115 protein-coding genes, 1 tRNA gene and 2 pseudogenes (1 of these 118 running past the window's edge) are annotated in these 113,096 nt (G+C 57.0%); 82 read left to right on the top strand and 36 right to left on the bottom strand.

Annotation, left to right across the window (positions count from 1 at the left end):
* Positions 1-436 carry the 3' portion of an Lrp/AsnC family transcriptional regulator gene (locus BFP70_RS16510; protein ID WP_066012931.1) on the top strand. It extends 47 nt beyond the left edge of the window, so the window shows 436 of its 483 coding nt (coding positions 48-483); its start codon lies off the left edge, out of view; its stop codon occupies positions 434-436.
* A 49-nt stretch (positions 437-485) separates the two neighbouring features.
* Here BFP70_RS16510 and BFP70_RS16505 read toward each other — a convergent pair whose 3' ends face one another.
* Positions 486-1,295: a MerR family transcriptional regulator gene (locus BFP70_RS16505; protein ID WP_066012930.1), complete on the bottom strand. Its 810-nt coding sequence runs from the start codon at positions 1,293-1,295 to the stop codon at positions 486-488.
* Between the two features lie 181 nt (positions 1,296-1,476).
* Here BFP70_RS16505 and BFP70_RS16500 point away from each other — a divergent pair, with 181 nt between their 5' ends.
* From BFP70_RS16500 to BFP70_RS16480, 5 genes are all read left to right on the top strand, one after another.
* Positions 1,477-1,911: an Lrp/AsnC family transcriptional regulator gene (locus tag BFP70_RS16500; protein ID WP_066012929.1), complete on the top strand. Its 435-nt coding sequence runs from the start codon at positions 1,477-1,479 to the stop codon at positions 1,909-1,911.
* A gap of 203 nt (positions 1,912-2,114) precedes the next feature.
* Positions 2,115-4,073 (top strand): heme lyase CcmF/NrfE family subunit, encoded by a 1,959-nt coding sequence (locus BFP70_RS16495; RefSeq protein WP_066012742.1) that lies wholly within the window; start codon positions 2,115-2,117, stop codon positions 4,071-4,073.
* Between the two features lie 4 nt (positions 4,074-4,077).
* The gene (locus BFP70_RS16490) at positions 4,078-4,530 is read left to right on the top strand and encodes a cytochrome c-type biogenesis protein (RefSeq protein ID WP_066012741.1); all 453 of its coding nucleotides are present in this window, start codon (positions 4,078-4,080) and stop codon (positions 4,528-4,530) included.
* An 81-nt stretch (positions 4,531-4,611) separates the two neighbouring features.
* Positions 4,612-5,028, top strand: a complete 417-nt coding sequence (locus tag BFP70_RS16485; protein WP_066012740.1) for a hypothetical protein — start codon at positions 4,612-4,614, stop codon at positions 5,026-5,028.
* The gene (locus BFP70_RS16480) at positions 5,025-5,702 is read left to right on the top strand and encodes an HTTM domain-containing protein (RefSeq protein WP_066012739.1); all 678 of its coding nucleotides are present in this window, start codon (positions 5,025-5,027) and stop codon (positions 5,700-5,702) included. The genes BFP70_RS16485 and BFP70_RS16480 overlap by 4 nt, the downstream gene beginning before the upstream one ends.
* Positions 5,703-5,731: 29 nt before the next feature.
* Here BFP70_RS16480 and betC read toward each other — a convergent pair whose 3' ends face one another.
* Positions 5,732-7,240, bottom strand: coding sequence for a choline-sulfatase (gene betC / locus BFP70_RS16475; protein ID WP_066012738.1), 1,509 nt, complete (start codon positions 7,238-7,240; stop codon positions 5,732-5,734).
* A gap of 214 nt (positions 7,241-7,454) precedes the next feature.
* On the opposite strand from betC, the gene choX reads away from it, so the two are divergent.
* Positions 7,455-8,375, top strand: coding sequence for a choline ABC transporter substrate-binding protein (gene choX, locus BFP70_RS16470; RefSeq protein ID WP_066012737.1), 921 nt, complete (start codon positions 7,455-7,457; stop codon positions 8,373-8,375).
* A 118-nt stretch (positions 8,376-8,493) separates the two neighbouring features.
* Here choX and BFP70_RS16465 read toward each other — a convergent pair whose 3' ends face one another.
* A complete protein-coding gene (locus BFP70_RS16465) occupies positions 8,494-12,606 on the bottom strand; it encodes an EAL domain-containing protein (RefSeq protein WP_141693239.1) in 4,113 nt (1,370 codons plus the stop codon).
* A gap of 395 nt (positions 12,607-13,001) precedes the next feature.
* Between BFP70_RS16465 and BFP70_RS20470 the strand changes: the two are divergent.
* A pseudogene (locus tag BFP70_RS20470) lies at positions 13,002-13,808 on the top strand (transposase).
* Positions 13,735-13,974 (top strand): hypothetical protein, encoded by a 240-nt coding sequence (locus tag BFP70_RS21120; protein ID WP_176715586.1) that lies wholly within the window; start codon positions 13,735-13,737, stop codon positions 13,972-13,974. The pseudogene BFP70_RS20470 and the gene BFP70_RS21120 overlap by 74 nt, the downstream one beginning before the upstream one ends.
* Before the next feature lie 252 nt (positions 13,975-14,226).
* Here BFP70_RS21120 and BFP70_RS16450 read toward each other — a convergent pair whose 3' ends face one another.
* On the bottom strand, positions 14,227-14,703 hold the full coding sequence (locus BFP70_RS16450) for an Lrp/AsnC family transcriptional regulator (RefSeq protein WP_066012733.1): 477 nt from the start codon (positions 14,701-14,703) through the stop codon (positions 14,227-14,229).
* 138 nt (positions 14,704-14,841) lie between these two features.
* On the opposite strand from BFP70_RS16450, the gene BFP70_RS16445 reads away from it, so the two are divergent.
* Complete coding sequence (locus BFP70_RS16445; RefSeq protein ID WP_066012732.1) at positions 14,842-15,855, top strand: 1-aminocyclopropane-1-carboxylate deaminase; 1,014 nt, start codon at positions 14,842-14,844, stop codon at positions 15,853-15,855.
* A 128-nt stretch (positions 15,856-15,983) separates the two neighbouring features.
* On the top strand, positions 15,984-16,433 hold the full coding sequence (locus BFP70_RS16440; RefSeq protein ID WP_066012731.1) for a hypothetical protein: 450 nt from the start codon (positions 15,984-15,986) through the stop codon (positions 16,431-16,433).
* A gap of 47 nt (positions 16,434-16,480) precedes the next feature.
* Here the strand turns inward: BFP70_RS16440 and BFP70_RS16435 are convergent, their stop codons facing one another.
* Positions 16,481-17,152, bottom strand: coding sequence for a GntR family transcriptional regulator (locus BFP70_RS16435; protein WP_066012730.1), 672 nt, complete (start codon positions 17,150-17,152; stop codon positions 16,481-16,483).
* A 250-nt stretch (positions 17,153-17,402) separates the two neighbouring features.
* Here BFP70_RS16435 and BFP70_RS16430 point away from each other — a divergent pair, with 250 nt between their 5' ends.
* The 12 genes from BFP70_RS16430 to BFP70_RS16375 all read left to right on the top strand — a co-directional run bounded on the left by BFP70_RS16430 (position 17,403) and on the right by BFP70_RS16375 (position 34,213).
* A complete protein-coding gene (locus BFP70_RS16430; RefSeq protein ID WP_066012729.1) occupies positions 17,403-18,986 on the top strand; it encodes a gamma-glutamyltransferase in 1,584 nt (527 codons plus the stop codon).
* Positions 18,983-20,380, top strand: a complete 1,398-nt coding sequence (locus BFP70_RS16425) for a M20 family metallopeptidase (RefSeq protein WP_066012928.1) — start codon at positions 18,983-18,985, stop codon at positions 20,378-20,380. The genes BFP70_RS16430 and BFP70_RS16425 overlap by 4 nt, the downstream gene beginning before the upstream one ends.
* On the top strand, positions 20,373-21,188 hold the full coding sequence (locus BFP70_RS16420; RefSeq protein ID WP_066012728.1) for a sulfite exporter TauE/SafE family protein: 816 nt from the start codon (positions 20,373-20,375) through the stop codon (positions 21,186-21,188). Before BFP70_RS16425 ends, BFP70_RS16420 begins: the two co-directional genes overlap by 8 nt.
* Positions 21,185-22,513, top strand: coding sequence for a D-serine ammonia-lyase (locus BFP70_RS16415; RefSeq protein ID WP_066012727.1), 1,329 nt, complete (start codon positions 21,185-21,187; stop codon positions 22,511-22,513). The genes BFP70_RS16420 and BFP70_RS16415 overlap by 4 nt, the downstream gene beginning before the upstream one ends.
* On the top strand, positions 22,510-24,015 hold the full coding sequence (locus tag BFP70_RS16410) for an amidase (RefSeq protein ID WP_218059684.1): 1,506 nt from the start codon (positions 22,510-22,512) through the stop codon (positions 24,013-24,015). Before BFP70_RS16415 ends, BFP70_RS16410 begins: the two co-directional genes overlap by 4 nt.
* Before the next feature lie 21 nt (positions 24,016-24,036).
* Positions 24,037-24,369, top strand: a complete 333-nt coding sequence (locus tag BFP70_RS16405; RefSeq protein WP_066012726.1) for a RidA family protein — start codon at positions 24,037-24,039, stop codon at positions 24,367-24,369.
* Positions 24,370-24,387: 18 nt separating this feature from the next.
* Positions 24,388-25,617, top strand: a complete 1,230-nt coding sequence (locus BFP70_RS16400; protein ID WP_066012725.1) for an FAD-binding oxidoreductase — start codon at positions 24,388-24,390, stop codon at positions 25,615-25,617.
* A 132-nt stretch (positions 25,618-25,749) separates the two neighbouring features.
* A complete protein-coding gene (locus tag BFP70_RS16395) occupies positions 25,750-26,790 on the top strand; it encodes an AbrB family transcriptional regulator (protein ID WP_066012724.1) in 1,041 nt (346 codons plus the stop codon).
* Between the two features lie 66 nt (positions 26,791-26,856).
* Entirely contained in the window at positions 26,857-27,726 is an 870-nt protein-coding gene (locus BFP70_RS16390; RefSeq protein ID WP_066012723.1) for an asparaginase domain-containing protein, read from the top strand.
* A 189-nt stretch (positions 27,727-27,915) separates the two neighbouring features.
* Complete coding sequence (locus BFP70_RS16385) at positions 27,916-30,147, top strand: FepA family TonB-dependent siderophore receptor (RefSeq protein ID WP_066012722.1); 2,232 nt, start codon at positions 27,916-27,918, stop codon at positions 30,145-30,147.
* Between the two features lie 279 nt (positions 30,148-30,426).
* Positions 30,427-33,819, top strand: coding sequence for a CheR family methyltransferase (locus BFP70_RS16380; protein WP_066012721.1), 3,393 nt, complete (start codon positions 30,427-30,429; stop codon positions 33,817-33,819).
* Positions 33,797-34,213 carry a response regulator gene (locus BFP70_RS16375; protein WP_066012720.1) on the top strand — a complete coding sequence of 139 codons (417 nt, stop codon included), beginning with the start codon at positions 33,797-33,799 and terminating at the stop codon, positions 34,211-34,213. The genes BFP70_RS16380 and BFP70_RS16375 overlap by 23 nt, the downstream gene beginning before the upstream one ends.
* A 12-nt stretch (positions 34,214-34,225) precedes the next feature.
* Here the strand turns inward: BFP70_RS16375 and BFP70_RS16370 are convergent, their stop codons facing one another.
* From BFP70_RS16370 to BFP70_RS16360, 3 genes are read right to left on the bottom strand one after another with little or no spacing between them, the layout of a single operon-like run.
* Positions 34,226-36,361: a bifunctional diguanylate cyclase/phosphodiesterase gene (locus BFP70_RS16370; RefSeq protein ID WP_066012719.1), complete on the bottom strand. Its 2,136-nt coding sequence runs from the start codon at positions 36,359-36,361 to the stop codon at positions 34,226-34,228.
* A complete protein-coding gene (locus BFP70_RS16365) occupies positions 36,358-36,756 on the bottom strand; it encodes an SET domain-containing protein-lysine N-methyltransferase (protein ID WP_066012718.1) in 399 nt (132 codons plus the stop codon). The genes BFP70_RS16370 and BFP70_RS16365 overlap by 4 nt, the downstream gene beginning before the upstream one ends.
* 21 nt (positions 36,757-36,777) lie before the next feature.
* The gene (locus BFP70_RS16360; RefSeq protein ID WP_066012717.1) at positions 36,778-37,101 is read right to left on the bottom strand and encodes a hypothetical protein; all 324 of its coding nucleotides are present in this window, start codon (positions 37,099-37,101) and stop codon (positions 36,778-36,780) included.
* 391 nt (positions 37,102-37,492) lie between these two features.
* Between BFP70_RS16360 and proS the strand changes: the two genes are divergently transcribed.
* From proS to BFP70_RS16315, 9 genes are all read left to right on the top strand, one after another.
* A complete protein-coding gene (gene proS, locus BFP70_RS16355; RefSeq protein ID WP_066012716.1) occupies positions 37,493-38,830 on the top strand; it encodes a proline--tRNA ligase in 1,338 nt (445 codons plus the stop codon).
* Positions 38,831-39,148: 318 nt separating this feature from the next.
* Positions 39,149-40,348 (top strand): cytochrome c peroxidase, encoded by a 1,200-nt coding sequence (locus BFP70_RS16350; RefSeq protein ID WP_083217584.1) that lies wholly within the window; start codon positions 39,149-39,151, stop codon positions 40,346-40,348.
* A gap of 97 nt (positions 40,349-40,445) precedes the next feature.
* Complete coding sequence (locus BFP70_RS16345) at positions 40,446-40,859, top strand: hypothetical protein (RefSeq protein ID WP_066012715.1); 414 nt, start codon at positions 40,446-40,448, stop codon at positions 40,857-40,859.
* A gap of 171 nt (positions 40,860-41,030) precedes the next feature.
* Positions 41,031-41,573 (top strand): sigma-70 family RNA polymerase sigma factor, encoded by a 543-nt coding sequence (locus BFP70_RS16340; RefSeq protein WP_066012714.1) that lies wholly within the window; start codon positions 41,031-41,033, stop codon positions 41,571-41,573.
* Positions 41,570-42,241, top strand: a complete 672-nt coding sequence (locus BFP70_RS16335) for an anti-sigma factor domain-containing protein (protein WP_066012713.1) — start codon at positions 41,570-41,572, stop codon at positions 42,239-42,241. The genes BFP70_RS16340 and BFP70_RS16335 overlap by 4 nt, the downstream gene beginning before the upstream one ends.
* Before the next feature lie 85 nt (positions 42,242-42,326).
* Positions 42,327-43,628 (top strand): lipoprotein-releasing ABC transporter permease subunit, encoded by a 1,302-nt coding sequence (locus tag BFP70_RS16330; protein ID WP_066012712.1) that lies wholly within the window; start codon positions 42,327-42,329, stop codon positions 43,626-43,628.
* The gene (locus BFP70_RS16325) at positions 43,621-44,310 is read left to right on the top strand and encodes an ABC transporter ATP-binding protein (RefSeq protein WP_066012711.1); all 690 of its coding nucleotides are present in this window, start codon (positions 43,621-43,623) and stop codon (positions 44,308-44,310) included. Before BFP70_RS16330 ends, BFP70_RS16325 begins: the two co-directional genes overlap by 8 nt.
* Positions 44,307-44,636 carry an arsenate reductase family protein gene (locus BFP70_RS16320; RefSeq protein ID WP_066012710.1) on the top strand — a complete coding sequence of 110 codons (330 nt, stop codon included), beginning with the start codon at positions 44,307-44,309 and terminating at the stop codon, positions 44,634-44,636. The genes BFP70_RS16325 and BFP70_RS16320 overlap by 4 nt, the downstream gene beginning before the upstream one ends.
* A 196-nt stretch (positions 44,637-44,832) precedes the next feature.
* Positions 44,833-45,105, top strand: a complete 273-nt coding sequence (locus tag BFP70_RS16315) for a helix-turn-helix domain-containing protein (RefSeq protein ID WP_176715589.1) — start codon at positions 44,833-44,835, stop codon at positions 45,103-45,105.
* Positions 45,106-45,251: 146 nt separating this feature from the next.
* Here the strand turns inward: BFP70_RS16315 and BFP70_RS16310 are convergent, their stop codons facing one another.
* Both BFP70_RS16310 and thrS read right to left on the bottom strand, forming a co-directional pair.
* Positions 45,252-45,458 (bottom strand): cold-shock protein, encoded by a 207-nt coding sequence (locus BFP70_RS16310; RefSeq protein WP_066012708.1) that lies wholly within the window; start codon positions 45,456-45,458, stop codon positions 45,252-45,254.
* A gap of 216 nt (positions 45,459-45,674) precedes the next feature.
* Positions 45,675-47,621, bottom strand: a complete 1,947-nt coding sequence (thrS, locus tag BFP70_RS16305) for a threonine--tRNA ligase (RefSeq protein ID WP_066012925.1) — start codon at positions 47,619-47,621, stop codon at positions 45,675-45,677.
* A 190-nt stretch (positions 47,622-47,811) separates the two neighbouring features.
* Here thrS and BFP70_RS16300 point away from each other — a divergent pair, with 190 nt between their 5' ends.
* The 3 genes from BFP70_RS16300 (at position 47,812) to BFP70_RS16290 (ending at position 49,796) form a co-directional block, all read left to right on the top strand.
* Positions 47,812-48,558: a carboxylesterase gene (locus tag BFP70_RS16300; RefSeq protein ID WP_066012707.1), complete on the top strand. Its 747-nt coding sequence runs from the start codon at positions 47,812-47,814 to the stop codon at positions 48,556-48,558.
* A gap of 116 nt (positions 48,559-48,674) precedes the next feature.
* Positions 48,675-49,385: an alpha/beta fold hydrolase gene (locus tag BFP70_RS16295; RefSeq protein ID WP_066012706.1), complete on the top strand. Its 711-nt coding sequence runs from the start codon at positions 48,675-48,677 to the stop codon at positions 49,383-49,385.
* Between the two features lie 153 nt (positions 49,386-49,538).
* Complete coding sequence (locus tag BFP70_RS16290) at positions 49,539-49,796, top strand: hypothetical protein (protein WP_066012705.1); 258 nt, start codon at positions 49,539-49,541, stop codon at positions 49,794-49,796.
* Between the two features lie 546 nt (positions 49,797-50,342).
* Here the strand turns inward: BFP70_RS16290 and BFP70_RS16285 are convergent.
* Positions 50,343-51,905, bottom strand: a pseudogene (locus BFP70_RS16285) (DEAD/DEAH box helicase); the annotation flags it as partial.
* A 229-nt stretch (positions 51,906-52,134) separates the two neighbouring features.
* Here BFP70_RS16285 and BFP70_RS16280 point away from each other — a divergent pair.
* The 7 genes from BFP70_RS16280 (at position 52,135) to BFP70_RS16250 (ending at position 59,691) form a co-directional block, all read left to right on the top strand.
* Complete coding sequence (locus tag BFP70_RS16280) at positions 52,135-54,018, top strand: sodium:proton antiporter (protein ID WP_066012924.1); 1,884 nt, start codon at positions 52,135-52,137, stop codon at positions 54,016-54,018.
* A 231-nt stretch (positions 54,019-54,249) separates the two neighbouring features.
* Entirely contained in the window at positions 54,250-55,995 is a 1,746-nt protein-coding gene (gene argS / locus BFP70_RS16275; RefSeq protein WP_066012704.1) for an arginine--tRNA ligase, read from the top strand.
* A 58-nt stretch (positions 55,996-56,053) separates the two neighbouring features.
* Complete coding sequence (locus tag BFP70_RS16270; RefSeq protein ID WP_255356753.1) at positions 56,054-57,019, top strand: SPOR domain-containing protein; 966 nt, start codon at positions 56,054-56,056, stop codon at positions 57,017-57,019.
* Positions 57,019-58,002: a beta-N-acetylhexosaminidase gene (gene nagZ / locus BFP70_RS16265; protein ID WP_066012703.1), complete on the top strand. Its 984-nt coding sequence runs from the start codon at positions 57,019-57,021 to the stop codon at positions 58,000-58,002. The genes BFP70_RS16270 and nagZ overlap by 1 nt, the downstream gene beginning before the upstream one ends.
* 4 nt (positions 58,003-58,006) lie before the next feature.
* Entirely contained in the window at positions 58,007-58,786 is a 780-nt protein-coding gene (locus BFP70_RS16260) for a ScpA family protein (RefSeq protein WP_066012702.1), read from the top strand.
* On the top strand, positions 58,783-59,442 hold the full coding sequence (scpB, locus tag BFP70_RS16255; RefSeq protein ID WP_066012701.1) for an SMC-Scp complex subunit ScpB: 660 nt from the start codon (positions 58,783-58,785) through the stop codon (positions 59,440-59,442). The genes BFP70_RS16260 and scpB overlap by 4 nt, the downstream gene beginning before the upstream one ends.
* Positions 59,443-59,493: 51 nt before the next feature.
* Positions 59,494-59,691, top strand: coding sequence for a hypothetical protein (locus BFP70_RS16250; protein WP_066012700.1), 198 nt, complete (start codon positions 59,494-59,496; stop codon positions 59,689-59,691).
* On the opposite strand, the gene BFP70_RS16245 is transcribed toward BFP70_RS16250, so the two are convergent.
* Positions 59,674-60,048, bottom strand: a complete 375-nt coding sequence (locus BFP70_RS16245; RefSeq protein ID WP_066012922.1) for a YigZ family protein — start codon at positions 60,046-60,048, stop codon at positions 59,674-59,676. The two genes, BFP70_RS16250 and BFP70_RS16245, sit on opposite strands and share 18 nt — an antisense overlap.
* Before the next feature lie 92 nt (positions 60,049-60,140).
* Between BFP70_RS16245 and BFP70_RS16240 the strand changes: the two genes are divergently transcribed.
* Positions 60,141-61,358 (top strand): M20 family metallo-hydrolase, encoded by a 1,218-nt coding sequence (locus BFP70_RS16240; RefSeq protein ID WP_066012699.1) that lies wholly within the window; start codon positions 60,141-60,143, stop codon positions 61,356-61,358.
* Here the strand turns inward: BFP70_RS16240 and BFP70_RS16235 are convergent.
* From BFP70_RS16235 to BFP70_RS16200, 8 genes are all read right to left on the bottom strand, one after another.
* Complete coding sequence (locus BFP70_RS16235; RefSeq protein ID WP_066012698.1) at positions 61,355-62,434, bottom strand: 2'-deoxycytidine 5'-triphosphate deaminase; 1,080 nt, start codon at positions 62,432-62,434, stop codon at positions 61,355-61,357. The genes BFP70_RS16240 and BFP70_RS16235 overlap by 4 nt on opposite strands.
* 53 nt (positions 62,435-62,487) lie before the next feature.
* Positions 62,488-62,565: transfer RNA gene (locus BFP70_RS16230), tRNA-Pro, on the bottom strand.
* A gap of 95 nt (positions 62,566-62,660) precedes the next feature.
* Positions 62,661-63,884, bottom strand: coding sequence for a MerR family transcriptional regulator (locus BFP70_RS20465; RefSeq protein WP_083217562.1), 1,224 nt, complete (start codon positions 63,882-63,884; stop codon positions 62,661-62,663).
* Positions 63,885-63,965: 81 nt separating this feature from the next.
* A complete protein-coding gene (gene ihfA, locus BFP70_RS16220; RefSeq protein WP_176715588.1) occupies positions 63,966-64,310 on the bottom strand; it encodes an integration host factor subunit alpha in 345 nt (114 codons plus the stop codon).
* Positions 64,311-64,372: 62 nt separating this feature from the next.
* Positions 64,373-65,347, bottom strand: coding sequence for a beta-ketoacyl-ACP synthase III (locus tag BFP70_RS16215; protein ID WP_066012696.1), 975 nt, complete (start codon positions 65,345-65,347; stop codon positions 64,373-64,375).
* Between the two features lie 4 nt (positions 65,348-65,351).
* A complete protein-coding gene (gene plsX, locus BFP70_RS16210) occupies positions 65,352-66,449 on the bottom strand; it encodes a phosphate acyltransferase PlsX (protein WP_066012921.1) in 1,098 nt (365 codons plus the stop codon).
* A gap of 79 nt (positions 66,450-66,528) precedes the next feature.
* Entirely contained in the window at positions 66,529-66,735 is a 207-nt protein-coding gene (rpmF, locus tag BFP70_RS20460) for a 50S ribosomal protein L32 (RefSeq protein WP_083217561.1), read from the bottom strand.
* Positions 66,736-66,977: 242 nt separating this feature from the next.
* The gene (locus BFP70_RS16200) at positions 66,978-67,541 is read right to left on the bottom strand and encodes a DUF177 domain-containing protein (protein ID WP_066012694.1); all 564 of its coding nucleotides are present in this window, start codon (positions 67,539-67,541) and stop codon (positions 66,978-66,980) included.
* Positions 67,542-67,682: 141 nt separating this feature from the next.
* Between BFP70_RS16200 and BFP70_RS16195 the strand changes: the two genes are divergently transcribed.
* Both BFP70_RS16195 and BFP70_RS16190 read left to right on the top strand, forming a co-directional pair.
* On the top strand, positions 67,683-68,159 hold the full coding sequence (locus BFP70_RS16195) for an outer membrane protein assembly factor BamE (RefSeq protein WP_066012693.1): 477 nt from the start codon (positions 67,683-67,685) through the stop codon (positions 68,157-68,159).
* A gap of 146 nt (positions 68,160-68,305) precedes the next feature.
* Positions 68,306-69,049 carry a GNAT family N-acyltransferase gene (locus BFP70_RS16190; protein ID WP_066012692.1) on the top strand — a complete coding sequence of 248 codons (744 nt, stop codon included), beginning with the start codon at positions 68,306-68,308 and terminating at the stop codon, positions 69,047-69,049.
* Between the two features lie 123 nt (positions 69,050-69,172).
* Here BFP70_RS16190 and BFP70_RS16185 read toward each other — a convergent pair whose 3' ends face one another.
* Positions 69,173-69,580: a hypothetical protein gene (locus BFP70_RS16185; protein WP_066012691.1), complete on the bottom strand. Its 408-nt coding sequence runs from the start codon at positions 69,578-69,580 to the stop codon at positions 69,173-69,175.
* A gap of 38 nt (positions 69,581-69,618) precedes the next feature.
* On the bottom strand, positions 69,619-70,821 hold the full coding sequence (locus BFP70_RS16180; RefSeq protein WP_066012690.1) for a pyridoxal phosphate-dependent aminotransferase: 1,203 nt from the start codon (positions 70,819-70,821) through the stop codon (positions 69,619-69,621).
* A gap of 75 nt (positions 70,822-70,896) precedes the next feature.
* Here BFP70_RS16180 and BFP70_RS16175 point away from each other — a divergent pair, with 75 nt between their 5' ends.
* The 4 genes from BFP70_RS16175 (at position 70,897) to BFP70_RS16160 (ending at position 72,692) form a co-directional block, all read left to right on the top strand.
* Positions 70,897-71,277, top strand: coding sequence for a helix-turn-helix domain-containing protein (locus BFP70_RS16175; RefSeq protein ID WP_066012689.1), 381 nt, complete (start codon positions 70,897-70,899; stop codon positions 71,275-71,277).
* Positions 71,274-71,552: a succinate dehydrogenase assembly factor 2 gene (locus BFP70_RS16170; RefSeq protein ID WP_066012688.1), complete on the top strand. Its 279-nt coding sequence runs from the start codon at positions 71,274-71,276 to the stop codon at positions 71,550-71,552. Before BFP70_RS16175 ends, BFP70_RS16170 begins: the two co-directional genes overlap by 4 nt.
* A gap of 132 nt (positions 71,553-71,684) precedes the next feature.
* On the top strand, positions 71,685-72,206 hold the full coding sequence (locus tag BFP70_RS16165; protein WP_066012687.1) for a MarR family winged helix-turn-helix transcriptional regulator: 522 nt from the start codon (positions 71,685-71,687) through the stop codon (positions 72,204-72,206).
* Between the two features lie 102 nt (positions 72,207-72,308).
* Positions 72,309-72,692: a DUF2237 family protein gene (locus BFP70_RS16160; protein WP_066012686.1), complete on the top strand. Its 384-nt coding sequence runs from the start codon at positions 72,309-72,311 to the stop codon at positions 72,690-72,692.
* Between the two features lie 3 nt (positions 72,693-72,695).
* On the opposite strand, the gene epmA is transcribed toward BFP70_RS16160, so the two are convergent.
* A complete protein-coding gene (gene epmA, locus BFP70_RS16155; protein ID WP_066012685.1) occupies positions 72,696-73,733 on the bottom strand; it encodes an EF-P lysine aminoacylase EpmA in 1,038 nt (345 codons plus the stop codon).
* Between the two features lie 131 nt (positions 73,734-73,864).
* Between epmA and efp the strand changes: the two genes are divergently transcribed.
* From efp to BFP70_RS16140, 3 genes are all read left to right on the top strand, one after another.
* Positions 73,865-74,434 carry an elongation factor P gene (gene efp, locus BFP70_RS16150; RefSeq protein WP_066012684.1) on the top strand — a complete coding sequence of 190 codons (570 nt, stop codon included), beginning with the start codon at positions 73,865-73,867 and terminating at the stop codon, positions 74,432-74,434.
* 193 nt (positions 74,435-74,627) lie between these two features.
* Positions 74,628-75,380: an SDR family NAD(P)-dependent oxidoreductase gene (locus BFP70_RS16145; RefSeq protein ID WP_066012683.1), complete on the top strand. Its 753-nt coding sequence runs from the start codon at positions 74,628-74,630 to the stop codon at positions 75,378-75,380.
* A gap of 68 nt (positions 75,381-75,448) precedes the next feature.
* Positions 75,449-75,679 (top strand): hypothetical protein, encoded by a 231-nt coding sequence (locus BFP70_RS16140; RefSeq protein WP_066012682.1) that lies wholly within the window; start codon positions 75,449-75,451, stop codon positions 75,677-75,679.
* 9 nt (positions 75,680-75,688) lie between these two features.
* Here the strand turns inward: BFP70_RS16140 and irrA are convergent, their stop codons facing one another.
* Complete coding sequence (gene irrA / locus BFP70_RS16135) at positions 75,689-76,111, bottom strand: iron response transcriptional regulator IrrA (RefSeq protein WP_066012681.1); 423 nt, start codon at positions 76,109-76,111, stop codon at positions 75,689-75,691.
* Between the two features lie 216 nt (positions 76,112-76,327).
* On the opposite strand from irrA, the gene fabA reads away from it, so the two are divergent.
* The 3 genes from fabA to BFP70_RS16120 are packed head-to-tail and all read left to right on the top strand — an operon-like array spanning position 76,328 to position 78,893.
* Complete coding sequence (gene fabA, locus BFP70_RS16130; protein WP_066012680.1) at positions 76,328-76,837, top strand: bifunctional 3-hydroxydecanoyl-ACP dehydratase/trans-2-decenoyl-ACP isomerase; 510 nt, start codon at positions 76,328-76,330, stop codon at positions 76,835-76,837.
* Between the two features lie 25 nt (positions 76,838-76,862).
* The gene (gene fabB / locus BFP70_RS16125; RefSeq protein WP_066012679.1) at positions 76,863-78,089 is read left to right on the top strand and encodes a beta-ketoacyl-ACP synthase I; all 1,227 of its coding nucleotides are present in this window, start codon (positions 76,863-76,865) and stop codon (positions 78,087-78,089) included.
* 15 nt (positions 78,090-78,104) lie between these two features.
* Complete coding sequence (locus BFP70_RS16120; RefSeq protein ID WP_066012678.1) at positions 78,105-78,893, top strand: enoyl-ACP reductase; 789 nt, start codon at positions 78,105-78,107, stop codon at positions 78,891-78,893.
* 51 nt (positions 78,894-78,944) lie between these two features.
* On the opposite strand, the gene BFP70_RS16115 is transcribed toward BFP70_RS16120, so the two are convergent.
* Entirely contained in the window at positions 78,945-79,271 is a 327-nt protein-coding gene (locus tag BFP70_RS16115; RefSeq protein WP_218059683.1) for a YnfA family protein, read from the bottom strand.
* Positions 79,272-79,331: 60 nt separating this feature from the next.
* Here BFP70_RS16115 and BFP70_RS16110 point away from each other — a divergent pair, with 60 nt between their 5' ends.
* A complete protein-coding gene (locus tag BFP70_RS16110; protein WP_066012677.1) occupies positions 79,332-80,174 on the top strand; it encodes an alpha/beta fold hydrolase in 843 nt (280 codons plus the stop codon).
* A gap of 213 nt (positions 80,175-80,387) precedes the next feature.
* Here BFP70_RS16110 and BFP70_RS16105 read toward each other — a convergent pair whose 3' ends face one another.
* Positions 80,388-80,888, bottom strand: coding sequence for a dihydrofolate reductase (locus BFP70_RS16105; RefSeq protein WP_066012676.1), 501 nt, complete (start codon positions 80,886-80,888; stop codon positions 80,388-80,390).
* Positions 80,889-81,048: 160 nt separating this feature from the next.
* Here BFP70_RS16105 and pth point away from each other — a divergent pair, with 160 nt between their 5' ends.
* On the top strand, positions 81,049-81,783 hold the full coding sequence (pth, locus tag BFP70_RS16100; protein ID WP_066012675.1) for an aminoacyl-tRNA hydrolase: 735 nt from the start codon (positions 81,049-81,051) through the stop codon (positions 81,781-81,783).
* 80 nt (positions 81,784-81,863) lie between these two features.
* Here pth and BFP70_RS16095 read toward each other — a convergent pair whose 3' ends face one another.
* The 3 genes from BFP70_RS16095 to BFP70_RS16085 form a co-directional block, all read right to left on the bottom strand.
* On the bottom strand, positions 81,864-82,298 hold the full coding sequence (locus BFP70_RS16095; RefSeq protein ID WP_066012674.1) for a VOC family protein: 435 nt from the start codon (positions 82,296-82,298) through the stop codon (positions 81,864-81,866).
* 104 nt (positions 82,299-82,402) lie between these two features.
* Entirely contained in the window at positions 82,403-83,815 is a 1,413-nt protein-coding gene (locus BFP70_RS16090; protein ID WP_066012673.1) for a tetratricopeptide repeat protein, read from the bottom strand.
* Between the two features lie 4 nt (positions 83,816-83,819).
* Positions 83,820-85,034 carry a hypothetical protein gene (locus BFP70_RS16085; protein WP_066012672.1) on the bottom strand — a complete coding sequence of 405 codons (1,215 nt, stop codon included), beginning with the start codon at positions 85,032-85,034 and terminating at the stop codon, positions 83,820-83,822.
* A 339-nt stretch (positions 85,035-85,373) separates the two neighbouring features.
* On the opposite strand from BFP70_RS16085, the gene BFP70_RS16080 reads away from it, so the two are divergent.
* Entirely contained in the window at positions 85,374-86,270 is an 897-nt protein-coding gene (locus BFP70_RS16080) for a thymidylate synthase (RefSeq protein WP_066012671.1), read from the top strand.
* Between the two features lie 88 nt (positions 86,271-86,358).
* Here BFP70_RS16080 and metF read toward each other — a convergent pair whose 3' ends face one another.
* Positions 86,359-87,225 carry a methylenetetrahydrofolate reductase [NAD(P)H] gene (gene metF / locus BFP70_RS16075; RefSeq protein WP_066012670.1) on the bottom strand — a complete coding sequence of 289 codons (867 nt, stop codon included), beginning with the start codon at positions 87,223-87,225 and terminating at the stop codon, positions 86,359-86,361.
* A gap of 92 nt (positions 87,226-87,317) precedes the next feature.
* Here metF and BFP70_RS16070 point away from each other — a divergent pair, with 92 nt between their 5' ends.
* The 3 genes from BFP70_RS16070 (at position 87,318) to BFP70_RS16060 (ending at position 90,061) form a co-directional block, all read left to right on the top strand.
* Complete coding sequence (locus tag BFP70_RS16070; RefSeq protein WP_066012669.1) at positions 87,318-88,223, top strand: LysR family transcriptional regulator; 906 nt, start codon at positions 87,318-87,320, stop codon at positions 88,221-88,223.
* A 142-nt stretch (positions 88,224-88,365) separates the two neighbouring features.
* A complete protein-coding gene (locus BFP70_RS16065) occupies positions 88,366-89,154 on the top strand; it encodes an inositol monophosphatase family protein (RefSeq protein WP_066012668.1) in 789 nt (262 codons plus the stop codon).
* A 190-nt stretch (positions 89,155-89,344) separates the two neighbouring features.
* Positions 89,345-90,061: a hypothetical protein gene (locus tag BFP70_RS16060; protein WP_066012667.1), complete on the top strand. Its 717-nt coding sequence runs from the start codon at positions 89,345-89,347 to the stop codon at positions 90,059-90,061.
* A gap of 91 nt (positions 90,062-90,152) precedes the next feature.
* Here BFP70_RS16060 and ilvC read toward each other — a convergent pair whose 3' ends face one another.
* Positions 90,153-91,175, bottom strand: a complete 1,023-nt coding sequence (gene ilvC, locus BFP70_RS16055) for a ketol-acid reductoisomerase (protein WP_066012666.1) — start codon at positions 91,173-91,175, stop codon at positions 90,153-90,155.
* A 127-nt stretch (positions 91,176-91,302) separates the two neighbouring features.
* Between ilvC and BFP70_RS16050 the strand changes: the two genes are divergently transcribed.
* From BFP70_RS16050 to ureC, 8 genes are all read left to right on the top strand, one after another.
* Positions 91,303-91,761: an Lrp/AsnC family transcriptional regulator gene (locus tag BFP70_RS16050; protein ID WP_066012665.1), complete on the top strand. Its 459-nt coding sequence runs from the start codon at positions 91,303-91,305 to the stop codon at positions 91,759-91,761.
* Complete coding sequence (locus BFP70_RS16045) at positions 91,758-92,216, top strand: Lrp/AsnC family transcriptional regulator (protein WP_066012664.1); 459 nt, start codon at positions 91,758-91,760, stop codon at positions 92,214-92,216. Before BFP70_RS16050 ends, BFP70_RS16045 begins: the two co-directional genes overlap by 4 nt.
* 137 nt (positions 92,217-92,353) lie before the next feature.
* Positions 92,354-93,175 (top strand): urease accessory protein UreD, encoded by an 822-nt coding sequence (locus BFP70_RS16040; protein WP_141693238.1) that lies wholly within the window; start codon positions 92,354-92,356, stop codon positions 93,173-93,175.
* Between the two features lie 16 nt (positions 93,176-93,191).
* Positions 93,192-93,494: an urease subunit gamma gene (locus BFP70_RS16035; protein ID WP_066012663.1), complete on the top strand. Its 303-nt coding sequence runs from the start codon at positions 93,192-93,194 to the stop codon at positions 93,492-93,494.
* Positions 93,495-93,520: 26 nt separating this feature from the next.
* Entirely contained in the window at positions 93,521-93,739 is a 219-nt protein-coding gene (locus tag BFP70_RS16030) for a hypothetical protein (protein ID WP_066012662.1), read from the top strand.
* Complete coding sequence (locus tag BFP70_RS16025) at positions 93,736-94,041, top strand: urease subunit beta (RefSeq protein WP_066012661.1); 306 nt, start codon at positions 93,736-93,738, stop codon at positions 94,039-94,041. The genes BFP70_RS16030 and BFP70_RS16025 overlap by 4 nt, the downstream gene beginning before the upstream one ends.
* 61 nt (positions 94,042-94,102) lie before the next feature.
* Positions 94,103-94,420: a hypothetical protein gene (locus BFP70_RS16020; protein ID WP_066012660.1), complete on the top strand. Its 318-nt coding sequence runs from the start codon at positions 94,103-94,105 to the stop codon at positions 94,418-94,420.
* 39 nt (positions 94,421-94,459) lie between these two features.
* Complete coding sequence (ureC, locus tag BFP70_RS16015) at positions 94,460-96,166, top strand: urease subunit alpha (protein WP_066012659.1); 1,707 nt, start codon at positions 94,460-94,462, stop codon at positions 96,164-96,166.
* 38 nt (positions 96,167-96,204) lie between these two features.
* Here the strand turns inward: ureC and BFP70_RS16010 are convergent, their stop codons facing one another.
* Positions 96,205-96,561 (bottom strand): hypothetical protein, encoded by a 357-nt coding sequence (locus tag BFP70_RS16010; protein WP_066012658.1) that lies wholly within the window; start codon positions 96,559-96,561, stop codon positions 96,205-96,207.
* Between the two features lie 89 nt (positions 96,562-96,650).
* On the opposite strand from BFP70_RS16010, the gene ureE reads away from it, so the two are divergent.
* From ureE to BFP70_RS15960, 10 genes are all read left to right on the top strand, one after another.
* On the top strand, positions 96,651-97,184 hold the full coding sequence (gene ureE / locus BFP70_RS16005; protein ID WP_066012657.1) for an urease accessory protein UreE: 534 nt from the start codon (positions 96,651-96,653) through the stop codon (positions 97,182-97,184).
* Positions 97,177-97,818, top strand: coding sequence for an urease accessory protein UreF (locus BFP70_RS16000; protein WP_066012656.1), 642 nt, complete (start codon positions 97,177-97,179; stop codon positions 97,816-97,818). Before ureE ends, BFP70_RS16000 begins: the two co-directional genes overlap by 8 nt.
* A 25-nt stretch (positions 97,819-97,843) precedes the next feature.
* Positions 97,844-98,470 carry an urease accessory protein UreG gene (ureG, locus tag BFP70_RS15995; protein WP_066012655.1) on the top strand — a complete coding sequence of 209 codons (627 nt, stop codon included), beginning with the start codon at positions 97,844-97,846 and terminating at the stop codon, positions 98,468-98,470.
* 274 nt (positions 98,471-98,744) lie between these two features.
* On the top strand, positions 98,745-100,022 hold the full coding sequence (gene urtA / locus BFP70_RS15990) for an urea ABC transporter substrate-binding protein (protein WP_369820218.1): 1,278 nt from the start codon (positions 98,745-98,747) through the stop codon (positions 100,020-100,022).
* A 116-nt stretch (positions 100,023-100,138) separates the two neighbouring features.
* Positions 100,139-102,109, top strand: a complete 1,971-nt coding sequence (gene urtB, locus BFP70_RS15985) for an urea ABC transporter permease subunit UrtB (RefSeq protein WP_369820217.1) — start codon at positions 100,139-100,141, stop codon at positions 102,107-102,109.
* Between the two features lie 121 nt (positions 102,110-102,230).
* Positions 102,231-103,406 carry an urea ABC transporter permease subunit UrtC gene (urtC, locus tag BFP70_RS15980; protein WP_066012652.1) on the top strand — a complete coding sequence of 392 codons (1,176 nt, stop codon included), beginning with the start codon at positions 102,231-102,233 and terminating at the stop codon, positions 103,404-103,406.
* Complete coding sequence (gene urtD, locus BFP70_RS15975; protein ID WP_066012651.1) at positions 103,403-104,143, top strand: urea ABC transporter ATP-binding protein UrtD; 741 nt, start codon at positions 103,403-103,405, stop codon at positions 104,141-104,143. The genes urtC and urtD overlap by 4 nt, the downstream gene beginning before the upstream one ends.
* A 1-nt stretch (position 104,144) precedes the next feature.
* Positions 104,145-104,840, top strand: a complete 696-nt coding sequence (gene urtE, locus BFP70_RS15970) for an urea ABC transporter ATP-binding subunit UrtE (RefSeq protein WP_066012650.1) — start codon at positions 104,145-104,147, stop codon at positions 104,838-104,840.
* A 185-nt stretch (positions 104,841-105,025) separates the two neighbouring features.
* Complete coding sequence (locus tag BFP70_RS21115) at positions 105,026-106,078, top strand: cupin domain-containing protein (protein ID WP_066012649.1); 1,053 nt, start codon at positions 105,026-105,028, stop codon at positions 106,076-106,078.
* A gap of 254 nt (positions 106,079-106,332) precedes the next feature.
* A complete protein-coding gene (locus BFP70_RS15960; protein WP_066012648.1) occupies positions 106,333-106,773 on the top strand; it encodes a rhodanese-like domain-containing protein in 441 nt (146 codons plus the stop codon).
* Positions 106,774-106,849: 76 nt separating this feature from the next.
* On the opposite strand, the gene BFP70_RS15955 is transcribed toward BFP70_RS15960, so the two are convergent.
* A complete protein-coding gene (locus tag BFP70_RS15955; protein WP_066012647.1) occupies positions 106,850-107,467 on the bottom strand; it encodes a 50S ribosomal protein L25/general stress protein Ctc in 618 nt (205 codons plus the stop codon).
* 339 nt (positions 107,468-107,806) lie between these two features.
* Here BFP70_RS15955 and BFP70_RS15950 point away from each other — a divergent pair, with 339 nt between their 5' ends.
* Positions 107,807-108,541 carry a GGDEF domain-containing protein gene (locus tag BFP70_RS15950; protein WP_066012646.1) on the top strand — a complete coding sequence of 245 codons (735 nt, stop codon included), beginning with the start codon at positions 107,807-107,809 and terminating at the stop codon, positions 108,539-108,541.
* A 147-nt stretch (positions 108,542-108,688) separates the two neighbouring features.
* Here the strand turns inward: BFP70_RS15950 and trpA are convergent, their stop codons facing one another.
* A complete protein-coding gene (gene trpA, locus BFP70_RS15945; RefSeq protein WP_066012645.1) occupies positions 108,689-109,486 on the bottom strand; it encodes a tryptophan synthase subunit alpha in 798 nt (265 codons plus the stop codon).
* 197 nt (positions 109,487-109,683) lie between these two features.
* Here trpA and ychF point away from each other — a divergent pair, with 197 nt between their 5' ends.
* The gene (gene ychF / locus BFP70_RS15940) at positions 109,684-110,781 is read left to right on the top strand and encodes a redox-regulated ATPase YchF (protein WP_066012644.1); all 1,098 of its coding nucleotides are present in this window, start codon (positions 109,684-109,686) and stop codon (positions 110,779-110,781) included.
* A 321-nt stretch (positions 110,782-111,102) separates the two neighbouring features.
* The gene (locus tag BFP70_RS15930; RefSeq protein WP_066012642.1) at positions 111,103-112,215 is read left to right on the top strand and encodes an AAA family ATPase; all 1,113 of its coding nucleotides are present in this window, start codon (positions 111,103-111,105) and stop codon (positions 112,213-112,215) included.
* Here the strand turns inward: BFP70_RS15930 and BFP70_RS20815 are convergent, their stop codons facing one another.
* Positions 112,216-112,851 carry a trans-aconitate 2-methyltransferase gene (locus BFP70_RS20815; protein WP_369820216.1) on the bottom strand — a complete coding sequence of 212 codons (636 nt, stop codon included), beginning with the start codon at positions 112,849-112,851 and terminating at the stop codon, positions 112,216-112,218.
* Between the two features lie 10 nt (positions 112,852-112,861).
* A partial coding sequence (locus BFP70_RS15920) for an ATP-binding protein (protein WP_176715587.1) occupies positions 112,862-113,096 on the bottom strand: 235 nt, incomplete at its 5' end.

Genomic DNA, 113,096 nt, shown 5'->3' with positions numbered 1-113,096 from the left:
GCAGGCTCTTTCAGAGGAAGGTCGATTGTCGATGACAGAGCTGGCGCGCCGTGTCGGGCTGACCAAGACACCGGTGCAAGCGCGGGTCAAACGGCTGGAGGACCAGGGCGTTATCACCGGATACCGCGCCCAGTTAAATCCAATCCGAATGGGGTTGAGCCATATCGCCTTCGTCGAGGTGCGGCTGTCCGATACGCGCGAACTGTCATTGAAAGCCTTCAACAAGGCAGTGCGCGCCCTGCCAGAGGTCGAAGAATGCCACATGATCGCGGGGGGGTTCGACTATCTTTTAAAGGTGCGCACCCGTGATATCAGCGATTACCGCAGGGTGATGGGAGAGGGCCTTTCGGCGCTGCCCTATGTCGCGTCGACCACCACCTATGTGGCGATGGAAACAGTGCATGAGGATGGCGCGATCACCGTTCCCCCTGATTGATCGCACCGATGCAGCGGATTGATCGCGGGCACAACGCCTTGGGATGGCGTTAAAACGTCGGCGGAGTGTTGATCCATAACACCACGGTGCGGGTCGGGGCGATATTGGCCCAAGAATGCGGTCTGCGGCTGGCAAAATAAAGTGAATCACCGGGGCGTAGCTCATGCGTTTCGGTGCCGTCCAGAATGATCCGGAAATGCCCTTCTATGACGGTTAGAAATTCTTCTCCGTCATGTTCATAGCGTCCTTCTGAGGTGGCGCCGGGGTCCAGAATGAAGCGATGGCAATCCATTTGCCGCTCGCCTTCGGCCAGAACTTCGACCCGAACGCCTGAGACAGGAACAGGGATGCAGCGTTCTGAACCTGCGCGGATCAGGGGCGATTGGGCGGCGGCCGGCCCGGCCAGCTGTGACAAGGTCGTGCCGTAATATTGCGCAAGGTCCACCAAAGCCGACAAAGAGATCCCGGTGCCGGTCCGTTCTAGCTGTGACAGGGCAGAGATCGACAAGCCCATCGGCCGCGCGACCTGCTCCAGCGTCTTGCCCCGGTCCTGACGCAAGCTGCGCAATTGCCTGGCCAGGCGCGCGCGGCCGGCATCTTGTCCGCCTTCGGCATCGCGCGGGGGCTGTGACAGATTGGCGCGGATGGCTGCAGGGTTAAGCCCCTGCTCATGGCGCAAGAATGCAATCTGCTTTAACTGCCGGATCTGATCATCATCATAAAGCCGCTGCCCCGACGCGCGCCGATGCGGTGCAATCAATCCCTGCGTTTCCCAAAGGCGAAGGGTCGAAGGGGCGACTCCAATGGCTTGGGCCGCCTGAGCGATGCGCAAAAGCTGCGGCGGGGGGCGCGTGTCCATCACATTAGCTTTCGTAATGTTCTTGCAGAAAAAATGTAGGTTCTGCAAATATCGCGCAAGCCGAATCTGCATGAACCATGCCGGATTTGGCGCGCTGTTATGCAAAAATCGCATTTTTAGACGATCGCTATGCGATCTGAGAGGGCAAAACATGGGCGGTGAGGCGATCGAGACAGTTGGGCTGGACGAGACGGATCAGCGTCTGATGGCGGCGCTGCGTCGCGACGGGCGGGCCTCGGTCAGTGATTTGGCCGCGCAGATGGCGCTGTCGCGGGCCACTGTGCGCGCCCGAATTGAGCGGATGACGGCACGGGGCGAGATCACTGGTTTTACCGTTTTGACCCGCTCTGACACGGATTTGGCGCAGGTTCGGGGTATGATGATGCTGGGTATTGACGGGCGCCAGACCGAGCGGATCATGGCACGATTGCTGGGGTTTCCCGCCGTTCAGACCGTGCATACGACCAATGGGCAATGGGATTTATTGGTTGAAATCGGGGCGCGCAGCCTTGTGGAATTCGACGAGCTGCTTTTGGCGATCCGGCGTGTGGACGGGGTTGTGCGCACTGAGACATCCTTGTTGCTGTCGACGCGGCGCGCGTCAGCGCGCCTGTAAATAGATTGAGATCAATGGGTTGACGTGGGAGCGATGCACGGGGGCATCGAACCCCCTAGCATCGCGTCGCAGCTGTTGCTGCTCTGGTCCAGCCCAACCGGTGTGGGCTGTTCACAGCTTTGGGATAGGCGCATGGTCGTGTGGCTTGGTGCTTTCGTCTGGCGGCTGCGCGGCCTATGATGGGTCCATCATGGAGGTTGCTAATGATTGCCGAGCTTGGACATTTCGCCCTAATTCTGGCCCTTTGCGTGGCAGTGGTGCAATCGACCGTGCCATTGATCGGCGCACATAAAGGTTGGTTGGGCTGGATGGATGTCGCGGCCCCGGCTGCCAGCGCGCAATTTCTATTGATTGCGGTGTCTTTTGCGGCGCTGACACATGCGTTTGTGACCTCTGACTTCTCGGTTCTGTTGGTGTTTTCGAACAGCCACACGGATAAGCCACTGCTATATAAAATCTCAGGTGTGTGGGGCAATCACGAGGGGTCAATGCTGCTGTGGGTGCTGATCCTGGCCTTGTTTGGTGCGTGTGCCGCATGGTTTGGGGCGGCATTGCCACCACGTTTGAAGGCCCGCGTTTTGGCGGTGCAAGGGTTAATTGGCCTGGCGTTTCTGGCCTTTATCTTATTCACGTCAAACCCATTTACCCGGTTGGTGGATGCGCCGTTTAACGGGCAGGGGTTGAACCCGCTGCTGCAAGATCCGGGATTGGCCTTTCATCCGCCTTTCTTGTATCTGGGGTATGTTGGCCTTTCCATGGCGTTTTCCTTCGCCGTTGCCGCCTTGTTAGAGGGACGGGTGGATGCCGCCTGGGCGCGCTGGGTTCGCCCTTGGACATTGGCGGCATGGATCTTCTTGACCATTGGTATCGCTCTGGGGTCTTGGTGGGCGTATTACGAGCTAGGCTGGGGCGGCTTTTGGTTCTGGGATCCCGTTGAAAACGCGTCCTTTATGCCGTGGCTATTGGCCGCTGCTCTGCTGCATAGCGCGATTGTGGTGGAAAAGCGCGAGGCGTTGAAAAGCTGGACGATCTTACTGGCAATCATGGCCTTTGGCTTTTCACTCATTGGGACGTTTATCGTGCGCTCAGGTGTTATTACCTCGGTCCATTCCTTCGCGAATGACCCCGAACGAGGCATCTTCATTTTGGCGATTTTGGCGGTTTTTGTGGGCGGTGCGCTGGTGCTGTATGCCGCCCGGGCAAGCGCGATGCAGGCGCGGGGCGTCTTTTCCATGGTGTCACGGGAATCCGCCTTGGTGTTGAATAATATCTTGCTTGCGGTTGCTGCACTGGTTGTGTTTGTCGGAACCGTCTGGCCGCTGATTGCCGAGATGTTATGGGCGCGCAAACTGTCTGTGGGGGCGCCGTTTTTTGAAAAAGCCTTCACGCCGTTTATGGTGCTTTTGGCGATAGCGTTGCCGATTGGTGCGATGATGCCGTGGAAGCGAGCGCGGATCGGGCGGCTGATCAAACCGCTGTGGCCGGCGCTTGTGCTGGCGGCTGCGGTGGCCGGCTTGGCGTGGTCGCTTGAAACGGGCAGATCCACGCTTGCTCTGGTGGCGACATTCCTTGGTGCCTGGATCATTTTTGGCGTTTTGGCGGAGCTGTGGCAACGCGCCGCCCGTGTGCCGTCGCGTTTACTGCGTCTGCCGCGCGCTGATTGGGGCAAGGCGGTGGCCCATGCGGGTTTGGGCGTGACCTTTATTGGTATCGGGCTGTTGATGGCCGGCCAAGTAGAGGATATCCGCGTGGCGCAAGAGGGAGAGCCCTATGACGTGGCCGGGTTCGAGATTACCTTGGACAGTGTCGATCGCGTTCCGGGACCGAATTACACTTCGACCATGGCGTCTTTGTCTGTGCGCCGCGGTGACAGGCTGATCACGGTGTTGCACCCTGAAAAGCGTGTATACCCCGTTGAGGCGATGCCGACGACAGAGGCCGATATCGACAATGGGTTTTGGCGAGACATCTATTTGGTGATCGGTGATCCACAAACCGGCGGGGGCTGGGCTGTGCGCACCTATATCAAGCCTTTCGCAAATTGGATCTGGTTTGGTTGCCTGATGATGGCCTTGGGGGGCGGGTTGTCATTGTCTGATCGGCGCTACAGGGTTGCGGCAGGTGCGCGCAAGACGGTGGCCCATGCCGCCCCGGCGGAGTGACGCAATGTTGAAATATCTTCTGGTCTTGATCTGTATGGCCGGGCCGGTTCTTGCGGTGCAACCTGACGAAATCCTGTCCGATCCCGCCTTGGAAAACCGTGCGCGTGTGATCAGCCAGGTGCTGCGCTGTCCGGTGTGTCAGGGCGAAAATATCGATGAATCAAATGCCCAGGTGGCGCGGGATTTGCGGATTTTGGTGCGAGATCGCCTGATGGCTGGCGATACCAACACGCAGGTTCTGGACTATGTTACTGATCGCTACGGTGAATATGTGCTGTTTGAACCGGAAAAGACCGGGGCAAACCTGTTGTTGTGGTATCTTGGGCCGGCGGTGTTGATCTTGGCGCTGATCAGCGGGTTTATCTATCTGCGTGGCCGATCCAGATCGCCGGGGCCACAGATCGAACAGCTAAGCCAAGAAGAAGAAGATCGCCTGCGAGAGCTGATGAAAGACTGACGCCTGTAAGTGTATTCCACGATTTGTTAAGGATGATGCGCCTATCTTTCCCTTAGGGAAGATAAACTGGAAACGGCGCGTATGAATATTCTGGCATTGATTGCCCCGGTTGTGCTGCCCTCATGGGGTTTTTTCAGCGAAGTTGGGCCATCGCCCCGGATTGAATACCGCTGGCTGGATCGCGGTGATGACTGGCGTGAATTTCGTCCACGTCCCGCACGTTTGGGGCTTGGCCGTTATTTGCTGCGGCTGGTCTGGAACCCCGATTGGAATGAAAGCCTGTATCTGGTCAGCCTGTCAGAGCGGCTGGTGGATCACCCCACCGCGCATAGTATCGCGGAGCTGGAGCGATATATGCGCCACCACCTGCGCCCTGAAACGGGCAACGACATCGGCCGTGGGCCAAGCATGGTGCAATTCAGATTGGCATTTTGGAGTAGGGAGGGCGCGGCCCTTGTCAAAGATGTCTATTACGAAAGTGCGCCGATCCGGGTATGACGCTTGAATTCGCCCTACGCCTGACGGAAATGCTGCTTGCTTTGGCGTTCTTGCAGCAAAGTGCGGAACATATGAACGGGTTTGCCGATGCCAAACGGATTCATTTCGCGCGGATATGCCTGTGTTTTTGGCTGCTATTGGGATGGCACAGTGATTGGGCATTGGCGGGGCTGACAGGGCTGGGTGTGGTGCATTTGATCCGGTTTCAGGGGCCATACAATGGCGGCTCCGATCGGATGGGGCTATTGATTTTATTTTGCCTGACGACGGCGCGTTGGGTGCCAGCACAGTATCAAGAGCTCGCGCTGGGCTATATCGGCGTGCAATTGGTGATCTCATATGTCTGGGCGGGGTGGGTGAAACTGCGAAACCCGGAGTGGCGGCAGGGCAGGGCGCTGCACGATGTGTTTTTGTTTTCCGCCTATCCGGTCTGCACAAACCTGCGTGGATGGGCCAATCATCCGCGGCTGTTATGGGCGATGGGCTGGGGGGTAATGATATTGGAATTTTTCTTCCCATTGAGCCTGCTTGACCAGCAGTTGATGATGGCCGCCCTATGTGTGGCAGCGGCCTTTCACCTGAGTAACGCGATATTTTTTGGCTTGAACCGGTTTCTGTGGGTTTGGCTTGCGGCTTATCCATCGCTGATTTGGTTGCAAGGGCGCATCGTGTAATGCGCCCTTCTTGGTTTAGGTCTGGCGGTTTATTCGCCGCGCGGGAAACGTTTGTTCGTCTCTAGCACATTCAGGTCCATATGGTTGCGCATATAGGCTTCGGACGCGAGTTTAAGCGGCTGATAATCCCACGGATAATACCCGCCTTGGCGCAGCGCTTCATAAACGACCCAGCGGCGCGCCTGGCTTGCGCGTACATCTTGGTCAAACCGTTCCAGATCCCATTGCGCAGCCGCCTGCGCCTTTAGCTGCAATAAAACATCGGCATGGGCGGGATCCGTTGCCAAATTCACCTGCTCCGTAGGATCCGCCTTTAGATCAAACAGCTGATCAGGATCCAGCGCACATAGATTCAGTTTGAACCGCCCCTTGCGCAAACTGACCAGCGGAGCGTAGCTGGCCTCCGCCGCGTATTCGATCTTTACGGCCTCCTCACGGCCTTCTCCCTTGGCCAGTGGGACAAGGGATTGCCCGTCGATCCACGGCGCGACCTCGGACATATCAATCCCGGCCAGCTCACATAGGGTTGGTGTCACATCCAGCGTCGACACCGGTTCTGTGCGCAAACCGGGTTCCAGTCCGGGCGCGGATACCATCAAAGGCACGCGTGCAGAACCGTCGTAGAAGCTCATTTTGAACCACAGTCCCCGGTCGCCCAGCATATCGCCGTGGTCCGAGACAAACAGAATGATCGCTTCTTGCCGGGTGGTTTCCAACGCCTCCATCACCTCGCCGATCTTATCGTCACAATAGGAAATATTGGCGAAATAGGCACGGCGGGATTTGCGGATATCCTGTGGCGTGATGTTGAATTCACGCCAGTTGTTCGCATCAAAAATCCGTTTGGAATGGGCATCTTGTGCATCATATCCCGGATCGGGAATATCGGGCATCAGATGTTCGCAATCTTCATATAGATCCCAATATTTTTTGCGGGCGACATAGGGATCATGCGGGTGGGTCATAGATACGGTCAACATCCACGGCCGTTCGTCCAATCCGCGCGCCAGATCATAGATCTTCATTTTGGCCTCATGCGCGACATTGTCATCATATTCCATCTGATTGGAAATTTCGGCCACGCCCGCCCCGGTGACAGATCCCATATTGTGATACCACCAGTCGATACGTTCGCCGGGCTTGCGGTAATCCGGGGTCCAGCCGAAATCGGCGGGATAGATGTCGGTGGTCAGGCGCTGTTCAAACCCATGTAGCTGATCGGGGCCAACAAAATGCATCTTGCCTGACAGGCAGGTTTGATACCCAGCGCGGCGCAGATGATGTGCATAGGTCGGGATGTCTGACCGGAATTCAGCAGCGTTGTCATAAACCCCGTTGCGCGATGGCAACTGTCCGGACATGAACGCGGCCCGGCCCGGCGCACATAACGGCGATCCAGTGTAGGCGTTTTGAAACCGAACAGATTTTGCCGCCAGTTTTTTAAGGTTGGGCGCATGCAGCCAGTCTGCCGGACCATCGGGAAATAGCGTTCCGTTCAGCTGGTCGACCATGAAGATCAAGATATTTGGCTGTGCCATTTTATGTCGCGCTCCCGTTTTAATCCGTGCCTGATCAGGCGGTGATGTTCCGCACCGTCGGTCTATGGCATCAGAATTGTGATTGCTTTAAACATTGCCATCCAAGAAGGATATGCAGGGCCCACAGGGAAAACTGTTTGCAAAATGCACCCTATTGGGTGACTAATTGACTCGTCAATCAATAAAAACTTCAGACCGAAACCGGGAGTGATAAATGAAAACGCTTATGAAAATGACGGTGGCTGCCTCTACATTGGCCCTTAGCGTCGCTCAGGCGCAGGCCAATTGTGACACGGTGACCCTGTCTGATGTTGGCTGGACCGATATCACCACGACGACCGAGGCCGCCAATCAGGTACTGACCGCGCTTGGCTATGATGTAAATGTCGAAGTTCTGGGGGTGCCGGTGACATTTGCATCGCTGGAGTCGGGTGATGTCGATGTATTCTTGGGCAACTGGATGCCGGCGCAACAAGGCGCGATAGGTCCCTATTTGGACAAGGGCACGATTGATGTGGTCAGCACCAATCTGACTGGCACGAAATATACGCTCGCGGTGCCGACCTATCTGTATGATAAAGGCCTGAAAACCTATGCGGATATTCCGAAATTCTCGGAAGAGCTGGATGGCAAGATCTATGGGATTGAGCCGGGCAATGAAGGCAACGGATACCTGATGGATCTGACCGATGATGGCGGTCTGTTGGAAGGGATGGAAGTTGTCGAATCCTCCGAACAGGGCATGTTGGCACAGGTGGGCCGGATGTATCCGAAACAAGAAGGCATCGTCTTCCTGGGTTGGGAACCGCATCCGATGAACGCCAATTATGATCTGCAATATCTGACTGGCGGCGAAGATTTCTTTGGCGGCGAGGGTGTCGTTCAGACTGTGGCGCGCAAAGGCTATGTTGCGGAATGCCCTAATGTTGGCAAGCTTTTGCAAAATATGACATTCTCCTTGGCGATGGAGAATGAGATCATGGGCGCGATCCTTGATGACGGGCAAGATCCGGATGAGGCCGTGTCGGCATGGCTGGCGGCGAATCCCGATACAATCGTGCCATGGCTGGAAGATGTCACCACGATTGATGGCGAAGAAGGCCTGCCGGTCGTGAAAGAAAAGCTCAACCTGTAATCAAAGGTGGATCGGCGGCGCGGGGATACCGTGGCGCCCGAAACTATCAGCGGCGTGCCCTGTGCGGGTGCGCCGCTTTGCATTTGACAGGCTTGGCATCTGTACCGGTCAAGGGCGGTCAGTCAGCAGGTTGCGGGCTGTCTTGTGCAATGGTGGTAAGCGAGGCCGGATAGCCCAGCAGGAAGCCTTGGACATAGGTCACCCCCAGCGATTTAGCGAAATCATGCTGGCCTTGGCGTTCGATCCCTTCGGCAATAACGCTGATGCCCAGATTGCCGCACATCTGACAAATGGCGCGCAGCGCTTCACGCGGGCGGCGATCGGTCTCCACTTGGGCCAGCAGTTCCTTGTCGATTTTTACGATGTCGATAGGCATGTTGATCAGGCGTGTCAGATTGCTGGCTTCTTTGCCAAAATCATCCAGCGCCAGTAAAAAACCTTTGCGGCGCAGGGCGGTCATTTCGGTGCGCACCTGTTCCATATCCAGACGTTCGCTGCTTGTGCCCTCGGTAATTTCCAGAACAACTGTGCGCCCGGTCTCGCGCGCGGCGTCTTGCAGCGGGTCCAAAGTGGCGGCGGCGCCTTGGAAGGCCAAAGCCTCTAACCGGGTGTTGAATGAGATGAACCCCCCGGGGTGACTGGTCAAAGACCGGATGACATCCACCTGCATGGCCAAGATGCGTGCATGGCAATCGGGATCTTCCATCGCGGTTAGAAGCTGCTTCAAAAACAGATGGGTGGGCATGATCCGCGCTTTTGGCCGTATCCAACGTATCAATGCTTCAAACCCTGCGATATACTGGTCTTGTGCATTGCGGATCGGCTGTAGGTAACATTGGAATTCGCCAGCGCGGATGGCGCGGATGACCTCTTCGACGCTGATCATAGAGCCGTTTTCCCATTGACGGCGTATGAAATCGTGATTGGCCAGAATACAGCGATTTCGGCCTTGGGTTTTGGCCACTTGCAAGGCGCGGTCGGCCGAAACGATCGCACGTTCCGCACATAGGGTGTTACGGGTCAGTGCCACCCCTACCGAGGCCGTGCGCCCCACATCACCCATCCCGGTGGATAGCCGCGTATTGCTGATCCCACCGCGCAAGGCTTCGGCCAGGTTGCGGGCCTTTTCCCATGTCATATTGGGATGCAAAATGACAAACTCTTCGCCCCCCACCCGGGCACAAAAAGCGCTTGGCCCGGCGATTTTGGTCAAAACAGGCCCTAATAAAGACAATAGGGCATCGCCTGTGGCATGACCATGGATGTCATTGACGCTTTTGAAGAAATCAATATCGAGCACAAGCACCGCCCAGCCCGGTTCTTGTCCCAGCTGTGACAGACGGCGGTTCATCGCGCGTCGACTGTTCAGCCGGGTCAGATCATCCAGATCCAGTTGATCTTGCAGGGCCTGGCGTGCGATCACCAGATCGCTGACATCGGTAATGGCCAATAAAATTCGCCAATTCCCACCCTGCTCCTGCACGACGCAGCTGGCCTCGATCTGGCGTTCATTTCCGGCACGGGTGGTGAGGGTGAACATCCCCGTGCTGCGCTTGCCGCGCATGCATCTTTCAATCATCTGAGCAAACAGATCATGTTGATCGGGGGCGATGAACGTTGTGAACGGGTGGTTCAGTGTTTCACGGGTGCTATAGCCAAATCGCGCGCTCCACGCGTCAGAGGCGGATTGAATTTGCCCCAGCCGGTCCTGGCTTAGGATGATGGCAGGGCCTTCCTTTAGCAGCAGCCGGTTCATTTCCTGCTCTGACATCAATCGTGACACGGACAGTAGGTTGAAGGTAACGATGGCCTGCTGCGATCCCTTGGATTGGGTCACGCGGGCATTGGCCAAAAACGTAACGCCTTTCAGCTGGATAGGCACAGCCGGTGCGGCATTTGGGTCTGTGTCGTTCTGGCCGTCCTGCGTCACAAGGCTATAAAAATATTGCTGCGCATCTTTATCGAACAGATCGGATAAGGTCGTGCCCATAATATCGGTTTCGCTTTGGCCCAGATCTTGGGCCAAAATTGGTGAGACATACAGCACGCCTTCGCTTTGTGTCACGATCAGCGATATATTAGGATCGTGGTTGCATGCGTTTTTGACAAAGCTGCGCAATGCAGTGCGATCTTCGATGTCAATTACCTCTCCAACCATGAGTGGGACATTATCGGCGGTCTGCGTTGGGCGCAGCTGAACCTCACATTGGCGCTGCGTGCCATCACGACAGGTGGCCAGAACGGAAAATACTTGCGTCGTTGAATGATCTGGCGTGGCGCGATTGCGCAGATGCCGCACCGTTGAGGGGCGCACCGCGAGATTGGACAGCGCCGATAACGGCACCGCGCGCGGCAGACGATTAACGCCCAGATATTGACGCAGCGCTGTATTCAGCCGCAGTACATTCAGATCTCGATCCAGCAGGATCTGCATTGCATGAGTATCTTCAAACACCAATTTACGCAGATGCCGATCCAGTGTCACATTGTGGTGCAAAAGCGCGGCAACGGATTGGCAAAACGCTGCAGCCATCAGCAGCAACGACAGTGACAATGGTACAGGCGCGGCGATGGACAGATCAGCGCAGGCCAAGGCCGCCAATATACCGGCGCAGGTGATCAGGGCTGCGCATACGGGGGGAACCATCCAGACTGTTCCGGCCAAAACAAGGAACAGCGGAATCCCCAGCAACGGATGCGGTGCGGCGGTTTGGCCGATCTGCGCACCACATATTGCACCGATGATGATGACCACGCCCGCCACGGCGACTGATCGCATCGTGACTCCACGTTGAAGCTGCGGTGCGGCTGTGCCGCCTTTACGGATCACGGTGATCGCCGCGCTAAGGGTGTAGAACATGAACAACGCCAACAAACGCGGGGTGCACCATGCGATGAAATCGGGCCAAGGGATGTCACGCAGTGATGGGATATGGCGCATAGCTGTGCTGGCTTGTGCCAGCGGCGATGTCAGCAATCCGGCAGTCATGACTGTGGTCAGCGACACAGCAATCATCACCAGCATACGGTCCAAATCCTGGGGTGCAGGCAGGCTGTCGTGCTGGTATTTGGGCGGGGTGCTGATTTGGCGCTGAATCATTGCCAGCAACAGCGCAATTGCGACGTCCAGCGTGGCATAGCCCAATTGAGCGGGCGCAAGCGCCACGCTTTGCGTGCAACAGACCAGCCCAAGCCAAATCCCAATAACCGCGGCCAGCACGGCATAGGCCGCTTTGGTGATGGGCAGTGCGAACAGCTCTACCATAAGATAGGGCAGCACCAACCATATGGTTGCGCCGCTCCAGCCCGGTAATGGCACTGTCTGGGACGCAATGGTTAACGCGGTTGAGACGCTGAAAATTCGTAAAACCAACCATAGGTGAAAGGGCTGTGCGCGTAATGTGTCACGAACTGGCCTGTAGGGGGGCGCGGCTGAAATGGTCAGGCGGTGCTCTAACCGGCGGTAGGCCGCGTGAAATATAATCAGCAGCATCGCGGATTGAACAGGGATCCAATGTAATAGCGGCCACATGGATGCCCGTTGGAAAATAACGGCCGTGCACAGCAGTGCCAGCATACAGGTCGACACACCCAAAGCCGCCCGAGATCTCTGGCGCGAAAACAAAGGGGCGGTGCCCAATCGCCAGCCCGTGCCCAGCGCAAGGATAGAAATCGCCAGCGGACACATCGCCTGCATAAGATTGGTTGTGAGCGGCACATTTGGGATCCACAGGCTGGCCACCTGCAGGGCACCGCCGGAAAACAGCGTCATCGACACCGCAAGGTTCAGCCATGCTGCACCGCGCCACCGACGGCCCAGTAGGATCTGTGCGTTCAGCGCCGCAAGGGCCAAAAGCGTAACGGTGCTGATATCCGCCCGCGGGGTCATCGGCGGCAATGGAACCGGGACTGTTGTGTTATACGTATGCAGGCTGTCATAGCTTAGGACGCGGCCTAGTGCCAAAACTAACGCGATCACCAACGTCAGCCGCGCGACCTGCATTTCCGATGCGGTATCGTTATGGCGTCCCGCAATGATCATATAGCCGGTGACAACAGCCAGGCCAACGCATAATGCGTGGGATGCAAAGGCGGCGCCCATCGCGGGATACAGCTGCAGCATGATGCAGACACAAGACACAAGCGCCAAAGCCGTCCATGGGCTTGGGCGCAATGCCGAAGATATATCTGTTGCCGGAGGTAAAATCTCCGAAGAAAAATCGTTTGCCACGCAGTCAGTCCGTAACGGTCCGTACCCATGGCGTTTGGAAGCCAGAAAAACTATCTAAAAAATGTCGAACGTAATCGTCAAAAATAAGCCATGCCAAAAGCGCCAAGTGTTTCAATATCAGAGGTTTGGCAATTTAAGAAGCATTATTCATTTAATGGGCATAAGATAGGACCCGTTTTAAATCGGGGCAAAGATCCCGCTAAGGCAAACCTTGATCAACATATGACGCGCGCACTCGGCGCCTTTTCCATATCTGGGATTGATGCTGCCCGGGCTTCTTGCACATATCGGTGAGAGGGGTTCAGTTCTGGAATCCCGAGGGTTCGGTCTCTGGTATGTCCTAGCCTGCTAACTCCCGCTACCGCGCGACGAACTGGTCCGACCATAATGCAGCGCTGCGGAGACGTGGCTCGTTGTCGGTCTGGTTCGATCCGCAGATGACCTGGCACGCAGACCGCAGTGGAAAGCGTGGGCATCGGGAGACGTTCTTCGATGGTGCGATCCAGACCTGCCTGACGCTTAAATTTCTGTTTGGCCTGCCGTTTCGGCAGACCGTTGGTCTGGTTGCCAGCCGCATCGAAATGGCTGGGCTCGACTGGCCCGTGCTGGATTATTCGACGCTTTGCCGCCGTTAGGCGCGGATCAAGGTCCAGATCCCCTGTCGATGCTCCGGTCAGCCACTGCCCCCCTGATTGACAGCATCGGCATTCGCTTCGGCGGGGATGGCGGATGGTTGACGCGCAAGCACGGTGCGACGGGCAGGCGCGAATGACGGAAGGTTCATCTTGCAGTGGACACGGCAACTGGCGACGGCGCCTATGACACGCGCCGCTGCCATGCTGCGATTGTCGGGTATGGCAGCAGAACCGATCATGCCCATCCGTCGCAATGGCCGGACGCGGAAGCCGGACTGACCGGCCGCGATCTTGCGAAAGGACATCCTCAAGGCGACACGCTGTCTGGGGCGTTCGATCTGGAAGATATGGGTCGGCTATCACAGGCGAAGTCGGCTCGAGGCTCAAATGAAGCGTCTGAAGCGCTTCGGCGAACGGATCATGTCACGAGACCCCGATCGCCAGACCGCCGAAATCCACACCCATATCACCATAATGACCGCTTGTTCCAAGGATGGGCCGCGGCTCAGTGGTGCATGTCGTATTCGGCCGACCGCATCTCGATGGTCGTCTGGATCAAATTGCTGAGTTGCCAGAGAAGGTTGCCTCGGATGATGCGGGTCTGCATCCGGTCTTCTATGCGTGCCAGCGAGGGGCGGGACGCTTCGAGCATCTCTTCATCGGAAATCTGGAAAGTAGAATTCCTGCATTTTTAGATCCCTCAAAAAAAGGGAAACGGACCCACTCTTATTGAGGTAAGCTCTTTGGTCGCAGCGAAAATCGCAGCCTGAAAGCCAATTGGAAAACTCGAAATAAAGCCCGTTTCGGTGGGTTTTTCTTATTAATTTTTAGGCTTCGCGGGATCTTATCCCGATTTTCGTGGCATCTTTGTTCTCAGTCAAATTATGTGCGAAATAAGTCCTCGTCATTAGGAGCGGTTTTCGACGGCCCATAGTAACTTTGGACCGACTTACACCCGTAATGGGCGACGGTCATGCTGGGTTGATCAGATCGGCAAAGGTGTGCCGTCCTTGACCTCTTTGATCGCGAAGAATGTGCGGATTTGGCGCACACCGGGTAGGGTGATCAATTGTTCCCCGTGAAGGCGGTTGAAATCCTTCATGTCGCCTACGCGTATTTTCAATAAATAGTCAAAATCTCCCGCTACAAGAATACATTCCAGCACGGAGGGCATGGTTAGCACTGCAGCTTCAAAAGCTGCGAAACTGTCAGGGGTGGAGCGGTCCAATACCGCACCAACCATCACCAGCGCCCCCAGATTGACTCGCGCCGGTTCGACCCGCGCGCGAACATCGGTGATTATTCCCTGTTCAAACAGCCGCTGCGTGCGGCGATGGCAGGTTGCCGCGCTGACATGCACCTTTTGCGCCAGATCGGCATTGCTTAGCCGTCCGTCATGCTGCAAAGCGCGCAAAATTTTCAGATCGATTCGGTCGATAGTTTGTCTGAAAGGATCTTCCATTTTTATCCATATATGTAGCTACGAAGTGAACTATTGTATAATCCAGTGATGCAGTAGCTGTAATTTATTTACAATATACGCAAGCACCTTTCATTCGTTATTCGTTAGCCTGATCGCGTCCAACAAATGAGAAGAGACATGCTCGAAAAATTTGAACGCTATCCGTTGACCTTTGGTCCGACGCCGATTGAACATTTGCCGCGGTTGACGCAGGCGCTGGGCGGTAAGGTCGACATTTATGCCAAACGCGAAGATTGCAACTCGGGGTTGGCAATGGGCGGAAACAAACTGCGCAAGCTGGAATATATTGTGCCGGACGCCATCGCCTCTGGCGCTGATACACTGGTGTCTATTGGGGGTGTGCAATCGAACCACACGCGGATGGTTGCGGCTACGGCTGCCAAGATCGGCATGGATTGCGTTGTGGTGCAGGAAAAATGGGTGCCCCATTACGATGCGGTCTATGACCGGGTGGGCAATATTATGATGACCCGGCTGATGGGCGCGGAATCGCGTCTGGTCGAAGATGGGTTCGATATTGGCATTCGTCAAAGCTGGGAAAATGCCATCCGATCGGTAAAGGATAGGGGCGGAAAACCCTATGCTATTCCGGCTGGCGCATCGGTGCATAAATATGGCGCGCTGGGCTATGTTGGCTTTGCACAAGAGGTCGCCGCGCAGGAAAAAGAGCTGGGCTTTACGTTTGATTACATCGTTGTCTGTGTTGTGACAGGGTCGACGCAAGGGGGGATGATCGTGGGCTTTGCCGCGCAAGATCGCGCAGATCGGGTGATCGGGATTGATGCGTCCGGCACCGTTGAACAGACCCGCGCGCAGGTGCGCCAGATCGTCGATAACACTGCGCAGTTGTTGGAATTGGGACGCGATATCCGCGAAGATGAAATCGTGATCAATCCTGATTATGCCTATCCTGCCTATGGTGTCCCTTCAGAGGAAACCAATGACGCGATCCGCCTGGCCGCCAAGACCGAAGCGATGATCACGGATCCGGTTTATGAAGGGAAATCCATGCAGGGAATGATTGATCTGACCAAGAAAGGCTTTTTCCCCGAAGGATCGAAGGTGCTCTATGCCCATTTGGGTGGGGCGCCGGCGCTGAACGGCTATAGCTATTACTATAAGGATGGTTGAGCGGCATCGCAGGAAGGGGGCGGGGGCTAAGCCTGCCCCCGTCACACACGATGGTGTGAACTTGCGTTGCGCCGGAGCCTGCCTGCCCCCACGTTCAATCCAAGGTAAAACGCTCAGGAACCATATCTATGAAATTGCTGGAACTTGGATTTATTGCAACGGGGTGTCTTGCTGTGGCGATGGCAGTGCCGACGATTTCCGCTACCGCGCAAAACACTATTTCAACCAAGCAGATCGTCGACCTTGGGGCGCGCGATCTTCGGCAAACCCATTTTGATAAATATGGCGCGGTTTATATCGCGACATTGCCATCTGGCACGCAGGTTGAAATTGATCTGAGAGCCAATGGCCGTATTGATGAGATCGAGGCACAGGACCGCCGTGGTTTCCCCTTGGCCGAGGTCGCGTCGCTTTTGCCGCGATCCGTTCTGGAACAGCCAGATTTCACCAATGATTTTCGTGTCGAAAAACTGGAGCTGGACGATAAAATCGAATTGGGTGGGGTCTTCCAGGACCGCACCGAGCTAGAGGCGGTGTTCTCTGCCGATGGTCAGCTGCGTGAATTGAAACGTCACTGATCGGGGGGCTGCGGTATTGTGTAGGGCAGAATGCTTGGCATCTGATCTTAATGTGTGTGCCCCGGCAGTCCCTCGATCTGTGCAAGATACTGATCGTAGCTCTGCGATAATATATTAATATGGGCGCGCATCAGGGCCGCGGCGCGCTCCGGCTCATTTTCCTCAATGGCGTTTAAAATCTCATCATGCTCACGCATTGATGCCTCTAGCCGCCCGGTCAGGTTCAGTTGACTGCGACGAAAGGGGCGTAGACGGCGTACCATGCGCTGTGTTTCTTCCATCAAAACAGAATTGCCTGAGGCCTCGTATATCGTGCCATGCAACCGGCCATTGGCTTCAAAATAGGCTTCTGGGTTGTTTGCGGCCAAGGCTTTGTCGCAATCCGTGGCGGCCTGGCGCAGGTATAAACGCTGTGCCGGTGTGATCCGGGCGGTGGCCAAGCGCACGCACCATGCCTCCATCTCTGCCATGACCTCGAACATCTCAACCAATCGGGTGATAGACGGTCGCCGCACAAAGGCGCCCCTGTTGGGGATCAATTCCACATGTCCCAGTCCTTGCAAGATCTGCAACGCCTCACGCAATGGCGTGCGTGACACGGCAAATTCGGCGGCCAATCCCTGTTCGCTTAGCTTTTCACCGTCGCTATAGGCCCCGGCGGCGATGCGGCGTTCAATTTCAGTGCAAATCAGGGTTGCGGTTTTGGAGGTGTTTGTCATTGTGGAATTGTCGACAGTTGCCTAATGTGGTGATATTGTATACAACTTGCGAAGATCGAATGCAATTTATAACCATTCCAAAGCCTGACCCAAATCGCGGATTGCCCATCGCGCTGGCAGCCTGCGCCGGGCGTAGGGATGGCCCGTATATGCAGGCGCTGCAATTGTTTTGGATACATATCAAGAAGGGGCTGACCGCAATGGGACCACTCAACATATTGTCGTTCGTTGCCATGATCGTTGCAGCACCATGAGCGGATCTTTCGCCCCGTCGCAGACCACCCGTAAACCCGGTGTTACCGCAACCTCTGGCGGGGTGGTGGCAGCACAGCATGCATTGGCTGCGCAGGCGGGTGCCGACATTTTGGCGCAAGGTGGGGATGCGGTTGATGCTGCTGTTGCCGTCAGCTTTGTTATTGGTGTGCTAGAGCCCTGGATGTCCGGCCCCTTGGGTGGCGGTGCCATGATGCTATGGCGCGAGGGGGAGGGCGCAAAGGCCCTGCACTACGGTATGCGATCTTCTGCGGCATTGGATCCGTCGTATTATCCACTGTCAGGTCACGGTAAGGCCGGTGATTTGTTCCCCTGGGAACATCTGGTCGATGATCGCAATATCATTGGCGGATCGTCGGTCGCGGTGCCCGGCACAGTGGATGGTTTGGCCAAAGCGCATGGCCGCTATGGCACATTACCGTGGAAAGAGCTGCTGGCACCGGCGATTGCGCATGCCAAACTTGGACTGCATGTTGATTACTATGCTGCATTGATCATCGCCTCTTCGGCGCGGGAGCTGGCGCAAGACCCCGATGCGGCGGCGCTGTTTTTGGACGATGGGCAATGGCCCAAAGGATCGGGCTGGACCGCGCTGGCCGATCAACGGCTGGATCAATCGCGCCATGCAGATACGTTGGATCATCTGGCCAATGCCGGACCACGGGACCTGTATGAAGGCGATATTGCCGCCGCGCTGGTGCGTGATGTTACTGATAAGGGCGGTTTTTTGACCGCGCAGGATCTGGCGGGTTACAGCGCCGCGTGGCAAGAGGCATTGCATATCCCCTTTCGCAACGGTGCGCTCTGGGCCGTGCCGGAACTGTCGGCAGGCCCGACATTGGCGGATGCTATGGCAAGGTGGCAGACCAGCTACGCCCCCGATCAGGCGCAGACACCTGCGGCCCATCTGGCGCGTGCGCAGGGGCTGTATGATGCCTATGACGCACGGCTGACGCAGATGGGCGACCATGAAAACCCCAAGGCGCCGGGCTGCACCACCCATTTCTCAATCGTGGACCGGCACGGCAATATGGTGGCGATGACTCAGACGTTGCTGTCGATCTTCGGGTCGCGGGCAGTGTCACCCTCTACGGGGATGTTGTTGAACAATGGGATCATGTGGTTCGACCCGGAACAGGGTAAGCCCAACTCGCTTGGTCCGGATAAAGGTTGTTTGATGAATGTCTGCCCGATTGTCGGACAGGCAGGTCCGCGCCGCTTTGCGTTGGGCGCGTCTGGGGGGCGAAAGATCATGCCCGCCGTCGCACAGATCTCGGGCCAGCTGATCGAACAAGGCGCTACGATGCAAGACGCAATTGAGGCGCCGCGCCTCGATGTGTCAGGCGGGGATCTGGTGGTTCTGGATGAACGACTGCGCGGCCCGGTCAGCGATGCGGTTGCCAGCGTCTTTCCGGTGGCCCATGCACAGCGGCTGCCTTTCCCCTTTGCCTTTGCCTGCCCCGCTGGGGTGATGCGCGAGGGCGTGGTGAATTCCGGCACGACCGAGACATTCTCGCCATGGGGGGACGGGATTGCGGAAACATGCAAGGCAGCGCGATGACGGTTCGGCAGGCCGCGCTTGCAGCGGCAAAGCAGTATTTCGACAGTGGCGCCTTTCAATCGGATCTTGCGGGGCTGGTGGCGCGGCCAACCGAAAGCCAGGATCCGCGCGGTAAGCCGCATTTAATGTCCTATCTGACAGAGGCGATGCAGCCTTTGCTGCAGGATCTGGGGTTCGACACGCAGATTCATGACAATCCGGTCCCTGGTGGCGGGCCAATTCTGACCGCCGCGCGGATTGAGGGCGCGTCCCTGCCCACGGTGTTGTGTTACGGGCATGGGGATGTGGTGCGCGGACAAGAAGAACAGTGGCGAGCCGGGCTGGATCCGTTCACCCTGACCCAGGATGGCGATCGGCTGTATGGGCGCGGCACGGCCGATAATAAATCGCAGCATTTGATCAACCTACAGGCCATGGCGGCGCTGATCGCGGCGCAAGATGCGCTGTGCTTCAACGCCAAAATAGTGATCGAGATGGGCGAAGAGGTTGGCTCTACCGGGTTGAAGGCCTTTTGCGAAACCCATGCGGGCGCATTGCGCGCGGATGTGCTTATTGCCTCGGATGGGCCGCGATTGTCCGCTGATGTGCCGACGGTTTTCACCGGGTCGCGCGGCGGGATTGGTTTCGATTTGCGCGTGGACCTGCGAGAGGGGGCGCATCACTCGGGCAATTTCGGCGGGCTATTGGCTGATCCTGCGATTATACTGGCGCATGCGCTGGCATCTATCACCGATGCGCGTGGGCAGATTCAGGTGCCGCAATGGCGCCCTGACAGCCTGACGCCCCGGATCCGCGATGTGCTGGCTGCGCTGCCCCCGATTCAGGCAGGCGTGCCGCTTGATCCCGATTGGGGTGAAGACAGCCTGTCGATGGCCGAACGCGTATTTGGCTGGAACAGCTTTGCCGTTCTGGCAATGGTTTCGGGCGTGCCAGATGCGCCCGTGAATGCGATTTCGGGCTGGGCCCGAGCGAGCTGTCAGCTGCGCTATGTCGTGGGCACAGATGTCGCGGATATTTTGCCGGCCCTGCGACGTCATCTGGATGCACATGGCTTTGGCACCGTGCAGATTGTTCCGACCCAGACCGCAGGCTTTCCCGCGACGCGGCTGGACCCTGACCATCCTTGGGTGACATTCGCGGCCAACTCCTTGCAACAGACCACCGGATGTGCGCCGCATCTGCTGCCAAATCTTGGCGGTTCATTGCCCAATGATTGCTTTGCCGACGTGTTGGCGCTGCCAACGATCTGGATCCCGCACAGCTATGCCGGGTGCAATCAGCACGCGCCCAATGAACATATTTTGCTGCCCTTGGCGCGGCAGGCCCTTTTGGGCATGACCGGGCTATTTGCAGATATCGCACATCTTGGTGCATCGGAGGCCGGAAATGAGTGATCTAATCATCCTTTTTGCAACAATTGCCGCGGCAGGCGGGGTTGCGGGTATTATCTCGGGCCTGTTGGGCGTGGGCGGGGGGATCGTGCTGGTTCCGGCCTTTTTCTATGTATTCACCGCATTGGGGTATCAGCCCGATCAATTGATGCAGATCTGCGTGGCGACATCGACGGGAACGATCATCTTTACCTCGTGGAAATCGGTGACATCGCATCACAAACGCGGTGCCGTTGATATTGGGATCATTCGCACATGGGGGCCGTTTATCGCTATTGGATCCGTGATCGGCGTTCTGGCCGCAACTGTATTGCGCAGCCATGAGCTGCAATTGGTCTTTGGCATCATCGGGGTGTGTGTTGGGCTGTATATGCTGTTGGGCAAGCGTAGTTGGCGACTGTCGCAAACGCTGCCGGGGCGGACGCTAAGCGGGATTTACGGCGCCTTGATCGGGTTCTTTTCTGCGCTGATGGGTATCGGTGGCGGATCCTTTACGGTGCCATTGCTAACCGCCTATAGCGTGCCACCGCACCGCGCGGTGGGCACTTCGCCCGGGTTTGGGTTGTTGATCTCGATTCCGGGTTTTTTGGCCTTTCTGGTGACAGGCTGGAATATCACAGGCAAACCGCCGCTGACGGTGGGCTATGTTAACCTACCTGCGGTGGCGTTGATCATGGTGACGGCATCGTTGACGGTGCCTCTTGGGGTCCGGCTGGCGCATCGGCTAAGCCCGGGGCACTTGCGGCTGGTCTTTGCGTTGACCGTGCTGGTTCTGGCCGGGAATATGCTGCGCAAGGCATTGATTGGATGACACTTTCTTATGACCAAAAGGCTGTTTTGGCGAAGGTGTGCGCCGCGCAGCCCGTGTTTTGGTCCGATCCGGCCTATCATCCAGCAGAAGACCCACAGGCCCAGGCCGATCTGGCGCAGGCCGTTGCCGCATGGCGGGCTTTGGCGCCGGCATTGGCGGCGGTGTTTGCGCAGTTGGGCGCGTCGGGTCGCATTGGTTCGGATCTGTTCGACCTGACGGATATGGCCGCCCGCTTTGGCTACAAACGCACGGTTGGGCGTTTGTTGGTCAAAGGCGATCATGCGCTGCCCCTGGCCGGCTCTGTCAAGGCACGCGGTGGCGTGTTCGAAGTGTTCTCGGTCGCGCTGCGTCAGGCACAAGAGGCGGGCGTAATTGGCCCTGATGACGATCCGGCACTGCTTGCGGCAGATGAAGCACGGGCCTTCTTCGCGCAGCGCCGGATCTCTGTCGGGTCCACCGGTAATCTGGGCCTTAGCGTGGGGATTGCGGCGCGCGCATTGGGTTATGAGGTGGCGGTGCATATGTCGATGGATGCCAAGCCGTGGAAAGTGCAGCGGTTGCGCGATCTGGGGGTGACGGTTGTCCGCCACGACAGCGACTATTCAACCGCCGTAGCTGTGGCGCGGGCCGCCGCCCTGGAAGACCCGCTGGCACATTTTGTGGATGATGAAGACAGTCAGCTGCTATTCAACGGCTATTGTGCCGCCGCGCAAGAGCTGCGCGCGCAATTGCAAGATATTGGCCTGACCATCGGGCCGGACCGGCCCTTGGTACTGCATCTTCCCTGCGGGATTGGCGGTGCGCCCGGTGGGATCGCCTATGGGGCACGCGGCGCTTTTGGCTCGCATGTCCACCCGTTTTTTGCAGAGCCGGTGCAATCGCCCTCGGCGTTGTTGCAGATGATGCATGGGGACCGGCGCGGCCAGACGGTATATGATTTCGGCCTGAGCAATCGGACAGAGGCGGATGGTATGGCGGTTGCCACCATGTCGGATTTGGTCGCACGGAAGATGCGCGGGCGCTTGGCCGGGGTGTTCACCGTAGGTGATGAGGATCTGTTTCGCTGGCTGGCGGCGGCACAGCAGGCGGGGCTTCGGCTGGAGCCCTCTGCTGCGGCTGGCTTCGGCGGGCCGATGCTGATGGCAGATGCACCTGCGGGGCAGGCCTTTATGCGCGACTATCTGGCCGGGGTTGATCCAGGGCGGGTGGTGCATGTGGTCTGGGCGACTGGCGGCGCCTTTGTGCCCGAAGACCAATATCAAAAATTTGTCGAACGCGGGGATGCGCTTTCCCCTGAGTATGATTTGAGAAGGACAATGGTATGACTGTGGCCTCGACTGATCCTGCAGACCTAGGTGCGCTTGAGGCGCGCCGGATGATTGCGCGTAAAGACCTGTCTCCGGTGGAGCTGACGCAGGCTTGCATTGCGCGCGTTGATGCGCTGGACCACGCGGTGAATGCCCTGATCGCGCGGGATTTTGATGCTGTGCGACAAGGTGCCAAAGCGGCAGAGGCCGCGGTGATGTCGGGCGCACCATTGGGGCTGCTGCATGGTCTGCCCTTTGGCGTGAAAGATATGATCGATGTTGCGGGCCTGCCGACGACATTCGGATCCGAGATTTTTCGTGACAATATGGCCAGCACAGATGATGCGATCGTGGCTGCGATGCGCGCTCAAGGCGCGGTGCCGCTGGGCAAGACCAATAACCCGGAATGGAGCGCGGGGGGCAATACCCGCAACAGGGTCTATGGTGTCACTGCCAATCCATATGATGTGACGCGGACCTGCGCGGGGTCGTCAGGGGGGTCGGCGGTGGCGCTGGCATGTGGGTATGCGCCGCTTGCGACGGGATCGGATACCGGTGGCTCGCTGCGCAATCCTGCCGCGTTTTGCGGTGTCGTAGGGTTTCGGCCCAGCCCGGGTGTTGTGCCCGGAAATACGCGCGGCACGGCGTTGATCCCTTTGCCCACCTCTGGTCCGATGGCGCGTTCTGTGGCAGATGCTGGTTTGATGCTGCAAGTGCTGGCGCGGGCGGATCGTGACGATCCATCCACCGTGGTGATAGATGGGGCAACGCCTTGGGCGCCCGCCTCATTTGGAAATCTTCCGCGTGTCGATTTGTCCTCGCTGCGTGTCGCGATGTCCGAAGATTTCGGTTTTGCCCCGGTAGAGGGAATTATCCGCGACCACTTCCGCAAAGTCGTGCCGCAGCTGGCACCGTTTTTGGCGGGAGTTGACGAGGCGCATCCAAATTGTGACGGGGCGGACCGGATCTTTTCGGTGCTGCGCGCGGTGCAATTCCTGTGCACCCATCCCAAGCTGGTGGATGATCATCCTGATCTGGTTGGCCCGAATGTGCATGACAATGTGGCAGAGGGGCGCAGCTATAGCGCCGAAGACGTGGCGCAGGCCTTGTTTGCGCAAAGCCGCTATTATCGCGATTGGCAAAGCTTTTTCGAAAGACATGATTATCTGATCACCCCGGCGGTGACGATCAGCCCGCGTGATTGGCATGAGCTATATCCGACCCAGATCGACGGGGTCGCTACCAAAAGCTATTATCATTGGTTGGCAATGGCGTATGCGTCGACTTTGGCGGGGCATCCGTCCATCACAATCCCCTGTGGCCATGATGCCAATGGCATGCCATTTGGCCTGCAGATCATCGGTAAGCGCCATGATGATCTGGGTGTTCTGGCTGTGGCGGCGGAATTAGAGGCGGTGATCGCAGGCCTTTCTGATTTGGCCCCGCGCCGCCCTGATCTAACGGCCTTGGCGGCTGCCCCTGCGCTGCGCAATGCGCCTGGCTTCCTTAGCTTTGAATAAACCAACGAAAGAGAAATACTGATGTCCATTCCATTGTCCAAAACCCGCCGCATCGGTTCGACCCTTTATCTGTCCGGAGAGCTGGGCTTTGCCACTGATGGCACGATGCCCAAAGGCATCACCGCCCAGACGGAAAATTGCATCGATGCGATCGCAAAAACTCTGGCATCCGAGGGGCTGAACCTGTCCAATGTTGTCTCTGCAACCTGCTATCTGACCGATCCGGCGGATTTTGCCGGATTCAACGCGGTGTATTCTGCGAAATTTCCTCAGCCCTATCCGGTGCGCACCACGATCGGTTGTGCGTTGATGATTGATGCAAAGGTGGAAATCACCGTGATTGCTGAGGGCTGATCCAGAAAGGAGACGACCATGTCGGACATAGTTATTCTTGGCGCTGGCATGGTCGGAATCGGCACGGCGCTGGCGCTGCAAGAGGCAGGACACGCGGTGACCGTGTTGGACCGAAAGGCACCCGGGCATGAAACCAGCTTTGGCAATGCCGGTGTGATCCAATCCGAGGCTGCAGAGCCCTACGCAATACCGCGTGATTGGACCACGATATGGTCTTATCTGACAGGGCGATCCAATGATGTTGTTTGGCATTATCGTGATTTGCCCAGTATTTTGATGCCGCTATGGCGGTATTTTCGTGCCTCTGCCCGGGATCGACACGCGGTATTGTCACAAAGCTATGCGCCTTTGATCGCACGTGCGACCGGCGATCACGATGCATTCATTGGGCCGGCTGGTGCGCAGGGCCTGATCCGCAAAACTGGCATGGCGGAGCTGTATGACACAGCGCGCAGCTTTGACGCTGCCGCCCAGGAGATGGAGCGGATGCGCAGCACATGGGGCGTGCGTGGTCAGCTGTTGACCGGGGCAGAACTGCGCGCGGGAGAGCCGGGTTTGCGCCGCACCCCGCAAGGCGCGGTGCTTTGGCCCGATACCTGGAGCACGCGCGACCCCGGCGCGTTGGTGACAGCCTATGCTGATCTGTTCGTCAAACGCGGTGGCGAAATCGTCCTGGGCGATGCCGAAAGCCTACGCCACACTGCCGCGGGCTGGACGGTGCGCAGCCAAGGTGCCACGCTTTCTGCAGATCATGTTGTTGTCGCACTTGGCCCTTGGTCGCCGGATCTGCTGTCCCGGTTCGGATACCGTATCCCGATGGTGCGTAAACGCGGCTATCATCAGCATTTTCAGATACCTACGCCTCTGTCGCGCCCCTATGTTATTGCCAACGCGGGTGTTGTGATGGGCTCTATGACCAAGGGGTTGCGCATCACCACTGGCGCAGAGCTGGTGCGGGTGGATGCGCCCGCACAAACCCGACAGCTGCAGCGCGGCGCGCAGGCGGCCGCGCAATGGGTGGAATTGGGCGAACCGGTAGGGGCGCGTTGGTTTGGCCATCGTCCCTGTTTGCCCGATATGGTGCCACTGGTCGGGCCAGCCCCGCGCCACGCCGGCTTGTGGTTCAACTTTGGCCACGGGCATCAGGGGCTGACCCTTGGTCCGACCACGGGGCGCATATTGGCGCAGATGATTGCAGGCGATGGGCCTGATGGGCTGCAGGCATTAACGCCCAAGGGCCGGGTCTGATCGTTGCTATTCCCCCGCCCAATTCGGATCTGACCCAAACAGGATCTGTCCAGACGCACGTGTTGATGTGCGACTTTCATGACGTATCGGAGCCCCCCTTTGTCCCCCATTTTGTGTGACCGTAGAACCCTGATGCAGCTGATTTGTTTGATGATCGGGGGCGGCACATTGTCATGGCTGTTGTCGTTGATCCATATGCCTGCCGCATTGCTGCTGGGGCCGTTAACCGTGGCGATTGTGTTGGGGGTGCGCGGGACGCGTATTGTGGTGTCGCCGCATGCGATGGCGGTGTCCCAAGGGGTGGTTGGAATATTGATCGCGCAATATTTGACGCCCGATATGTTGGATCGAATTGTGGCCATGTGGCCCGTGGTTGTGCTGTTCGCCGCAATGACACTGGCATTGGCGGGGGTTGTGGGTGTCGCGATGGGGGCGATGACGCGGGTGGATCCCGAAGTCTCAATCTGGGGGTTTTTGCCGGGCATGGCGAGCGCGGTGATTGTCATGAGCCAGGAACGTGGCATCGACAGCAGGTTGGTGGCATTTTTGCAAATTACCCGGGTGTTGGTGGTGATCGTGGTGATGTCGGCTGTCTCACGCGCGTTGATCGAAGATCCTGCCGGTCCGGTTGCGACCGCCGCTCCGGCCACGGCAATGGGGGTTGTTGCGACGCTGGTGATCGCGATTGTCGGGCCGATCCTTGCGCGTTTTATCCCATTGCCCGCCGGTGCGACATTGCTGCCATTGATGGCGGCGGTGGTCTGGCAGATGGCCGGAGGGATCACATTGGATTTGCCCCTATGGCTGTTAGTGGTGACGTATTTCATATTGGGCACGCAGGTGGGATTGCGGTTCACGCCCGAAATTTTGCACCATGCGTTGTCGGTGCTGTGGCCTGTCATCCTTGGGTCATTGGCGCTGATGGCGCTGTGTGGTCTGTCGGGGCTCGCACTGGCAAAGATTGTGGGTGTGGATCTGATGACGGGGATATTGGCGACCGTCCCCGGATCAATTGAAACGATCGCGATCATCGCGGTGCATAGCGAAGCAAATCTGTCCTTTATCATGACGATGCAGGTGATCAGGCTGTTTGCAGTGGTGCTGTTTGGTCCGACCATGGCGCGGGCGCTAAGCGGATGGATGGCGCGCGGCGAAAAGCCACTCAGGCGGTGAAAGGGTCTTGCCTTGACCCGTGGCTTTGATAGCAACAGCGCCACATGTTCAGCACGCGGAGCCAAAATGACCCAGCGCAGCCTTTTGTTGATTGATACCGGCGGCACGATTGGCATGGTGCCGGGGGCACAGGGGCTCACACCGGGGCAGGGCGTAATTGCCGCATTTTTGGCCCCTCACTTGCCATCTGATGTGGCCTTGAAAACCATCAGTTTTGATCCGCTATTGGACAGTGCAAATGTTACCCCAGCGGATTGGAACCGTTTGCTGGACCTTCTGGATGCGCATGCGGGCTGGCCCGTTTTGATTACCCATGGCACCGATACGCTGTCATACACCGCGGCCGCGCTGTCACAGGTGATTGCGCCTGAACGCGCACCCGTGTGTCTGTGTGCGGCAATGGAGCCGGTCGGACAGGGCGCAGATGCCGAGCCTACATTGCTTCACGCGCTGGAACTGGCGCTGAGCGCGGCCACAGGCGTTCAAGCTGTGTTGGAGGGGCAAAGCTTTGCGGCAGCCGGGCTGAGCAAACAAATATCCAATGCACGCGATGCGTTCGTGTCGATTCCGCAGCCCGGCTTTGCTGTAGCGCCCCATGGAAGCCGTTTTCCCGAGGATCGGGATCTTGGGGTCGTGACGATGGTGCCGGGCCTGTCCGCCAGGGCGCTGCAGGCGCAATTGCTGGCCTTTGAGGGGGTGGTTTTGCGCATCTATGGCTCCGGCACATTTCCCGACCGCGCCGATTTGGGAGAGGTTGTTGCACAGGCCATGTTAAAGGGCGTCCAAATCCGTGTCGTAAGCCAATGTTTGCGCGGTGGCTTGCATCCGGGGACTTATGCCGCAGGCGATGCATTTTGGCAGCTCCCTTTGACAAATGGTGGGGTTGAAACGCCCGAGCTTGCCTTCGCACGCCTAGCGTTGTCACTTGGCGCATGATGTTCAGATCCTTGGCATGATCATCACGTCACCGTGAGATTTGGTGACCGACGGTTTTTGTCGGGAATTGCGTGTTGCGGCCAAGGCCGAGGTTGATTAGCACGGTGATAAGCCAGCCGAAATCACAGCGATGAACGATCGCGTGAAGACCATGTGCCAGCGGGAAACCAATTATACAGGAGCCGCGACATGGCACGCTTTACGCGCATGTCGACCGCCCTCTCGCTAATCATGACCTGTGCGGCACTTCCCGCATTGGCGCAGGATTTGACTGATGATGAGGCGCTCGATTTTACCCTTTCAGGGACCGATACATTCACGCTGGACGAAATTACGGTTTTGTCTTTTGAAGAAGAGGTGCTGCAATCTTTGGGTGTTTCCGAAATTAGCGCCGAAGAAATCGCAGAAATGCCGGTGGCCAATGATATTTCGGAATTGGTACGCAAGATGCCCGGCGTAAACCTGACCGGGGCGTCGGCGACGGGGCAGCGCGGCAACCAGCGTCAGATTGATATTCGCGGGATGGGGCCAGAGAACACGTTGATCTTGATCGACGGCAAGCCGGTGTTGTCGCGCAATGCGGTGCGTATGGGCCGGGGTGGGGAGCGTGATACACGCGGTGATTCCAACTGGGTTGCACCGGAGTTGATCGAACGGATCGAAGTTATTCGTGGCCCGGCTGCGGCGCGCTATGGCTCTGGTGCGGCGGGGGGGGTGGTGAATATCATCACCAAGAAACCTGACACCGAAAACCTGACGATCAGCGAACAATGGACCGTGCCAGAAAGCGGAATGGAGGGCGAAACACGCCGCCTGAACGTGATTTGGTCGCGCCCAATCAATGACAGTCTCAGCTTCCGCTTGACCGGGAATTATAACAAGACCGATGGCGATGATCCCAATATCAACGACATTGAGGCCTGCGAAGCGGATGAGGATTGCATCTCACCCGCGGGTAAGGAAGGCGTTGTGAATAAAGATATCGGTGCGTTGCTACGTTGGGATATCGACGACATGCACCGGGTGGATTTTGAAGTCGGCTACAGCCGGCAGGGCAATATCTATGCCGGTGACAGCCAGCTGAGCAACGGCACCGAGTTGACCGAAGCATTGGTGGGCAGCGAAACCAATATCATGCGACGCAAAACGGCGGCGATCACCCATTACGGCACCTACTCCTTTGGTGAATCGACCAGCTATATTCAATATGAGCATACTGACAACAAACGCCTGAATGAGGGGTCGGCGGGCAGCACCGAAGGGCGGATTAATTCGGCTGAATTTGCGACAGCTAAGCTGGACAATATCACGGCCAAAACTGAATGGGATATGCCCGGTCAGATCGCCGGGAAACAGGCGGTTTGGACCTTGGGTGGTGAAATTCGATATGAGCGGATCGATGATCCGGTGTCGATCAGCACGGGCCAGTCCTTGCTAGATGGCGCCAGTGCGTCGGATGAGTTGCGCGCCAGTGTCAGCAGTGACCCGATCGTCGACCAGACGTTGATCGGCCTGTACGGCGAGGGCAATATCGAATGGAGCGACCGTCTGGATATCGCGCCCAGCATCCGGGCGGATTGGTCGGACAGCTTTGGCGCGAATATCTCGGGTTCGATCAACGCCTCCTATGAGATTTCACCAGAATGGACCGCGAAATTTGGCATTGCACGGGCGTTCAAGGCGCCGAACCTGTATCAGCTGAGCGAAGGCTATGTGTATCGCACGCGCGGCAATGGCTGTCCCATTGGCTTCGATACCAGCCTGAGCAATTGCTACGTTCTGGGCAACCCGGACTTGGATCCTGAAACCTCAACCAATATTGAGATCGGAGTCGGGTATTCCGGGATGCAAGGGATCGATGCGACGGTCACCGCTTTCTATAACGATTACCGCAATAAAATTCAGGCAGGCACCAACCTGTTGAGCAGTGTAAATGGCGAAAATCTTTTCCAGTGGGAAAATATTCCACGCGCGGTCGTCTCAGGTGTCGAAGGTAGCTTTGCAGCCCCCTTGGGTGACAATCTGAAGTTGACCACCAATTTCACTTATATGGCGAAATCCGAGAATAAAGAGACCGGCGATCCGCTTAGCCTTGTGCCGAAATACACAGTCAATGCGGCGTTGGAATGGCAGGCGACAGAGGCATGGACGATCATCCCATCGCTGACGCATTATGGTAAAATCGACGCGCGCCAAAACGCCTATACCAATAATGACATTCGGCGCGGATACAGCACGCAATCGCGTGATCCCTATACGATTGCCAATCTGACAACACGCTATGAAATCAGCGACACATTCCAAATGACCGGTGGCGTGACCAACCTGTTTGATAAGCAGATTAAACGCACAGGCGATGGCGCGAATACGTTTAATGAACCGGGCCGTGCCTTTTATGTGGGGCTGTCCAAGACATTCTGATTTGGCCAACACGTCAATTGTCTGGTGCGAAACAAAGGCTGGCGGAGAAATCCCGCCAGTTTTTTTGTGCTGTGCTCAGGTTTTTATAAAAAACGCATCGATGGCCTCGTCTGGTCGAGGGTTAGCCCTAACTGGCATAGACGATTGTTGTTTTATGCGCATGCGCCGACATTGGGCATCGTGGCGATGAGTGTATTTTCAGGCCTCGCCGCCGCGCCATACGCAAGGGCAAGATAATTTTGGGACGGTGCCTGCGGGCATAAAGATTGAGCGGCTGCAATGAACACTCAGACACAACATGGTCGGCTTGGAATTGTGGGGGTTGGGGCATCTGCAGGCGGGCTTGACGCCTTGCGCGCCATGTTGAACACGGCCGACCCTGCGGGTGCAATATCCTATGTGATCGTGCAGCATCTGGACCCAGATCACAGCAGTCTTTTGGCCGAGCTTTTGGCCCGGCAGACGCGGTTGAAGGTGGTGCAGGCACAGACCGGCGATATCATGTGCGCCGGCAAAGTGTTCATTATCCCACCAAACCACGGGTTGCGTATCGCGAATTCCCGGTTGGAACTGACAGATTTGAAACATATCCGTGGTGTCCGGCGCACGATTGACGAATTTTTGGAAAGCCTTGCGGTAGATCAGGGATCATGGGCGGCGGGTGTGATCTTGTCGGGCACCGGAACCGATGGCAGCCGCGGTTTGCGTTCCATTAAAGAACATGGCGGTATCTGCATCGCGCAGCATGGTGAAAGCGCGAAACATGACGGAATGCCGCTGGCAGCGCAGCGCACCGGCTCGGTCGATTATATCCGCCTGCCCGAGGATATCTGCCCCAGCCTAGAGCAATATTTTGCGGCGATGCGTCGCGATCCGGGCGATCAATCACAAATTGTTGCACAGTCGCTGTCTGATATTTGCGCCGTGGTTGACCATTGCTGCGGCCATGACTTTTCACAGTATAAGCGCTCCACTTTGATCCGGCGGGTTTTGCGACGCATGCAATTATCTGACCTGTCCGATCCGTTGGCCTATCTGCGGTCCCTGCGCTCTGACGTTGGGCAATGTCAGGCACTTTACCAAGATTTGTTGATCAATATGACCCGTTTCTTCCGTGATACCGCCTATTTTGACGCTTTGCATGATCAGGTGCTGCGACCGATGGTGCAGGGCGCACAAAGGGATCTTCGGCTGTGGGTTGCGGGCTGTTCTTCGGGCGAAGAAGCCTATTCTATCGCGATGCTTGTGGCGGAAGAAATCCGTGTTCAGCAGCGCAAGATCGACTTTCAGATTTTCGCCACAGATATTGACGACACGATGCTGAACATGGCGCGGGCGGGGCAATATTCATTGTCAGCCCTTCCTGACATCCCAGAGACGCTGCGCGATCGATATGCTGTGTTGGGAAATGACGTTTTCACCGTGTCAGAGGCGGTGCGCAGCCGCGTCCGTTTCTCACATCATTCGGTGGTGCGCGATGCGCCTTTTGCAGAGGTCGACCTGATTTCATGTCGAAACCTGTTGATTTATTTTGAAACGAACCTGCAAAATCTGGCCTTTCCGGCGTTTCACCATGCCCTGCGCACCGGGGGGACGTTGTTTCTTGGATCGTCTGAGACCTTGGGCCAATACGAGTCATTCTTTGCCCCGATCGATGTGCACGCGCGGTTGTTCCGCAAGGTCGATGCGCAATTGGATTTGCCGGTGCTTGGGCAACAAGAACCCCGACCAATTGTGCCGAAATTGGCGGCGGTGCCACTGCCGGCGCAGAAGGCAGATCCAGTGCTGAGCCGTTTGTTACAAGCCTACGCACCGCCCAGCCTGCGGGTGAATCACTATGGTGAGGTAATCAGGGCCACGGGGAAGCTGAGCAAATATCTGGCAGCCACGCCTGAACCCCGCGAAACTGTTTTTGCGACGTCGGTCGCGCTGCCGGGCGTTCGAGAGCCGATTTCGGCCGCTGTCCGGAAGGTGAATGACACAGGACGGCGCGTGATCTTGCGTGATCTGATCGCGCGGTCAGAGTTCGGCCATCAAGCCTTTGAATTGATCGCAGAGCCGGTGGGCGATGATGCGATTTTGTTGGTGTTCCGGGAACGTGATCGCTTTGCCGCGCTTGACGACGATGATTTGGAAGAATTCCAGGCCTCTGACGATGATGTGCGGGGGTTGGAAGATGATTTACGCGAAACCCGTGACCGGTTGAACACCACCGTCGAAGAGCTGGAAACGGCAAATGAAGAGCTGAAAAGTTCAAATGAAGAAATGATGTCGATGAACGAGGAGTTGCAATCGACGAATGAAGAACTGGCCACGGTCAATGATGAGCTGAAAAGTAAGGTGGATGAGCTGTCGGTGGCCAACGCGGACCTGTCGAATTTCTTCAGCTCGACATCCTTACCGTTGATCGTGCTGGACCGTGCTATGCGGATCCGCAATTTCACCAACGCAATCGATGGGATCTATCCGTTCCGTCAAGGCGATCGTGGGCGCCCATTGTCCGAAGTCACCAGCAAATTGGCCAATCCAGCAGATGTCACAGAGGCCGTTGAACTGGTGATGAGCACATCGCAGACGCAGCACCGGCGGGTGCGGTCTTTGACCTCTGGTCAGACATGGTCACTGGTGGTTACGCCGTATTTTCGTGACGAAGACACATGTGATGGTGCCACGTTGGTGTTCACCGAATTGACCGAAGCGTTGCGGCTGGAAGCGGCGCTGCGTTCAGAAGGGGAGCGTCTGCGGCTGGCGCTGGATGTCGCCAATATGGGCGTTTGGGAGTTCAACCCCGCCGATGACGGGCTTCAGTTTGATGATACCGCAGCGCGGCTTTTATGGTTGAAAAATAATACGGTCACTGTCTCTGATTTCTTTCAACATGTGACCGAGAAAGATCGCCCCGAGGTGATGCGGCAGATGCTGCTAAAAGACGGTGAAGATGATGAAATCGATTTCCGGTTCTCGGTCGACCATATGGGGCAGGCGCGCACATTGCATTTTGTGGGCCGCCGCGTCAGCAGCGCGCGCGAAACCCGCTATTTAGGCGTATTGTTTGACGTCACGGCCGAAGATGAGGCGGTGCGCATTCGTGAGATGATGCTGCGTGAGATGAACCACCGCGTAAAGAATATGTTCTCAATTATTTCCGGGATGATACGGATTGCGGGACGAAGCACACGCGAGGTGCCGCAGCTGGTTGAAGGGATCGAACGTCGGATCAATGCACTGGCACGCTCACATGATATGACCCAGCGCGCCGCCAAGGGTCGTCATATGAAGGTAACGTTGAATGAGGTGTTGTCGATGACCCTATCCCCCTATGTAGGACATTCAAAAATTGAGATGGATGGACCGGAGGTTTCCGTTGAAAGCCATGACCTGACTGCGCTGTCACTTATCTTCCATGAATGGGCAACCAACGCGTCAAAATATGGCGTGCTTGGACCGTTGACCGGCGATTTGATGATCAATTGGCAAAAAAATGGCGAAGAAATCACTTTGGAGTGGAACGAAACCTATGAGGCGCGCATTGAACCTGTGAAGACTACGGCAGGTTTCGGTTCAACGCTGGTACAATTGTCTGCAGCACAATTGCATGGCTCGGTCAGCACCGACACCTCTCTAACGCAACGCAGGATGATTTTAACTTATGAGCCAGAACTCGCACAATGACCCGTCGCCTCGCAGCCGTATTTTGATTTGTGAAGATGAGGCGATTGTCGCGCTGGATCTGCGTTTCATGATCGAAGATTTCGGATTTGATGTTATTGGTCCCTTCGCATCGGTGCGGGACGCGCTGGCGGCCTTGAAAGCTGGCGGTCCGCTTCCCGATGCGGCGATTTTGGATGTGCGCCTGCGCGATGGCGAGGTCTATCCTGTGGCCGACGTCCTATACAAAGCTGAGGTAGGTTTGATTTTTCATTCAGGCCACCTTGAGCAATGGGAAATCGATGAAAATTATCCCGGCTCGGCCTGTTGTCCCAAACCTTGTAATACGGCCAAGTTGCAGCATTCCTTGCAACATATCGTTGGCCATGATGATGACGGCCCGGCGGTCACGCATTAAGTTGGCGCATGGCTATGCTTTGAATGCCGCGATGGCGTCGCCTATCGGCGCAGGTTGCCCGACATGGTAGCCTTGTAAAAAGTCACAGTTAAACCCGCGCAGATTATCCATGTCTTTGGCGCATTCCACGCCTTCTGCGACCACCTTTAGCCCCAGTGCATGGGCAAGGCCGATAATGGATTTTGCCATTGTATAGTGCGAATCCGTGTGATCAGCACCGGAAATAAAGCTGCGGTCGATTTTTAGCACATCGAAGGGCATATTGATCAAATAGCCCACCGATGAAAATCCAGTGCCAAAATCATCTAATGCCACGCTAAATCCTTTGGAACGCAGCACCCATAGCTCTTTTGAAATTGTGGCGTCATCTTCAATTACGATATTTTCGGTAACTTCGATTTCGATACGCGCGCAATCTACGCCATGTCCGGCGACGCGGTCAGCCAGATCATTGGCAAATCCTGGTGTCATAATCTGCAACGGGGAAATGTTGATGCTGACATTGATTTCTGGATGGGCGCACATGTCGCGGCAAATGATATCCAACAACGTCCAGCCAAGTGGCACGATCAGGCCTGTCAGTTCCGCGACGCGGATAAAATCCTCTGTTTGGACATGGCCTAATACCGGGCTGTGCCAACGCGCCAAAGCTTCCAACCGCACCAGCTTATCGGGATGTGCGGCGCAGATGATAGGCTGATAGGCAAAGCTGAACTCTGCCGATGGTTTCTTGATAGAGCGCAGCGCGACCTCAATCGCGGTATTGGCGTTGTCCTTCGTTTCCATTTCGGGGCCATATAGAACAACATCTTGGGTTCGCTGCAATTTGGCTGCATACATCGCGCGGTCCGCGCGGCGCAAAAGCTCTTCCGGGATCCAATTTTCAATCCGCGAATAGGCCAGCCCCTTTGACGCGGTGATATCGAAGACAACATCGCCACAGGGGATACGGGTTTTTAAAATTTCACCGATTTCGGTGGTTTTGCGGGCCACCTGTCCGCGCAGGTTATTCGGGCAGGAGAAAATGATAAAGAATTCATCGCCACCATAGCGCGAGACGAATGTATTTGCGTCTGCCAGCTTTGCAATCAGCTTGGAGAATTCGCTTAAAAATAGATCTCCGCCAACATGCCCGACGACGTCATTGATCTGTTTGAACCGGTCCAGATCAATTGCAAGTATGGCGCAGGGTCTGGGTTTGGGGCCAGACAGGTTTGCCAGATGTTCCCATAGCGCCAGGCGGTTGGGCAGGCCTGTCAACGGATCGGTTCTGGCCTGATCCACCGCTTCGGATTCTTTCCGGATCAAGGCGCGCGCTTTATCGCGCAGCAGGCGCGTGGCGGTGACAGACAGGGCGGTAAAGGTCAGCGTGACGCCCAGCATAACCCAGAACATTTTGTCGAATAAATTCGTGCCGGGCGTTGGCGGCTGCCACGCAAGATAGGCGACGGTTTCGCCCGACACACCGCTTAGGCGCAGCTGGGACAGGTTTTTGGGCGGGGGGGTAAAACGGGTGTGCAGGGCGGATACGTTCAGCTCTGCTGCGATACGTTGTAACTGGTCATCGCTGATGACCTTACCAATTGTCGCGATTGCGGTCGCGTCGATATCGATGCTTTGTAATAGAATGCTGTTTTCTGGCAGCAATCGGGACGCGCTGAACATCGCCAGCTCCCCATTCAATGCGCCGAAATAATTGAAGGTTTCGCGGTCTTCGATCTGTAGGTTTCGGGTTTTACGGCGCAATGCGTGCAATGTGCTCTCGGTCAGGAAACCCTTTTGCGGCGCAAGACCTTGTCCCGCGCTCCATGATACGGGCTTTGGGAAAGGGCCATCAAACATTTCGGCAAAATCAAAGACATCACCACGCGCCGCCGTGATGCCGTAATTCGATGACAGCTCCCGGTAATTTTGCTGCGCCGCTGCCAGATAAATATCGGTCCAATTGTGATAATCACTGGCAATCAATGCCGTTTGGCCTTGCAACGCTTGCAATCGGCCACGCATCAAGACCGTGGTGCTTTCAGCGGCCTTGTCATCCATCGCCACGCGGATAGAAAAAACCGAGAACCACAGGACACCAATAAATGTGGCCAAAACCAATGATACCAAAAACACAATCTGCCGTGGCAGCGAGCCATTGTTCATGACGCGATGGCGGTCTTCAGGCGAGTGTTCAGCGGGCTGAAACCCAGGACACGCACAGCGCGGTAATCACAGGTCAGTTCATCGCCAGGAAGCAGATCGCGCGCTGCCACCATTTCATCACCCAGATCGATCAGCGTTGGCTCGTCGCTGTGGTTCATAAAGATATCAGCGTCATTTCCCAACCGAAATACACCACGTTCTTCGATATATTCTGCATTGTGCCAGATGGTTTCAACATCCTCTGGGTCCAAATTTTCAAGCATTGCTTCTGGGATTTCGACATCAAATGTCGGTTCAAAGCGCCAGATCAAAGTGCCCGCTGTTACGGGTTCGCCCAGAAATAATCCTAAGTCATGGATCGGGCTTTGGGTAACAAAATGTTTTACTAGCAACATTGGAACTCATCCTCAATTCACTCAGGCTTCAACAAGATAAACTGCCAGCAGGGCAGCGATCAGACCGCAGCATTGCTTCACTGTCAGGGTCTCCCCAAACGCAAAATACCCGACGGCTGTCAGTGCCAAAATGGTAACCGAACTATAGAGCGCGCCGATCTGCGCAAGGTTATGGGTTTGCATCAACATCACCCACCCCATTGCAGTAGCGGCGTATAAAACCGCGCCCGATACAAACCACATCGAAATGAATGGCTGGGTCTTGCCGGCGGCCAATTTCAATGCGTAGTCGCCCACCACCGTCAGCACGACGATTATCACAAGAATGATGTAAGGGCGGGTCACGAAATATCTCCTAGGTTGCTTGTATTGTTTATCGGATGGAGCCAATAGGACATATTTAACACCATGAAAACCGGTCAATGGAAACAATTTTACCCCGTCTACGCGGGTTTAAAATCATTTGAAAACTAATTTTCACCAAGAGGGAAGCTTTCAACCGCAGGTATTTGCGATCTCGTTGACTTTATAGTGATAAATGCGTGATTTCACGCAGCAGGCGCGCTGAAAACCTCAGGTAATGGTAGAGTAATTTTTTACAATTTGGTCGGGTAAACTGTCGACATCTGGCGAGATGTTTACCCAAGCAGCGACGCGGGAGCGGACATCTCTTGCTCCTGTGGCACATATAAGTTAGCCCCAAAGGCAACCGTTCTCACTGATTGCAGGGACCAAAATGCGTCTTTCTCGCTACTTTCTGCCCGTCTTGAAGGAAAATCCCTCCGAGGCGCAGATCGCCAGCCACCGGCTGATGCTGCGCGCTGGCATGATCAAACAACAACAGGCCGGGATTTATTCCTGGTTGCCGCTGGGGTATAAGGTGCTCAAGCGGATCGAGCAGATCGTACATGAAGAACAGGTGCGCGCGGGCCACATCCCGGTTTTGATGCCGACGTTGCAGCCAGCGGATCTGTGGCAGGAATCGGGGCGGTATGATGCCTATGGGCCGGAAATGCTGCGGATTACTGACCGGCATGGGCGCGATATGCTATATGGTCCGACCAATGAAGAAATGATCACCGATATCTTTCGGGCGCATGTTGAAAGCTATAAGCAGCTGCCGCTGACCCTGTATCATATTCAGTGGAAGTTCCGTGATGAGGTGCGTCCGCGCTTTGGCGTGATGCGGGGCCGTGAATTCTATATGAAAGACGGTTACAACTTTGATCTGACAAAGGAAGACGCGCTGCACGCGTATAACCGCCATATGGTGTCCTATTTGCGGACCTATGAACGTATGGGGTTAACCGCAATTCCGATGCGCGCTGACAGTGGCCCGATCGGTGGGGACAATACGCATGAATTCCTGGTGCTGGCGCCGACAGGTGAATCGGAGGTGTTTTATGACGCGCAGGTTCCCGATCTAAAGCTGGGGGATCGTGAGGTCGATTATGACGACCGCGAGGCCGTGGCAGAAATTTGCACCGAATTCACGACGCTTTATGCACGCACCGATGAAACCCATGACGAAGCAGTGTTTAACGAGCTGCCCGAGGAACGCCGTAAAACCGCGCGGGGCATCGAGGTGGGGCAGATCTTCTATTTTGGCACAAAATACTCCGAGGCAATGGGAGCCACTGTCAAAACCCCCGAGGGCAATGTGCCTGTTGAGATGGGCTCGCATGGGATTGGGGTGAGCCGTCTAGTTGGCGCGTTGATCGAGGCCAATCACGATGACAAAGGGATTATCTGGCCAGAGGGCGTGACGCCGTTCCATGTAGGGATTGTGAACCTGAAGCAAGGCGACGCGGCCTGTGACAGCGCCTGTGATGCCTTGTATAAGGCGCTGGTTCAAAAGGGTTTTGATCCGCTATATGATGACCGCAAAGAGCGGGCAGGCGCAAAATTCGCAACGATGGATCTGATTGGTCTTCCGTGGCGCATTACGGTTGGCCCACGCGGCGTCGCTGCCAATTTGGTGGAGCTGACAAGTCGGCGGACCGGAGAAAGCGAAGAAATGTCGTCGGAGGCGGCACTGGCGCGTATTCAAGAGATCTACGCAGCACATCTGTAACGCGCGGTGGCGCTCGATATAGGTGACAAAGCGCGGCAGTTTTGCCGCGCTTTGTTCGTTTGGTGCTTTGTGCTGTGGGTCAGGTGAGAGTGAAGTGGGGCTCTGCCCCGCTTCGACAGTGTCGAAGCTCCCCGGGATATTTAAGGCAAGATGAAGTAGACCAAGGTTGGGTTGGGAGCCGGAGGGCACATGCCCGACCGCCGCCGAAGGGTTCGATGCCCTGACGGCGGCGAACGTAGGGAAGATTGCAACTTTAGGAAAATTGCGGCACATGGAAGGCCATGTCTGCTTTGGATAAGGTGGAAGTCGATGTCTTGGATGAGCTCCGCGAAGGATCATGGGCCACGCGGTGTATGGTTTCGCGTTTTGGGGCTTTGCTGGGCGATATGTGCCTTGCCTGTGTTGGCGGATGAGGTTTCGGGCTCTGCTGCTCCGGTGAGCTTGACGGAGTGGGGGCGTGCGTTATTCTTTGACCCCAATTTGTCATGGCAGCAAAGCCAGAGCTGTGCCACCTGTCATGACCCGGCCTATGGATTTGCGGACCCCAGGGAGACTGAGGTTGGCCGGGCCGTGTCAATGGGCGATGATATGGTCAGCTTTGGCGATCGCAATGCGCCAACGATTGGCTATGCAGCGTTTTCACCAGCATTTGGTAAAACCGAGGCGGGTGTGTATCGGGGCGGGCAGTTTCATGATGGGCGCGCCGATGATTTGGCGCAGCAGGCGCAGGCCCCAATGTTAAATCCAATTGAGATGGGGATGCCATCGGCCACGGTCATCGCGAAACGTCTTGCTGGCGATGACGCGCATCTTGCCGCCCTGCAGGAACTGTTTGGTATCAGGGATCCTGACGCGCATCCTGATGTTGCGTTTCAGGCTGCGGCCAGTGCAATCGCGGCCTTTGAAGAGACCGAAGAGTTCGCGCCATTTGACAGCAAATATGATCGCTATCTGCGCGGTGAGCTGTCATTAACGGATGAGGAAGAGCTTGGGCGGATTCTGTTTTTTTCGCCTCAATTCACCAATTGTAACCTGTGCCATCAGTTGCGCACCACACCGGGGGAGGCGCAGGAAACATTCTCCAATTATGAGTATCACAATATTGGCGTTCCGGTGAACAGATGGGTGCGCGCGGTAAATGGCACTGCGTCTGGTTTTGTAGATTTGGGGTTGTTGGCCCATCCGGGCGTGGATGACCCTGCGCAGGCCGGCAAGTTCAAAGTCCCGACATTACGCAATGTCGCGGTGACAGCCCCATATATGCACAATGGAATTTTTGATGATCTGCGCACGGTGATTTTGTTTTACAACACTTATAACACCACCCGTCCTGAGCGTCATATCAATCCCGAAACCGGCACGCGCTTTGGTCCGCCAGAGGTGGCCGGCACGCTCTCGCTTGAGGAATTGGAAACAGGTCCAGCCCTTGATGATCAGCGGGTTGATGCATTGGTGGCGTTTTTGCGCACATTGACTGACGCGCGATATGAGCCGCTTTTGGCCCGGGAGACGAAATAAAAATAAAAAAGTGCGACAGGTGAAACTTTGTCAGCGTTGATCCGTGAATCCTTACATACCCGACCAATTCGGACGGGACCTTTGAAAGGATGCGACGATGAAGACATTTGCCCTTGCTGCCGCCCTAAGCATGACTGCTGCCACCGCTTTTGCGGATGACCATATGATGGCACCGATGGTCGAAGCGATGGACCAAGACGTATCAAACGGTGTTGTCAGCGCTGCGAAAATTGTCGCACCTGAAAATGGTTGGATGGTTGTGCATCGCACCGGCGCGGATATGAAACCGGGTCCTGTTGTAGGCTATGCGCCGATCCGCATGGGTGAAACCGACGATGTGGCGGCGATCTTGACCGAAGACGTTGCATCAGGTGACATGTTGATGCTGATGGTGCATTCGGAAGCCGGCGGCATGACCACTGGCGCGTTTGAATACACATTGGGTGCGACTGAAGATGGTCCAATTAAGCCGGATGGCAAATTGGTGATGAAGGTGATTACGGCGAAATAAGCCGTTGATCACTTTTGGTGTTGGGCGATCCGATGCCAATTCCTACCGCACCCGGGGCAGCTTGCTTCGGGTGCACCTTCTGTTCCCACGATCCACGCGGTTTGCCCGGGTCGGGCGCTTGACAACTGCTTGATGCGACGTAACTTTGAAGGACGCGTGGGGGAGAGAAATATGTCCGGCAGAGCCGAAATTGAGACGCTTTTGGCGCGGGTTGCTTTGCGCGATCAGGCGGCCTTTGCTGCGCTATATGATGCAACACATGCCAAGTTGTTTGGGATTTGCCTGCATGTTTTGAAAAACCGCTCCGAGGCCGAAGATGCGTTACAAGATGTATTTTTGCGGGTGTGGCACAAGGCGGATCGCTATGCGGTGACGGGGCATAGCCCTATGACATGGCTGATCACTGTGGCGCGGAACCTGTCGATTGACCGGCTGCGCGCGCGCAAGTCCGCTACAGAAGATATCGATATGGTGCATGATCTGTCTGATGGTGCGCCGGGCCCTGAAGCGGCGACAATTGCCCGATCAGAGGCTGCGCGGATTTCGACCTGCATGGCCAGTTTGGAAGAACAGCGCGCCGAGGCGCTGCGCGGTGCCTATCTAGAGGGGCTGTCCTATGCCGAATTGGCTGAACACCATGCTGTTCCGCTGAACACAATGCGCACATGGCTGCGCCGTGGTTTGCAGAAATTGAAGGATTGCCTGAGCCGATGACCGATCCCACCGATCTTGATGCCGATGACGTGCTTGCTGCAGAATATGTTCTGCGGCTGCTCTCCCCGGCGGAACGTGCTGGGTTTCAGGCGCGTTTGCCCGAAAACGCAAAGCTGCGGCAAGCGGTACAGTTTTGGGAAGCCAATCTGGCGGAGCTGACAGCGGAAATTCCGCCCGTCTTACCGCCTAAATCGGTGCGCAGTGCCGTCTTGGCCGCGGTGGCACCCAAGCCTGCGATCGCGCGGGGGCGGGTGTGGGCGTGGATTACCGGCGGGCTTTTGGCCGCTGGTCTGACCGTTGCGCTGCTGGTTCCGATTGGCCCTCCGGCGTTTGATCCTGTGCTGCATGCTGATCTGATGGCTGAAAATCAGGTGCTGTTTGTACAGGCCGGATATGATGCCGATACGGGCATGTTGCGTATTATCCAAGAGGCGGCAGAGCCAGTGGAAGGCCGCTCAATGGAGTTGTGGCTGATCCCAGAGGGTCAAGAGGCAATCTCATTAGGGGTGTTAACCGAAGATCGCGATGTGATGGTCAAGCTGGATCCTGAGCTGGCGGTGCAATTGCAAAATGCGCTGTTGGCGATCACGGATGAGCCACTGGGCGGTGCGCCAAATGGGGTTGCAACCGGGCCGATCCTGGCGGCAGGGCCGATGTTCGACGTCTGACATTGCTGTGGGTCGGGGGACCCCGCCCTTGACCTTTCTTTGGGTGCGGATAACTGTGCCGCGCAACTTCGCGGAAGGGGACACTATGGCCCGCACGACAGCGCCATTCGCGCCATTTGAATTTATGATTGCATGGCGCTACCTGCGCGCGCGCCGCTCCGAAGGGGGCGTGTCCGTGATGACATGGATCAGCTTGATAGGCATTACCCTTGGGGTAGCCGCGCTGATTATCACCTTGGCGGTGCGGGCGGGATTTCGGGCGGAGTTCGTTGATACGATTCTTGGCGCGAATGCCCATGTGACGGTGTATTCCGCCCCGGTTGAGGTCGTGCCCGACAGCGGTGTGTATACCCGCCAGATGCGCAATTTCCCTTCGCAGGTTGAAAAAATTCTGGCCATTCCCGGTGTGACCTCTGCTGCGCCGCTGGTGCGGGGGCAGGTCATGGTGACCAAGGATGACGCCTCTAACGTGGCCGAGGTTTACGGCATCAGCGCCGAGGATCTGGCCCAGATCCCGCGTATTGCCCATCCAGAACAATCGCTGGGCAGTCTGGATCGGTTTGGTGCGGAAAATGGCGGTATTGCAATGGGATCAGGGTTGGCGCGCGATCTGGGGGTCGGTCTGGGCGATACGGTCCGGTTGATTTCCCCCAATGGGGCGCGCACGCCGGTGGGGACGAGCCCGCGCATCTCGGCCTATCCGGTTACCTATATCTTTACCGCAGGTCGGTATGACATTGATCAGACGCGGATCTATATGCCCTTTGCCGAGGCGCAGACCTATTTCAACCGCGAAGGTGCCGCTGATGAAATTCAGGTGGACGTAACCGACCCGGAAAAAGTGGATGACTATTCTGCTGCCTTGTTGCAGGCGGGGGGCGATGGCGCCATGCTTTGGACTTGGAGAGAGGCATCGTCGAGCTTCCTGCGCGCGCTTGATATTGAGGATAACGTGATGTTTGTCATTTTATCCGTATTGGTGTTGATCGCATCGATGAACATCACCTCTGGCCTGATCATGCTGGTTAAGAACAAGGGCCGCGATATTGGCATTTTGCGGACGATGGGGCTGACAGAAGGGTCTATTCTGCGGGTGTTCTTTCTGTGCGGGGCCTTCACGGGGATCATTGGCACATTGGCCGGTCTGGCGCTTGGTGTCGTGTTCTCCCTTAATATCAGTCATGTGATGGATTTTGTTAATTGGTTGAACGGGGGATCTGCATGGGATCCGTCTATCCGGGGGATTTATGAGCTGCCGGCAAAATTACAACTTTCTGATATTGTGAAATCGGTTGGCCTGTCCTTGGGGCTCAGCTTTGTTGTGACGATTTTCCCGGCGCGGCGTGCTGCCCGCCTGAATCCGGTAGAGGCATTGCGCTATGAATGATCCCGTCTTGCAGCTGACCGATATTCGAAAAACCTATAATGCGGGTCTGCCCAACCAGGTGCAGGTGTTGCGTGGCGTCAATTTAACACTCCCGGCCGGCGAGGTGGTCGCGATGATCGCGCCTTCGGGGGCAGGGAAGTCGACGCTGTTGCATATTGCGGGGCTGTTGGATACGCCAGATTCGGGACAGGTTCAGTTGAACGGTGCGAATCTATCGGATCAAAACGACCGCAGCCGCACCGCGGCACGGCGCAGCGATATCGGGTTCATTTATCAATTTCATCACCTGTTGCCTGAATTCACCGCTTTGGAAAACATCGTTTTGCCGCAGTTGGCCAATGGTGTTGCGCGCGGCGCGGCCGTGGCGCGTGCGCAAAGCCTTTTGGATAAGGTCGGATTGCAGGCGCGGGCCAGCCATCAGCCCGCAGCGATGTCGGGCGGGGAACAACAGCGCGTCGCGTTTTGCCGTGCATTGGCCAATGGCCCTCGGCTGCTTTTGGCCGATGAGCCGACGGGAAATCTTGACCCTGGAACCTCGGAAACCGTATTCCATGCGCTGATGGAGTTGGTGCGGGAAACTGGACTGTCCGCGCTGATTGCGACTCATAACCTTGAGCTTGCCGGGCGGATGGATCGGGTGCTGCGCCTGGAGGATGGACAGTTGAGGGAGGACCGTAAATGATCTTATATGGGATCCCGACATGCGATACATGTCGCAAGGCCCGCAAGGCATTGGACGCGGCGGGGAAGGATGTCGAATTTCGCGACATTCGTAAGTCCCCGTTAAGCGCAGATGAGATAGCGCAATTTTATGCAGAATTTGGTGATAAGCTTTTGAATAAATCTTCTACGACATGGCGTGGATTGGATGACACGGCGCGTGAGGCCGCAATTCCGCAGCTGCTGGCGCAGCACCCCACATTGATGAAGCGGCCAATTGTGGTCGACGGGGATAAGGCGACATTGGGATGGGCCGCACCCGCCCAGGCCATATGGTCAATTGTCTAAGTAAATAACGAAAATCTGATCTATTGTGCGCAGGTTATTGGGCCGGCGTGCACTATAATTAAACCCTATTCATCGAGTCTGTTGATGTGAGTAGGTAACAAGTTTTTTCTGCCATTTGCGCCGGGACAGGGCGCTTCCATCGTTAAACGGTGGCCGGGGATGGCAGGATGTCGACGGGAGATACCCGACTATGCAGATGAACGCCCATCGTGTTGACGATAACGCACATGCGATACGCAAACCGATCCCTGATCCCTGGATCCATCTTGCGTGGATCACCGCAGGGGCGACCCCGCTGAAGGCATGGCGACATGCCGCTGATCTGACCCCGCAAGAGCTGGCCACGATGGCCGGGATCAGCACCGCATTATTGACCCGGTTGGAAAACCGTTTGCAGCCGATGACCGTGACGCAGCGTCTTAGGTTTGCGCGTCTGCTGGGCGTATCAGAGGGTGATCTGACCGAGTGACGGCAATCCCGCCGCCGGTGGGCTGCATTTTGCCATCAGCGTGCACCTCTCACATGCTAAGACCGATCGGATATTCAGATTGACCAGCCATAAAAACGGCCCGCGCAACATACACGGGCCGTTTCATTTTAACCATTAGTCGCCGATTAAAGCAGCTGCAAATCCCCAGCCGACGAACGGCCATCACGCCCAGATGTCAACTCATATGAAATTTTCTGGTTGTCAGCGAGCCCGGTCAAACCTGCACGCTCGACAGCCGAGATGTGCACGAAAATGTCCTTGCCGCCGTCATCGGGTGCAATAAAGCCGTAGCCTTTGGTGGAATTGAACCATTTTACGGTGCCAGTGGCCATCCGTTCTTCTCCTTCAAGTCTACCGACAGCGAGATTGCCGTCGGATCGTGCAGCCGGGTCTTCCAGTGTCTTCCGGCTGCCCCTTGGAGGGAGCGGATAGAAAGTCAGCGTCACACGCTTAAAAAAGATGAACGAAGATTTCAAAAATTCAATTGAAAATTGGGTGAGGGGTAACCCCCTCACCTTGCTGTGATTATTGCATAGGCATCTGCCTAGTTACTGTTGATCCGGTGCAAGTGATTCGGCTTTCAGCGCCGAAATCACCTCATCCAGGGGCTGAACGCTTGTGCGGTTCTCGCCCAGGCGCCGAACCGAGACGGTGCGCTCTTCGATCTCTTTCATCCCGACGGCAAAGATATATGGCACTTTGCCGAGGCTGTGCTCACGCACTTTGTAATTGATCTTTTCATTGCGCAGATCGGCTTCGGCGCGGATACCGGCTTTTTTCAACGCCTCGGTCACTTCCAGCACATAGCCATCAGCATCTGACACGATTGATGCGACCACCACCTGGCGCGGGGCCAGCCAAAGCGGCAATTTCCCGGCATAGTTTTCGATCAACATCCCGATGAAACGTTCAAACGACCCCAGCACGGCACGGTGCAGCATAACGGGGCGGTGGCGCGCACCATCGGTGCCAATAAAGCTGGCGTCCAGACGTTCTGGCAGGTTGGGGTCCACCTGCAACGTGCCACATTGCCATTCGCGGCCAATGGCATCGGTCAGGGTGAATTCTAATTTCGGGCCGTAAAACGCGCCTTCGCCTTCTTGGATCTCATAGCTATAGCCGGCGGCTTTACAGGCATTGCCAAGCGCGGCTTCGACCCGGTCCCAACTTTCTTCCGATCCGATACGTTTTTCCGGGCGGGTCGATAGTTTGATGGTCCAGTTCTCAAAACCCAGATCATCATAGACTTTCGCCAGAAATGCGATGAATTTTGCGGTTTCCGCTTCGATTTGGTCTTCAGTGCAGAAGATATGCGCATCATCCTGGGTGAAGCCGCGCACACGCATGATCCCATGCAGCGCCCCCGAGGGTTCATACCGCGCGCAAGAGCCAAACTCTGCCATCCGCAGGGGCAAATCACGGTAGGATTTCAGACCTTGGTTGAACACCTGCACATGGCACGGGCAGTTCATTGGCTTCAGGGCATTGACGGTTTTTTCACGAGCATGATCTTCGTCGACCTCAACGATGAACATGTTCTCTTGATAATTTTCCCAGTGGCCCGATGCTTCCCACAGTTTACGGTTCACCACCTGTGGGGTGTTGACCTCGACATAGCCATCGGCGCGCTGCATACGGCGCATGTAATCTTGCAAGCCGGTGTAGATGCTCCAGCCATTGGGATGCCAAAAGATCTGACCCGGCGCTTCTTCTTGCATATGGAACAGCTGCATTTCGCGGCCAAGCTTGCGGTGGTCGCGCTTGGCGGCCTCTTCAAGCATGGTGTTATAGGCGTTCAGATCTTTCTTGGTTTTGAACGCCACGCCATAAATCCGCTGCAACATGGGGCGCGTGCTGTCACCCAGCCAATATGCACCGGCCACATGCGTCAATTTGAACGCATCTGCGGGGACTTGACCGGTATGGACCAGATGCGGGCCACGGCACAGGTCTTGCCAATCGCCGTGCCAATACATCCGCAGATCCTGGCCCTGCGGAATTTTATGCACCAGCTCCACCTTGAAGGGTTCATTGCGGTCTTCGTAAAATTTGATGGCATCTTCGCGCGACCACAGCTCGGTCTTCACCGGCTCGCGGGCGTTGATGATGTCGCGCATCTTCTTTTCAATCACCGTCAAATCTTCGGGGGTGAAAGGCTCTGCGCGATCGAAATCATAGAACCAGCCATTGTCGCGCACCGGCCCGATGGTCACTTTTACATCCGGCCACAGCTCTTGCACCGCGCGCGCCATGATATGCGCCAGATCGTGGCGGATCAGCTCTAGTGCAGGGCCGTCATCGGCCAGCGTGTTGATCGCGATCTGCGCATCTTGGGTGATGGGCCATTGCAGATCGTAATGGGCACCATTGACCTGAGCCGAAATAGCCTTTTTCGACAGGGATTTGGAGATATTGGCGGCCACTTCGGCGGCGGTGATCCCGGCGTCGACCTGTTGTTGATTGCCATCAGGGAAGGTGAGGGTGATCTGGGACATAATGTCCTCCTCGTCAGTTTGGCGCCCACGGAACGCCCGGTTGCGGGTATATGTTTCGGGCGCTGTTGTGTTCCCATGGCGCAAACATGTCAAGCGCTGGCCGGTTACCATGGCTTGCCATACGGGTGCGGTTTGTGCTGAGTGTGGCGTAAGGGCCGAAAAGCCATCGCTTCTTGTGAAAGACAGACCTATGCCAGATTTCATGACCACGTCGCAAAATCGCCGCCTTGCCTATTATCAGACCGAAGGGCAGGGGCCGGGGGTTGTGTTCCTTGGTGGGTTCCGCTCGGATATGGAGGGGACAAAGGCGCTGGCGTTAGAAGAATGGGCGCAGGCCAATGGTCGGGCCTTCTTGCGGTTTGATTACTCGGGCCATGGTGCGTCGGATGGGGTGTTTGAAGACGGGGCAATCGGGGATTGGCTTGAAGATGCCCGTGACATCATTACCGAACTGACTCAAGGCCCGCAGGTTCTGGTAGGGTCATCAATGGGCGGGTGGATTTCGTTGCTGCTGTGCCGTGAGATGGCCGCGCGCGTTGCCGGGCTGGTCACCATTGCCGCCGCGCCCGATTTTACCGAAGACGGTTATTGGGCCAGCTTCAGCCCCGAGATCAAACATAAGCTGGAAAGCGAAGGTCAGATCGCGATCCCATCTGAATACGGCGATCCGATGATCATCACCCGCCGATTGATCAATGAGGGGCGCAACCGTTTGGTGTTGCGCGATCCGTTGCCACTGCCCTTTCCGGTACGGTTCTTGCAGGGCACGGCCGATGATGCGGTGCCGGTTGAATGGGCCTATCGACTGCTAGAGCACGCGCAAGGCGACGACATGCGTCTGACGGTTGTCAAAGGCGCCGATCATCGGTTCTCGGACCCGATCTGTCTTGAGGCGGTCGAGACAGCACTTGATGAGGTGTTACAGCTTTTGGCTTGATCACAGTTTCGCGCTTAGGGTGAAAACACCCCGATTGTGGCTTTTCGCCTGTGGTTGTGTCAGGCAAACTGCATCCCCAAGAGCGCGAAGATGCGCCACAGTCCAGGGGATGAGCAATGCAGGGCGAACCGCTACTGTTTTTGCCGGGGTTCATGTGTGATGCCCGGTTGTTTTGGCATCAGATCAATGAGATTTCATCGCAGCGCCCGGTAATGGTCGCGCCGCTGACCGGTGCAAGCATCCCAGAAATGGCCGAGGCCGTTTTGCGCCATGCACCGCCGAAAATGGCTTTGGTCGGCCATTGGTTGGGTGGTCTGGTCGCGATGGAGATTTTACGCCGTGCGCCCGACCGTGTCAGTCAATTGGCGCTGATCAATGTCAATCCACTAAGTGAGACACCGGCACTGTCCGCCCTGCGCGAACAGCGCATCGTTAAGGCGCGCATCGGACGGTTGGATGAGGCGATGTTAGATGAGATCCCCACCGAATCGCTGGACCCTGGCGCACATCGCTCTCAGGTTCAGGCAATGATGTTGGATATGGCACATGCGCTTGGCCCCGATCGTTTTGAAGATCAGTCCCGCGCACTGATGCGCCGTCCCGATCAGCAGCGGACCTTGCGCTCTAACCGGATCCGGGCCTTGTTGCTTTGTGGTGAGTTCGACACGATCTGCCCGCCGCGTCGTCATGAATTTCTGGCAGAACTGATGCCGCATGCTGAATTCAAACCGATTTTATCCGCCGGACATTTCAGCCCTCTGGAGCAGCCGGAAAAAGTGACCGCTGCGCTGCAAGCCTGGTTGTCGGCGCCGCTTTTATTAAAATAGTGCTGGTGGTCGCCTCTGTGTTGAACACAATCGCGATTGGTGCAAATAATAAGCATAGATAATAGTATTTTTGAATGTGTGTTGGTTTGATCTTTTGTGTCGCCTGATGTGCCTTTGCGCCATGTCGGCTGAAGTCCCTTGGGGAGGGAGACTATGAACACAGTTATTTTTATGTCGGATAAGAAAACCGGCGCGGCGATGATTTTCATGACAAACCCGACAATTATTGCAGAGGCGCGTGGCCAGTTGGCCGGGCATCAAAAGCTAAGCTGGCCGCCTGTTGATGAGCTTATGTCATGTGAAATGGATCTGCGGCGTGAATTTTTGCGCGCACGCCGGGCAGACCGTTTGGCACGCTATGCAGAAGGTGCGATTGATTTGGCGCCCACTGATGGCACGCGCGGGGGTTAATCCCTACCGCAGGCTTTACACAGTTGCGATAAAAACACCGGCATATGCGATCATATGCCGGCGTTTTCTATTTAAACTTTAGACCGGGGGGAACCTGTGACGCTCCGCTTAGGCGGGATTATTGGCCGTGACGGTATCATCACCGCTGACGCTATCTGTTGTGTCATCGCCGGACGTGGTCTCGGGCTCTGCAGGTGCGCTTTGGGGGGCTGTAGCCGCGGGGGCTGACGGTGCCTCGGCAGCAGGTGATTCGGGTGCAGGACTTTGTTCGGGGGCTGTGTCCGAAACAGGATTTCCGACCGTATCGTGCACGGGGGCTTCATGGGCGGCTGCCGCTGTTGCTTGTGCGGCGTCTTGCTCCGGTGCGGGCTGTGACGCGCCATCTGTTGATGGCGCCGGTGCTGCAGTTTCGGCTTCAGCAAGGGCTGCCGCCTCTGCTCTGACCTGCGCTGCGGTTTTGCGCGGACGGCGCGTGCGCTTGGCGGGTTTCTTTTCGGCCGGGGCAGGCGCGTCGGCTGTTTCCGTATCGATGACGGTGGTGTCATCTTCGGTTTCATCTGATGACTTGCGTGCCACTTTTGAAGGGCGGAATTCGCGCAGCAGGAAATCGGGCACATGGCTGCCCATGCCGATCACCTCTGGCCCATTGTCGCGGCGGCCACGCCCATTGCGGCTGTAGCGGTCGCGGCGGTCGTTATGATCGCGCGCCGGGGCCGGCGTTGTGTCGGACGAGCCGGTCGCGGCCACTGGTTCGCTGCGCTGCTCGGCACGTGGTTCCGCACGCGGCTGTGTGCGGGGGGCTGCAGGGCGCGACTCCGCTGGTGCTTCGGCCTTTACAGCAGGCGTTGCGCTTTCGCGCTCTTCATTGCGCCGTGCCCGTGGGCCGCGGGGTCTGCCGCCGCGCTTGTCCTCTTCATGGCGCGCACGCGGGGCTGATTGTGCCGCCGCAGACAGCTCAAACCCGTCTGGCAAACTGCCGCGGGGAATTTCCATCTTCACCAAATCCTGGATCTGGCTGAGGAATTTTTCATCAGACGGGGTCGAGATGGAGAAAGCGGCGCCTTTACGCCCGGCGCGTCCCGTCCGGCCGATCCGGTGCACGTAATCTTCGGCATGCATCGGCAGGTCATAGTTGAACACATGGCTGACGCTGGGCACATCCAGACCACGCGCGGCCACATCTGAGGCAACAAGGATCCGCAAAGACCCATCGCGGAAGCTGTCCAGGGTTTTCGTGCGATGCGATTGATCCAAGTCACCATGGATCGGCTGCGCATCAAGCCCATATTTTTGCAAGCTTTTTGCAACAATATCGACATCGACCTTGCGGTTACAGAAGATGATCGCGTTTGTGCAGGCGTCGCCCTCGGCCGCGATCAGCGCGCGGAGCAGTTCGCGTTTGGTTTTGGCGGTTTGGTCTTTGCGCGAGGGCGTGATTTCGATCAGCCGCTGCGTGATATTTTCAGAAGTGGTCGCCTGACGCGCCACTTCAACGCGCACCGGAGCGTGCAAGAATGTATTGGTGATCCGTTCGATTTCCGGCGCCATTGTCGCCGAAAAGAACAGGGTCTGCCGGGTAAATGGCGTCAGCTGGAAGATCCGCTCAATATCGGGGATGAACCCCATATCCAGCATGCGATCGGCCTCATCCACGACCATGATCTTTACATCTGTCAAAATCAACTTGCCGCGTTCGAAATGATCCAAAAGCCGGCCTGGTGTCGCAATCAAAACATCGACGCCCTTGTCGATCAGTTTGTCTTGTTCATTGAACGACACGCCACCGATCAGCAATGCGCGCGTCAGCTTGGTGTTTTTGGCATATAGATCGAAATTCTCGGCCACCTGTGCGGCCAATTCGCGCGTGGGGGCCAGCACCAACGAGCGCGGCATGCGCGCGCGCGCGCGGCCACGACGTAGCAGCGAAAGCATAGGCAATGTAAAGGAAGCGGTTTTTCCCGTGCCGGTCTGCGCGATGCCCAAAACATCCTTGCCTTCCAAAGCGGGCGGAATCGCCTCTGCCTGAATCGGTGTAGGTGTTTCATAGCCGGCATCAGCAACGGCAGAGAGGACCTTCGGGTCCAGCTTCAGATCAGAAAACTTGGTCATATACGTCCTGTTATGGCGGTGTCGGACCGCACAGAAATGGGACGCTATGGGATCGGGCGCCCCGGCCAGTGACCCACCGGATTGCGGGTTTGGCGCTGCTAATAGCGTAAAAAAGCATCTGCGTCAATTGAGACCACTTTGATCTATGGGCTTGCCCAAATGCTGCGAAGCCCCATCATGGGGCGTTGGGCTGCCATTTCGGCCGGCTTTGCAGAAGGAATTGCGGAATATGGCGTTGGAAACAGCGGCGGGGCTCGGCCCGGTGATGGGGTTTGCGGCGGTCGGCGTGGCAGGCGTTGGGGCGCAATGGCTTGCGTGGCGATTTAAGATGCCCGCCATTGTGATCATGCTGGTGGTTGGCATTTTGGCTGGGCCGGTGACGGGGTTGATTGATCCGCAGCGCGATTTTGGTGCGCTGACAGGGCCGCTGATTTCACTCGCGGTGGCGGTGATCTTGTTTGAGGGCGGCTTATCGCTGGACCGTCACCGGTTGGGCGATGCCAAAGCCGGGGTCATGCGCCTGGTGTTTATCGGTGCGCCTTTGGGATGGCTGGTGTCGACATTGGCGCTGCGGCTGACGATGAACCTGTCATGGGAGACATCGGCGGTGTTTGGCGGCATCATGATTGTGACCGGCCCGACAGTGATTGCACCGTTGTTACGCTCGGCCCGGTTGAAGAAAAGACCGGCACAATTGCTGCAATGGGAAGCAATTGTGAATGACCCTATCGGGGCGCTGGCTGCGGTTTTCGCCTTTGAGGTCGTGTTGGTGCTGAACACCGGGGTAGCGCCGCAGCAAGCGGTGACGCAGCTTGCGATCGGGATCGTATTTGCGGCCATTATTGGACTGGCGGCAGGCTTTGCCATCGCGACCAGTTTCCGCAAAGGATTCGTGCCGGAATATATGAAAATTCCGGTGCTTTTTGTGACTTTGCTGATCTGTTTCGCATTGGCCGACACATTGTTGCATGAAAGCGGGCTGTTGGCCGTGACCGTTATGGGGCTTGTCATCGGCAATGCGGATTTGCCGTCTTACACGGAATTACGCCGGTTTAAGGAACATGCGACGATTTTGCTTGTGTCGGGTGTGTTTATTTTATTGGCGGCCAGTCTGGATCTGGAGCAATTGTCGCGGTTGGATTGGCATGCGATTGTCTTCGTGCTGGTCGTGGTGATCCTGGCGCGACCGGCGACGGTGATGATATCGTTGTTGGGTGTTGATATGCCCTGGCGCGAGAAGCTGTTTATCGCCTTGACCGGGCCGCGTGGCGTGGTGCTGGTTGCGGTTGCGGGGCTGTTTGGGCAGCATTTGGCGGATGCAGGTATCTCTGATGGGGCGGTGATCGGGCCGCTGGCGTTCATTTTGGTGACGGCGACCGTTGTCCTTCATGGGTTCACGCTTGCGCCTCTGGGGCGTTTGCTGGGTTTGGCGGGCACGGAAAAGCCGGGGCTTTTGATTGTTGGCGGGTCACGGTTTACCACGCAGCTGGGCGAGATTTTGAAACAAGCCGAGGTGCCGGTGCTGGTCACAGATCCCAACCACGCACATCTGATCCGCCCGAGGGCTGCGGGGCTGCGGACCTTTTACGGCGATATTTTAGGTGAGGCGGCTGAGGATTCCGTTGAGCTGATGGCCTATAGCACTGTTTTGGCCGCAACTGATAATGACGCCTACAATACATTGGTTGCAACGGATTTGGGCGCAGAGCTGGGGCGTAACCAAGTTTGGCAGATTGCGCGCCAAAAGGAAGACCGCAAACGCCATAGCCTGCCCACGCAATTGGGCGGCAGACCCTTTGGGGATGGTCGCACATTTGAGGTGTTTCGCGAAATGGTACGAGAGGGCTGGACCTTTCGGATCACCCGTTTGACGGATGAATTCACCATAGAGGATTGGCGGGTTAAACGGCCAACCGCAGTGCCGATCTTGCGCATCACGCCGGCATCAGAGCTGCGCTTTGTCGATAAGGCTGAAGAGTTGAAGGCCGCACCGGGGGCTAAGATTGTCTCACTTTTGCCGCCTGATGCGTTGGAGGACGAAAACAAACACGCCGCCCGCCAGCCGGTCGAGGATCCCGAAACCATCCCCGGGCCATCGGCAAAAATCCCATAACTCAGCGTCCTGAAATGGCGTGGGGTTGGGGCCCAGATGCGGTCGGGCGGGGCATCGAACCCCGCCCGACCGCCGGAGGCATGCGCCTCCGTCTCCGCCGCCCAGCCGTGCCAAGGGGACTTTGGAGGTGGCTGTGGGTAAAAACACAGGCGTTGACAGGTTCCAGCACGGGCTGTGGTTGACGGCGCGCCTTGCCTCTGGCAGGGAATTGGCAAGCCAGAGGATACTGAAATGAACCTGTTTGCCGAGATGCGTGTGGCGGTGATTGCCGCGCTGGATGAGCTAGTGGCCGAGGGGCATCTGCCCGCCGGGCTCAATTACACCAATGTTGCGGTCGAGCCACCGCGCGATGCGCTGCATGGTGACATGGCGACCAATGCCGCGATGGTCTTGGCCAAGCCTGCCGGTGCCAAGCCGCGCGATATTGCCGAAAAGCTGGCCGCGAAGCTGGCGCAAAGCCCGCGCCTGTCTTCGGCAGAGGTGGCGGGGCCGGGGTTCTTGAACCTGCGGTTGGCACCCAGCATCTGGGGTGAGGTCGCCAAGGCGGCGCTTGCGCAGGGTGCAGAGTATGGCCGTGCCTCGCTGGGCGAGGGGCTGAAGGTGAACGTGGAATATGTCTCCGCCAATCCGACTGGTCCGATGCATGTAGGCCACACCCGCGGTGCCGTGTTTGGCGATGCTCTGGCCAGCTTGCTGGATTTCGCGGGCTATGATGTCACGCGCGAATATTACATCAATGACGGCGGCGCACAGGTCGATGTGCTGGCGCGTTCTGCCTATGAGCGGTATCGCGAGGCGCATGGTTTGGAGCCAGAGATCAGCGAAGGCCTGTATCCGGGCGATTACCTAATCCCGGTTGGCACCGCGCTGAAGGAAAAATTCGGGGACAGCTTGCTGAACAAAGGCGAGCAATATTGGCTTGCCGATGTACGCGATTTCTCAATCGCTGCGATGCTGGATATGATCCGCGCCGATTTGGCGATGCTGAACGTCAAGATGGACGTCTTCTACTCTGAGAAATCGCTTTATGGCACGGGCCAGATCGAAGCGGCGTTGAAGCGGCTTGATGATCTGGGTTTGATCTATGAAGGCGTGTTGGAGCCGCCCAAGGGCAAGTTGCCCGAAGATTGGGAAGAGCGCGAGCAAACCTTGTTCCGGTCGACCAAATTTGGTGATGACGTCGATCGTCCTGTCAAAAAATCCGACGGGAAATGGACTTACTTTGCACCAGATATCGCCTATCACTACACCAAGGTTGAACGTGGCTTTGATCTGTTGATCGACGTATTTGGCGCTGATCACGGTGGCTATGTCAAACGGATGAAGGCGGCAGTTTCGGCGCTGAGCGAAGGGCGCGTGCCGCTGGATGTGAAGCTGATCCAATTGGTGAAACTGTTCAAAAAAGGCCAGCCGTTCAAAATGTCGAAGCGGGCGGGCACGTTTGTGACCCTGCGCGATGTGGTGGAACAGGCCGGTGCCGATGTGACCCGTTTTCACATGCTGACGCGTAAGAACGATGCGCCACTGGATTTCGATTTTGACAAAGTGCTGGAACAGTCGAAAGACAACCCGGTGTTCTATGTGCAATATGCGCATGCCCGGATCAGTTCCGTCATGCGTAAGGCGCGTGATGCGGGTTGGGATATGTCCGATGCGCGTCTGGCGGGGGCCGACTTGTCAGGGATGACCCATGAGGCGGAGCTGGAGCTCGCGAAAAAAATCGCTGAATGGCCGCGCCTTGTCGAAATCGCGGCCCGCGCGAATGAGCCCCACCGGATCGCATTCTATCTTTATGATCTGGCGTCCGATCTGCATGCACTGTGGCATCGGGGCAATGACACCCCGTCATTGCGGTTTTTCCAAGAGGGCGACGAAAACGCTACCTGTGCGAAAATCTGCTTGGCACGCGCTACGGCGGTTGTGATTTCTGCCGGACTTGGTATCCTTGGGGTTACTCCAGCGGAAGAGATGCGTTAAAATTGCACGTCGCTTGGGGGATGAGGGCAAGGCCGGACTTCCCGGCGACGAGGCAGACATGGCAAGCATTCACGGCCACGAAGGCGGCGGGTATTATTCATCCGCCCCGACCGGGCAGGATCCGTATTATCAGACCCCTGAGATGATGCAGGGTGCGATGGGGCCAGCCCCATCGGCCAGCTCGACCCAACGTTTGATGAATATCGCGGGTGCGGTGTCTTCTGTCGCGTTGGTCATCGGCCTGTGCGTTTGGGGGTATAAGCTTGCCGTGCGTGATATTCAGGGCGTGCCCGTTGTGCGGGCCGTTGAAGGTCCTGCGCGTATCTCACCCGAAGATCCCGGTGGGGAACTGGCCCGTCATGTGGGTCTGTCGGTCAATGCCGTTGCCGGCACCGGGCTGACTGCGCCCGGCCCCGATGAGGTCACGCTGGCCCCTGATCCGCCAAATCTCGCGGGTGAAGATTTGCCGATGGGGGAATTGGTCGCGACCCAAGCCGTGGCGCGCCTGCCACAGACAGATGATGCATCGGCAGAAGACTTGGCCGCAGAAGATGATGACATGGTCATGATCGATGGCGAAGATGGCGTGGACACGCCCGATCTAGAGATCATTGCCGCATCGGTGCCCGGTGTCAGCCGCTCTCCACGGCCGCTGAAACGCCCGGGTGGCCGTGACCTGGAAGCGGAAGCTGCGGCGATGGCTGTTGCTGCCTCCTTTGGCGGTGGGGCGGCCGCTGCAGCCCCTGTCGAAATTGACCCGGGATCCTTGTCCGAAGGGACGCGCCTGGTGCAATTGGGGGCATTTGACAGCCCCGAGTTGGCCCGCGCGGAATGGGACCGGGTCGCACAACGGTTTGGCAGTTTGATGGATGGCAAGCAGCGCGTCTTGCAAGAGGCGGCGTCGGGTGGGCGCGATTTCTGGCGGCTGCGTGTTGTGGGCTTTGATGATGTTGATTCCGCCCGCCGCTTTTGTGCAGCGCTTGTGGCCGAAGGATCAAACTGCATTCCCGCAAAGGCCCGTTGATGACGACCGCCGTGATCTTGGGGCTGGAAGGCCCCGACCTGTCCGCCCGCGAGCAGGCGTTCTTTCGCGACAGCGACCCTTGGGGGTTTATCCTCTTCGCACGAAACGTGGATACGCCAGAGCGGTTGCGCCGTTTGACGCAGGATCTGCGCACCTGTGTTGGGCGTGATGCGCCGATTTTGATCGATCAGGAAGGGGGCCGGGTGCAGCGGCTGCGCGCCCCACATTGGCGTGAATGGCTGCCGCCATTGGAGCAGGCGCAGATTGCGCAGGACCCGGCCCGCAGCTTTTGGTTGCGCGCCCTTATCATGGCCGCAGAGCTGCGCGCGGCCGGCATTGATGCCAATTGCGCGCCATGCTGCGATATCGCCGGGCCGCAAACCCATCCGTTTCTGCGCAACCGTTGTTTTGGCGGGACACCCGAAGATGTCATGCGTTTGGCAAGAATGACTGCGGATGGCTTTCTGGCGGGAGGTGTGCTTCCGATTATCAAACATATCCCCGGTCATGGTCGCGCCACGGCAGACAGCCATAAGGATCTGCCCACTGTCACTGCCAGCATAGAGGATCTGGCGCAGGATTTTGCCCCATTCGCTGCATTGAACGACCTGCCGATGGCGATGACCGCGCATATCCGCTTTACCGCCTTTGACACCAGCCCGGCAACGCAATCGCGCAAAATGATGGATGTGATCCGACAAGAGATCGGCTTTGACGGTTTGGTGATGACGGATGATCTGTCGATGCAGGCCCTGTCAGGCACGATCTTGGACCGGGCGCAGGCCAGTATTGCGGCTGGCTGTGATGTCGTGCTGCATTGCAATGGTGACGCACTTGAGGCCGCGCAGGCGGTCCAAGGCGCAGGCATATTGACCAGGCAGGCCAGTCGCCGCGCCGATGCCGCATTGGCCCGAAGGATCACGCCGCAACCGATTGATCTGGATGTGCTGGATGCCGATTTGGCCCGTTTGCTGACCCCGTAACTCCATGGCTGATGACGATCCCCCCTTCCCAACGCAGGTCGCGCAGCGCCTTGCTGCTGAATCGCTGATTGTCGATGTCGACGGCTTTGAAGGTCCGCTGGATCTGCTGTTGACGCTGTCGCGGACACAAAAGGTTGATTTGCGCAAGGTTTCCGTCTTGGCGCTGTCCGAGCAATATCTGCGCTTTGTCGACAAGGCGACGGAATTGCGGATTGAACTGGCGGCGGATTATCTGGTCATGGCAGCGTGGCTGGCCTTTTTAAAATCCAAATTGCTGCTGCCACCGGATCCGCAGGCTGATGGCCCTTCGGCAGACGATCTGGCCGCGCATCTGGCGTTTCAGTTGGAACGTCTGGAAGCGATGCGCGATGCAGCCGCGCGTTTGATGGCACGCAATCGCCTCGGCCGCGATACATTCGCGCGCGGCACCAGCGAGGATGTGACAAAGCTACGCAAAGTGACCTACTCTGCCAGTTTGCTGGACTTGATGCAGGGTTATGCCCGGGTGCGCACCCGTGACGAATTCCGCCCCTATGCCTTTGACCGTAAAGATGTCTTTACGATGGAACAAGCCTTGGATCAGATGCGCTCTGTGATTGCATTCGCCGGGGACTGGACGGATTTGGTCAGCTATCTGCCGCAGGGTTGGACGGCGGAGCGACAGCGGCGACGTTCGGCCACAGCGGCGACATTTGCGGCGTCATTGGAAATGGCAAAGCAGGGCCAGATCGAATTGCGCCAATCCGCGACATTCGCCCCTATTTCTATTCGGAAGAAACCATGAGCGAAACCGTGCACCCCAAAGCCCGCGAAAAGACGCTGTTCAAAGCCCCGCCGATTGGCGAGCAAGAGCGTATGGTCGAAGCGATCCTATTTGCCTCGGCTGAGCCGGTGACGCTGAAAGACATGGCAGAGCGGATGCCGCTGGGCTGTGACCCCGCAGAGGCCGTTGCTTATCTGCGCAAACGTTATGAGGGGCGCGGCGTCAATGTGGTGCGCGTGGGCGAGGCCTTCGCGATCCGCACGGCCCCTGATCTGGGCTTCTTGATGCAAAAGGAAACCGTCGAACAACGCAAGCTGTCGCGCGCCGCAATCGAGACATTGGCGATTATCGCCTATCATCAGCCCGCGACCCGGGCCGAAATCGAGGAAATTCGCGGTGTGGCCGTGTCGCGCGGCACGATTGATCTGTTATTAGAGCTGGATTGGATCCGCTTTGGCCGCCGTAAGATGACACCGGGTCGGCCGGTAACATTTATCGTCACCGAGGCGTTCTTGGACCACTTTAGTCTGGAAACGGCCCGCGATTTGCCGGGGTTACGCGATTTGCGCGCCGCGGGTCTGCTGGACAGCCGTTCAATGCCGGGCGAAGAGGATCCCGATGGGGAGGAAGAGCCCTTGCTCAATGACGACGGGCAAAGCGAACTTTTCAAAGAATAGCTCTTTCAATTTATCGCGCAGCGCCCAAGTATAGGGTGGAAGGAGCCTATGATGAACGCAAGCCAGATCTTGAATATGGTGTTTCGCCAGCTTTTGCGGCGCGGCGTCAACGCGGGTATCAATAAGGGCATCGCCTACGCCAGCAAACGCGGCAAAGGCGGGACGTCCACTGATCCTGAACAGGCCCGTCAGGCGCAAAAATTGGCCAAGCGCGCGCGGCAAGCCAGCCGGTTAACCCGCCGTTTCTGACCGTTCGGTGCCGATGTCGCGCAGATAGATCCGCACCGCATCTTGCACATGGCGGAAGCGGTCGCCGCCAAGATGTTTGCCGCCGTACCAGCGCGTGACGATGACAAGGTGATTTTTCACCTGGTCGCGTTCCAGCATACGTAAAATCACCATGCCTGCGCCGCTTTCACCATCATCATTTTTGATGGGCCCGTCGTCTGTTAACAGCCCCCATGTGTTATGCGTGGCTTTGGCGAATTTCTTGGTCTGCTTTAGTTGTTTGATCAGGCTTTTTGCCTGTGCCTCATCGTAGCACGGCGCCCCTGACACGGCATATTTAGAGCCGCGATCGCGGATGATGTCATCAATACTATGCATATGTCTTGGGGTATGCGAATGGCGGCTTTTGTGCAACCGGGCTTGCAACATCCGACCATTGTCATATTGTCGACAAAAATGAGGATATTTTAATGCCTGATATTGAACCTGCCCGCCTGTGGTCCGATCTGATGGTAATGGGCGCGATTGGCGGCACGCCCAACGGCGGCAGCTTTCGCCCCGCCTTATCCGACGCAGATCGTCAGGGCCGGGCGCTGTTCATCCACTGGGCGCAGGAGGCTGGCCTGTCGGTCAGTGTCGATCAGATCGGGAACATTTTTGCGCGACGTGAGGGCACGCAGCCCGACGCAGCCCCCGTAATGGTGGGTAGCCACCTGGATACACAGATGCCGGGTGGGAAATTCGACGGGGTTCTGGGCGTGCTTGCTGGGTTAGAGCTGTGCCGTGCGTTGGACCGCGACAAGGTGGAAACGCGCCACCCGATTGAGGTGGTGAACTGGACCAATGAGGAAGGCGCTAGGTTTCAGCCCGGCGTGATGGGCTCGGGCTGTTTTTGTGGCACATTGGCGCTGGACCAAGTGCTTGAACGGCGTGACAGCGATGACATCCGCCTGGCGGATGCGCTGCGCGGTATGGCGGGGCCTGCGCTGGTTGGCGGGCGTGTCCCACATTGCTACCTAGAACTGCATATCGAACAGGGGCCCGAGCTGGAGCGCGCAGCGATCGATATCGCGATGGTGTCGCGCACCTCGAATATGGCGTCAGGCTATATCACTATCCGGGGTGCTAACGCGCATAGCCAGACCGAGCCGATGTCGCGTCGGCGCAATGCGTTGTCAGGGGCTGCGCGATTGATTCTGGCCATTGATGCCATCGGCGCGGCGATGGAGCCCGAGGGCATGGTCAGCGCCTCTTGCATTGATAACTGGCCCAATAACCGCGTGAACATCCCGCATCTGACGCAGCTGTCCTATGCCATCGTGCATAACACTGCCGAAGGCCGTGCGCAGATCATGGCGCAGATAAACGATGCGGTGGCACAGGTGAGCGCCCAGACTGGGCTGGATATTGATGTTGAACATCGGCATTTTCGTGAGGCGTTTGATTTTTCCCCCGATCTGCGCGCGCTTGGCGTGGACTTGGCGCAAAAGCGCGGTCTTACTGCAACACAGCTGCCAACATTGACGGCGCATGATGCGCTGGCGCTGCATGGCATTTGCCCGACCGCCCTGATCTTTGTCCCGTGTCGCGATGGGGTATCCCACAGTGAAGCTGAATGGTGCACGCCTGCACATGCGGCCCAAGGCGCGCAGCTGCTTCTGGACCTGGCACTGTCGCAGGCGGGTTAATCGGTGACGAAGTGTTTGGCCAGTTTCAGGCCCTGACCTTGGTAATTCGATTTTAGGTCTGCGCCATACAGGCGCTCTGGCCGTTGTGACATTTGTTCATAGACCAAGCGTCCGACAACCTGCCCGTGTTCCAATACGAAGGGCGCTTCATGACAGCGCACTTCCAACACGCCGCGTGATCCCACGCCACCGGCGGCCCCGTGGCCAAAGCCGGGATCAAAGAAACCCGCGTAATGCACGCGGAATTCGCCCACCATGGCCAAATAAGGCGCCATTTCGGCCGCATAATCGGGGGGGATCGTCACCGCCTCGCGCGACACAAGAATATAGAACGCACCGGGGTCCAGAATGATCCGCCCTTCGGTCGTGCGCAGCTCTTCCCAGAATTCCGATGCACGGTAATGGCCGATTTTATCCAGATCAATCACGCCAGTATGCGGTTTGGCACGGTAGCCCACCAGATCGCCGGAGGCGGGCCGCAGATCCACCGAAAAGCCAAGCCCGTGGTCAATTACCGCGTCCCCTGATACCAGCGGTTCCGCCGCATGCAGCGCCTTAAGCACATCATCGGATAATGTGGCCTGACCCGCGCTAAAGCGGATCTGATTCAGCCGCATGCCCGGGCGCACCAAAACCGAGAAGCTGCGCGGACAAATCTCAGCGTAGAGCGGACCAGTATAACCTGCCGGAATGCGATCAAACTCCACACCTTCATCGGTGATGACACGCGTCAGCAGATCCAGCCGCCCGGTCGAGCTTTTGGCATTGGCCACCGCCGTTACCGTTTGCGGCAGGGCCAGCCGTTCCATCAGCGGCACCAGATACACACATCCCTTTTCCAAAACGCCACCATCGGTCAAATCCATCCGGTGCATTTCGAAATCGGCCAGCTTGTCTGTCACCGGGGTTCGCGGCCCGGCCAGAAAGGATGCGCGGATGCGATAGGCACATGTCCCAAGGCGCAAATCCAAACTGGCAGGTTGAATTTGTTCAGGGATCACGGGCAGATCCGCCGAAATCTCAGCGGCGCTGATCATCTGCTTGATCGACGTATCGGATAGAACACCAACAGCCATATGCGTCTCCCTGATAGCAGAACGCCCACCCCTGTAGGGTGGGCGGTTCGGAGTGGTCGGGCTAGCGAGATTCGAACTCACGGCCTTCCGTCCCCCAGACGGACGCGCTAACCAGGCTGCGCCATAGCCCGACACGAGGGCGATATAGTGCGAACTCTGCCCCGGGCGCAAGCCAAAATACAAAGTTTTTTAAGCTGCTTCGCGAAAACCTGCATTCGGGGTTCGATTAGCCGCGCACAGGGGCCATTAAGGTGCGTTTCAACTGATGCAAACGATGCGCGGATTGGCCCAAAATTTTCTGTTCGGCACTGCTCAGCTGCGCCGGATCGAGCTGGTGCAAGCCCGCGACCAGGTTCAATACCCGCGTCGCGGATTGCTCTGCTGCGCTTAGCGCCTCTATCTGGCTTTCAGGCTCGTCCTCAATTGGCTCGAACGAAGGTTCGGGCTGCGGCGCACGGTCTGCGGGTGGCGTAGGGACCGGGTCTCCCTGGGCCGTATCCGCGCCGGGGTGGGGCAAATCGGGCTCCCAGTCCGGAGGGGTCTCTTGGGTATCATCATCCAGCGCGGCGTCGTCATTGCCTGCTGGGATGAACAGAGGCTCAAATCCGGCGGGATCAACAAAGCTGTCTTCGGGCTCTTGATTGATCGGGGCAAATTCATCTACCGGCTGTGGCGGCGCCGATGGGACAGGCGCCAAGGGGGGATCAGCGGGCACGGGCGGAAACGTATCAGGCTGTGGGGCCGGTTGATCGGAAAATGCGGCGTCAAGATCATCCAGATCCTCGGGTGTGGCTACTGGCTGAGGGCCCGTGTCATGATCCTGCGATGTCTCGTCGAAATTCATCGACGGGTCCAGATCGTCCTCTTCCGAGAAATCAAATAAGGCATTTTGCGCGAAGACCTCGTCAAAGCTGGGCGCGCTATTGGCGTCCTGCGCGACCTCGGTCATTTCGTCGCTGATGTCGCGCTCCGGGGGGGGGGTGGCCTCGTGTGGCGGTTCATCGGGGGCGTCCGATCCTGCAAGGGCCGCTGTGGGTTGTGGCGGCATATCAGGCGCAGCCGTTGGTGGCCGGCTGTTCTGGCTGTCGCCGGTAGACAGGGCCATCATATCGGGCGTGGCACTGGTCGTCTGGGACAAAATCTGCGGTTCCTGATCGACGTTGTCTGCGGCCTCATCAACCACGGGGGAAAGCCCGCTGACATGTCGTATGCCCTTATCGCGCAATACTTTTTGTACGCCGCGGATGGCCAGACCCTCGTCATGGAGCAAATAGCGGATGCCGGCCAGCAGATCAATGTCCGAGGGCCGGTAATACCGCCGTCCCCCAGCGCGTTTAACGGGTTTAACCTGCGTGAATTTGCTTTCCCAAAACCGCAGAACATGGGCCGGAACGCCGACCAGTTCAGACACTTCCGAAATGGTCCGGAAGGCCTCAGCTGATTTCGCCATTACGCCGCCTCTTCTTCATGATAGGGGCCGGAATTTCCGGCCCGGTCGTTTTCAATAAGCGCAGGTGACCTGCGGGTGTTGTCAGCTAGCGTTGCCTTGTGCGACGCGATCTTTCATCAGATGCGACGGGCGGAAGCTTAGCACACGGCGTGGGCTGATCGGAACCTCTTCACCGGTTTTTGGATTGCGGCCCATACGGGAGGCTTTTTCACGGACGGAAAATGTCCCAAACGAGGAAATCTTGACTGTCGTTCCTTCGACCAGCGCGTCAGAGACATGCTGAAGAACGGTTTCAACAAGCTGTGCGGATTCATTGCGCGACAGGCCGACCTCACGGAAGACGGCTTCGCTCAGATCCATACGGGTCAATGTCTTATTCGCCATATTGCTCTCCCTGAACTTCTGGACAAAGGATGCGATCAACATATCCTTTAGTCAATATCAACCACTTGCAAGGTTGCTCAAAGGTGAAGAAAATCGAGAAACGCTTACCAGCGTAGCACGATTGCCCCCCATGCCAGCCCGCCACCGATGGCTTCGACCACCACCAGCTCGCCCGGTTTTAGCTTGCCTTGTGCTTTGCCAACCGACAGGGCCAGTGGAATAGAGGCCGCGGACGTGTTGCCGTGGTCTTGAACTGTGACAATCACATTCTCCATCGGCACGTTCATTTTTTCGGCGGTTGCCTGAATGATGCGTAGATTGGCCTGATGGGGCACGATCCATTGCACATCTGCCGGGGTTAGCCCGGCCTTGTCCAAGGCCGTATGCGCGGTCTGGGCCAATTTGGTCACCGCATGACGGAATACCTGATTGCCCTGCATGCGCAGATGGCCGGTTTTGCCGTTCGAGGACACACCACCATCGACATACAGCAATTCACGATAGCGCCCGTCCGAATGCAAATCACTGGCCAAGATGCCGCGATCAGCATTGGTGCCGGTGCCATCTTCTGCCTCAAGAATCACTGCGCCTGCACCGTCGCCAAACAACACACAGGTGCCCCGGTCTTCCCAATCCATGATGCGTGAAAAGGTCTCGGCCCCGATGACCAGAACGCGCTTGGCCTGACCCGAAACTATCAGACCATTCGCATTGGTCAGCGCAAAGATGAATCCCGCGCAGACCGCCTGCACATCATAGGCAAAGCCAGAAGTGGTGCCCAATCCCGCCTGAACCATCGTCGCAACCGAAGGAAAGGTGAAATCCGCAGTTGAGGTGGCCACGACAATCGCGTCGATGTCATCCGCAACCAGCCCGGCGTCGGTCAGCGCGGCTTGGGCGGCCTTTACGGCCAGCTGCGATGTTGTCTCACCCTCGGCGGCGAAATGGCGGCGTTCAATCCCGGTGCGCGATCGAATCCATTCATCCGTCGTTTCAAGCGTGGCCTCGAATTCGGAATTCTCGACGACGCGTTCGGGCAGATAATGCCCGACGCCCCGGACCACAGCTCTGATATTCATTCGGTTACCCGTTATTTGTTTGTTGTGCAGCATCCTGCCCGGACTGTGCGACCAACGCAACCCGTGCGGCCAGTCGTTGTGCGAAGCCTGATTGCGCCAGTCGTGCAGCAAGTTCGATGGCGGCAGCAACCCCCGTTGCGTCTGCCGACCCATGAGATTTAATCACAGTGCCGTTAAGACCTAGGAAAACACCGCCATTAGCCCTGCGTGGGTCAATTTTCTGCGAGAGTTTCTTGAGCGGCCCCATCGCCAATGCCGCGCCTAATTTGGCCAGCAGCGTCGAGGTCAGCGCCTCTTTCATCAGGCCAGAGGCGAATTTTGCCGTGCCTTCACCGGTTTTCAGTGCGATATTTCCGGTGAAACCGTCGGTGACAATGACATCGACCTTGTCGGAGGGCAGGTCATTGCCTTCGACAAAACCGATAAAATCAAACTCACCCGCCTGCTGTGCATTGGTCATCAGCTCATGCGCGGCCTTCAGCTCTGCATGGCCTTTGTGTTCTTCGGTGCCGACATTAAGCAGGCCTACACGGGGACGTTTCAGCCCCAGCGCATTGCGCGAATAAGACGACCCCATCAGCGCATAGGTCAGCAAATCGGGGGCATCGGCTTTGATATCGGCGCCCATATCCAGCATCACATTGAATCCCGAAGGATTGCGCGATGGCCAGAAACTGGCGATGGCCGGGCGCGAAACACCAGGCACTTTGCGCAGACGGATCATCGACACCGCCATCAGCGCGCCGGTATTGCCGCATGACACGGCCACCTGCGCCTGTTTGTTGCGCACGGTTTCGACGGTGGACCACATCGAGGTGTCCTTGCCCGAACGCATAACCTGCGAGGGCTTGTCATGCATCGTCACCACACCTTCGGCGTGATGGATGTCGCAAATGTCTTCTAGACCGCGCGCCGCAATCAGGGCGCGCAATTCGGTTTCAGGGCCGTTCAGGATAAAACGCAGGTCAGGCGATCGCTTTGACACCAGCGCCACGCCGTCAACAACAACCGACGGTCCATGATCGCCGCCCATCGCATCAACAGAAATGACGATAGCGCCGGATTGCTCCGGCGCTTCAACCGCAGTGCGGCTTTCGGTCATAACGACGCTATCCTGCCCTTGGGCCAGCTTGTGATCGGGCTGTTGGAGCATGACGGGTGCGGCGTTCCGGGCGACGGGCTTACGCCGCGTCGTCGTCCAGATCGACGTCGTCAGCCAGCGCGACAACTTCACGGTCGGCGTAATGGCCACATGCGCCACACACGTGGTGCGGACGCTTCAGCTCACCACAGTTAGGGCATTCTGCTGGGTTGCCAGCAACGAGCGAGTCGTGCGAACGGCGCATGTTGCGACGCGAACGCGTGATTTTATTCTGAGGGACAGCCATGTCACAGCCTCAATTGTTAGGGGGCGTGATGCCCGCGTTTCTGGCCTAAGGCCCTGATTTTCCTGGCGTTTCGTCACGGGTGTGGTGCAGTTGACCACGCGATTCCCCGGTGCGAATCCAAAACTCGAATGAGGCCGGGAACATACTGCGATTTCACCGCTGCGCAACCCTTTTCTTTAAGGGATGCGCGGCTTTTCGCATTGGCCCGCCCTGTGCCTTTTCGTTGGGCAGGGTGACTGATGTCAGGCCCCGTCCGACTCGCCCTTCTTCTGGATCAAATCCCTTAGATTCGCAAAGGGTTTCGTGTCTTCATCCGTCATCGGCTTTACACCGTCGGCTGCCACGACTGTCTGTGACAATTCTGCGCCATCCTTACGCGGATATAGCGGCAATGACAGTTCCAGCGCCTCCAGTGCGACGGCGGCAAGGTCAATCTCCTCGGGCAGCGCCTCTTGCGTGTCATCCTCGGGCATCTCGGCCTCTTCGCCGGTGGGCGGTTGCCAGTCATGCAGATATTGCCGTGTGACAGGTTCATCAATGCGGGTGCGCACCGGCTCTAAGGTGATGATGCATTCTTGTGTCACGGTCGCGCCGATCTGGGCGGTCAGCACCATGTCATGTTTGCCGCGCGGGGTGATTTCCCCTTTTAGGCGCAGCTTTTCGACTTTGGGAATATCTGCCCATTCAGCGATCGCGATCAGGGCCTGCGCGTCGGGGGCGATGTCAAAACGATATGGCTTGCGCCCCGGCAGATCGGCCACGCGCACAGGGTGGCTCCAGGGCAGGTCGATGCCTGTCTCGGTCATAAGCTGTCCTTTCACTGCGCACACAGGCGCGTGTTTTAGCCATTTCATGCGTCACGAATGGTCGGATCGCACTTGAGGGCCGGGCGTTCATATTGTAAGCGGGATAAAAGGCGAAAGGCCGCGAGGCAAGAGGGGGTATCAGTGCGCACGAGTTCCGGACCGTTCCGTTTCGCTGCAAAAGGCGGATGGGCGCTGGCGTTGGTCACTGCTGTGGCGCTTGCCGGCTGCCAATCAATTTACCGCAATCATGGCTATGTGCCGACGGACCTTGAGTTGTCCGAGGTTCAGGTGGGTACCAGTACACGCGAAGATGTCGCCACTATGATCGGGCGGCCCAGTTCTTCCGGTTTGTTGGAAGGCTCTGACTGGTATTACGTCGGATCACGCTGGGAGCGCCGTGGTTGGTTCGCGCCCGAAGAAATCGACCGCGAAGTTGTTGCGGTGTCCTTCGATGGCAGCGACCGCGTCACGAATGTAGAACGCTACGGATTAGAGCAGGGCAACGTTGTTGTCTTGTCGCGGCGCGTGACCGAGGCCAACGTGAAGGGTATCGGCTTTATCGCACAGCTTCTGGGCAGTGTGGGCCGCGTGTCGGCAGAGCAGGTTCTGGATCGCTGATCCCATATTTGCCGCAATATCGGTATCAGGCCGGGCTTTGGTCCGGCCAAAATATATCTGGCGTCATTTTCCTTTCACTTTCTCTTGGCAATCGGGCATCGTTGATCTGGTAAAATGGATCGTAACGGTAGCACAGGAGCCTTGGCATGGACCGGATCTTAGCCCTGACGCGGGGACGTTTTACGGCGCGAACGGCCCATAGCGATGCCGATATCCTAGCGGCGCACAGGTTGCGGTCACGGTGCTTTCGCGACGCGCAGGCCTATGATGAGGATGCGTTTGACAGCTGCTATCATCATGTGATCGTGGAAGATTGCGCATCGGGTCAGGTGGTGTGCTGCTTTCGGATATTGACGTTGGATGACGGGGGGGCGATCAACCGCAGCTATTCGGCGCAATATTATGGGCTTGAGGCGCTGTCGACCTATCCGGGACGGATGATCGAGATGGGACGGTTTTGCATTGATCCCACCGCCAGTGATCCCGATATTTTGCGCGTGGCCTGGGCTGCGCTGACCCGTTATATCGATGCACAGCAGGTTGGGATGCTGTTTGGCTGTTCCTCTTTTGCGGGCACTGATTGGCATTGCTACCAAGATGCATTTGCCATGTTGTCAGAGCGGCATTTGGCCCCGTCGTGTTGGGTGCCGCGGATCAAGGCCCCAAAGGTCGTGCGCTATGCCCGCGCGCTGATCGGGCGCAAGGGCGATCCCAAACGTGCAATGTTGAAAATGCCACCTTTGCTGCGCAGTTATCTGGTGATGGGAGGGTGGGTGTCCGATCATGCTGTTGTGGACACGGATCTGAACACATTGCATGTGTTTACCGGGTTGGAAATCGCGGCGATCCCGCCGGCCAGAGCGCGCCTTTTACGCGCTACAGCCGCCTGACCTGACATCGTGCCTGGCACAGACAGTATATTTCTCATACGTTGGACTGCCAACAGGGTGCGCGGCTGATCGCCAAGCTGCACGGTGTGCGCAAACTGCGGGGGCGTTACGGTGCCGTTTGGCTTAGCTGTCCGGCGGCATCAACCGTTCAGCTTTTTTGCGCACTAAAACCGTGCGCAAGTCATGCATCGCCAGCAAAAGCGCATCGGTGACATGGTCCAACTGGGCGTCTGTAGCCTTGGCTTGCACCCATTGGGTTGTGGTGTTCAGGTAATCCACCGCGCGGTGAATATCATCAATGTCGCGCTGTGCCAGGAGGGCCAATCGCTCAGCCATCCAGCGTTGTATTTCAGCCATCTCTTGCGCCGACAGATCGCGCCCACCATGAGGTTTGACCTCGCCATTGCGGATGTTGACCATCGCAATTTGATCCATTTCGATCCGGCGCTGCCGGTTTTCAGTGTCAACGCGAAACACGGTTGCGCCGTTGTCACGCACACGAAAATAGAATTCCGGCAGATCGCTCATCAGGTCATCGTCCTTGATCGTCGGGCGTTAAGAGGGGGCTATCAGCTTAGGCTTTCGCAGAAACGTTTGATGCGTGCGCAGGCCTCTGTAAGTGCCTCATCCGATGTCGCATAGCTGATGCGGAAGTTTGGCGACAGGCCAAAGGCTGCGCCCCAAACGACGGCCACGTCCGCTTCGTCCAGCAGCGCGCTGGCAAAGGCCGCATCATCGGTGATCACTGTACCCGCCGGTGATGTCTTGCCGATGCAGCCCGCGATAGACGGGTAGACATAGAACGCCCCGTCGGGTGTGGCGCAGGTGATGCCGGGGCATTCATTCAGCCCATCCACAACCAAATTCCGTCGCCGTTTGAAAACATCGACACTGTCGCGGATGTAATCCTGCGGCCCGTTTAACGCCTCTACCGCCGCCCATTGGCTGACCGAGCTGGGGTTGGAGGTCGATTGCGACTGCACTTTGCGCATGGCTGCGATGACCTCAACAGGGCCGGCGGCATAGCCGATCCGCCATCCTGTCATCGCATAGGCTTTGGATACGCCGTTCACCGTCAATGTGCGGTCATACAGGCGGGGTTCCACCTGTGCGGGCGTGGCGAATTTGAAATCATCGAATACCAGATGTTCATACATGTCATCCGTCATCACCCATACATGCGGATGGCGCATCAAGACATCGGTGATCGCCTTCAATTCCTGGGCGGTGTAGCCCGCACCCGAGGGGTTAGATGGTGAGTTGAACAAGAACCATTTGGTGTTTTCGGTTATCGCCGCTTCCAACGCCTCAGGCGAGATTTTATAGCCGCGCTCGGCCTCACCTTGGACAAATACCGGAGTGCCGCCACCAATCAACACCATGTCAGGATAGCTGACCCAGTAGGGCGTCGGGATGATGACCTCATCACCGGGGTTCAGCGTCGCCAGGAAAGCGTTGAACAAGACCTGCTTGCCACCAGTCGAAACCGAGACCTGAGCCGGGGTATAGTTCAGATCATTGTCGCGTTTGAACTTGGCACAGATCGCCTGTTTCAGCTCGGCAATCCCGTCAACAGCGGTGTATTTCGTTTTGCCCTGCTGGATTGCGTCAATCGCAGCATCTTTGATATTTTGCGGTGTGTCGAAATCGGGCTCACCGGCGGATAGGCCAATGATGTCGCGCCCTTGCGCACGCAATTCGGCAACTTTGCCGGTCATTGCGACGGTCGGGGAGGGTTTTACGCGCGATAGGCTCTGCGATAGGAAAGACATAAGGACGGCCTCGGTTTGTAACTTACCGACCCATGTCTTACGCTTGGCCGCGACGGCGTTCAAGAGGAGGGCATAATGACCGATGATTGGTATAGCGCACAGGCGGCGACATTTGGCGACCGTTTGACCGGTGCACGCGAGGCCGCCAATTTGAACCAGCAGGAGCTGGCCGCGAAACTGGGCGTGCGACATGATACTGTGTTGGCGTGGGAGGATGACGTGTCCGATCCACGTGCGAACCGGCTGCAGATGTTGGCGGGCGTGTTGAATGTTTCACTGATGTGGCTGCTGACAGGTGAGGGCGAAGGCCTTGACGGGCCACCCGCTGCGGTGGAAGAGACAGGCAGCGAACGCGAAACGATCACTGAAATTCGTGAGATTCGTACGGTATTAGAAGAGTTGGATGCTCGGCTGGGTCGGCTGGAGCGGAAATTGGTTGCGGGAGAAATGGCATGAGCGAAACGGGTGTAACCCCACGCGAGGCGCGTTTGAAGCGGATGCAAATGCGCAGCTGGCGGCGTGGCACCAAGGAAATGGACCTGATGCTTGGTCCCTATGCAGATGCGCGCTTGGCGACCATGTCCGACGCCCAGCTGGATCTGTTTGACCTGCTGCTGGATGAATATGACCAAGACCTGTATCCTTGGACGACAGGACAGCGGGCGTGCCCAGAAGAATATTTAGAATTGTTATCAGATGTCGCGAATTTCGCGAAAACACGGCACGGTTGACGCAGCGGCCAAGGGGGTTCGCGGCTGATTTGTGATATTTTTCAGCATATTGTTGAAAGATTTTCTGCGCTTAACTGAAAATTTGCGGTTCTGAGGCAATGTTTCTCCGGGAGTGATATAGCGGAGAACAGGATGAGTATTCAGACCCCGGTGGGCCAAGACGAATTGAACGAGCTGAAGGACGGCACACGTCCCGGCTTGATGACCGGGTATCTTGACACCCTGTCACTGGTGGAGCGTTTGCACCGTTTGCTTTTGGATGTCGTCAAAGACGAATTTGAACGTCTTGCGATACTTGAAATCAATCCTGTGCAGGCGCTATTGCTGTTCAATGTCGGTGAGAATGAGGTAACGGCTGGTGAGCTGAAAAGCCGCGGCTATTATCAGGGCTCTAACGTAAGCTACAACCTCAAGAAGCTGGTTGAGACGGGCTATATGCACCATCAACGCTGCGAAATTGACCGGCGATCCGTGCGGGTGAAGCTGACCGAAAAAGGGCGCAATTTGCGCGACGCGGTCGAAGAGCTTTTTGAACGCCATGCGGATGGTATGGAGCAGCGCGGTGTGATTGATTTCAACCAGATGGACGAAATGAACCGAACCCTGCGCCGGATGGAACGGTATTGGACCGATCAGATCCGCTACATCTATTGAACTGCGCGTGTGTTCCGGCACAAGCCGTTGACACTGGATCAGCCGCGCGTCAGGCTTGGACCATGCGCATTTGTGCGCAGGTCATCTAGCGGGGGATGCGGTATGGACAAAGAGCCATCGGTCAATGTTCTGGGAACAGCGTTAGAACCATGTTCGATGGCCCCGGTTACCGGATTTTTTCGCGATGGGCATTGCAATACATGTGCACAAGATCAGGGCAGTCATACGGTGTGCGCATTGATGACGGCAGAATTTCTGGCCTGGTCCAGTTATATCGGCAATGACCTTGTAACGCCGCGCCCGGAATACGGTTTTATGGGGCTAAAGCCCGGTGATCGTTGGTGCTTATGTGCCGAACGCTTTCTTGAGGCCCATGACGAAGGCTGCGCGCCAGAAGTTGTGCTGGAAGCGACGCATAAACGCGCCTTGGAGGTCGTGTCGATGGAGGTCTTGCGCCTGTATCGGCACCTGACACCCTTCCTCTAGCCGTTAGCCGGCAGGCACCCAAATCACGGCATCAATAGAAGGCGCGGCGGTGGCCAGCATCACAAGCCGGTCGAACCCCATAGCAATGCCCGATGCCTCTGGCATATGTGCCAATGCGGCCAAAAAATCTTCGTCGATCGGATAGGTTTCGCCGTAAATTCGCATTTTCTCGGCCATATCGGCTTCGAATCGGGCGCGTTGTTCGACCGGGTCGGTCAATTCGCCAAACCCATTCGCCAGTTCGACCCCACAGGCGTAAAGTTCAAACCGTTCAGCCACGCGCGGATCATCCGGGGTGCGCCGGGCCAGTGCTGCTTCGGGTGTTGGATAGCGGTCCAAAATCGTTGCGCGACCATGGCCAAGATGCGGCTCGACCCGTTCCACCAGGATTTTCGACACCATATCTGACCAGCTGTCCTCCTCAGTCACGCGAAGACCGGCGGCGCGGGCCTGTGTCCGCAAGGCGGCGGCATCTGTGCTGCCATCGGGGTCGACGCTGGACAACAGATTGATACCTGCATAGCGGGTGAAGGCCTCTTGTACGGACATGCGTTCTGGCGTGGCAAAGGGATCGCAGCTTGCGTCTTTGTAGCGCAGCCTATCGATATGTGCCGCCCGCGCGGCCTGCGCCAAAATCTGTGCGCAATCCTCCATCAAAACCTCGTAGGAAGCGCCAACCCTATACCATTCCAACATGGTGAATTCCGGGCTGTGGCGGGGGCCACGCTCGCGGTTGCGCCATACATGGGCAAAGGAAAAAATTCGTTCCTCCCCCGCGGCCAGCAGCTTTTTCATCGCGAATTCCGGCGATGTATGCAGATAGCGCATATGCGCGACCCCATCATTGCCAACGGCCTGGGTGGCGAATGCATGCAGATGGGTTTCATTGCCCGGACTAATTTGCAGCGCGCAGGGATCGACCTCGATGAAATCCTCCGCTGTCAGCCAATTGCGGATCGCGGATTGGATCCGGTTGCGTGCCAGCAGCGCTGGCCGGCGATCTGCATGGCGATCACGGTCCCACAACGGTGTTTCGGGCATCAAGGCGGCTCCTGCATCGGCTTTGAACTGGAATTCTGCTCAAGAATGGTTTAGGCGACACGCCATCCGGGCGCCAGTGCCTGACAGTGTATCGCCCAATCACGGGCCATCCCAAAGCCAAGGAACCGATCATGGCCAAAGTCATCGCCTCGCAAGTGCGCAAGGGCAATGTCGTCGAAATCAACGAACAACTTTATGTTGTGTTGACCGCTGAGAATTTTCACCCCGGCAAAGGCACGCCTGTCACGCAGGTCAGCATGCGCCGCATTTCCGATGGCACCAAAGTGTCCGAGCGGTGGAAAACGACCGAGACGCTGGAACGCGCCCATGTCGAGGAAACGGAATATGATTTCCTGTATGACGATGGCGAAGGCTACCATTTCATGGAGCCAAACACCTATGAGCAGATCTCGGTGCAAGATGACGTCATCGGCGACGCCAAAGTGTTTTTGCGCGATGGTCTGCGGGTCTATCTGAAAACCTATAACGGCGCATGTATCGCGATCGAATTGCCCCAGCGTGTTACGGTTGAGGTCGAAGAGACAGAGCCGGTCGTCAAGGGTCAGACCGCATCTTCGTCCTATAAACCGGCGACATGCACCGGTGATATCCGTGTTATGGTGCCGCCGCATATTGGCGCAGGCACGCGTATCGTGATCCAGACCGAAGACCGGTCTTATGTAGAACGCGCGAAGGATTGATCCGGCGCGGATCTGTTGACAACGGCAGGCACCCTTCGGGGTGCCTTTTCTATGGTAATGGCTGCGGCGCTGTTGGGGGGCGGATATTCACGGTCGCCACGTCAAACACAGCCTGGGCAGAAAAAGCGTCGTTTTTCATTGAACGTTAGGCGGGGCGGGGGCATCGTCGCGCTTGGGGAAGAGGAGATTTTCAATGAATAAGCAATTTGCGATCTATCCAAGCCTGGCTGGGAAATCGGTGATCATCAGCGGCGGTGCCTCTGGCATTGGTGCCGAAATTGTCACCGCATTTGCACAGCAGGGGGCGCGTGTGGGCTTTGTTGATCTGGATGCAGAGGCGGGCGCGGGTTTGGCCTCGCGGCTGGATGTGGCATTTGAGCAGGCCGATATTCGCGATATTGACGCGTTTCAGGCCGCTTTAACGCGCCTGGCCGAGCGCAACGGCCCCGCTGATGTCTTGGTGAACAATGCCGCGCGCGATGATCGCCATGATTGGAAAGAGATTGACGCAGCCTATTGGGATGAACGCCAACATGTGAATCTGCGTCATATGTTCTTTGCGATTCAATCTGTTGCGCCGGGGATGATTGATAAGGGTGCCGGCTCTATCATCAATATGGGGTCCAACAGCTGGTGGCAGGCCAGTGGTGATTTCCCCGCCTATGCCACGGCCAAGGCGGCGGTGCATGGGCTGACGCGGACAATGGCGCGTGATCTGGGGCGCCACCGGATCCGGGTGAACACAGTCGTGCCCGGTTGGGTGATGACGGATCGGCAAAAAACCTTATGGGCCAGCCCAGAGGCGTTGGAATCGCATCGCACACGGCAATGTCTGCCGGATTTGATTCAGCCGCATTATATTGCGCGGATGGTGCTGTTCCTGGCTTCTGACGATGCGTCGATGTGCACAGCCAATAATTATATGGTTGAAGCTGGATCAATCTGATCTGTTTGGTCTTGCCTTGGGGCCTCGGTGCCCCACATCCAACCTCCATGACAGCAACGGAGATGCCAATGCAAAGCGCACTTCTGGATAAGATCAAGAAGCGGATCGACAAGCGTGATCCAGGTGAGTTTGTTCTGCCTGACGTTTATGGTAAAGGGTGGGAGGCGCTGTATCCAGGTGACCAAACCCGGATGAATCGCCGTTTTCTAGAGCTGGTGCGCCACGGCGATTTTCCACAGGTTCGCGATACATTGCGTGCTGGTGATCGGGGTCAGATCTTTATCAAACACCCGCATTGATCCGCGACATTACAGTTTGCGCAGCCTGACAACGACATCGACGGCCGCGATTTCATAGCCTTGTGGCGCCTCTGGCAGGCGGACAATTTCAAGATCGGCTGCCGGGGCGTCAGAGATGCGGTTTTCATCTTCCCAAAAGAAATGCGGATGATCGTCCAGCCGCGTGTCGAAATAGCTGCGCGTGCCGTCTACTGTGACCTCATGCACCAGGCCGGCATCGCAAAACGCCCGCAACGTGTTGTAGACCGTGGCCAAAGACACGCTGTCACCGGCGGCTTGCACGGCGGTATGCAGGCCCTCAGCGGTGACATGGCGGTTTTCGCCGTCGCCCACCAATAAGGTCGCCAGCGACAGACGCTGCCGTGTGGGGCGCAGCCCGCCTTTGGCCAGCCAATCGCGCCCGCGTTCCTGTTCTGGTGTAATCGTGGTCATATCCGGTCTCCTGAACTGTAATATGCACTGGATGGGCCGGGGTTTCAATCAATCCGGTCATGATGGCGTGAAATCCCATGTAAACAGAGGCAATTCACAGCGCCAAGCGGTGGGGGCGCTGGATTTACGCCGCGCTGCGGCAAGGTTACATCCTTGCGTGATCATGTGTGGCGGTGTTAGAGGGGGCAGAACACTACCCAAAGGGGACATTGGCTTATGGCAGATTTTCCGTCGAGCTTTGATCGGGACGATCTTTTGAAATGCGCGCGTGGCGAGCTTTTCGGCCCGGGCAATGCGCAGCTTCCAGCACCACCGATGCTGATGATGGACCGCATCACCGAAATTTCGGGCGATGGCGGTGCGCATGGTAAAGGCCACGTTCTGGCTGAATTCGATATCACACCTGATCTGTGGTTTTTCGACTGCCACTTCCCGGGAAATCCAATCATGCCCGGTTGCCTTGGGCTGGATGGTCTGTGGCAATTGACCGGATTCAACCTCGGCTGGCGTGGCTGGCAGGGTCGCGGTTATGCTTTGGGCGTTGGTGAGGTAAAGCTGACCGGTATGGTGCGCCCAGACCGTAAAATGCTGACCTATAAAATCGACTTTACCAAAGCGATCCAGACCCGCCGTTTAACCATGGGCGTTGCCGACGGCATCGTTGAGGCGGATGGCGAAGTGATCTACCAGGTCAAGGATATGAAAGTCGCTCTGTCCGAGACCTGATCTACCCGAACAAACAGGAGGCCCCATGCGCCGCGTTGTCATCACCGGTCTGGGCATTGTCAGCCCCATCGGCAATTCCGCCGCCGAAGTTTCGGACAGCCTAAAAGCTGGCCGCTCTGGCATTACGTTCCAGCAAGATTACGCGGACAACGGGTTCCGCAGTCAGATCGCAGGCGTGCCGCAGATCGATCTGGCCGCTGAAATCGACAAGCGTCAATTGCGCTTTATGGGGCCGACTGCGGCCTATGCCTATGTTGCCATGAAACAGGCGGTCGCGGATTCAGGCCTCACCGATGAGCAGGTGTCGAACGAACGCACCGGCCTTGTTGCAGGGTCTGGCGGTCCGTCAACCTCGAACGTGTTCCAGGCACATCAGATCGTCAAAGAAAAGGGCAGCCCGAAACGGATGGGCCCCTTCATGGTGACGAAATGCATGTCATCCACCGTGTCCGCCTGCCTTGCGACGCCGTTTAAGATCAAAGGCGTGAATTATTCGATCACGTCGGCCTGCTCGACTTCGGCGCATTGCGTTGGCAATGGTGTCGAACTGATCCAAATGGGCAAACAAGACATCGTCTTCGCCGGTGGCGGTGAAGAGGTCGATTGGTCGCTGTCATGCTTGTTTGATGCAATGGGCGCGATGTCATCGAAATATAATGATGCGCCCGAAACGGCGGCGCGCGCCTTTGATGCCACCCGAGATGGGTTTGTCATCGGTGGCGGCGGCGGCATGTTGGTGTTGGAAGAGCTGGAGCACGCAAAAGCGCGCGGTGCCAAGATTTATGCCGAAGTCACCGGTTACGGCGCGACCTCGGATGGCTATGATATGGTTGCCCCTTCGGGTGAGGGCGGCGAACGGTCCATGAAGCTGGCGATGTCGACACTGCCAGAAGGGCGCAAAGTGACCTATGTGAATGCGCATGGCACCTCGACCCCGGTTGGCGATGTCACCGAAGTGCAGGCCGTGCGCCGCGTTTTGGGCGAAGATCACGCGCCGATTTCATCGACCAAATCAATGACAGGCCATGCGTTGGGTGCGGCCGGTGTCAATGAGGCGATCTATTCGTTGCTGATGATGGAGGGCAATTTTATCGCGCCATCTATCAATGTCACGCAGCTGGATCCCGAGATTCGCCCCGAAGAAATCGCGACCGAAGTCGTGGAAAATGTCGAGCATGATTCGATCCTTTCGAACAGCTTTGGCTTTGGCGGCACCAACGCGTCGCTGTTGATGAGTAAATATCGCGATTAAGTTGGATTAAGGCACATGGCTGATTTGATGAAGGGCAAGCGTGGGCTTGTCATGGGTGTCGCCAATGAGCGCTCTATTGCGTGGGGCATCGCCTCGGCTTTGGCCGCGGAAGGTGCAGAACTGGCATTTTCCTATCAGGGTGACGCTTTTGGTAAGCGGGTAAAGCCGCTGGCCGATAGCGTTGGCGTAACCCTGATGGTGGATGTGGATGTCACCGATGACACGTCGATGGATGCCGCATTTGCCACGTTGAAACAGGAATGGGGCACGATTGATTTCGTGGTCCATGCCATTGCCTTTGCCGATAAGTCGGAATTGGCCGGGCGGTTCAAAGATACCTCGCGCGACAATTTCAAGGTCGCTTTGGATATCAGCTGCTATAGTTTCATCGATGTGGCCAATCGCGCCGCCGAGCTGATGCCAGCAGGCGGGTCGATGATCACTTTGACCTATGGCGGGTCAAACCGGGTCACGCCGTTCTACAATGTTATGGGTGTGGCCAAGGCGGCGCTGGAATCCTCGGTCCGGTATCTGGCCAATGATCTGGGTCCACAGGGTATCCGGGTCAATGCGATCAGTCCCGGCCCGATGAAAACCTTGGCAGGTGCCGCGATCGGCGGAGCGCGCAAAACGTTCCGTCATACCGAAGCCAATGCACCTATGCGCCAGAACGCGACATTAGAGGCGGTGGGCGGCACAGCGGTTTGGTTGGCCTCGGATTATGGCAATTGCACCACTGGCGAAATCGTCACGGTTGACAGCGGCTATCATGTCTTGGGCATGCCGCAATCAGACAATATCTGATCTGCTGTCATCTATGTGAAACCTTGCGCGGGCCCTTTGGGGCCCGTTTTGCTAGCCGCTGCGCGGCGCCCATAGGATGATTGCTGCGCCGCATAGGCACAGGAGCAGCCCGATCAGATCCCAGCGGTCAGGCGCTTGGCCCTCGGCGCTCCACATCCATCCCAAAGATGCCGCGATGTAGATCCCGCCATAGGCAGCATAGGCCCGCCCCGCCGTATCGGCCGGGCTAAGCGTCAGCAGATAGGCAAATAAGACCAAAGACCCAATGCCAGGGATGAGCCAGAATATGCTGTGGCCGCTGCGCAGCCATGCCCAAACAGCAAAACAGCCTGCGATTTCGGCAAGCGCGGCAATCATATACAATGGGGCAATCATCATCGTGGTGTTCTCCTGTCCCTATCTTATAGTTGGTTTGGTATGCAAACCATAGGGGGCCCCATGACGACGAAATTTTTTGCTGCAGCCGATGGCGCGATGCTTGCCTATTCCGTCGAAGGGCAGGGGGTGCCGGTTCTGGCATTGTCAGGGCTGACCCGAAATATGCGTGATTTTGACTATGTCGCGCCGCATCTGCGCGATGTTCAGCTGATCCGAATGGATTATCGCGGGCGCGGGCAATCGGCCTTTACCGGCGCTGCCAGTTATACAGTGCTGCAAGAGGGGGCCGATGCACTGGCTTTGTTGGATCATTTGGGGATCAAGCAGGCCGCGATCCTTGGAACCTCTCGTGGGGGGCTGATAGCGATGTATCTGGGCATGGTGGCGCAGGCGCGTCTATTGGGGGTTTGCCTGAATGATGTCGGGCCGAAGTTAGAAACCGCGGGATTGCATCATATTTTCGACTATATCGGCCGTCAGCCTGCGGCCAAAACCTATGACGATCTGGCAGCGAAATTGCCTGCGCTGATGGCGGGGTTCAAGAATGTGCCTGCCAGCCGCTGGGCGCAAGAGGTTCGCAACCAATATGACGAAACGCCCGAAGGGCTGCGTATTAAATATGATCCAGCGTTGAGAGAGCCATTCCTGGCCGCATTTCAGGGTGATCTGCCAGAGGCCTGGCCTGCCTTTGATGCCTTACAAGCTTTGCCGGTTTGTTTGATCAGGGGAGAAAACTCGGCATTGCTGTCGCAGGCCACAGCGGATGAAATGCGCAAGCGCCGTCCCGATATGATTTTCGCACAGGTCCCCGACCGCGCGCATATCCCATTTCTGGATGAGCCAGCCGCGGTGACCGCCTTGAAGGCATGGATTGATAAGTTGGCTTATAATAACCTACGCTAAGTATTTGAAAATGCTTTACAAAAATGAATTTTGTTGGCAGGTTGTTAATGTCTCCTTGCCATCTTGTGCCTACCGGCCTCAAGTGGTGGGCAAGGGGTGGCGGAGCCGGGTTGATGAGTATGTTTGTATCAGTGCCTGTGTAAGTGCTTTGGTTTTGAGTGCCGGCTTTGCCTTCTAACATGACGCGATTGGCCTGTTGGCCTTTCGCGCATGTCAGCGCGTTGCGAAGGGTGTCATGTCTTTGCGCACCAATTCCCGCAATGTGCAGGTCAACCGGTCATCGGGCAGGGTGCGCCGGGCCAGTTGTGTCCAGTCGGCTTCGTCAATTTCGGGAAAATAGGCGTCGGCCGCATCAATGGTCAGATCCACTTCGGTGATCATCAACCGCTGTGCCAATGGTAGCATCGCCTTGTAAATTCCTTCGCCGCCGATACCGTAAATTCGTTGATGGCCCTGCGCATGGCAGGCGGAAATCGCGCTTTTGATGTCTTGGAACACGTTCTCGGACAGGCTGGTGTCTTTGGACACGACGCAGTTGAACCTGTTTTTCAGCGGCTTGAATGGCAGGCTGTCCCATGTGTTACGGCCCATGATAATTGCCCCGCCCATGGTTTCGCGTTGAAACATCTTCAGGTCTTGTGGCGCATGCCACGGGATTTCATTGCCCTTGCCGATGGCTCCGTTGCGTGCACGTGCGACGATCAATGTAATCATGGGGCATCTTTCATTTTTTGGCAGGCTCAGTGCTATTGCTTTGGGTCGGACCTCGCAAGGGGTGGCAATCGGCGGGTAAGGCTCTTTCCCCTTGCACCGCCATATCCTATCCCATTATCTGGGCGCAGGCCCATGACTGCGATGACACAGGAGCAAGGCGATGCAACTCTGGGTGGGGCTTGGAAATCCGGGCGCGAAATATGCGGGAAACCGTCATAACATAGGGTTCATGGCGCTGGATCAGATTGCGGTGGATCACGGTTTTGCCCCGTTTCGCAGTAAGTTTCATGGGCAGTTGAGCGAAGGCCGCTTGGGGTCACAACGTATCGCGCTGTTGAAACCTGATACATTTATGAACCTGTCGGGGCAGGCTGTGCGTGCGGCGGTGGATTTTTATAAGCTGACGCCGGATGCGATTACCGTGTTCCATGACGAGCTGGATCTGGCACCCGGAAAATGCCGGGTAAAACAAGGTGGCGGGCACGCTGGGCATAATGGTTTGCGCTCTATCCATGGGCATATTGGGCCCGAATATCAGCGCGTTCGGCTGGGGATTGGCCATCCCGGACATAAGGACCGTGTTGCCGCCTATGTGCTGGGGGATTTCGCCAAGGCGGAGGCCACAATGCTGGATGATTTGATGCGCGGCTTGTCGGACGGTGCGCCTGCACTGGCGGCGGGTGACAGTGCCAAGTTTCTGAACGCGGTCAGCCTGCGTGTTGCGCCGCCGCGCAGCTCCACAGGGACACGGCCACAGGGTAAGCCTGTGCCCCAGGCTGCAGCGCCCTCTGACGCACCCATGGGCAAGGCCACGCCTGCGGCCAAAGCCGACGCTGTGCCGCAGGCGGATGCGCGCAGCCCATTGCAGCGTCTGGCCGATAAGTTTAGCAAATGAAAACGGCCCCGATCGGGGGCCGCAGATCGTTGCACTGCGCCAATGCTTTTTGGGTGCGCGGGCTGGATTTTTGACGCGGCTTACCAGCTGCCGGTGTTTTCCATGCTTGCCCAAGGTTCTGCCGGGGGCAGTGCGTCCCCCATTTGCAGCAGCTCAATCGACACATTGTCAGGGGAGCGGACAAAGGCCATATGACCATCGCGTGGCGGACGATTGATCGTCACACCTGCCGCTTGCAGCTGCGCGCAAAGCTCGTAGATATTTTCGACCTTATACGCCAGATGGCCGAAATGGCGGCTGTCAGATGGCAAGCCGGTATCGCCATCCCAATTATAGGTCAGCTCGACATCGGCGCGGCCATCCTCTTGTCCGGGTGGGCACAGGAACACCAATGTAAATCGGCCCTTTTCATTTTCAATCCGGCGCCGTTCAACCAGACCCAGAAGCTTGAAAAACGCGATGGTCTTGTCCAGATCCAGCACGCGCACCATTGTATGCAAATATTCGATCTTCATAGCATTTTCCTTTTTGTCAGGATCCAGGCGGCACATGGTAGGCCACCACCGATCCAGTTCGCGGCAAACGGTAGCGCATCGGTTGCCGACGGCAACCCCCGTTGTCAGAACGCCGAACGCAACCCGACGGAAACACCCAGACTTTCGCTTTCATACAGCGGCACATCCGCAATGGATTTGCGCGCATTCAAGGTGACAACCGGGACATAGCCAAAATAATCTACCTGGGAGAATGTTGCGCTTAGATGCGCGTCGGCAGAGGTGTCGCTTTGCCCGTCTCGCATGAACGGAAAGTCAGGATGCATACGATGGGTCAGGCCAAGGCCCAGATCCAATGAAACGCCTTTTACCGGTGCCCCTAGGCGATAGCCAAGATCCAGCGCGACCTGACGATAGTTCAATGTTTCGCCTGTGCTGTCGCTGTCCAGAACTGTCAGGCCAAGGCTGAGCAGGTCTTTGCTATCGGTCAGGTGGCTCCATGTCAGGCTGGCTTGCAGCCGGTCGACATCAGAGCGCGTGCCAAGCCCCTTTTGATGTTCGGTCACGCCGCGTAGGTGCAAAATGTCGCGTGGGGCAATGCGTTGGCCCAATCCGGCATCCAGACGTGCGAAATCATACAGCCCATCACCGCCATACCAACTGCGCCCGGCACGGCCCGCGATACGATAATCACGTGTGTTCGGCTGCAACGTGCCGCGATGTTCCAACCCAATGGCCACGCTGCCAAAGGCGAAATCGGCGCCCGAGACATCTTCCGCCTTGCGCTTGGCGTCCGATGACAAGGCATAGCTGCGATAATCGGCCCCAAACAGGGCAGAGGTTTCCGACTGCGCGTGCCGTGCCAGACGGTAGGACAGATCCGCCCCCACTGATCCGGCCACGCCAGACAGTGGCAGGCCAGATCCACTGGGCTGCACCGCAAAGGGCAGATCATCAGGTTGCCATGCCTCGGCAGAGCCATTGTTCAGGTTGGAGGTGGGCATGATCGCAAAGCGCAGGTTGACTGACAGCGGATTGCGTTCGCGCATCCGGCCGAATTCGGTGCGGGCGATTGCCTTCAGCATCGGTTCAGGGGAATGTTCTGCGGCCCGGCGCAGCCACAGCTGGCCCCGGGTGTAATTGCCCCCAGCGTTCAGGGCCTGGGCCATCGTATAGGCCGCAAGGTATTTCTGCCCGTCGCTATCTGCCTGATCCCAGGCACGCCCCGCGGCATCGCGCCCGGCGTCCAGTTCCCCCAATTCGGCCTGCGCGCGTGATAACACCAAAAGCGCATCAAAATCCTGTGCATCGGCCTGTAACAACCCCTGCGCGATTGCGCGGGCGGCACGGTATTGCTTTGCCTCCAGCAAGGAGCGTGCGTAATCGCGTGCCTGCGCACGGGTCAGGCGCTGTGGCGTGTCTGACCCGGCCTGCGTTGGAGATTGTGCATAGGCATTGGAAGGGGGCAGCGCCGCAGCACAAAGCACCGCCGCAAACATCGCGGCGGTGCAGCTGGCAATGCGCGCAAATCGCGGCATTCGCTTACTCCGTGACTTGTTCAGAGATCGCCACACCCAATTCGCGCGCGGTTTCATCCGATTGGAACACCTGACTGTCCAGAGATGTGGATTGCGAGGTCACGGTCACATTGCTTGGCACGGTCAATGTTGCGGCCAATGTCCCGACGCTTTCGCCCGCTTCAACCCGGGTTTGCACGGTATCCGCGCCAATTTGCTCCAGTGCAGAAACGGTGCCAGAGATCGGTGTGTCTACGACGATAGGCTGGCCGGATTGGTCGATCCCGGCGACAGGCTGCGTGCCCTCCCATTTGATGACCTCATAATAGACCTCTTGCATCTCGGCCGGGCCGGTGATGTTGACCAAAGCGCCCATGCTTGTGCCATCGTCACCCGCAATCATACCCTGATAGCTGCCACTGTCTTGCACCGTGACCGTCGAGGCATTCGGCAGATAAGAGGTCGCTGTGCCGCCCTCAAACCGTCCGGTATCGGTCTCAAATGTTACGGTTTCCAGCTGCACATTAGGCAATGCGCGTTTGCTAACCCCATCGGTGGTCTGACGCGCGCGGTTTGATATCGTGCCCATCACGGTACCCTGTTGCCCGCTGTCGGGATCCACGTCCAGGATGTCCAGCGCAAGGTTGATATCGCCTGTCACAAATTCCAGCCCGGTCTTACCGTTGAAGGTCCGCGTGGCGGCATAGGTCCCGATATAAATATATTCACCGATATTCGTGCCAGAATCGCCTGCTGGCAGGGCAAATGTATTGCGCTGCAGCTTGGCACCGGCAAAGCCCGCGTTTTGCCAGTCCGAGCTGGCGGCGCTCATGGCTTCCATATCGTCATTGCTGATAAAGACAGCGTAGTAATCCAAGATCCCCTTGGTCGGAATACCGCCGATAGAGCTTTGACGGCTGGCATAAATCGGCACGCCGTTAAATTCACCCCTGCGATCATAGGTCATGTCTGGCCCGTCATAGGGCAGGTTGTTGATCACCAATGTATCGGTTGTATCGTCATATTCGACGGAATTCAGCGTTAAACTTGCGCTTTCGTCGAATAAGAACATCGCGTTGTCAGTGTTCGGGTCAGTGCTATCTACCGTTGTCGGCGTTTCATCCGTGCTTTCGCTGGTTTCTTCTGTGGTTTCGTCTTCAGGTTGGATCACGGCAGAGCCGCTGCAACCTGCCAGCCCAAGCGCCAACAGCGCCGTCAAAGGGAGCGCAAATCTCGACATTGTTATTTTCTTTCTGTGGTCCTGCCTGGGGGGAAGGCTCCTGTATAGGTCACGGAAAGTCAATTATCCGGCATAGTCTGGTTAACGCTTTCCGCCGATGGCGTGCCATCGCTGCGACACTGCGCGGGGGTGAATGCCGGATATGGTAAGAAGCGCAAAATGATCCGCGATATGTAGGGATGTGCAAAGTTAAACTTATCGATGTGGTTGGCGACGCTTTTGTGCGTTGGTATGTGTCCTTGCCTGTCCGTTGAGCGTCAGTCCCAGCCAGTGAAAGGTTGTGCCGCGCGGGCGAATCCGCCACATAGAGGAGCAGATTTTTTGACGGGAGATCGTGCGATGCGCCATCCAGAATATCAGTATCTTGACCTGATGGATCGGGTCTTGACCAGCGGGGATGAGCGGGTCGACCGGACCGGGGTTGGTACCCGGTCTGTCTTTGGGGCCATGGTCCGGTTTGACCTGTCTGGTGGGCAGGTGCCCATTCTGACCACCAAACGGGTGTATTGGAAAACGGCTGTAAAAGAGATGCTGTGGTTTTTGACCGGTGGCACGAATATCCAGCCTTTGCTGCGCGAAAATGTTCGCATCTGGAGCGACTGGCCCCTTGCGGCCTATCGCCGTGAAAGCGGCGAGGATATCTCGCAAGAGGCATTCGAGGCGCGGATCGTAGCCGATGATGCCTTTGCCGCGAAATGGGGGGAGCTGGGCCCGGTTTACGGCAAACAGTGGCGCCGTTGGATGGGGGCGGATGGGCAAGAATATGATCAGATCGCCACGCTGGTGCAAACTCTGCGGGAAAACCCGTCAAGCCGCCGGATGCTGTTTCATGGCTGGAATGTCGCAGAGCTGGGTGGAATGGCGCTGCCGCCCTGCCATATGGTGTATCAATATCATGTCACCTCGGATGGCCGGCTCAATTGCCTGATGTTCCAACGCTCGGTCGATTTGCTGTTGGGGGCGCCGTTCAATTATGTAGGCGCTGTCGCGCTTCAGCTGATGCTGGCGCAACAAGCCGGGCTGACGCCGGGCGAATTCATCTGGGCAGGTGGGGACGTGCATCTGTATCTGAACCATCTGGATCAGGCGCGCGAACAAATGTCACGTGCGCCGCGCACGTTCCCCACGATGCAGCTTGCGCGCAAGCCCGACAGTATCGACGGTTACAAAATCGAAGATTTTGTTGTGGATGGCTATGCGCCGCATGCTGCGATTAAGGCCGATGTTGCGGTGTAATCATCTGCAATGAAATTAAAAACGCCCCGAAAACCGTTTCATGCGGACATCGGGGCGTTTGCTGTTTTAAGCGTCGATGACCTATGGATCAGGCCACATCTTCCAAGCTGGCGCGCGGCGTGATGCCAAGCGCATGGCAGACATCGCGGGTCATGTTCGGGCGGTTTAGCGTGTAAAATTGCAAATCCTCGACACCGCCCTGGATCAGCGTATCGCAAAGCTCGGTGCACAGCGCGGTTGCCAGAAGCTGCTCTCGGTCATCGCGCACAGCGGCTTCAAAGGCTTCTTCCAGATGCGCGGGGATCTTGGTGCCACAGGATTGCGCAAACCGTTTCGTGCCTTTCCAGGATTGGATCGGCAAGATGCCCGGTATGATCTTGGCATTCACGCCTTCTTTTTCGCAAAGATCGCGGAAGCGGAAGAACGTGTCTGCTTCAAAGAAGAACTGAGTGATGGCCGATGTCGCGCCCGCTTCTACCTTGCGCTTCAGCCAGCGTACATCTGCCAATGTATCGGCACTTTCGGGATGTGGTTCGGGATAGGCACCGCAACGGATGTTGAAACGCCCATCTTTGGCCAGGGCTTCGATCAGATCGATCGAGGTCTGAAACCCATCCTTATGTGCCGTAAAGTTTTCCTGACCTTTGGGCGGATCACCACGAAGGGCCACCAATTCGGTCACGCCGGCCTCGGCATAGGAATTGACGATCTCCATCGTTTCTTCCTTGGAGGCGTTTACGCAGGTCAAATGGGCCGCAACATTGACGCCATAGTTCTTGCCGATGGTTGTTACGGCCTCATGTGTCAGTTTGCGGGTTGTGCCGCCCGCACCATAGGTGACCGAAACGAATTTGGGTTGCAGCGGCGCCAGAACACGCACCGTCTCCCATAGGCGAAACGACGCCTCCAGCGACTGCGGCGGAAAAAATTCAAAGCTGATATTTGGCGTGCTCATGGCATGATCCTTTTGTTCGTCCCTCTTGTGCCTGAAACTGCGATGTGAAACAAACTCATAATCTTCAAGATCAACATGAGCCCGGCAACAAGATGCATCTCGAACTTCGGCACCTGCGCACTATTAAGGCAATTCATGATTCAGGCGGGCTGGCCCGTGCGGCGGGTCAATTGCACATAACACAAAGCGCCCTGTCGCACCAGATCAAGGGGCTGGAGGATCAAGCGGGCATGGAATTATTCGTGCGCCGTTCACGTCCGATGAAATTGTCGGCTGCCGGACAAAAGTTGCTGCGCCTGGCAGAGAAAATCTTGCCAGAGGTTGCCGCAACCGAGGCAGAGTTCCGCGCCATTGAGGATGGTCGCGCCGGACGGCTGCATATCGCGATTGAATGCCACGCATGTTATGATTGGTTGTTCCCGGTGTTAGAGCAGTTCCGCCGCGCCTGGCCCGATGTGGATATAGATATCCGTCCCGGGCTGGCCTTTGGCGCCCTGCCTGCACTGGACCGGGAGGAGGTGGATCTGGTGATTTCTTCCGACCCTGAAAAGCTGGATGGGATCACGTTTAACCCGCTATTTGATTATTCACCCACTTTTATCGCGGCGGCGAACAGTCCATTGGCAGGGCGGAAATTTGTCACGGCAGAAGATTTTGCGGATCAAACGCTGATCACCTATCCCATTGATCGCGCACGCTCAGATATCTATTCGCAAGTGTTGATCCCAGCCGGGATTGAACCGGCGGCGCGCCGTCAGGTGGAATTGACTGCGGTGATTTTGATGTTGGTGGCTTCGGGGCGCGGTGTGTCGGTGCTGCCCGATTGGGTGCTGCGCGAGGCGAAATATCAACCTGATTATATCACCCGTCCTGTGACCGAACACGGGCTGACCAAACGCCTGTATGCCGCCACCCGCAGCGATGATGCAACAGCCCCCTATATGGCGCATTTCCTGCGATTGGCACGCAGCGAACCGGTCAAGCTGCAACGTGCTTAGGCCGTGCGGCGCGGGTTTTGGCGGGGAACACACCGCCCAACCGGCATTACTTAAGCATTATCGCATAATCCAAGGTGTAAAACTCTTGGATTCCCGCGGCTGACGGTGTAACCGAACGCCTTGAATCTAAGGAGCCCTCCGCATGCAAGGCACTGCCAATCTCAATTTGATGATCAAGACTGCCCGTAAGGCGGGTCGTGCGCTCGTGAAGGACTTCCGCGAAGTCGAGAACCTTCAGGTGTCTTCCAAAGGTCCGGGGGATTTCGTGACCCGCGCCGACCGCGAAGCGGAGCAAATCATCAAAGAAGATCTGCAAGCCGCACGCCCATCCTATGGGTGGCTGGGGGAAGAAACCGGTGAGGAAGCCGGGGCAGACCCAACGCGGCGCTGGATCGTGGATCCGCTGGATGGCACGACAAATTTTTTGCACGGTATGCCGCATTGGGCCGTGTCCATCGCCTTGGAGCATAAGGGTGAAATCATCGCGGGTGTCATTTTCGATGCCGCCAAAGATGAGATGTTTTTTGCCGAAAAAGGCTTTGGCGCATTTATGAATGAGACGCGCCTGCGCGTTTCGGGGCGTCGCAACATGATCGAATCCGTGTTTGCCTGTGGCGTGCCTTTCGCTGGAAAATCCACCCTTCCGGCGACGTTGAAAGATTTTGCCAAGCTGATGCCGGTATGTGCGGGCGTGCGGCGTTGGGGTGCAGCCTCGCTGGACTTGGCTTATGTTGCAGCAGGCCGTTACGAAGGCTACTGGGAGCGTGAGATCAACCCGTGGGATATCGCCGCAGGTCTGGTGATCGTAAAAGAGGCCGGTGGCTTTGTTGGCCCGGTGCGCGAAGGCCGTGATATCTTTGAATCGAAATCTGTGATTGCAACCAATGGCGAGATGTTCGACCCGCTTGCCAAGATCATCCGCTCGGTCTGATTGGGCTACAGTTTTTGATCTGACTATAATCGAACACAAATTGGAGCCGTCGGACCCGGGGTCCGGCGGTTTTTTGCATTTTAGAACAAAAATAGAACAACCTTAGATTGATTTAATCTTTTGTTCACCGCGTTCGCGCAATGTTCCCCTGCGTCAAGTGGGCGTTGGCCCCGAAATCGGAGGATTGCAGATGGCGGAAATGTATCAAGATGCGAAATGGATGGCAGTGGGCGCAGCGGCGCGTCATGCCACCGTTGACCGACGTTTGCAGCGCGTCGTTCAGGCGATTGTTCAAATCGCTGCTGCGGCGCGTGATATTGCTGTTTGCGAGATGGCAGAGATCGCCGCTCTTGGTCGAATTGACGCGTTGCGGGCCACTTTGGTTGCGGTCGAGACCGAGCTGGCGATGATGCATAGCACCGACGCCGGTCTGGAAGGGAATGTGGCTACGCTTTGGGATGATTTGATCGAACACGAACAAAGCCTTCCCGTTGAATTGGCGCATCAAGCAGATCAACGCGACGCCGCATCCGATCGGCTGGCCGCAGCACGGCGTGACCTAAGCTGTTGTCTGAGCGAATTAAATCGATTTTGTGCACCGGATCTTCTGCCAGATGCTTATTCGGACCTGTTTGATAGTGCGGGGGTTGATTTGCACGCTGGATGGCGTGGGTTGATGGATGCTGTCGATACCTGTCAGGCGCGTCGTGCCGAAGATATTATTCGTACAGCGCGTGCGGAGGCAAAGGCGCGTGCTGCAGGTGCGGCCTTGCCCGATCCAAGAAGTGCCAGGTTCCACATGACCCAACCCGAAAGTTGGGCGGCATTTTGCGCGTGGCGGTTGATCCCTTCTGTGGATTTGGGGGAGGGACCTTTGCTGGTTGGTCATGCGCAGCGCGTTGCCTGACGGGCGTGGTCGCTGGGCGGGCAGATCACAAAGGGCATGCAAAAAGGCGCCCGATGGGGGCGCCTTTTCTTGAAGCAAAGGAAAGGGGCGCTTAGTTGCGCTCTTTGTCCACCATTTTGCCCGCGGAAATCCACGGCATCATCGCGCGCAGTTTTTCACCGACTTTTTCGATCTGGTGTTCATCATTGATGCGGCGCGTTGCTTTAAACGACGGCTGACCAACTGCGTTTTCGACCATAAAGTCCCGTACAAATTTACCGGTCTGAATGTCGGTCAGAACGTCTTTCATACGCTGTTTGGTTTCTGCGTAGGGAAGGACGCGTGGGCCAGAAACATATTCACCATATTCCGCGGTGTTCGAGATCGAATAGTTCATGTTCGCGATGCCGCCTTCATAGATCAGGTCGACGATCAGCTTGGTTTCATGCAAGCATTCGAAATAGGCCATCTCAGGCTCGTAACCTGCTTCGACCAGCGTTTCAAAGCCGCAACGGATCAATTCAACGATGCCGCCGCACAGAACCGCTTGCTCACCAAACAGGTCGGTTTCGCATTCCTGACGGAAGTTGGTCTCGATGATTCCCGAACGGCCGCCACCGATGGCGGAGCAATAGGACAGGGCGATATCTTGCGCTTTGCCCGACGCATCGTTTTCAACGGCGAACAGGCAGGGCACGCCGCCGCCTTTGGTGTATTCGCCACGCACGGTGTGGCCCGGGCCTTTGGGGGCCATCATGATGATGTCAACGCCGGCTTTGGGTTCGATCAAGCCGAAATGAACGTTCAGGCCGTGTGCGAATGCGATGGCCGAACCTTCTTTCAGGTTGTCATGGACGTATTTCTTATAGGTTTCTGCCTGAAGCTCGTCGGGCATCGTGAACATGATCACATCGCACCATGCTGCCGCTTCTGCGATACCCATGACCTGCAGGCCTTCGGCTTCACATTTTTTCGCGGAGGGCGATCCTTCGCGCAGGGCAACAACGATGTTTTTCGCACCGGAGTCGCGCAGGTTCAGCGCATGCGCGTGGCCTTGGCTGCCGTAGCCCAAGATCGCGACTTTTTTCTCTTTGATCAGGTTCACATCGCAATCGCGATCATAAAACACACGCATGTTTTTTCCTCCAGATAGGTTACAACGGTAAATTACGGATTTTATTGCCATGACGCGTTCTTTTATTGAGTTATTTTCCGATTTGAGAGAAAATGTATTCGCAATAAAATGATTATTTGGATAATTCATGCCAATAGATGATACAGACCGCAGGATTTTGCGCCATATGCTGGCGGATCCCACTTTGCCAAATGCCGATTTGGCACAGCTTGCCGGGGTGACGGCAGCGACCTGCTGGCGGCGGATTGAAAAAATGCGCAGTGATGGCGTGATTGAGGGGGTTCGCGCCAAGATCAATTGGCGTGCCTTGGGGTGGGAGGTCGAAGTATCGCTGCGCTTCGTGCTGGATAAGACCAATCCGCGGGCTTTTGATGAATTTTTGGAGGCGGCCCGCGCTGTTCCAGAAGTGATTGAAATTCAGACGTTTCTTGGACAAACGGATGCGCGGTTGAATGTCATCGCGCGCGATATGGCGCATTATCAAACAATCTATCGGACGCAGATTTTGACCCTTCCGCATATACAAGAAACCGACGCGTTGATGTTGATCGGTTGGGTGAAAGACACGTCGGAGCTGCCACTATGATTGCGCTGGATGACTTGGATCGGGCGATTTTGCGTGCGCTGGCAGCGGATGCATCGCAAAATGCCGGAGCGCTTGGGCGGCGGTTAAACCTGTCGCAACCAGCCTGCTGGCGGCGGGTCAAGCGGCTTGAGGATGCAGGGATCATTGCCGGCAAGCGGCTGGATCTGGACCGCGCGGCGCTTGGCTTTGGCGTTTCTGTGTTTTTGGGGATCAAACTGGCGACTCGTGGTCGTGTCAGTTTGGAGGATTTTGAACGCGCGGCCCGTGCGATTCCAGAAGTTCAGGTAATTCAGCATGTTCTGGGGCAATTCGATTACCGAATGCGGGTTACGGCGCGCGATATTTCTGATTTCGAGCGTGTGCTGCGCAGGCGTGTTATGACCTTGCCTGGCGTTGGCCATGTGGAAGCGAATGTGGTTCTGTCCGAAGATCGCCGCTTGGGGCCGCTTGGTTAGCGTTTGCCCATTTATGCGCCGTTGCGTCTATTTTTTACTCATATTAAGGAGGGGATTTGGCTGCCGTCACGGCATAGGCTATGCAGATCATGGACCTTTGCCCGTGCACCCGTTTTCATGCCCGCAAGAGGAGCCCAATGTTCGACACGCGCATATCATCGTCACACGGTCAGATTTTGCAACGCAGCCATGGTGCTGCGATGGTGCGCTTTCGCGCGGGTCGCTTGTGCGGATTACGACAGCAGGGCTCGGCCAAGGCGATCCTGCCACGGGTTGGCATGGTCCCTGAAGTGGTGTTTTTAAATACGTCCGGCGGGCTGACATCAGGGGATACCCTGTCTTATCAAGCAGATATCGAAAACGGTCGAATGGTTGCGACCACGCAGGCCGCGGAACGGGCCTATCGTGCAGATGGCGGGGCTGCGCGGGTCACGGTGGATCACCGCGTTGGTCCCGGTGGTTGGCTGGATTGGCTTCCGCAAGAGACGATCTTATTTGATCACGCACAACTTGACCGGAAAACCATGATCGAACTGGACGCCGATGCCGGCTGCCTGATGTTGGAGGCGGTGGTGTTGGGCCGCCACGCGATGGGAGAAGTCGTTGAAACATTAGGGTTTTCCGATCGCCGTGAGATTCGCAGGGCAGGACAACCAGTGATGATTGAGCCGCTGTCGCTGACTCAGCCTGTTTTGGCGCGCACCGATTCCGTTGCTCTGCATGGCACGGCGCGTGCACTGGCGACTATGGTGCTTTGCGCCCAAGGGGCAGAGGATGCGGTGGGCGCTGCGCGCGCGGTTTTGACAGAACCTGGCGTTGAAGGTGCTGCATCGGGCTTCGACGGAAAGTGCGTTATTAGACTTTTGGCGCGTGACAATTGGCCATTGCGCAAGCAAATTTTGCGTTTGATGGGCGCGTTGCGCCAGGGGGCTGTGCCCCCGCGCGTGTGGCAGATTTAAAGAAACGAGGGACATAATGAACCTGACCCCCCGTGAACGGGAAAAGCTGATGGTCAGCCTGGCGGCGATGGTGGCGCGTGGGCGTCTGGATCGCGGTGTGAAGCTGAACCACCCTGAAGCCATTGCTATCATTTCAGATTTCGTCGTAGAGGGCGCGCGTGAAGGCCGCTCGGTTGCGGATCTGATGGAGGCGGGCGCCGAGGTGATCACAGCAGATCAATGTATGGATGGTATCGCGCAGATGATCCATTCGATCCAGGTCGAAGCCACATTTCCTGATGGCACCAAATTGGTGACCGTTCATCATCCCATCCGTTAATTGTGCCGAAAAGAAAGGCTTATTCGATGAAAACGCTTCTTTCCGCTGTTGCTGTCAGCGTCATTCCGGCGGTGGCATTGGCGCATGCCGATCACAGCCATGACGCGCTGACCACAGGCCATATTCTACATTCCCCCTTCCATATTGCGCTGATCGTCGCTGCCGTGGTGGGCGTGGCGGTGGTGGGCCGCATGGTACTGCGTGAACGCCGCGCTGCACGCGCCCGGCAGGAGACGAGCAAGTGATCCCGGGCGAGGTCTTTCCCGCGGAAGGCGATTTGATATTGAATGCGGAGCTGGAGGCGATCACAGTGATGGTTGCCAATACGGGCGATCGTCCGATCCAGGTGGGCAGCCACTATCATTTCGCAGAAACCAATCCCGGGCTTGAATTCGACCGTGCTGCGGCGCGCGGCTATCGGTTGGATATTGCGGCGGGCACGGCGGTGCGGTTTGAACCTGGTCAATCGCGCGAGGTCCAGTTGGTCCCATATCGTGGTGGACGGCGTGTCTTTGGGTTTAATCAAAATGTTATGGGCGACCTTTAACCAGTTGTATGTGTTGGTATTTCACAAAATGTCTCAGCCAAATTAAAAGGATGAACTGATTATGCCTGCACCTATGAACCCCTATGATGGTCTGCGCCTGTGGTTTGATTTCGCCCGTATGTCGATGGAAGCGCAATCGGTGATTGCGATGCGCGTCGCGGGAATGGCGGGTTTTTGGTCCGTTACACCCAGCGAGAATATGCGAATGGTGACCGAAAAACAGCAAGCTGCGGTGGCAGCCATGGGGGCAATGTCGCAGGCCATGCTTTCTGGAAAATCCATGGATAAAATTGCCAGCGCAGGCCTGCGTCCGGTGGGCCGCAAGACGGCTGCAAATGTAAAACGGCTGGGCAAACGTGGTCCGAGCCTGCCTAAATAAGACAATTCGCGCCTGTGGCGCATCCGACAGGAGAAAACGATGCCTGCGAAAATTTCCCGCGCGACCTATGCCGATATGTTTGGCCCCACAGTGGGTGACAAGGTGCGATTGGCCGATACAGACCTGATTATCGAGGTTGAACGCGACCTGACCACCTATGGCGAAGAGGTCAAGTTCGGCGGCGGCAAAGTGATCCGCGACGGGATGGGGCAATCGCAGATCAGTCGGGCCGGTGGCGCCGTTGACACTGTGATCACAAACGCGCTGATCGTGGACCACACCGGGATTTACAAGGCAGATGTGGGTCTGAAGAATGGACGGATTTGTGCGATTGGCAAGGCTGGCAATCCTGATACACAGCCCGGCGTGGATATTATCATCGGTCCGCCCACCGAGGTGATCGCAGGTGAAGGCAAGATTCTGACGGCCGGGGGAATGGATGCACACATACACTTTATCTGCCCGCAGCAGCTAGAGGATGCGCTGGCCTCTGGCATGACAACGATGCTGGGCGGCGGGACCGGCCCTGCACATGGCACATTGGCCACCACATGCACGCCGGGGCCGTGGCATATCAGTCGGATGTTGCAGGCGTTTGAAGCCTTTCCGATGAATCTGGCACTGTCGGGAAAGGGTAATGCCTCACAGCCAGAGGCGCTGGTGGAGATGGTCGATGCCGGTGCCTGTGCGATGAAACTACACGAGGATTGGGGCACGACCCCGGGCGCGATTGATTGTTGTCTGTCGGTGGCAGATGACATGGATGTGCAGGTGATGATCCACACCGATACGCTTAACGAATCCGGGTTTGTGGAAAATACACTCGCCGCGATCAAGGGCCGCACGATCCACGCGTTTCATACCGAAGGGGCAGGGGGCGGCCACGCGCCTGATATCTTGAAGGTCGTGTCGGAACCCAATGTGATCCCATCGTCGACCAACCCCACCCGGCCCTATACCGGAAACACGATTGAAGAGCATTTGGATATGCTGATGGTCTGTCACCATCTGGATAATAAAGTGCCCGAAGATGTGGCCTTTGCCGAAAGCCGTATCCGTAAAGAAACCATCGCGGCCGAAGATATCTTGCATGACATGGGTGCGATGTCGATCATCAGCTCGGACAGTCAGGCGATGGGGCGCGTGGGCGAAGTTATCATCCGTTGCTGGCAGACCGCGGATAAGATGAAGAAACAACGGGGACGCTTGGCCGAAGAAACCGGCGCGAATGACAATATGCGCGTGCGGCGCTTTATTGCGAAATATACGATTAACCCTGCGATTTGCCATGGGATTTCGCAGCATATCGGCTCAATTGAGGTAGGAAAACGTGCTGATCTGGTGCTGTGGAATCCGGCGTTCTTTGGCGCCAAACCTGAAATGGTGTTGATGGGCGGTATGATTGTCAGCGCGCAGATGGGCGATCCCAACGGATCAATCCCGGCGCAGCCCTTCTATACCCGCAATATGTTTGGGGCATATGGTAAGGCGCTGGCATCGGTTTCGGCCACGTTTGTGTCGCAGGCGGCGCAGGCCAATGGTGTCAAAGCGGCCTTGGGGCTGGAGAAAGAGGTGCTGGCGGTTCAAGGCACGCGCGGGATCGGCAAAGCGCAGATGATCCACAATGCCGCAACGCCAAAAATCGAAGTGCATCCCGAAACCTATGAGGTGCGCGCAGATGGCGAGCTGCTGACTTGTGAACCGGCGACCAGCCTGCCCTTGGCGCAGCGTTATTTTCTCTACTGACGCAGGGGTGAATGTTACGCAAATTTAATGCCTGCGTGTCAATGCGCGCGCATGCCAGCAAACAATCGCGCCCTTGGCGCGGCCGGTTTCGCGCTTTGCGTGGTGGTGGTTTTGGGCGTATCCATTGGACCCAGCGCGGATTTCTTACGCAATGTGAGCGTGCGCGTGACCTTTTCGCGGGTATAGGCCGGATTATGGCGGATATCGTCAGGCAGCAGGCGCGGATCGAAAATGTTTTGGCGATGCGTCACCAGCTCCACCTTATTCCAGCGGCCGATCTTAGGCATATCGGCATCGGTCAGCCACGCTTCCCTCAGCTCCGCTTCGCGGGCTTTCAGACGTTGAATTTCGGCGCGAATTTCGGCCAGCTCATCAGCGGGGGATTTAACAAACATGGATCAGGTTCCAAGCGACTGCGATGCGATAGATTAGGCGGGCGTTGATTAACAAATCCCCAAACGGGTTTAGGAAAGATGATGTAACGATGGAAAAATTGCAGCAGGCGGTAAAAATTTTGCCCAGCGAACAGGCTGGGCCGGCGGCAGGGCAGGTATCTTTGGATTACGAGGGTCGGTTTTTGCGCCGCAAACGGTTGACCGCCGATACAGGCGAGAGCTTTCTGGTGAACTTACCCGAAACGACGAATCTGACCGGCGGCGAGGCATTTGTTCTGGACGACGGGCGCCAGATTGGCGTGACCTGTGCGGCAGAGCCAGTGGTCATCGTTCAGGGCGATTTGGCGCGCTTGGCTTGGCATATCGGCAATCGGCATACGCCCTGCCAGATCGGTGTAGACCGTTTGGTGATCCGCCAAGACCATGTTTTAGAAGCGATGTTACAGGGTTTGGGCGCAAAGTTAACGCGTCAGGCTGCGCCGTTTCAACCCGAAGGCGGCGCCTATGGGATGGGCCGCACGATGGGGCACGACCACGGTCACAGTCATGACCACAGCCACAGCCACCACGATCATTCTCATTCGCACAGCCATGATCATGGCCACACGCATTCACATGACTGAAACAACCGCGCTGTTGTCGTTGGTGCAATGGATGTCACCGGCATTCCCCACTGGGGCCTTCGCCTATAGCCACGGGTTGGAACACACCATTGGCGCTGGCGAATTGGCCAGCGAAGCGCAGCTGACGCAATGGTTGAGCGATGTGTTGACCTATGGCGCGGGCTGGTCGGATGCCGTGCTTCTGGCGTGTGGGCTGCGCGGGGATGATTTGGACGCGCTGGGGCAAATCGCGCGTGCCTTGGCGCCCAGTGCAGAGAGGCTGTCTGAAACGATGCAGCAAGGTGAGGCGTTTCAAAAGGCACGGGCGGCGATGTTGGGCACTGATTTGGGGCCGCCGCTTGCTCTACCATTGGCAGTGGCGCAGGGGGCGCGCGAGCTTGACCTGACTGCTGCGCAGATCATTGCGGTCTATCTGCACGGGTTTGCATCTAACCTGACCTCGGCTGCGGTGCGGTTTGTCCCGCTGGGACAGGCACAGGGCCAGCGCGCTTTGGCGGCACAACATGAGCGGATTGCAGATATTGCAGCCCGCGCGGCTGTGGCGCAGACGGAAGACATCACGCAATCCGCCTTTCGCGCGGATATGGCCGCGATGTTGCATGAAACGATGGATGTGCGTCTGTTCAAGACCTGATCAGATGCGGCTGTAGGAGGCAAATATGGCAAACGGACCTTTGCGAGTGGGTATCGGTGGCCCGGTCGGCGTTGGAAAAACGACATTGACCGAGCAGCTGTGCCGGGCGCTGGCCGATCGACTGTCGATGGCGGTCGTGACGAATGACATCTATACCCGAGAGGATGCCGAGGCGCTGATGCGCGCCCAGGTGTTGCCGGGCAGTCGTATCCGCGGGGTCGAAACAGGTGGCTGCCCCCATACAGCCATCCGCGAAGACGCGTCGATCAACCTTGCGGCTATTGCGGAGCTTAACAAAGCGTTCCCAGATCTGGATTTGGTCTTAATTGAATCAGGTGGCGATAATCTGGCCGCGACATTCAGTCCCGAACTGGCCGATCTGACGATCTATGTCATTGATACCGCAGCTGGGCAGGATATCCCGCGCAAACGTGGGCCGGGGGTTACACGCTCTGATCTGTTAGTGGTCAATAAGGTAGATCTTGCGCCTTATGTTGGGGTCGATACCGATCTGTTGGAACGTGACACACAGGCTGCACGGGGCCAGCGTCCCTATGTTCTGGCGCGGTTAAAGCAGGGTCACGGGGTTGAGAAAATTGTTGATTTTCTGATCCGAGAAGGTGGATTGCAGCCGGCTGCTATCCCGGCATGATTCACAATAATAGCTTATTTTTCCATCAAGAGACATCATCTGGCCGCCTATTCGTTAGCCAAAGGCATTAATTATGCGTATTTATTGTGCGGTATTGCGGGTTTGTGACGCCGCTTCTTGTTGTCAGCCGCGCTCACGATTGCGACATGGGCGCGGCTGCGGCTTGCTGTGGTCGGGCCATCAAAGAGCCTGAACAAAACGATTTTCAAAAGACTTTTCGCCCCCTGACGGGTTTAGGGCGTGCGATTATCCAGAGGGACACTCCATGACCGGGATGAAGAAATATTTGATGGGCGCAGCCCTTGCGACAGTGTTTGCCGCCGGCGGTGCCTATGCACAAGAAGACACGATCAAGATCGGCGTTTTGCATTCGCTGTCGGGCACGATGGCGATTTCGGAAACCACGCTGAAAGACACCGTTTTGATGCTCATCGAAGAGCAGAACAAAAAAGGCGGGATCTTGGGCAAGCAGCTGGAAGCCGTTGTCGTTGACCCGGCCTCTGACTGGCCGCTCTTCGCAGAAAAAGCACGTGAGCTGATCTCTGATGAAGGCGTGGATGTCATGTTCGGGTGCTGGACCTCTGTGTCACGCAAATCCGTCTTGCCGGTCATTGAAGAACTGAACGGCCTGCTGTTCTACCCGGTGCAATATGAGGGCGAAGAATCCTCCAAGAATGTCTTCTACACGGGTGCTGCGCCAAACCAACAGGCCATTCCCGCCACGGATTATTTCCTGGAAGAATTGGGTGTTGAGAAATTCGCGCTGCTGGGCACGGACTATGTATATCCGCGCACCACGAATAATATCCTTGAAGCCTATCTGAAAGACAAAGGCATCCCGGCTGAAGATATCTTCGTCAACTACACGCCATTTGGTCATTCCGACTGGTCGACCATCGTGTCCGATGTCAAGGCACTGGGTGCGGATGGCAAGAAAGTCGGCGTGATTTCGACGATCAATGGTGATGCCAATATCGGCTTCTACAAAGAGCTGGCTGCCCAGGGCATCGCGGCGGAAGACATTCCTGTCGTCGCCTTCTCAGTGGGTGAAGAAGAGCTGTCGGGTCTAGATACTACCAACCTTGTCGGTCATCTGGCGGCGTGGAACTATTTTGAATCCGCCGAGTCACCCGAGAATGAAGAGTTCATCACCGCCTGGCATGAATTTACTGGCGACGCAAACCGCGTGACCAATGACCCGATGGAAGCCACCTATATCGGCTTCAACATGTGGGTGAATGCGGTTGAAGCGGCAGGCACCACCGATGTGGATGCTGTGACCACGGCGATGGTGGGACAAGAATTCCCGAACCTGACTGGTTCCACCGCAAAGATGTTGCCAAACCATCACCTGACGAAGCCGGTCTTGATTGGTGAAATCCTGGAAGATGGTCAGTTTGACATCATTTCAGAGACCGACCCGGTTCCAGGCGATGCATGGACCGATTTCTTGCCTGAATCCGCTGTGCTGAAATCCGATTGGATCGATTTGGATTGCGGCATGTATAATACCGAATCCGAAAGCTGTGTTCAGCAAAAGTCGAACTACTAATTCCGACGAGGCTTTTATCGATGTGAACGGTTCAAAAGAGGGGGCCATGTGCCCCCTCTTTTTTCTTCTGTATTGGAGAGATAATGCGCAGTTTCCTTTCGGCGCTGGCTTTGGGGATGTGTCTGTCTACGACATCCGGCCTTGCCCAAGTCGCAACCCCCGACGTCCTCGCGAATGATGTCCCAGCGGATAGTGTCACCGAAGCGCAGCTTAGCGGTCTGGCCGCTGTGATTGCTGCAAACCGTGCGGACATTGCCAAACCCTCACGCCAGACCATCGGACCAGTCATCGACCAGATCGCGGCGGAAGGCGAAGATGCGGCTGCTTTTCTGACCGCATGGGAAGCGCGTGAATTGGGCCAACGCGAAAGCGATGGCGCGATTTTCAAACTTGACCGTCAGGGCGATGTCTACGCGCTGTTCAATCCGATTACCGGGGAGCCATCAGGCACAGCCCCACGCAGCGATATCAACGAAATCAAACCCAATTCGGGTGTGCGCGGGTTGATCAATTCCGCGCTTGTGGAATTTCAGCTTAATGCGGCGGATCCGACCATCCGCGCCGCCGCCCTTGACAGCTTGGAACGCAATTCTGATGCCAGTCAGCTGGCGCCTTTGCGCGCGTCCCTCGAACAAGAGGAAGATCCGGCTCTGCTTGCGCGCAAACAGCGTATCGAACGGTTGCTGACCATCCGTTTTGGCGAAACAGCGCAAGCCCGCGTGGATGCGATAAATGACATGGGCGCAGATCTTAGCCTTGATTTGCGCGCCGCGCTCAATCCGATCACATCCACGACCACACGCGCGTTTAAGGGCGCGCCGACAGGAAACATCGCCCGGACGCTGACACCGGGACAAGATATTGACCAAACCCAGGCCTATCAGCTGTTGATCGACGCAGGGCTTCAGCCCGCCCGACTGACCGCCGCAGATCTGCGCCGCACGCTGGAGGATAATATTTCCGATGGACAAGTTGGCGGCATCCCGGTGTTCCAGCTTGATGATCCAGACAAACGCATCGCCGCTTATCGCGCCTTGGTGGCACAGGGGCAGGCGCAGGCCGCGGCAACGGATGCGGATATTGCAGATCGCCTGAGCGGCTATAGCTTTGCCGAAATCTACGCCGATCCCGATGCCGATGTCACAACCGCTGCCGCTATGGCCCTGAAAACCATTGATATGAAAGTGGCTGCAATGCAGGCTGCGGATCTGGGGCTTGACGCGATTTCATTGGCCTCGATCTACTTTCTTGCAGCCATCGGCCTGGCGATCACCTTCGGCGTTATGGGCGTGATCAATATGGCCCATGGCGAATTTATCACCATGGGTGCTTATACCGGCTATGTGGTGCAGCTCTATATCACCGATTACACTGCGTCGATCATTGTTGCATTGCCGCTGGCTTTCGCCATCACCTTCATCGCCGGTGTCGCAATGGAACGTCTGGTGATCCGCCACCTGTATAAACGTCCCTTGGAAACGCTTCTGGCCACATTTGGGATTTCTATTGCGCTGCAGCAATTGTTCAAAAATATCTTCGGTACACAGGCCCGCCCGCTGACATCTCCTTCATGGCTTGATGGGCAATGGGCGCTCAATGATGTGGTGTCGATTTCCTATATCCGCATCGCAATTTTTGTTCTCGCCCTCATCTTTCTGGCTCTGTTCCTCTACGTGATGAAGAAAACCCGCCTTGGGCTAGAGGTCCGCGCGGTCACCCAAAACCCCTCCATGGCCGCCAGCATGGGGATCAACCCCGACCGTATCAATATGCTGACCTTTGGTCTTGGCTCAGGCATTGCCGGTATTGCGGGCGTTGCCATCGGGCTCTTCGCCAAAGTCACCTCCGAGCTGGGCTCCGATTACATCGTGCAAAGCTTTATGACCGTTGTCGTCGGCGGTGTGGGCAATATCTGGGGCACGCTCGCGGGGGCCTCGCTTATCGGCGTGCTGCAAAAGGGGATTGAATTCTTCAACCCTTCCAACACGCTCGCCGCGCAAACTTATATGATCTTGTTCATCATCATCTTCATTCAATTCAGGCCGCGCGGTATCATCGCGCTCAAAGGCCGGGCGGCAGGGGATTGATCGCCATGACATATCTCGTCTCTTTTGCGCTTTCATCTTGCCTTAAATATCCCGGGGGGGCTGGCCGCATGGCCAGCGGGGGCAGCGCCCCTGACCCCGCCCACCAAAGGGAGTGTCGCTTATGAAACAAGGTTTCATTTCCAAAAACCCCAATGTGCTGATTTTCATCTCCTGTTTGGCCCTGTTCACACTTGTCATCACGGTGCTGTCTGAGGCCTATGGCACCGGCCTTATCTCCACTTCGATGATCAAAACATTGGGCAAAACCCTGTGCCTATGTCTGATCGCGCTCGCGATGGACCTGATTTGGGGGTTTACGGGCATTCTTAGCCTGGGTCATTTCGCCTTCTTCGGGCTGGGCGGCTATATGATCGGCATGTGGCTTATGTATGCACGTACCCAAGACATCGTGCTGACCCAAAGCGGCGCCTTGCCGATGACGCCACAAGAAATCCAAGACGCTGTCACCAATCAGATCTTTGGCGTGGTGGGCACGTCCGAGCTGCCGATGGTCTGGCATTTCGCAGGCTCCTTGCCTGCGCAGCTTGCGTTGGTTGTGCTGGTGCCTGGAATTCTGGCGCTGATCTTTGGATGGCTGGCGTTTAAATCGCGCGTCACTGGCGTGTATTTATCGATCTTGACACAGGCTGGCACGCTGGCGCTTTCGCTTTATCTGTTCCAAAACGATTCCGGGCTGCGCGGCAATAACGGATTGTCTGGTTTGCAAAATATTCCCGGGTTGGACAGCGTAGGCCAGGCCGCGGTCTCGGTGTGGTTCCTCTGGGGCTCCGCCCTGGCGCTTGGGCTGGGCTACATGCTGCTCAATTGGGTGGTGTCGGGCAAGTTTGGTTCGGTCATCCGTGGCATCCGCGATGATGAGGCACGCGTGCGTTTTCTGGGCTATTCCGTCGAAAGCTACAAATTGTTCGTCTTTACGCTGACGGCGGTGATCGCTGCCATTGCCGGGGCGCTGTATTACCCGCAGGCCGGGATCATCAATCCGGCTGAAATCGCCCCGATCGCATCGATCTATCTGGCGGTTTGGGTTGCAATTGGCGGACGTGGGAAACTTTACGGCGCCGTCTTGGGGGCGGCCTTTGTCTCTCTGGTATCGACATGGTTCACCGGCGGCAAAGCCCCCGACATCAACCTGGGCTTTTACACGGTCAAATGGGTGGACTGGTGGTCTGTCCTATTGGGTCTGTCCTTTGTCCTTGTCACCTTGCTGGCACCACAAGGCATCGCAGGACTGATCTCATGGCTTGGCGGTCTGCGCAAAAAGGAGATCCAAAAATGAGCCAACTTTTGGAAGTCTCGGGGATCTCTGTCACCTTTGACGGGTTCCGTGCGATCAATAACTTATCCTTCACCATCGGCCCGGCAGAGCTGCGCGCGATCATTGGTCCAAACGGGGCAGGCAAGACCACATTCATGGATATCGTCACTGGCAAAACCAAACCTGATGAAGGCAAGGTGCTGTGGGGGGAGATGTCGCAAAATCTGCTAAAGCTGAACGAAAGTAAGATCGCTCAGGCAGGTGTGGGTCGAAAATTTCAGCGCCCAACTGTGTTTGAAGATCAATCGGTGGCAGATAACCTGATGATGGCGCTGAAGGCCGATCGTGCGCCTTGGAAAGTGCTCTTTTGGAAGCCACGGCAGGCGGACCGTGATCGCGTGGTCGCCTTGGCGCAGCAGGTCGGGCTGTCCGATGCGTTGGACCGTCCCTCCGGTGAGCTAAGCCACGGCCAAAAACAATGGCTGGAAATCGGTATGCTGCTGGCACAAGAGCCACGGCTGTTACTGGTCGATGAACCTGCCGCCGGCATGACTTTGGCCGAACGCGAACAGACCACCGCGCTGTTGGTGGAGCTGGCGAAAACCCGTGCGGTTGTTGTGGTCGAGCACGATATGGAATTTGTCCGGCGTTTGAATTGCCGGGTCACTGTGCTGCATGAGGGCTCGGTTCTGGCCGAAGGCTCATTGGATCATGTGACGGCCAATCCGCGTGTCATCGAAGTTTATCTGGGGCGGTAATATGTTAAAAACCAAAGACTTGACGCTCCACTATGGTGGTTCTCAGATCCTGCATGGCATTGACCTAGAGGCCCGCGCGGGTGAGGTGACCTGCATTATGGGCACCAATGGCGTGGGCAAGACATCGCTGCTGAAGGCAATTTCGGGCACGCATATCCGCTCGGGTGGGGGGGTGCAGTTGGACGGCCAAGACATGGGGCGCGTGCCGCCACAGGCGATGGCGCGTGCCGGCGTGGGCTATGTGCCGCAAGGGCGGATGATTTTCCCATTGTTGACCGTGCAGGAAAACATGGAAACTGCTTTTGCCTGCCTGCCAAGAGCGGAGCATTTCATCCCGGATGAGATCTATGAGCTGTTCCCGATATTAAAGGAATTCCTGCATCGTCGCGGTGGCGATCTGTCTGGCGGGCAGCAGCAGCAATTGGCTATCGCCCGTGCGATGCTGACCAAGCCAAAGCTGTTGCTATTGGATGAGCCGACCGAAGGAATTCAGCCCAATATTATCCAGCAGATCGGACGGGTGATTTCCTATCTGCGTGAAAAGGGCGATATGGCGATCATCTTGGTGGAGCAATATTTCGACTTTGCGCATGATCTTGGTGATCAATTCTATGTGCTGCGCCGTGGTGAGGTTGCGATGCAGGGCACCAAAGCCGAGCTGACGCGCGATACATTGCGTCAGGTCGTCAGCGTTTGAACGAATGGGGGCCTCGGGCGGGGCGCCTTGCGCACCCGGCCGGGGCCGTGTCCGATCCGCCGTGCCTTGCATGCGCGGCGCAGGCATTGGCGGACAGGGATTGCAGATACCACAGGCCGGTCTAAGGTTGTCGAAAATGCCCGTCGCCCAGTTGCGACCCCAATTCGATAACAGGAGGCTGCCTGATGGGCTTGCGCTTTATATTCATGCTCACCCGAAATGATCGCACGGTAAAGGACGCGGCTGAGCACCTGGCGCAGGCGCTCTCGCTTGGGGTGCGCCATATCGGGTTTAAGGATATCGGCCTGCCGGTCGATGATCTTAAGGCGCTGAACGCGACGATCAAGGCAAGCGGTGCCACATCCTATCTGGAGGTCGTGTCGCTGGACCGCGACAGCGAGGTAGCATCGGCCAAAGCCGCCGTTGATATTGGTGTCGATATCTTGTTGGGGGGCACCCGGGTTGAGGATGTTTTGCCCGTGTTGCGCGACACGGGGATCGAATATTATCCGTTCCCGGGCCATATCGTTGGCCATCCAAGCATATTGGAAGGCACGATCGAAGAGATCGCCACAAGTGCCAAAGACCTTGCCTCCCGCGAGGGGGTGCATGGGCTGGATCTGCTGGCCTATCGTTCGCCTTTGCCTGATATCCCTGCGCTGATTTCAGCGGTTTGCGCTGCGGCGGGCAAGCCAGTGATCGTGGCGGGCTCAATCGCGGATAAGGACCGTATCGCCTTGGTGCGCGGGGCAGGGGCGGCGGGGTTCACCATTGGCACTGCCGCGCTGGATGGTGATTACCCTGCACAAACAAAAACGCTTGAGGCGCAGCTTTCGGCCATTGTCCGCGATGTCGCAGAGTTGAACGGCCATTTGTCGCCTTTTGGGAAACATGCGCTGGATGAGGCATTTGGCAGTGTTACGGAGGCCTGGGCACCCCGCGTTGCAGGCCAGGTCAATGACATGCAGATCAAACTGGCCAAATTTAGGGGTGCAGCCGCATGGCATTTTCATGAACGCGAAGATCAGCTGTTTCTGGTGCATCGCGGGCGCCTGTTGATGCGGTTTCGCGACCGTGAAGAGGTGGTCAATGAAGGCGAATTTATTGTCGTGCCCCATGGTGTGGAACATTGTCCGGTTGCGCTGACAGACAATTGCAAAGTGGTGCTATTGGAACCTGCAACCATTGCACAGACCGCCCGCATCGAAGATCCGCGCAGCGCATTTATTCCGTCATAGGCACCGGTGCCACCCCCACAGCCCGCGCCGCACAATGCTGCGAGAGCCGCGCAATAAATTCGTGACAGGGTGGCATCAGCCTTTTAGTCTTCACGTGTCGGGCGTGCCTTCGCGCATCATGCGGCATAGCTGTCGCGCCCGGTCGGATCCACCCGCGCCGTCCGCCCTGACATAGGGAAGATGCATTTCGGCCCTTGCTACTGCTCTGCGGGCGCAGGAATGGTGATCTGGGTATTTTAGCATGGGGAGCCCCAATGAACGCAGTTTTGACCTATCCTGCGCTGCCATCGGCAGAGGTTGTATCCATCCTCAAGCCGCAATGCGCGCTGCATACGGATTGCTCTGATGTGCATTCCGCTTTCGCATCACAAAAAGATCCGGGATTTGTGCTGTTGCATACAATGGGCACCGAGGCCACATTTTCCAAACGCCACATCCCCAACGCAGTGTTCTTACCGCATCGTCTGATCACCGCAGAACGCATGCAAGAATGGCCGATGCAGACTCTTTTTGTCACCTATTGTGCGGGGCCGCATTGTAATGCGGCGGAACAGGCAGCGCTGCGACTTGCGCAGCTGGGGCGTCCGGTCAAATTGATGCTTGGTGGTTTGATGGGGTGGGAATTTGAAGGATTTGCCTTTGCCGGTCATCGCGCCGACCAGGCAGATGCCATAGCGGAAAACTGCGGCTGCTGACACGATGTCACATAGAAAACGCGGGGCCAATGATGATTGGCCCCGCGTTCCTAAACCATAAAGACTGTCGCGAAGATTACTCTTCCGCTGCGTCTTCTGTCTCTTCGTCAGCACCGCCACCAAAGCCTTTCGGCGCGGTCACGTTTGCGATCACGAAGTCACGGTCGATGGTCGCTTTCGCGCCTTCTGGCAGCTGCACGTCAGAGATGTGGATCACATCGCCGATTTGCTTGCCTTCAAGGTCGACAACGATCTGATCAGGAATATCACCGGCCAAAACGTTCAGTTCGACTTCAGGGCGAACCAGGGTCAACGTGCCGCCGCGCTTAATGCCCGGGGATTTGTCCTGGTTGATCACCTCAACATGCACGAACAGCGAAATGCGCGACGCGCGGTGCGTGCGCATGAAATCGATGTGGGTCGGCAGATCTTTGACAACGTCTTTTTGAACGCCACGGCAGATCACGCGCACATCTTCCTGACCTTCAACCGACAGGTTGAACAGGGTGGACATGAAACGGCCTTTGCGCAGGCGGTTCAGCAGCTTGTTATAGTCAAAGTTCAGCGGCAGCGGGTCTTTGCCGTCACCGTAGACGATACCGGGCACATAGCCCTCACGACGTGCCTGACGAGCGGCCCCCTTGCCTGTCCCCGAACGCACGACGGCTTCGATCGTTTCGATCTCTTTAGCCATTAGCTAATCTCCAATATAAAAGTCATGGCCGCCTCCAAGGGTGCGACCCACGAACCCGGGCCACTACCCGCAATCGCCCATAAATACAAGCCCAATTTAATTTGCCTGCATTTTCAGCCGTCATGGCAGTGGTATTTAGGAACAGCCATCACAACGGGTAAGGAATACCATACCGCCCGTCACAATGCGCAGGATTTTTGAACCGTTTGGTATAATGACGATCCACATAGGGCCCAAGCGGCGTATCGATACAGATAATTTTACCCTTACCTAGCAATATATGCGCCCGCCGCCGAATTGGCGCGTTCGATTGGAAATATGGTTTCAAAGATGACAGTGATGCCCCGCACCGTTTGGAGGATCATAATAACCTATATCTGTGGCTCGACCGCCTGTGCTTTGGTGATTGCGAATATCATCGCATATCTGGTCTTGGGGCGCGCATCCTATGCGGATCTGTGGCCACAGGCTTCGCTGATCACTTTCCTTACCGGGACGCTGACCGGGATGGTCTTTTTCATCCATCTACGACCCTATTTTCTGGCATCCTATGAACAGCATCTGGCAAGCCAGCGTGATTTCCTGACCGGGATCGACAATCGCAGCCGGTTTTATGCGCGCATGTCTACCAGTATGGCACCATCTACGCACCGGGGCAAAAACACCCAAACGGGGGTAATCATTGCAATCGACATCGATTATTTCAAAGCCATCAATGATAATTTCGGCCATAGCGGTGGGGATGCGGTGTTGATCGCCGTGGCGCATGGCCTGCGCGACCACAGCCGCGCAACAGGGTTTGTGGCCCGTTTCGGTGGCGATGAGTTTATGATGGCGCTTCCCGATCACAACATGCAAGACGGTATCGCAATCGCTGAACATATGCGCGACGCGATCGCCAATATGGCAATCGAAACGCGCCGCGGCACCGCCTGTGTCACCGCCAGCTTTGGTGTCGTTCCATATCGATGCGAAGAATGTCAGGTCGATGACGTCCTACATCGCGCTGATACAGCGCTTTATGATGCAAAAGCCAATGGTCGAAATTGCGTCGTGTGGCGGGTCGGACAGTGAACAGCCGACGCCCCAAACGCAGACTGGTCATCTTTCATCTTGCCTGAAATATCCCGGGGGTGAATTGGGCCGTATGGCCCAAAAGGGGGCAGCGCCCCCCCCCTAAACCCTTGTGCTTTTGCGCGAAACCTCGCCTCGACACTGATTTTAGGCGCGATGCGCCCCACTGGCCAGTGTTTCAACAAAGGACAGTACCTGTGCAACTGGCTTGCCCTGTGCAATCTGCTGCACAATGGCTGAGCCCACCACACAGCCATCGGCGCAACCGGCAATGGCTTGCGCGGCATCGGGGGTGGTGATGCCAAAACCAACAATAACCGGCAAATCGGTCTTGGCTTTGATCCGCGCCACCTCTGGGCCGACCGTATCAACCTGTGCTGCAGCCCCGCCGGTGATCCCTGTCACGGACACATAATACACGAAGCCAGAGGTGTTTTGCAGCACCTTGGGCAAGCGTTTGTCATCGGTGGTAGGGGTGGCCAGACGAATGAAGTTCAACCCCGCAGCCTGTGCTGGCAAGCACAGCTCACTGTCTTCCTCGGGGGGGAGATCGACAACAATCAACCCGTCGATCCCGGCAGCTTTGGCATCTTGTAAGAAGGTCTCAACCCCGCGGCTGTAGATCGGGTTGTAATATCCCATCATTACGATCGGTGTTGTGTCATCGGTCTTGCGGAATTCTCGTGCCAAATCCAATGTCTTTTGCAAGGTCATGCCACCGTCCAGCGCGCGCTGACCAGCCAGCTGAATCGTGCCGCCATCGGCCATCGGATCGGTGAAGGGCATTCCCAGCTCAATGATATCAACACCTGCCGCCGGCAGCCCCTTCATTACCTCTAATGACGTGGCAGGGTCGGGATCGCCACCCATGATATAGGCAACAAAGGCTTTCTTGCCTTGCTGTTTCAGCGCGGAAAATTTGGCGTCGATACGCGTCCCGGTCATGGCGATCTCCCTAGAAGTTCGCTTCTTTTCGCGTAACCATCGGCCGATGTCCAGCGATGGGGACGTGCCGGGGCCTATATTGTTGACAACCCCGGCGGCTTTGGGCGCGAAATGAGGTGCGCCTTGGGCTTGGTGTTCTTGCACACAGGCGTGCAGATCTTTAAGAAGCGCGAAACTTTGGCCGTTAGGAGAGCGTGATGGGCTTTAAGATGGGTATCGTGGGTCTGCCGAATGTCGGCAAGTCGACCCTGTTCAACGCGCTGACCAAAACGGCGGCGGCACAGGCGGCGAATTTCCCCTTCTGCACGATTGAACCCAATGTCGGTGAGGTCGCGGTGCCCGATGAACGTCTGGATAAGCTGGCCGCAATTGCGGGCTCAAAAGAGATCATTCCGACGCGGATGACATTCGTCGATATCGCAGGTCTGGTGAAGGGTGCATCCAAAGGCGAAGGCCTGGGCAACCAATTTCTGGCTAATATCCGCGAAACTGATGCGATTGCACAGGTGCTGCGGTGTTTTGAAGATGATGATGTGACCCATGTCGACGGTCGCATTGATCCGGTGGCTGATGCCGAAACCATTGAGACCGAGCTGATGATCGCGGATCTGGAATCGGTCGAAAAGCGCCTTGCCAATTTGGTGCGGAAAATCCGCGGAGGCGACAAAGAGGCCAAAGATCAAGAGCGCCTGCTGCAATCAGCCAAAGAGGCGTTGGAATCGGGCCGCCCTGCGCGCACGGTTGAGGTCGCTGAAGATGACCAAAAAGCATGGCGCATGCTGCAGCTTTTGACGGCGAAACCCATCTTATATGTGTGCAATGTCGAAGAGAGCTCCGCCTCGACCGGCAATTCCTTATCCGAGAAAGTCGCGCAGATGGCGGCGGCTCAGGGCGCGGGCACTGTGGTCATTTCGGCCAAGATCGAAGAGGAGATCAGCCAGCTTGACGCCGATGAGGCCGAGATGTTCTTGGAAGAGATGGGGCTGGAAGAGGCGGGCCTGGACCGTTTGATCCGCGCGGGCTATGACCTGCTGAACCTGCAAACCTATTTTACGGTTGGCCCAAAAGAGGCGCGCGCCTGGACGATCTTGAAAGGCACTTTGGCACCAGCTGCGGCCGGCGTCATTCATGGCGATTTTGAACGCGGTTTTATTCGGGCCGAAACCATTGCCTATAACGACTATATCGCTGGTAAAGGCGAAGCCGGGGCAAAAGAAGCCGGTAAATTCCGCGTTGAAGGCAAAACATATGAGGTAAAGGACGGTGACGTCCTGCACTTCCTGTTCAACGCCTGATCCAGCGCAAACACTCGCCTTGGTGGCTGTTGAAATCACCAGGGTAATTTTGCCATTCGGGGGTTTTTGGCTGCCACTTGACAGGTCTTGCTCTGCCACCTTTGGATAAGTCATTGATTTTACGTGACCGCGAAAAACGCCGCTCCGATCGGGGCGGCGTTTTGCATGGAAGGTGGCCGGGCTTGACCTTTCTGCCTGAGAACGCCTTCTTCTACCGCATGACACAGCATCTTCCCATCGGCCTCATACGGGGCGCGCCTGATCCGCCCCTTGCCCCGCTTTGCGGGGTTCATTCCCCATGGCCCACGACGGAAGACCTCCATGACCAAGATCCAGATTATCCAGGTGCGAGAGTTCAGCACCGATCACGTTGCGATGAAAAAGCGCCTGCGCAGTTTTCTCCAGGAATTCCGAGCGCGAAAAATCACGCGAGAGCTCGTTGGCGATGACGAGTGGTCTGCCGAACTGGACGACATTGAGGCCGAGTTCAGCGACGCGGCGGTTCCCGGCAGCGAGCTGACCTACAAGGACGAAGTGGCAATCGCGGATCGCGTGCGCTGCCTGGTGGCCAAACGCAACCGGGCAAGCGGGACGGCGCATTTGAAGGACGACGACCGCAAGCGTCTCAGCCCGAAAGAAGCGTGCATGCGGGCCATCATGGCGCCGTCCGAGCATTGGGCGGACGAAGTCGCCGCGGCGCTGCATGCTGAGATGCCATGGATGGGACGGGCAACGGAAACCGCCTGGCATGATCTGCGCCGCGCCGCACGTCGCGGCACCCCGATCAAGATCCAACCCCTGCTGCTCAACGGTCCACCGGGGATCGGGAAGAGCGCATGGACGCGGTCCTTGGCCAAACGCCTCAAGCTGCCGATGGGGCAGAGCGATGCGGGCGCGGGCGGTGCAGGGTTCGAGATCGCAGGCGTTGAACGTGGCTGGGGCAGTTCACAGCCAGGGCGGCCGGTGAACCTGCTGCTGGATCACCGCATCGCCAACCCGATCTTCGTGGTGGATGAGATCTGCAAGGCCGGCTTCGAGAAATCCACGAGCGGGCGGGTGTTTTCCTTGACCGAGGCCATGCTTGGGCTGATGGAGCCTGGCTCGGCCCGCGCCTGGAATTGCCCCTATTTCCGCGTGGCGTTCGACATGAGTCACTTCTCCTGGCTTTTCACTGCCAACCAGATCGACACGGTGCCCGAGCCGTTCCTGTCTCGCTGTCAGATCGTCGAGGTTCAGGACATCTCTCTGGCGCAGCTGCACGACTTCGCCGTGCGGCGCGGGCTGGAGATGAAACTGTCGCAGGAAGCGCTGGAGGCCGTCTGCGAGGTGCTTGTGATGGCGCCCCGGATGACGGGACGCCGCATGAGCCTGCGGGACGCGGTACGGATGCTAGAGCGCGCGGAGGCGCTGGAAGGGCGGCCACGACTGCAGTGATCAGCGTGCGTAGACCCTGGCTGCATCTTCAGGCGTGAAGGTCGGTTCAAAGGAACCTTCGAACACCAGCGCCGGGAACGCTTGCTTGCCGACAGGTGTGTCGACCTTCAACTTGGTCGAAAGATCATCCACGAGGCCAAGGCCACAGCTCGCAGCCGCGCGCCCGGCGGCCAGCACCATACCGACGTTCTGGAAGCGCCCGACTACTGCCAAACGCCCCGTCGGGCGCATCCAAGCCTTCCAAGCTGCGAAGTACGGTGCAAACTGCGGAACGAAGTCCTCACTGCAACCTAGACAGTATTCATATTGACCAGCGACCGCAGTTCCATGTGGTTTGCGAGAGGGATGGAAATTTGCAAGGTCGAAGCCAAAATCGCAGATGACAAGATCGTTTTCGGGACGCCCCTCTGTATCTAGGTAGTTCCCGCAGACGAACTCGGCCCCCGTGAGTTCGGAGGCAATTTCGACAAGGTTTGGCGCGGCGTCAATGCCACCGACGGACACGCCAGCAATCTCGGATTGAAGGAATGCGCTGGCAAAGCCTGCGCCGCAACCAACTTCGAAAACGCTATCCTGTTGATTGTCACTGAGAACTGACCCGGTATTTTCACCGAGATTTGACCCACCCTCGGTTATGCGTCGTGGTTTATGACGTGGTCAACGTTTTGGTCTCCTTTCGTGTTTTCTTTGCAGACTCGGAGCTGGCCTTGAAGCGGTAGCTGTAGTTGCCAGTTTCGAGGATGTGGCAGCGGTGGGTAAGCCGATCCAAGAGAGCCGTGGTCATCTTTGCGTCTCCGAATACCTGCGCCCATTCTGAGAAGCTGAGGTTTGTGGTGATGATGACGCTGGTGCGCTCGTAGAGCTTGCTGAGCAGATGGAAG

The organism is Thioclava sp. SK-1 (assembly GCF_001705665.1).
Taxonomy (GTDB): domain Bacteria; phylum Pseudomonadota; class Alphaproteobacteria; order Rhodobacterales; family Rhodobacteraceae; genus Thioclava.
Note: the sequence above shows the minus strand (reverse complement) of the source record. Positions and strands in the feature narration are given on the sequence as shown.

Bases quoted from the DNA above. Each gene is read 5' to 3' on its own strand.
- BFP70_RS16410 (WP_218059684.1), top strand. From the start codon at position 22,510: ATGACTGTGGCCTCGACTGATCCTGCAGACCTAGGTGCGCTTGAGGCG.
- BFP70_RS16145 (WP_066012683.1), top strand. From the start codon at position 74,628: ATGAATAAGCAATTTGCGATCTATCCAAGCCTGGCTGGGAAATCGGTG.
- BFP70_RS16020 (WP_066012660.1), top strand. From the start codon at position 94,103: ATGCCTGCACCTATGAACCCCTATGATGGTCTGCGCCTGTGGTTTGAT.
- BFP70_RS16335 (WP_066012713.1), top strand. From the start codon at position 41,570: ATGACCGATCCCACCGATCTTGATGCCGATGACGTGCTTGCTGCAGAA.
- BFP70_RS16085 (WP_066012672.1), bottom strand. From the start codon at position 85,034: ATGTCGAGATTTGCGCTCCCTTTGACGGCGCTGTTGGCGCTTGGGCTG.
- BFP70_RS21115 (WP_066012649.1), top strand. From the start codon at position 105,026: ATGGGCTTGCGCTTTATATTCATGCTCACCCGAAATGATCGCACGGTA.
- BFP70_RS16400 (WP_066012725.1), top strand. From the start codon at position 24,388: ATGTCGGACATAGTTATTCTTGGCGCTGGCATGGTCGGAATCGGCACG.
- BFP70_RS16505 (WP_066012930.1), bottom strand. From the start codon at position 1,295: ATGGACACGCGCCCCCCGCCGCAGCTTTTGCGCATCGCTCAGGCGGCC.
- ureE (WP_066012657.1), top strand. From the start codon at position 96,651: ATGGAAAAATTGCAGCAGGCGGTAAAAATTTTGCCCAGCGAACAGGCT.
- BFP70_RS16390 (WP_066012723.1), top strand. From the start codon at position 26,857: ATGACCCAGCGCAGCCTTTTGTTGATTGATACCGGCGGCACGATTGGC.
- scpB (WP_066012701.1), top strand. From the start codon at position 58,783: ATGAGCGAAACCGTGCACCCCAAAGCCCGCGAAAAGACGCTGTTCAAA.
- BFP70_RS16120 (WP_066012678.1), top strand. From the start codon at position 78,105: ATGGCTGATTTGATGAAGGGCAAGCGTGGGCTTGTCATGGGTGTCGCC.
- nagZ (WP_066012703.1), top strand. From the start codon at position 57,019: ATGACGACCGCCGTGATCTTGGGGCTGGAAGGCCCCGACCTGTCCGCC.
- trpA (WP_066012645.1), bottom strand. From the start codon at position 109,486: ATGACCGGGACGCGTATCGACGCCAAATTTTCCGCGCTGAAACAGCAA.
- BFP70_RS16245 (WP_066012922.1), bottom strand. From the start codon at position 60,048: ATGCATAGTATTGATGACATCATCCGCGATCGCGGCTCTAAATATGCC.
- metF (WP_066012670.1), bottom strand. From the start codon at position 87,225: ATGAGCACGCCAAATATCAGCTTTGAATTTTTTCCGCCGCAGTCGCTG.
- efp (WP_066012684.1), top strand. From the start codon at position 73,865: ATGGCCAAAGTCATCGCCTCGCAAGTGCGCAAGGGCAATGTCGTCGAA.
- BFP70_RS16435 (WP_066012730.1), bottom strand. From the start codon at position 17,152: ATGACAAACACCTCCAAAACCGCAACCCTGATTTGCACTGAAATTGAA.
- BFP70_RS16090 (WP_066012673.1), bottom strand. From the start codon at position 83,815: ATGCCGCGATTTGCGCGCATTGCCAGCTGCACCGCCGCGATGTTTGCG.
- BFP70_RS16045 (WP_066012664.1), top strand. From the start codon at position 91,758: ATGATTGCGCTGGATGACTTGGATCGGGCGATTTTGCGTGCGCTGGCA.
- BFP70_RS16385 (WP_066012722.1), top strand. From the start codon at position 27,916: ATGGCACGCTTTACGCGCATGTCGACCGCCCTCTCGCTAATCATGACC.
- BFP70_RS16315 (WP_176715589.1), top strand. From the start codon at position 44,833: ATGAACGCCCATCGTGTTGACGATAACGCACATGCGATACGCAAACCG.
- urtC (WP_066012652.1), top strand. From the start codon at position 102,231: ATGAAACAAGGTTTCATTTCCAAAAACCCCAATGTGCTGATTTTCATC.
- BFP70_RS16030 (WP_066012662.1), top strand. From the start codon at position 93,521: ATGAAAACGCTTCTTTCCGCTGTTGCTGTCAGCGTCATTCCGGCGGTG.
- BFP70_RS16250 (WP_066012700.1), top strand. From the start codon at position 59,494: ATGAACGCAAGCCAGATCTTGAATATGGTGTTTCGCCAGCTTTTGCGG.
- BFP70_RS16065 (WP_066012668.1), top strand. From the start codon at position 88,366: ATGCAAGGCACTGCCAATCTCAATTTGATGATCAAGACTGCCCGTAAG.
- BFP70_RS16320 (WP_066012710.1), top strand. From the start codon at position 44,307: ATGATCTTATATGGGATCCCGACATGCGATACATGTCGCAAGGCCCGC.
- BFP70_RS16050 (WP_066012665.1), top strand. From the start codon at position 91,303: ATGCCAATAGATGATACAGACCGCAGGATTTTGCGCCATATGCTGGCG.
- argS (WP_066012704.1), top strand. From the start codon at position 54,250: ATGAACCTGTTTGCCGAGATGCGTGTGGCGGTGATTGCCGCGCTGGAT.
- BFP70_RS16070 (WP_066012669.1), top strand. From the start codon at position 87,318: ATGCATCTCGAACTTCGGCACCTGCGCACTATTAAGGCAATTCATGAT.
- BFP70_RS16490 (WP_066012741.1), top strand. From the start codon at position 4,078: ATGTTGAAATATCTTCTGGTCTTGATCTGTATGGCCGGGCCGGTTCTT.
- BFP70_RS16325 (WP_066012711.1), top strand. From the start codon at position 43,621: ATGAATGATCCCGTCTTGCAGCTGACCGATATTCGAAAAACCTATAAT.
- BFP70_RS16375 (WP_066012720.1), top strand. From the start codon at position 33,797: ATGAGCCAGAACTCGCACAATGACCCGTCGCCTCGCAGCCGTATTTTG.
- BFP70_RS16000 (WP_066012656.1), top strand. From the start codon at position 97,177: ATGACTGAAACAACCGCGCTGTTGTCGTTGGTGCAATGGATGTCACCG.
- BFP70_RS16190 (WP_066012692.1), top strand. From the start codon at position 68,306: ATGGACCGGATCTTAGCCCTGACGCGGGGACGTTTTACGGCGCGAACG.
- BFP70_RS16405 (WP_066012726.1), top strand. From the start codon at position 24,037: ATGTCCATTCCATTGTCCAAAACCCGCCGCATCGGTTCGACCCTTTAT.
- BFP70_RS16420 (WP_066012728.1), top strand. From the start codon at position 20,373: ATGAGTGATCTAATCATCCTTTTTGCAACAATTGCCGCGGCAGGCGGG.
- BFP70_RS16415 (WP_066012727.1), top strand. From the start codon at position 21,185: ATGACACTTTCTTATGACCAAAAGGCTGTTTTGGCGAAGGTGTGCGCC.
- BFP70_RS16035 (WP_066012663.1), top strand. From the start codon at position 93,192: ATGAACCTGACCCCCCGTGAACGGGAAAAGCTGATGGTCAGCCTGGCG.
- BFP70_RS16395 (WP_066012724.1), top strand. From the start codon at position 25,750: ATGCAGCTGATTTGTTTGATGATCGGGGGCGGCACATTGTCATGGCTG.
- ihfA (WP_176715588.1), bottom strand. From the start codon at position 64,310: ATGTTGATCGCATCCTTTGTCCAGAAGTTCAGGGAGAGCAATATGGCG.
- ureG (WP_066012655.1), top strand. From the start codon at position 97,844: ATGGCAAACGGACCTTTGCGAGTGGGTATCGGTGGCCCGGTCGGCGTT.
- proS (WP_066012716.1), top strand. From the start codon at position 37,493: ATGCGTCTTTCTCGCTACTTTCTGCCCGTCTTGAAGGAAAATCCCTCC.
- BFP70_RS16440 (WP_066012731.1), top strand. From the start codon at position 15,984: ATGAAATTGCTGGAACTTGGATTTATTGCAACGGGGTGTCTTGCTGTG.
- urtB (WP_369820217.1), top strand. From the start codon at position 100,139: ATGTGTCTGTCTACGACATCCGGCCTTGCCCAAGTCGCAACCCCCGAC.
- BFP70_RS16060 (WP_066012667.1), top strand. From the start codon at position 89,345: ATGGCGGAAATGTATCAAGATGCGAAATGGATGGCAGTGGGCGCAGCG.
- BFP70_RS16280 (WP_066012924.1), top strand. From the start codon at position 52,135: ATGGCGTTGGAAACAGCGGCGGGGCTCGGCCCGGTGATGGGGTTTGCG.
- BFP70_RS16235 (WP_066012698.1), bottom strand. From the start codon at position 62,434: ATGGCTGTTGGTGTTCTATCCGATACGTCGATCAAGCAGATGATCAGC.
- BFP70_RS16450 (WP_066012733.1), bottom strand. From the start codon at position 14,703: ATGGAAGATCCTTTCAGACAAACTATCGACCGAATCGATCTGAAAATT.
- irrA (WP_066012681.1), bottom strand. From the start codon at position 76,111: ATGACCACGATTACACCAGAACAGGAACGCGGGCGCGATTGGCTGGCC.
- BFP70_RS16160 (WP_066012686.1), top strand. From the start codon at position 72,309: ATGGACAAAGAGCCATCGGTCAATGTTCTGGGAACAGCGTTAGAACCA.
- BFP70_RS16140 (WP_066012682.1), top strand. From the start codon at position 75,449: ATGCAAAGCGCACTTCTGGATAAGATCAAGAAGCGGATCGACAAGCGT.
- BFP70_RS16175 (WP_066012689.1), top strand. From the start codon at position 70,897: ATGACCGATGATTGGTATAGCGCACAGGCGGCGACATTTGGCGACCGT.
- BFP70_RS16110 (WP_066012677.1), top strand. From the start codon at position 79,332: ATGACGACGAAATTTTTTGCTGCAGCCGATGGCGCGATGCTTGCCTAT.
- epmA (WP_066012685.1), bottom strand. From the start codon at position 73,733: ATGCCCGAAACACCGTTGTGGGACCGTGATCGCCATGCAGATCGCCGG.
- BFP70_RS15960 (WP_066012648.1), top strand. From the start codon at position 106,333: ATGAACGCAGTTTTGACCTATCCTGCGCTGCCATCGGCAGAGGTTGTA.
- BFP70_RS16200 (WP_066012694.1), bottom strand. From the start codon at position 67,541: ATGACCGAGACAGGCATCGACCTGCCCTGGAGCCACCCTGTGCGCGTG.
- ychF (WP_066012644.1), top strand. From the start codon at position 109,684: ATGGGCTTTAAGATGGGTATCGTGGGTCTGCCGAATGTCGGCAAGTCG.
- BFP70_RS16295 (WP_066012706.1), top strand. From the start codon at position 48,675: ATGCAGGGCGAACCGCTACTGTTTTTGCCGGGGTTCATGTGTGATGCC.
- BFP70_RS16480 (WP_066012739.1), top strand. From the start codon at position 5,025: ATGACGCTTGAATTCGCCCTACGCCTGACGGAAATGCTGCTTGCTTTG.
- choX (WP_066012737.1), top strand. From the start codon at position 7,455: ATGAAAACGCTTATGAAAATGACGGTGGCTGCCTCTACATTGGCCCTT.
- BFP70_RS16080 (WP_066012671.1), top strand. From the start codon at position 85,374: ATGCGCCATCCAGAATATCAGTATCTTGACCTGATGGATCGGGTCTTG.
- BFP70_RS16215 (WP_066012696.1), bottom strand. From the start codon at position 65,347: ATGAATATCAGAGCTGTGGTCCGGGGCGTCGGGCATTATCTGCCCGAA.
- BFP70_RS15950 (WP_066012646.1), top strand. From the start codon at position 107,807: ATGCCCCGCACCGTTTGGAGGATCATAATAACCTATATCTGTGGCTCG.
- BFP70_RS16170 (WP_066012688.1), top strand. From the start codon at position 71,274: ATGAGCGAAACGGGTGTAACCCCACGCGAGGCGCGTTTGAAGCGGATG.
- BFP70_RS16310 (WP_066012708.1), bottom strand. From the start codon at position 45,458: ATGGCCACTGGCACCGTAAAATGGTTCAATTCCACCAAAGGCTACGGC.
- BFP70_RS16495 (WP_066012742.1), top strand. From the start codon at position 2,115: ATGATTGCCGAGCTTGGACATTTCGCCCTAATTCTGGCCCTTTGCGTG.
- BFP70_RS16340 (WP_066012714.1), top strand. From the start codon at position 41,031: ATGTCCGGCAGAGCCGAAATTGAGACGCTTTTGGCGCGGGTTGCTTTG.
- BFP70_RS16240 (WP_066012699.1), top strand. From the start codon at position 60,141: ATGCCTGATATTGAACCTGCCCGCCTGTGGTCCGATCTGATGGTAATG.
- BFP70_RS16095 (WP_066012674.1), bottom strand. From the start codon at position 82,298: ATGAAGATCGAATATTTGCATACAATGGTGCGCGTGCTGGATCTGGAC.
- BFP70_RS16345 (WP_066012715.1), top strand. From the start codon at position 40,446: ATGAAGACATTTGCCCTTGCTGCCGCCCTAAGCATGACTGCTGCCACC.
- urtD (WP_066012651.1), top strand. From the start codon at position 103,403: ATGAGCCAACTTTTGGAAGTCTCGGGGATCTCTGTCACCTTTGACGGG.
- BFP70_RS20465 (WP_083217562.1), bottom strand. From the start codon at position 63,884: ATGGCGAAATCAGCTGAGGCCTTCCGGACCATTTCGGAAGTGTCTGAA.
- BFP70_RS16165 (WP_066012687.1), top strand. From the start codon at position 71,685: ATGAGTATTCAGACCCCGGTGGGCCAAGACGAATTGAACGAGCTGAAG.
- BFP70_RS16300 (WP_066012707.1), top strand. From the start codon at position 47,812: ATGCCAGATTTCATGACCACGTCGCAAAATCGCCGCCTTGCCTATTAT.
- BFP70_RS15955 (WP_066012647.1), bottom strand. From the start codon at position 107,467: ATGGCTAAAGAGATCGAAACGATCGAAGCCGTCGTGCGTTCGGGGACA.
- BFP70_RS16180 (WP_066012690.1), bottom strand. From the start codon at position 70,821: ATGTCTTTCCTATCGCAGAGCCTATCGCGCGTAAAACCCTCCCCGACC.
- BFP70_RS16425 (WP_066012928.1), top strand. From the start codon at position 18,983: ATGACGGTTCGGCAGGCCGCGCTTGCAGCGGCAAAGCAGTATTTCGAC.
- fabB (WP_066012679.1), top strand. From the start codon at position 76,863: ATGCGCCGCGTTGTCATCACCGGTCTGGGCATTGTCAGCCCCATCGGC.
- BFP70_RS15930 (WP_066012642.1), top strand. From the start codon at position 111,103: ATGACCAAGATCCAGATTATCCAGGTGCGAGAGTTCAGCACCGATCAC.
- BFP70_RS16430 (WP_066012729.1), top strand. From the start codon at position 17,403: ATGAGCGGATCTTTCGCCCCGTCGCAGACCACCCGTAAACCCGGTGTT.
- BFP70_RS16370 (WP_066012719.1), bottom strand. From the start codon at position 36,361: ATGAACAATGGCTCGCTGCCACGGCAGATTGTGTTTTTGGTATCATTG.
- BFP70_RS16115 (WP_218059683.1), bottom strand. From the start codon at position 79,271: ATGATGATTGCCCCATTGTATATGATTGCCGCGCTTGCCGAAATCGCA.
- BFP70_RS16290 (WP_066012705.1), top strand. From the start codon at position 49,539: ATGAACACAGTTATTTTTATGTCGGATAAGAAAACCGGCGCGGCGATG.
- BFP70_RS21120 (WP_176715586.1), top strand. From the start codon at position 13,735: ATGGGCCGCGGCTCAGTGGTGCATGTCGTATTCGGCCGACCGCATCTC.
- betC (WP_066012738.1), bottom strand. From the start codon at position 7,240: ATGGCACAGCCAAATATCTTGATCTTCATGGTCGACCAGCTGAACGGA.
- BFP70_RS16485 (WP_066012740.1), top strand. From the start codon at position 4,612: ATGAATATTCTGGCATTGATTGCCCCGGTTGTGCTGCCCTCATGGGGT.
- BFP70_RS16380 (WP_066012721.1), top strand. From the start codon at position 30,427: ATGAACACTCAGACACAACATGGTCGGCTTGGAATTGTGGGGGTTGGG.
- BFP70_RS16105 (WP_066012676.1), bottom strand. From the start codon at position 80,888: ATGATTACATTGATCGTCGCACGTGCACGCAACGGAGCCATCGGCAAG.
- ilvC (WP_066012666.1), bottom strand. From the start codon at position 91,175: ATGCGTGTGTTTTATGATCGCGATTGCGATGTGAACCTGATCAAAGAG.
- BFP70_RS16270 (WP_255356753.1), top strand. From the start codon at position 56,054: ATGGCAAGCATTCACGGCCACGAAGGCGGCGGGTATTATTCATCCGCC.
- BFP70_RS16365 (WP_066012718.1), bottom strand. From the start codon at position 36,756: ATGTTGCTAGTAAAACATTTTGTTACCCAAAGCCCGATCCATGACTTA.
- ureC (WP_066012659.1), top strand. From the start codon at position 94,460: ATGCCTGCGAAAATTTCCCGCGCGACCTATGCCGATATGTTTGGCCCC.
- thrS (WP_066012925.1), bottom strand. From the start codon at position 47,621: ATGTCCCAGATCACCCTCACCTTCCCTGATGGCAATCAACAACAGGTC.
- BFP70_RS16260 (WP_066012702.1), top strand. From the start codon at position 58,007: ATGGCTGATGACGATCCCCCCTTCCCAACGCAGGTCGCGCAGCGCCTT.
- pth (WP_066012675.1), top strand. From the start codon at position 81,049: ATGCAACTCTGGGTGGGGCTTGGAAATCCGGGCGCGAAATATGCGGGA.
- plsX (WP_066012921.1), bottom strand. From the start codon at position 66,449: ATGACCGAAAGCCGCACTGCGGTTGAAGCGCCGGAGCAATCCGGCGCT.
- BFP70_RS16350 (WP_083217584.1), top strand. From the start codon at position 39,149: ATGAGCTCCGCGAAGGATCATGGGCCACGCGGTGTATGGTTTCGCGTT.
- BFP70_RS16330 (WP_066012712.1), top strand. From the start codon at position 42,327: ATGGCCCGCACGACAGCGCCATTCGCGCCATTTGAATTTATGATTGCA.
- rpmF (WP_083217561.1), bottom strand. From the start codon at position 66,735: ATGGCTGTCCCTCAGAATAAAATCACGCGTTCGCGTCGCAACATGCGC.
- urtA (WP_369820218.1), top strand. From the start codon at position 98,745: ATGAAGAAATATTTGATGGGCGCAGCCCTTGCGACAGTGTTTGCCGCC.
- urtE (WP_066012650.1), top strand. From the start codon at position 104,145: ATGTTAAAAACCAAAGACTTGACGCTCCACTATGGTGGTTCTCAGATC.
- BFP70_RS16010 (WP_066012658.1), bottom strand. From the start codon at position 96,561: ATGTTTGTTAAATCCCCCGCTGATGAGCTGGCCGAAATTCGCGCCGAA.
- fabA (WP_066012680.1), top strand. From the start codon at position 76,328: ATGGCAGATTTTCCGTCGAGCTTTGATCGGGACGATCTTTTGAAATGC.
- BFP70_RS16040 (WP_141693238.1), top strand. From the start codon at position 92,354: ATGTTCGACACGCGCATATCATCGTCACACGGTCAGATTTTGCAACGC.
- BFP70_RS16445 (WP_066012732.1), top strand. From the start codon at position 14,842: ATGCTCGAAAAATTTGAACGCTATCCGTTGACCTTTGGTCCGACGCCG.